110 protein-coding genes (1 of these 110 running past the window's edge) are annotated in these 115,343 nt (G+C 47.7%); 37 read left to right on the top strand and 73 right to left on the bottom strand.

Translation table 11 applies throughout. The features are described from left to right. From D9Y29_RS21545 to D9Y29_RS21490, 12 genes are all read right to left on the bottom strand, one after another. On the bottom strand, positions 1 to 985 hold the 5' portion of the coding sequence (locus tag D9Y29_RS21545; RefSeq protein ID WP_127132183.1) for a TlpA disulfide reductase family protein. It extends 104 nt beyond the left edge of the window; 985 of the gene's 1,089 nt are visible here — the first part of the coding sequence; its start codon is at positions 983 to 985; the stop codon falls past the left edge of the window. Between the two features lie 4 nt (positions 986 to 989). Further along, positions 990 to 1,586 carry a bifunctional phosphoribosyl-AMP cyclohydrolase/phosphoribosyl-ATP diphosphatase HisIE gene (gene hisIE, locus D9Y29_RS21540; RefSeq protein WP_127132181.1) on the bottom strand — a complete coding sequence of 199 codons (597 nt, stop codon included), beginning with the start codon at positions 1,584 to 1,586 and terminating at the stop codon, positions 990 to 992. Between the two features lie 10 nt (positions 1,587 to 1,596). Next, on the bottom strand, positions 1,597 to 2,361 hold the full coding sequence (hisF, locus tag D9Y29_RS21535; RefSeq protein ID WP_127132179.1) for an imidazole glycerol phosphate synthase subunit HisF: 765 nt from the start codon (positions 2,359 to 2,361) through the stop codon (positions 1,597 to 1,599). Positions 2,362 to 2,525: 164 nt separating this feature from the next. After that, a complete protein-coding gene (gene hisA / locus D9Y29_RS21530) occupies positions 2,526 to 3,257 on the bottom strand; it encodes a 1-(5-phosphoribosyl)-5-[(5-phosphoribosylamino)methylideneamino]imidazole-4-carboxamide isomerase (protein ID WP_127132177.1) in 732 nt (243 codons plus the stop codon). An 8-nt stretch (positions 3,258 to 3,265) separates the two neighbouring features. Then, the gene (gene hisH / locus D9Y29_RS21525; RefSeq protein WP_127132175.1) at positions 3,266 to 3,865 is read right to left on the bottom strand and encodes an imidazole glycerol phosphate synthase subunit HisH; all 600 of its coding nucleotides are present in this window, start codon (positions 3,863 to 3,865) and stop codon (positions 3,266 to 3,268) included. A gap of 34 nt (positions 3,866 to 3,899) precedes the next feature. Continuing rightward, positions 3,900 to 4,667 carry a tryptophan synthase subunit alpha gene (gene trpA / locus D9Y29_RS21520; RefSeq protein WP_127132173.1) on the bottom strand — a complete coding sequence of 256 codons (768 nt, stop codon included), beginning with the start codon at positions 4,665 to 4,667 and terminating at the stop codon, positions 3,900 to 3,902. A 149-nt stretch (positions 4,668 to 4,816) separates the two neighbouring features. Next, positions 4,817 to 6,010 (bottom strand): tryptophan synthase subunit beta, encoded by a 1,194-nt coding sequence (trpB, locus tag D9Y29_RS21515; RefSeq protein ID WP_127132171.1) that lies wholly within the window; start codon positions 6,008 to 6,010, stop codon positions 4,817 to 4,819. A gap of 28 nt (positions 6,011 to 6,038) precedes the next feature. After that, on the bottom strand, positions 6,039 to 6,668 hold the full coding sequence (locus D9Y29_RS21510) for a phosphoribosylanthranilate isomerase (protein WP_127132169.1): 630 nt from the start codon (positions 6,666 to 6,668) through the stop codon (positions 6,039 to 6,041). Positions 6,669 to 6,717: 49 nt separating this feature from the next. Further along, complete coding sequence (gene trpC, locus D9Y29_RS21505; protein WP_127132167.1) at positions 6,718 to 7,509, bottom strand: indole-3-glycerol phosphate synthase TrpC; 792 nt, start codon at positions 7,507 to 7,509, stop codon at positions 6,718 to 6,720. Positions 7,510 to 7,518: 9 nt separating this feature from the next. Continuing rightward, complete coding sequence (gene trpD / locus D9Y29_RS21500; RefSeq protein WP_127132165.1) at positions 7,519 to 8,511, bottom strand: anthranilate phosphoribosyltransferase; 993 nt, start codon at positions 8,509 to 8,511, stop codon at positions 7,519 to 7,521. 42 nt (positions 8,512 to 8,553) lie between these two features. Continuing rightward, on the bottom strand, positions 8,554 to 9,126 hold the full coding sequence (locus tag D9Y29_RS21495; protein ID WP_127132163.1) for an anthranilate synthase component II: 573 nt from the start codon (positions 9,124 to 9,126) through the stop codon (positions 8,554 to 8,556). A gap of 21 nt (positions 9,127 to 9,147) precedes the next feature. Further along, positions 9,148 to 10,566, bottom strand: a complete 1,419-nt coding sequence (locus tag D9Y29_RS21490; protein ID WP_127132161.1) for an anthranilate synthase component I family protein — start codon at positions 10,564 to 10,566, stop codon at positions 9,148 to 9,150. 149 nt (positions 10,567 to 10,715) lie between these two features. On the opposite strand from D9Y29_RS21490, the gene D9Y29_RS21485 reads away from it, so the two are divergent. Next, positions 10,716 to 10,907 (top strand): hypothetical protein, encoded by a 192-nt coding sequence (locus D9Y29_RS21485; protein WP_127132159.1) that lies wholly within the window; start codon positions 10,716 to 10,718, stop codon positions 10,905 to 10,907. Between the two features lie 41 nt (positions 10,908 to 10,948). Here D9Y29_RS21485 and hisB read toward each other — a convergent pair whose 3' ends face one another. From hisB to hisG, 6 genes are all read right to left on the bottom strand, one after another. Next, positions 10,949 to 12,088, bottom strand: a complete 1,140-nt coding sequence (gene hisB, locus D9Y29_RS21480; protein WP_127132157.1) for a bifunctional histidinol-phosphatase/imidazoleglycerol-phosphate dehydratase HisB — start codon at positions 12,086 to 12,088, stop codon at positions 10,949 to 10,951. A gap of 16 nt (positions 12,089 to 12,104) precedes the next feature. Next, entirely contained in the window at positions 12,105 to 12,569 is a 465-nt protein-coding gene (locus D9Y29_RS21475) for a c-type cytochrome (protein WP_127132155.1), read from the bottom strand. 10 nt (positions 12,570 to 12,579) lie between these two features. Then, complete coding sequence (locus tag D9Y29_RS21470) at positions 12,580 to 13,857, bottom strand: PQQ-dependent sugar dehydrogenase (RefSeq protein ID WP_127132153.1); 1,278 nt, start codon at positions 13,855 to 13,857, stop codon at positions 12,580 to 12,582. 61 nt (positions 13,858 to 13,918) lie between these two features. After that, entirely contained in the window at positions 13,919 to 14,971 is a 1,053-nt protein-coding gene (gene hisC, locus D9Y29_RS21465; RefSeq protein WP_127132151.1) for a histidinol-phosphate transaminase, read from the bottom strand. A gap of 24 nt (positions 14,972 to 14,995) precedes the next feature. Next, positions 14,996 to 16,270 carry a histidinol dehydrogenase gene (hisD, locus tag D9Y29_RS21460; RefSeq protein WP_127132149.1) on the bottom strand — a complete coding sequence of 425 codons (1,275 nt, stop codon included), beginning with the start codon at positions 16,268 to 16,270 and terminating at the stop codon, positions 14,996 to 14,998. Between the two features lie 12 nt (positions 16,271 to 16,282). After that, the gene (hisG, locus tag D9Y29_RS21455; protein WP_127132147.1) at positions 16,283 to 17,146 is read right to left on the bottom strand and encodes an ATP phosphoribosyltransferase; all 864 of its coding nucleotides are present in this window, start codon (positions 17,144 to 17,146) and stop codon (positions 16,283 to 16,285) included. Between the two features lie 274 nt (positions 17,147 to 17,420). On the opposite strand from hisG, the gene D9Y29_RS21450 reads away from it, so the two are divergent. Further along, positions 17,421 to 18,224, top strand: coding sequence for a glycoside hydrolase family 16 protein (locus tag D9Y29_RS21450; protein WP_127132145.1), 804 nt, complete (start codon positions 17,421 to 17,423; stop codon positions 18,222 to 18,224). A 317-nt stretch (positions 18,225 to 18,541) separates the two neighbouring features. Here the strand turns inward: D9Y29_RS21450 and D9Y29_RS21445 are convergent, their stop codons facing one another. Further along, positions 18,542 to 20,452 (bottom strand): beta-N-acetylhexosaminidase, encoded by a 1,911-nt coding sequence (locus D9Y29_RS21445; protein WP_127132143.1) that lies wholly within the window; start codon positions 20,450 to 20,452, stop codon positions 18,542 to 18,544. A gap of 150 nt (positions 20,453 to 20,602) precedes the next feature. Here D9Y29_RS21445 and D9Y29_RS21440 point away from each other — a divergent pair, with 150 nt between their 5' ends. The 7 genes from D9Y29_RS21440 to D9Y29_RS21410 all read left to right on the top strand — a co-directional run bounded on the left by D9Y29_RS21440 (position 20,603) and on the right by D9Y29_RS21410 (position 25,684). Then, on the top strand, positions 20,603 to 21,433 hold the full coding sequence (locus D9Y29_RS21440) for a universal stress protein (RefSeq protein ID WP_127132141.1): 831 nt from the start codon (positions 20,603 to 20,605) through the stop codon (positions 21,431 to 21,433). A gap of 67 nt (positions 21,434 to 21,500) precedes the next feature. Then, positions 21,501 to 21,896, top strand: coding sequence for a hypothetical protein (locus D9Y29_RS21435; RefSeq protein ID WP_127132139.1), 396 nt, complete (start codon positions 21,501 to 21,503; stop codon positions 21,894 to 21,896). A 225-nt stretch (positions 21,897 to 22,121) separates the two neighbouring features. Further along, entirely contained in the window at positions 22,122 to 23,042 is a 921-nt protein-coding gene (locus D9Y29_RS21430) for a LysR substrate-binding domain-containing protein (protein ID WP_241238010.1), read from the top strand. A gap of 77 nt (positions 23,043 to 23,119) precedes the next feature. Further along, entirely contained in the window at positions 23,120 to 24,289 is a 1,170-nt protein-coding gene (locus D9Y29_RS21425; protein ID WP_127132137.1) for a threonine synthase, read from the top strand. Between the two features lie 37 nt (positions 24,290 to 24,326). Next, on the top strand, positions 24,327 to 24,719 hold the full coding sequence (locus D9Y29_RS21420) for a hypothetical protein (RefSeq protein ID WP_127132135.1): 393 nt from the start codon (positions 24,327 to 24,329) through the stop codon (positions 24,717 to 24,719). 9 nt (positions 24,720 to 24,728) lie between these two features. Continuing rightward, positions 24,729 to 25,322 carry a methyltransferase domain-containing protein gene (locus D9Y29_RS21415; protein ID WP_206513839.1) on the top strand — a complete coding sequence of 198 codons (594 nt, stop codon included), beginning with the start codon at positions 24,729 to 24,731 and terminating at the stop codon, positions 25,320 to 25,322. Between the two features lie 59 nt (positions 25,323 to 25,381). Beyond that, positions 25,382 to 25,684 (top strand): nucleotidyltransferase family protein, encoded by a 303-nt coding sequence (locus D9Y29_RS21410; protein WP_127132133.1) that lies wholly within the window; start codon positions 25,382 to 25,384, stop codon positions 25,682 to 25,684. Between the two features lie 135 nt (positions 25,685 to 25,819). Here D9Y29_RS21410 and D9Y29_RS21405 read toward each other — a convergent pair whose 3' ends face one another. The 5 genes from D9Y29_RS21405 to D9Y29_RS21385 form a co-directional block, all read right to left on the bottom strand. Next, positions 25,820 to 26,866 (bottom strand): agmatine deiminase family protein, encoded by a 1,047-nt coding sequence (locus tag D9Y29_RS21405; protein ID WP_127132131.1) that lies wholly within the window; start codon positions 26,864 to 26,866, stop codon positions 25,820 to 25,822. Positions 26,867 to 26,896: 30 nt separating this feature from the next. Then, positions 26,897 to 27,772 carry a carbon-nitrogen hydrolase gene (locus D9Y29_RS21400; protein WP_127132129.1) on the bottom strand — a complete coding sequence of 292 codons (876 nt, stop codon included), beginning with the start codon at positions 27,770 to 27,772 and terminating at the stop codon, positions 26,897 to 26,899. Between the two features lie 19 nt (positions 27,773 to 27,791). Then, a complete protein-coding gene (locus D9Y29_RS21395) occupies positions 27,792 to 28,862 on the bottom strand; it encodes a fatty acid desaturase family protein (protein WP_127132127.1) in 1,071 nt (356 codons plus the stop codon). A 79-nt stretch (positions 28,863 to 28,941) separates the two neighbouring features. Further along, a complete protein-coding gene (bshB1, locus tag D9Y29_RS21390) occupies positions 28,942 to 29,679 on the bottom strand; it encodes a bacillithiol biosynthesis deacetylase BshB1 (protein WP_127132125.1) in 738 nt (245 codons plus the stop codon). 41 nt (positions 29,680 to 29,720) lie between these two features. Next, positions 29,721 to 30,860 (bottom strand): serine hydrolase domain-containing protein, encoded by a 1,140-nt coding sequence (locus D9Y29_RS21385; RefSeq protein WP_127132123.1) that lies wholly within the window; start codon positions 30,858 to 30,860, stop codon positions 29,721 to 29,723. A gap of 350 nt (positions 30,861 to 31,210) precedes the next feature. On the opposite strand from D9Y29_RS21385, the gene lpdA reads away from it, so the two are divergent. Together lpdA and D9Y29_RS21375 are read left to right on the top strand one after the other, a co-directional pair. Beyond that, positions 31,211 to 32,614, top strand: coding sequence for a dihydrolipoyl dehydrogenase (lpdA, locus tag D9Y29_RS21380; protein ID WP_127132120.1), 1,404 nt, complete (start codon positions 31,211 to 31,213; stop codon positions 32,612 to 32,614). A 415-nt stretch (positions 32,615 to 33,029) separates the two neighbouring features. Then, positions 33,030 to 34,460 (top strand): T9SS type A sorting domain-containing protein, encoded by a 1,431-nt coding sequence (locus D9Y29_RS21375; protein WP_164735509.1) that lies wholly within the window; start codon positions 33,030 to 33,032, stop codon positions 34,458 to 34,460. A gap of 80 nt (positions 34,461 to 34,540) precedes the next feature. On the opposite strand, the gene D9Y29_RS21370 is transcribed toward D9Y29_RS21375, so the two are convergent. Further along, complete coding sequence (locus D9Y29_RS21370; RefSeq protein ID WP_127132116.1) at positions 34,541 to 35,281, bottom strand: DUF4197 domain-containing protein; 741 nt, start codon at positions 35,279 to 35,281, stop codon at positions 34,541 to 34,543. Between the two features lie 77 nt (positions 35,282 to 35,358). On the opposite strand from D9Y29_RS21370, the gene D9Y29_RS21365 reads away from it, so the two are divergent. Continuing rightward, the gene (locus D9Y29_RS21365) at positions 35,359 to 36,513 is read left to right on the top strand and encodes an NAD(P)/FAD-dependent oxidoreductase (protein WP_127132114.1); all 1,155 of its coding nucleotides are present in this window, start codon (positions 35,359 to 35,361) and stop codon (positions 36,511 to 36,513) included. Between the two features lie 626 nt (positions 36,514 to 37,139). On the opposite strand, the gene D9Y29_RS21360 is transcribed toward D9Y29_RS21365, so the two are convergent. Then, positions 37,140 to 38,369, bottom strand: a complete 1,230-nt coding sequence (locus tag D9Y29_RS21360) for a M43 family zinc metalloprotease (RefSeq protein ID WP_127132112.1) — start codon at positions 38,367 to 38,369, stop codon at positions 37,140 to 37,142. 321 nt (positions 38,370 to 38,690) lie between these two features. On the opposite strand from D9Y29_RS21360, the gene D9Y29_RS21355 reads away from it, so the two are divergent. The 3 genes from D9Y29_RS21355 to D9Y29_RS26805 are packed head-to-tail and all read left to right on the top strand — an operon-like array spanning position 38,691 to position 40,155. After that, complete coding sequence (locus tag D9Y29_RS21355; RefSeq protein WP_127132110.1) at positions 38,691 to 39,509, top strand: glutaminyl-peptide cyclotransferase; 819 nt, start codon at positions 38,691 to 38,693, stop codon at positions 39,507 to 39,509. A 27-nt stretch (positions 39,510 to 39,536) separates the two neighbouring features. Beyond that, positions 39,537 to 40,022, top strand: a complete 486-nt coding sequence (locus D9Y29_RS21350; protein WP_164735508.1) for a glutaminyl-peptide cyclotransferase — start codon at positions 39,537 to 39,539, stop codon at positions 40,020 to 40,022. Beyond that, positions 40,006 to 40,155 (top strand): glutaminyl-peptide cyclotransferase, encoded by a 150-nt coding sequence (locus D9Y29_RS26805; RefSeq protein WP_241238009.1) that lies wholly within the window; start codon positions 40,006 to 40,008, stop codon positions 40,153 to 40,155. The genes D9Y29_RS21350 and D9Y29_RS26805 overlap by 17 nt, the downstream gene beginning before the upstream one ends. Positions 40,156 to 40,158: 3 nt before the next feature. Here the strand turns inward: D9Y29_RS26805 and D9Y29_RS21340 are convergent, their stop codons facing one another. From D9Y29_RS21340 to D9Y29_RS21325, 4 genes are all read right to left on the bottom strand, one after another. Further along, positions 40,159 to 41,079: a class I SAM-dependent methyltransferase gene (locus D9Y29_RS21340; RefSeq protein WP_241238008.1), complete on the bottom strand. Its 921-nt coding sequence runs from the start codon at positions 41,077 to 41,079 to the stop codon at positions 40,159 to 40,161. A gap of 170 nt (positions 41,080 to 41,249) precedes the next feature. Then, a complete protein-coding gene (locus tag D9Y29_RS21335; RefSeq protein WP_127132104.1) occupies positions 41,250 to 41,882 on the bottom strand; it encodes a hypothetical protein in 633 nt (210 codons plus the stop codon). A gap of 51 nt (positions 41,883 to 41,933) precedes the next feature. Then, positions 41,934 to 43,595, bottom strand: coding sequence for a TonB-dependent receptor (locus D9Y29_RS21330; RefSeq protein WP_127132102.1), 1,662 nt, complete (start codon positions 43,593 to 43,595; stop codon positions 41,934 to 41,936). 5 nt (positions 43,596 to 43,600) lie between these two features. Beyond that, positions 43,601 to 46,627, bottom strand: a complete 3,027-nt coding sequence (locus D9Y29_RS21325) for a tetratricopeptide repeat protein (protein WP_127132100.1) — start codon at positions 46,625 to 46,627, stop codon at positions 43,601 to 43,603. A 192-nt stretch (positions 46,628 to 46,819) separates the two neighbouring features. On the opposite strand from D9Y29_RS21325, the gene D9Y29_RS21320 reads away from it, so the two are divergent. Both D9Y29_RS21320 and D9Y29_RS21315 read left to right on the top strand, forming a co-directional pair. Continuing rightward, positions 46,820 to 47,227: a DoxX family protein gene (locus D9Y29_RS21320; RefSeq protein ID WP_127132098.1), complete on the top strand. Its 408-nt coding sequence runs from the start codon at positions 46,820 to 46,822 to the stop codon at positions 47,225 to 47,227. 9 nt (positions 47,228 to 47,236) lie between these two features. Further along, complete coding sequence (locus D9Y29_RS21315; RefSeq protein WP_127132096.1) at positions 47,237 to 47,656, top strand: acyl-CoA thioesterase; 420 nt, start codon at positions 47,237 to 47,239, stop codon at positions 47,654 to 47,656. A gap of 231 nt (positions 47,657 to 47,887) precedes the next feature. Here D9Y29_RS21315 and dacB read toward each other — a convergent pair whose 3' ends face one another. After that, a complete protein-coding gene (dacB, locus tag D9Y29_RS21310) occupies positions 47,888 to 49,300 on the bottom strand; it encodes a D-alanyl-D-alanine carboxypeptidase/D-alanyl-D-alanine endopeptidase (protein ID WP_127132094.1) in 1,413 nt (470 codons plus the stop codon). 66 nt (positions 49,301 to 49,366) lie between these two features. Between dacB and D9Y29_RS21305 the strand changes: the two genes are divergently transcribed. Next, positions 49,367 to 50,620, top strand: a complete 1,254-nt coding sequence (locus D9Y29_RS21305) for a CinA family nicotinamide mononucleotide deamidase-related protein (protein WP_127132092.1) — start codon at positions 49,367 to 49,369, stop codon at positions 50,618 to 50,620. Between the two features lie 90 nt (positions 50,621 to 50,710). Beyond that, on the top strand, positions 50,711 to 52,063 hold the full coding sequence (locus tag D9Y29_RS21300) for a dihydrolipoamide acetyltransferase family protein (protein WP_127132090.1): 1,353 nt from the start codon (positions 50,711 to 50,713) through the stop codon (positions 52,061 to 52,063). Between the two features lie 95 nt (positions 52,064 to 52,158). Here the strand turns inward: D9Y29_RS21300 and D9Y29_RS21295 are convergent, their stop codons facing one another. From D9Y29_RS21295 to D9Y29_RS21285, 3 genes are all read right to left on the bottom strand, one after another. Next, the gene (locus tag D9Y29_RS21295) at positions 52,159 to 52,338 is read right to left on the bottom strand and encodes a hypothetical protein (RefSeq protein ID WP_127132088.1); all 180 of its coding nucleotides are present in this window, start codon (positions 52,336 to 52,338) and stop codon (positions 52,159 to 52,161) included. Positions 52,339 to 52,368: 30 nt separating this feature from the next. Continuing rightward, positions 52,369 to 52,818: a DUF6934 family protein gene (locus tag D9Y29_RS21290; protein WP_127132086.1), complete on the bottom strand. Its 450-nt coding sequence runs from the start codon at positions 52,816 to 52,818 to the stop codon at positions 52,369 to 52,371. A gap of 286 nt (positions 52,819 to 53,104) precedes the next feature. After that, complete coding sequence (locus D9Y29_RS21285) at positions 53,105 to 53,605, bottom strand: SixA phosphatase family protein (RefSeq protein WP_127132084.1); 501 nt, start codon at positions 53,603 to 53,605, stop codon at positions 53,105 to 53,107. A 164-nt stretch (positions 53,606 to 53,769) separates the two neighbouring features. On the opposite strand from D9Y29_RS21285, the gene D9Y29_RS21280 reads away from it, so the two are divergent. Next, positions 53,770 to 54,486 carry a hypothetical protein gene (locus tag D9Y29_RS21280; protein ID WP_127132082.1) on the top strand — a complete coding sequence of 239 codons (717 nt, stop codon included), beginning with the start codon at positions 53,770 to 53,772 and terminating at the stop codon, positions 54,484 to 54,486. A gap of 117 nt (positions 54,487 to 54,603) precedes the next feature. Here the strand turns inward: D9Y29_RS21280 and D9Y29_RS21275 are convergent, their stop codons facing one another. After that, the gene (locus tag D9Y29_RS21275; RefSeq protein ID WP_127132080.1) at positions 54,604 to 55,893 is read right to left on the bottom strand and encodes a spondin domain-containing protein; all 1,290 of its coding nucleotides are present in this window, start codon (positions 55,891 to 55,893) and stop codon (positions 54,604 to 54,606) included. Between the two features lie 129 nt (positions 55,894 to 56,022). Between D9Y29_RS21275 and D9Y29_RS21270 the strand changes: the two genes are divergently transcribed. Continuing rightward, positions 56,023 to 56,727, top strand: a complete 705-nt coding sequence (locus tag D9Y29_RS21270; RefSeq protein ID WP_127132078.1) for a response regulator transcription factor — start codon at positions 56,023 to 56,025, stop codon at positions 56,725 to 56,727. Then, positions 56,724 to 58,217 (top strand): HAMP domain-containing sensor histidine kinase, encoded by a 1,494-nt coding sequence (locus D9Y29_RS21265; protein ID WP_241238007.1) that lies wholly within the window; start codon positions 56,724 to 56,726, stop codon positions 58,215 to 58,217. Before D9Y29_RS21270 ends, D9Y29_RS21265 begins: the two co-directional genes overlap by 4 nt. 43 nt (positions 58,218 to 58,260) lie before the next feature. Here the strand turns inward: D9Y29_RS21265 and D9Y29_RS21260 are convergent, their stop codons facing one another. From D9Y29_RS21260 to D9Y29_RS21235, 6 genes are all read right to left on the bottom strand, one after another. Next, on the bottom strand, positions 58,261 to 61,227 hold the full coding sequence (locus D9Y29_RS21260) for an alpha/beta hydrolase family protein (protein WP_127132076.1): 2,967 nt from the start codon (positions 61,225 to 61,227) through the stop codon (positions 58,261 to 58,263). Between the two features lie 143 nt (positions 61,228 to 61,370). After that, positions 61,371 to 62,057, bottom strand: a complete 687-nt coding sequence (locus D9Y29_RS21255) for a porin family protein (RefSeq protein ID WP_127132074.1) — start codon at positions 62,055 to 62,057, stop codon at positions 61,371 to 61,373. Positions 62,058 to 62,126: 69 nt separating this feature from the next. Continuing rightward, positions 62,127 to 63,026 (bottom strand): DMT family transporter, encoded by a 900-nt coding sequence (locus D9Y29_RS21250; protein WP_127132072.1) that lies wholly within the window; start codon positions 63,024 to 63,026, stop codon positions 62,127 to 62,129. A 66-nt stretch (positions 63,027 to 63,092) separates the two neighbouring features. After that, positions 63,093 to 63,890: a polyprenol monophosphomannose synthase gene (locus D9Y29_RS21245; RefSeq protein ID WP_127132070.1), complete on the bottom strand. Its 798-nt coding sequence runs from the start codon at positions 63,888 to 63,890 to the stop codon at positions 63,093 to 63,095. A gap of 75 nt (positions 63,891 to 63,965) precedes the next feature. After that, entirely contained in the window at positions 63,966 to 64,733 is a 768-nt protein-coding gene (locus D9Y29_RS21240; protein ID WP_127132068.1) for a 3'-5' exonuclease, read from the bottom strand. A gap of 15 nt (positions 64,734 to 64,748) precedes the next feature. Then, complete coding sequence (locus D9Y29_RS21235) at positions 64,749 to 66,113, bottom strand: UDP-N-acetylmuramate--L-alanine ligase (RefSeq protein ID WP_127132066.1); 1,365 nt, start codon at positions 66,111 to 66,113, stop codon at positions 64,749 to 64,751. A 251-nt stretch (positions 66,114 to 66,364) separates the two neighbouring features. On the opposite strand from D9Y29_RS21235, the gene D9Y29_RS26940 reads away from it, so the two are divergent. Beyond that, entirely contained in the window at positions 66,365 to 66,493 is a 129-nt protein-coding gene (locus tag D9Y29_RS26940) for a hypothetical protein (protein ID WP_262713775.1), read from the top strand. A 206-nt stretch (positions 66,494 to 66,699) separates the two neighbouring features. On the opposite strand, the gene D9Y29_RS21230 is transcribed toward D9Y29_RS26940, so the two are convergent. After that, positions 66,700 to 66,897 carry a hypothetical protein gene (locus D9Y29_RS21230; protein WP_127132064.1) on the bottom strand — a complete coding sequence of 66 codons (198 nt, stop codon included), beginning with the start codon at positions 66,895 to 66,897 and terminating at the stop codon, positions 66,700 to 66,702. A 197-nt stretch (positions 66,898 to 67,094) separates the two neighbouring features. Here D9Y29_RS21230 and D9Y29_RS21225 point away from each other — a divergent pair, with 197 nt between their 5' ends. Both D9Y29_RS21225 and D9Y29_RS21220 read left to right on the top strand, forming a co-directional pair. Further along, positions 67,095 to 67,667: an RNA polymerase sigma factor gene (locus tag D9Y29_RS21225; protein WP_127132062.1), complete on the top strand. Its 573-nt coding sequence runs from the start codon at positions 67,095 to 67,097 to the stop codon at positions 67,665 to 67,667. Beyond that, on the top strand, positions 67,667 to 68,764 hold the full coding sequence (locus tag D9Y29_RS21220) for a S1C family serine protease (RefSeq protein ID WP_127132060.1): 1,098 nt from the start codon (positions 67,667 to 67,669) through the stop codon (positions 68,762 to 68,764). Before D9Y29_RS21225 ends, D9Y29_RS21220 begins: the two co-directional genes overlap by 1 nt. 105 nt (positions 68,765 to 68,869) lie before the next feature. On the opposite strand, the gene D9Y29_RS21215 is transcribed toward D9Y29_RS21220, so the two are convergent. Beyond that, a complete protein-coding gene (locus D9Y29_RS21215) occupies positions 68,870 to 69,742 on the bottom strand; it encodes a nucleotidyltransferase family protein (RefSeq protein ID WP_127132058.1) in 873 nt (290 codons plus the stop codon). A 61-nt stretch (positions 69,743 to 69,803) separates the two neighbouring features. On the opposite strand from D9Y29_RS21215, the gene D9Y29_RS21210 reads away from it, so the two are divergent. Together D9Y29_RS21210 and D9Y29_RS21205 are read left to right on the top strand one after the other, a co-directional pair. Further along, complete coding sequence (locus tag D9Y29_RS21210; protein WP_164735506.1) at positions 69,804 to 70,721, top strand: 1-aminocyclopropane-1-carboxylate deaminase/D-cysteine desulfhydrase; 918 nt, start codon at positions 69,804 to 69,806, stop codon at positions 70,719 to 70,721. 81 nt (positions 70,722 to 70,802) lie between these two features. Continuing rightward, positions 70,803 to 71,747 (top strand): hypothetical protein, encoded by a 945-nt coding sequence (locus tag D9Y29_RS21205; RefSeq protein WP_127132054.1) that lies wholly within the window; start codon positions 70,803 to 70,805, stop codon positions 71,745 to 71,747. Between the two features lie 138 nt (positions 71,748 to 71,885). On the opposite strand, the gene lipB is transcribed toward D9Y29_RS21205, so the two are convergent. Beyond that, entirely contained in the window at positions 71,886 to 72,596 is a 711-nt protein-coding gene (gene lipB, locus D9Y29_RS21200) for a lipoyl(octanoyl) transferase LipB (RefSeq protein WP_127132052.1), read from the bottom strand. A 110-nt stretch (positions 72,597 to 72,706) separates the two neighbouring features. Continuing rightward, the gene (locus tag D9Y29_RS21195; protein WP_127132050.1) at positions 72,707 to 76,528 is read right to left on the bottom strand and encodes an MBG domain-containing protein; all 3,822 of its coding nucleotides are present in this window, start codon (positions 76,526 to 76,528) and stop codon (positions 72,707 to 72,709) included. A gap of 189 nt (positions 76,529 to 76,717) precedes the next feature. On the opposite strand from D9Y29_RS21195, the gene D9Y29_RS21190 reads away from it, so the two are divergent. Beyond that, positions 76,718 to 77,788 carry an RluA family pseudouridine synthase gene (locus tag D9Y29_RS21190; protein ID WP_127132048.1) on the top strand — a complete coding sequence of 357 codons (1,071 nt, stop codon included), beginning with the start codon at positions 76,718 to 76,720 and terminating at the stop codon, positions 77,786 to 77,788. A 15-nt stretch (positions 77,789 to 77,803) separates the two neighbouring features. Here the strand turns inward: D9Y29_RS21190 and D9Y29_RS21185 are convergent, their stop codons facing one another. From D9Y29_RS21185 to D9Y29_RS21165, 5 genes are all read right to left on the bottom strand, one after another. Further along, a complete protein-coding gene (locus D9Y29_RS21185; protein WP_127132046.1) occupies positions 77,804 to 78,763 on the bottom strand; it encodes a hypothetical protein in 960 nt (319 codons plus the stop codon). A gap of 14 nt (positions 78,764 to 78,777) precedes the next feature. After that, positions 78,778 to 79,359 carry a peptide deformylase gene (gene def / locus D9Y29_RS21180; RefSeq protein ID WP_127132044.1) on the bottom strand — a complete coding sequence of 194 codons (582 nt, stop codon included), beginning with the start codon at positions 79,357 to 79,359 and terminating at the stop codon, positions 78,778 to 78,780. A 275-nt stretch (positions 79,360 to 79,634) separates the two neighbouring features. Beyond that, positions 79,635 to 80,048 carry a Holliday junction resolvase RuvX gene (ruvX, locus tag D9Y29_RS21175; protein ID WP_127132042.1) on the bottom strand — a complete coding sequence of 138 codons (414 nt, stop codon included), beginning with the start codon at positions 80,046 to 80,048 and terminating at the stop codon, positions 79,635 to 79,637. Between the two features lies 1 nt (position 80,049). Then, the gene (locus D9Y29_RS21170) at positions 80,050 to 80,946 is read right to left on the bottom strand and encodes a 4-hydroxybenzoate octaprenyltransferase (protein ID WP_127132040.1); all 897 of its coding nucleotides are present in this window, start codon (positions 80,944 to 80,946) and stop codon (positions 80,050 to 80,052) included. A 4-nt stretch (positions 80,947 to 80,950) separates the two neighbouring features. Further along, positions 80,951 to 81,487, bottom strand: coding sequence for an RNA methyltransferase (locus tag D9Y29_RS21165; protein WP_127132038.1), 537 nt, complete (start codon positions 81,485 to 81,487; stop codon positions 80,951 to 80,953). 95 nt (positions 81,488 to 81,582) lie between these two features. On the opposite strand from D9Y29_RS21165, the gene mutS reads away from it, so the two are divergent. Further along, the gene (mutS, locus tag D9Y29_RS21160; RefSeq protein WP_127132036.1) at positions 81,583 to 84,195 is read left to right on the top strand and encodes a DNA mismatch repair protein MutS; all 2,613 of its coding nucleotides are present in this window, start codon (positions 81,583 to 81,585) and stop codon (positions 84,193 to 84,195) included. 420 nt (positions 84,196 to 84,615) lie between these two features. Beyond that, positions 84,616 to 86,166 (top strand): PA14 domain-containing protein, encoded by a 1,551-nt coding sequence (locus D9Y29_RS21155; RefSeq protein ID WP_127132034.1) that lies wholly within the window; start codon positions 84,616 to 84,618, stop codon positions 86,164 to 86,166. A gap of 71 nt (positions 86,167 to 86,237) precedes the next feature. Here D9Y29_RS21155 and D9Y29_RS21150 read toward each other — a convergent pair whose 3' ends face one another. From D9Y29_RS21150 to glmM, 4 genes are all read right to left on the bottom strand, one after another. Beyond that, positions 86,238 to 87,755 carry a gluconokinase gene (locus tag D9Y29_RS21150; RefSeq protein ID WP_127132032.1) on the bottom strand — a complete coding sequence of 506 codons (1,518 nt, stop codon included), beginning with the start codon at positions 87,753 to 87,755 and terminating at the stop codon, positions 86,238 to 86,240. Between the two features lie 19 nt (positions 87,756 to 87,774). Further along, positions 87,775 to 89,169, bottom strand: coding sequence for an alpha-amylase family glycosyl hydrolase (locus tag D9Y29_RS21145; protein ID WP_127132030.1), 1,395 nt, complete (start codon positions 89,167 to 89,169; stop codon positions 87,775 to 87,777). Positions 89,170 to 89,193: 24 nt separating this feature from the next. Continuing rightward, entirely contained in the window at positions 89,194 to 90,324 is a 1,131-nt protein-coding gene (locus D9Y29_RS21140) for a cysteine desulfurase family protein (protein WP_127132028.1), read from the bottom strand. A 156-nt stretch (positions 90,325 to 90,480) separates the two neighbouring features. Next, positions 90,481 to 91,863: a phosphoglucosamine mutase gene (glmM, locus tag D9Y29_RS21135; protein WP_127132026.1), complete on the bottom strand. Its 1,383-nt coding sequence runs from the start codon at positions 91,861 to 91,863 to the stop codon at positions 90,481 to 90,483. 124 nt (positions 91,864 to 91,987) lie between these two features. Between glmM and D9Y29_RS21130 the strand changes: the two genes are divergently transcribed. Next, on the top strand, positions 91,988 to 92,743 hold the full coding sequence (locus tag D9Y29_RS21130; RefSeq protein ID WP_127132024.1) for a class I SAM-dependent methyltransferase: 756 nt from the start codon (positions 91,988 to 91,990) through the stop codon (positions 92,741 to 92,743). Here the strand turns inward: D9Y29_RS21130 and D9Y29_RS21125 are convergent, their stop codons facing one another. Next, a complete protein-coding gene (locus D9Y29_RS21125; RefSeq protein WP_127132022.1) occupies positions 92,744 to 94,822 on the bottom strand; it encodes a hypothetical protein in 2,079 nt (692 codons plus the stop codon). Positions 94,823 to 94,932: 110 nt separating this feature from the next. Next, positions 94,933 to 96,939: an LTA synthase family protein gene (locus D9Y29_RS21120; RefSeq protein ID WP_127132020.1), complete on the bottom strand. Its 2,007-nt coding sequence runs from the start codon at positions 96,937 to 96,939 to the stop codon at positions 94,933 to 94,935. 45 nt (positions 96,940 to 96,984) lie between these two features. Here D9Y29_RS21120 and D9Y29_RS21115 point away from each other — a divergent pair, with 45 nt between their 5' ends. Both D9Y29_RS21115 and D9Y29_RS21110 read left to right on the top strand, forming a co-directional pair. After that, a complete protein-coding gene (locus tag D9Y29_RS21115) occupies positions 96,985 to 97,596 on the top strand; it encodes a phosphatase PAP2 family protein (RefSeq protein ID WP_127132018.1) in 612 nt (203 codons plus the stop codon). 8 nt (positions 97,597 to 97,604) lie between these two features. Further along, entirely contained in the window at positions 97,605 to 98,912 is a 1,308-nt protein-coding gene (locus D9Y29_RS21110; RefSeq protein WP_127132016.1) for a hemolysin family protein, read from the top strand. Between the two features lie 137 nt (positions 98,913 to 99,049). Here D9Y29_RS21110 and D9Y29_RS21105 read toward each other — a convergent pair whose 3' ends face one another. After that, the gene (locus D9Y29_RS21105) at positions 99,050 to 99,577 is read right to left on the bottom strand and encodes a DUF6702 family protein (RefSeq protein ID WP_127132014.1); all 528 of its coding nucleotides are present in this window, start codon (positions 99,575 to 99,577) and stop codon (positions 99,050 to 99,052) included. A 60-nt stretch (positions 99,578 to 99,637) separates the two neighbouring features. Between D9Y29_RS21105 and D9Y29_RS21100 the strand changes: the two genes are divergently transcribed. Together D9Y29_RS21100 and D9Y29_RS21095 are read left to right on the top strand one after the other, a co-directional pair. After that, on the top strand, positions 99,638 to 100,282 hold the full coding sequence (locus D9Y29_RS21100; RefSeq protein WP_127132012.1) for a HupE/UreJ family protein: 645 nt from the start codon (positions 99,638 to 99,640) through the stop codon (positions 100,280 to 100,282). Continuing rightward, positions 100,230 to 102,620 (top strand): M1 family metallopeptidase, encoded by a 2,391-nt coding sequence (locus tag D9Y29_RS21095; RefSeq protein ID WP_164735512.1) that lies wholly within the window; start codon positions 100,230 to 100,232, stop codon positions 102,618 to 102,620. The genes D9Y29_RS21100 and D9Y29_RS21095 overlap by 53 nt, the downstream gene beginning before the upstream one ends. Before the next feature lie 256 nt (positions 102,621 to 102,876). On the opposite strand, the gene D9Y29_RS21090 is transcribed toward D9Y29_RS21095, so the two are convergent. From D9Y29_RS21090 to D9Y29_RS21080, 3 genes are read right to left on the bottom strand one after another with little or no spacing between them, the layout of a single operon-like run. Next, a complete protein-coding gene (locus D9Y29_RS21090) occupies positions 102,877 to 103,062 on the bottom strand; it encodes a type II toxin-antitoxin system antitoxin (protein WP_127132010.1) in 186 nt (61 codons plus the stop codon). After that, positions 103,059 to 103,598, bottom strand: a complete 540-nt coding sequence (locus D9Y29_RS21085) for a hypothetical protein (protein ID WP_127132008.1) — start codon at positions 103,596 to 103,598, stop codon at positions 103,059 to 103,061. The genes D9Y29_RS21090 and D9Y29_RS21085 overlap by 4 nt, the downstream gene beginning before the upstream one ends. Positions 103,599 to 103,613: 15 nt before the next feature. Then, positions 103,614 to 104,477 (bottom strand): SPFH domain-containing protein, encoded by an 864-nt coding sequence (locus D9Y29_RS21080; protein WP_127132006.1) that lies wholly within the window; start codon positions 104,475 to 104,477, stop codon positions 103,614 to 103,616. Between the two features lie 98 nt (positions 104,478 to 104,575). Between D9Y29_RS21080 and D9Y29_RS21075 the strand changes: the two genes are divergently transcribed. Further along, positions 104,576 to 105,406: an alpha/beta hydrolase gene (locus tag D9Y29_RS21075; protein ID WP_127132004.1), complete on the top strand. Its 831-nt coding sequence runs from the start codon at positions 104,576 to 104,578 to the stop codon at positions 105,404 to 105,406. A gap of 187 nt (positions 105,407 to 105,593) precedes the next feature. Here D9Y29_RS21075 and D9Y29_RS21070 read toward each other — a convergent pair whose 3' ends face one another. Next, complete coding sequence (locus D9Y29_RS21070) at positions 105,594 to 106,250, bottom strand: toxin-antitoxin system YwqK family antitoxin (protein WP_127132002.1); 657 nt, start codon at positions 106,248 to 106,250, stop codon at positions 105,594 to 105,596. Between the two features lie 166 nt (positions 106,251 to 106,416). Between D9Y29_RS21070 and D9Y29_RS21065 the strand changes: the two genes are divergently transcribed. Continuing rightward, complete coding sequence (locus D9Y29_RS21065; protein WP_127132000.1) at positions 106,417 to 107,130, top strand: peptidylprolyl isomerase; 714 nt, start codon at positions 106,417 to 106,419, stop codon at positions 107,128 to 107,130. A 102-nt stretch (positions 107,131 to 107,232) separates the two neighbouring features. Here D9Y29_RS21065 and aroQ read toward each other — a convergent pair whose 3' ends face one another. The 12 genes from aroQ to D9Y29_RS21005 form a co-directional block, all read right to left on the bottom strand. Further along, complete coding sequence (gene aroQ / locus D9Y29_RS21060) at positions 107,233 to 107,655, bottom strand: type II 3-dehydroquinate dehydratase (protein ID WP_127131998.1); 423 nt, start codon at positions 107,653 to 107,655, stop codon at positions 107,233 to 107,235. Between the two features lie 109 nt (positions 107,656 to 107,764). Continuing rightward, positions 107,765 to 108,583 carry a hypothetical protein gene (locus tag D9Y29_RS21055; protein ID WP_127131996.1) on the bottom strand — a complete coding sequence of 273 codons (819 nt, stop codon included), beginning with the start codon at positions 108,581 to 108,583 and terminating at the stop codon, positions 107,765 to 107,767. 113 nt (positions 108,584 to 108,696) lie between these two features. Next, positions 108,697 to 109,803, bottom strand: a complete 1,107-nt coding sequence (gene carA / locus D9Y29_RS21050) for a glutamine-hydrolyzing carbamoyl-phosphate synthase small subunit (protein WP_127131994.1) — start codon at positions 109,801 to 109,803, stop codon at positions 108,697 to 108,699. 148 nt (positions 109,804 to 109,951) lie between these two features. Further along, complete coding sequence (gene rplQ, locus D9Y29_RS21045) at positions 109,952 to 110,434, bottom strand: 50S ribosomal protein L17 (RefSeq protein WP_127131992.1); 483 nt, start codon at positions 110,432 to 110,434, stop codon at positions 109,952 to 109,954. 64 nt (positions 110,435 to 110,498) lie between these two features. Continuing rightward, positions 110,499 to 111,500, bottom strand: a complete 1,002-nt coding sequence (locus tag D9Y29_RS21040) for a DNA-directed RNA polymerase subunit alpha (RefSeq protein ID WP_127131990.1) — start codon at positions 111,498 to 111,500, stop codon at positions 110,499 to 110,501. Between the two features lie 23 nt (positions 111,501 to 111,523). Beyond that, the gene (gene rpsD / locus D9Y29_RS21035; protein WP_127131988.1) at positions 111,524 to 112,129 is read right to left on the bottom strand and encodes a 30S ribosomal protein S4; all 606 of its coding nucleotides are present in this window, start codon (positions 112,127 to 112,129) and stop codon (positions 111,524 to 111,526) included. A 137-nt stretch (positions 112,130 to 112,266) separates the two neighbouring features. After that, positions 112,267 to 112,680, bottom strand: a complete 414-nt coding sequence (gene rpsK, locus D9Y29_RS21030) for a 30S ribosomal protein S11 (RefSeq protein WP_127131986.1) — start codon at positions 112,678 to 112,680, stop codon at positions 112,267 to 112,269. A 170-nt stretch (positions 112,681 to 112,850) separates the two neighbouring features. Then, complete coding sequence (gene rpsM, locus D9Y29_RS21025; RefSeq protein WP_127131984.1) at positions 112,851 to 113,231, bottom strand: 30S ribosomal protein S13; 381 nt, start codon at positions 113,229 to 113,231, stop codon at positions 112,851 to 112,853. A 42-nt stretch (positions 113,232 to 113,273) separates the two neighbouring features. Beyond that, a complete protein-coding gene (ykgO, locus tag D9Y29_RS21020; protein WP_010519235.1) occupies positions 113,274 to 113,390 on the bottom strand; it encodes a type B 50S ribosomal protein L36 in 117 nt (38 codons plus the stop codon). A 37-nt stretch (positions 113,391 to 113,427) separates the two neighbouring features. Then, positions 113,428 to 113,646, bottom strand: a complete 219-nt coding sequence (gene infA, locus D9Y29_RS21015; protein WP_127131982.1) for a translation initiation factor IF-1 — start codon at positions 113,644 to 113,646, stop codon at positions 113,428 to 113,430. A 129-nt stretch (positions 113,647 to 113,775) separates the two neighbouring features. Further along, on the bottom strand, positions 113,776 to 114,174 hold the full coding sequence (locus tag D9Y29_RS21010) for a hypothetical protein (protein WP_127131980.1): 399 nt from the start codon (positions 114,172 to 114,174) through the stop codon (positions 113,776 to 113,778). 89 nt (positions 114,175 to 114,263) lie between these two features. Further along, complete coding sequence (locus D9Y29_RS21005; protein WP_127131978.1) at positions 114,264 to 115,253, bottom strand: aldo/keto reductase; 990 nt, start codon at positions 115,251 to 115,253, stop codon at positions 114,264 to 114,266. Between the last annotated feature and the right edge of the window lie 90 nt (positions 115,254 to 115,343).

Here is a 115,343-nt window from a genome sequence, read left to right as displayed (position 1 = left end):
TCCCTTCGATGCCATACAAACGGGCTACGGCATTATTCCAGAACTGGAGATCGCTGACATGCGTCCAGTCGAGTTTGTCTTCTTTGATAGCAGCAAGCCAGGATTCTTTTTCACGATCGAGTGATACGCCAAGTACGGTGAAATTCTTTGCTTTGAATTCATTGTAGCTTTCCACTACATTGGGATTTTCCATACGGCAGGGCTTGCACCAGCTGGCCCAGAAATCAACCAGAACATATTTGCCTCGGAAAGAAGAAAGGGCCACATCTTTTCCATCAACATCTGCTTGTGTGAACCCGGGGGCCTGTGATCCAATCTGTCCGATCTTGCTCTTATCGATGCGCTCTTTGATGATCTTTCCATAAAAACCTTCCTGTGCAGCAGGTTTCAGCTTGGCAAACCTTCTTTCGGTGCTGGCCATATCCTGGTCCAGCTGCGCAGTCACCACCATCAGGAATGGCGCAACAGGGGAAGCATTATGGGCATCAACATAAGAATCGATCTTACCGATGATGAGATCGATCAATGCCTGGTGTTGCAGCAACAGGCTGTCGCCGGGCTGAATATTAGGTGTTCCGTTGATCTTTTGTGTGAGCGCTGTCAATTGCTCGAACAAAGGATTGAATTGTTTGGCGTAATTGCTGTAATCATCATGAATGGAAGAACCTTTTACCTGGAGATTGGACATCTCGGCAACATCACCGCTCAGGGTCACATTTTCATTGCCGATGAATACGAATGATTTCTTCTGCGGTCCATGTAGATTGAGGAAAAATACATTCGGTTCCTGCACGGTTCCTTTCAACACAAACTGGTTCTTAGTCACCACCGCTCTGGCAAGCGTATCTTCAACGTTATTGGCATCACTGAGCGTTACTTCAGATCCTTCCGGTAAACCTTTGAGTGAGCCAGTAACAACAAAACCTTTCTGCTGCGCAAAAAGGCCTGCCGGAATGATCAGCAACAGGGCGAAAAATCTTTTCATAATTCTATTTTGAATGCCGTGATTTTAAGATATCCACGACATCCTGCAATTTATGCCCTTTTGCGTTAAGTAAAATCAAATAATGGAATATGAGATCCGCGGCCTCATTGAGGAAAAGATCATCGTTATTGTCCTTTGCCTCGATCACCAGTTCCACGGCTTCCTCCCCTACTTTCTGGGCTATCTTGTTGATTCCCCGTCCGAAAAGGTCCCGTACATAGGATTTTGCATCGGTGCTCTGTTTGCGGAGATTGATGATATCTTCAAGATAATAAAGGAATTCATCGGAATGATTGCGTTCACTCCAGCAGGTGTCTGCACCGGTATGACAGGTAGGCCCGAGCGGATGCGCCTTGATGAGCAGGGTATCGTTATCACAATCCGACATCACTTCTTTTACTATCAGGTGGTTGCCACTCTCCTCACCTTTGGTCCAGAGACGCTGTTTGCTGCGGCTGTAAAAAGTGACTTTGCCTTCGGCCATTGTTTTCTTCACAGCTTCTTCATTCATGAAGCCGAGCATGAGCACTTTATGTGTGTTGAAATCCTGCACAATGGCGGGCACAAGACCATCTGCATATTTGGAGTAATCGATTTTCATGGTGCTTTATTTACGCTATAGGTCTGATATTTATTTTCTTCTCCTGCAAATATCCTTTTAATTCCGGGATACTGATCTCCTTGAAATGGAAAATGCTGGCAGCCAGTGCTGCATCGGCTTTTGCCTCATTGAACACGTCCACAAAATGCTCCATTGTGCCGCCGCCGCCACTCGCAATCACAGGTACAGGCAGTGTTGTAGCCAGTTCCTTCGTGATGTCCAGGGCAAACCCTGCTTTGGTGCCATCGTGGTTCATGGAGGTCAGCAAAATTTCTCCCGCGCCGAGATCAACCGCCTGCTTTGCCCAATCCTTACATTTCACATCAGTTTTCACACGGCCACCATTCAGGTACACATACCATTCGCCATCTTCTTCTTTTCTCGTATCGATGGCCAGCACCACACACTGACTACCGAATTCCTTCGCCAGCTCATTCACCAGTGCCGGATTCTTAAATGCAGCGGTATTCACAGAGATCTTATCGGCGCCATTCTGCAACAATGCGTACACGTCTTCCACACTGCTGATGCCGCCACCAACCGTGAAGGGTATGTTGATATGATGTGAGATCCGGTTCACCAGTTCGCGTAGGGTTTTCCTTTTTTCAACAGTAGCAGTGATATCGAGAAATACCAGTTCATCCGCACCTTCCCTGGCATAGAGAGCGCCCAGTTCAACAGGATCACCGGCATCGCGGAGGTCCACGAAATTAGTGCCCTTAACGGTGCGGCCATCTTTGATATCCAGGCATGGAACAATTCTTTTACAAAGCATCGCTTAGATTTTTGAAATTCGGAGAGCTGGCAGTCGCTCGCCTCTGGCGAGTGAGTTTTATTCTGTCGCCTCCGGCGACACGGTGTTCGCCGGAGGCGAACAAATACAAGTCACTCGCCGGGAGGCGAGCGACTGCCAGCTCTCCGGGTAAATACAACAAACTCTTAATTCATTTTTCCTTCGTTGAACCTTACCAGTTCATCCAAAGAGATCCTTCCTTCATAAAATGCTTTTCCTATAATCACACCACTGCATCCTATCTCGCGCAGCCCATCCAGATCAGCAACAGAGCTCACGCCGCCACTGGCAATAAAATGTAATGATGGAAATTTGGAAAGAATATTCTTATACAATTCCGTTGATGGGCCCTGCAACAAACCATCCTTGCTCACATCAGTGCAGAATATTTGCGTAACACCTTGTGCGATGTATTTTTCTATGAAATCATAGATCCAAATATCGGTAGTTTCCAGCCAGCCTGCCACTGCGATCTTCTCATCCTTCACATCGGCGCCCAACAGGAATTTATCAGCCCCATACTCTTTGAGCCATTGTACAAAGAGGTTTTCATCTTTTACCGCCAGGCTGCCGATGGTAGCCAGGGCTGCACCGGAATTGAAGACGATATCTACGTCTTCCCTCTTTTTGATCCCTCCTCCAAAATCCACTACCAGCCTGGTTTTGCCGGCAACGCTTTCCAGTACTTTCCAGTTCTTCACCGTACCTGCCTTCGCGCCGTCCAGGTCTACCAGGTGCAGTCGCTGCAAGCCTGCATCTTCAAACTGTTTCGCAACTTCGAGCGGGTTTTCGTTGTAGACCTTTTTTTGTTGGTAATCGCCCTGGGTAAGTCTGACGCATTTCCCATCGATAATATCTATTGCCGGAATGATCTGCATGTATCTGATTAAATGTTCAGGAAATTCTTGAGAATGGATTCACCGGTGGTAGCGCTCTTTTCAGGGTGGAACTGCACACCATAGAAATTGTTCTTGTGCAATGCGGAACTGTAAGGCAGTCCGTATTCCGTAGTGGCGATGGTATGTTCACCCAGCGCCGCATAGTAACCATGCACAAAATAACAGTAACTGTTCTCAGGCACGCCTTTGAACAGCTCCGATTTCAATGAGTAGATATTGTTCCAGCCGATCTGAGGGATTTTGATCGGACCATCAGCAGTGGAACCAGGAGAAAAGAGTTTTACGTTTTCTTCGAAGATACCAAGACAATCAGTATCGTTTTCTTCGCTGTAGGCACACATTAGTTGCATGCCCAGGCAGATGCCGAGAACGGGTTGTTGCAATTCGCGCAATACTTGGTCAAGCCCCCGTTCAGAAAGATAGCGCATGGCGCTGCTGGCTTCACCCACGCCGGGAAAGATCACTTTGTCTGCCTTACGCAATTGCTCGTGATCATCGGTGACGGTTGCTGTGGCCCCGATCCTTTCCAGCGCGTAGAGTACCGACTGGATATTTCCTGCATTGTATTTTACGATGGCTAATTCCACTTTTGTTCTTTTTGCTAAAAACGCGAAAGATAAATCATTTCACTGTTCTGATGAATTGTTCTGTTGCGGCAGCTACATCGGTAGCTCCTTCCAGCGCTTTGATGAAAGCAGTGCCGATAATAGCGCCATTGGCAAATTCAGATGCCGCTTCAAAGCTGGCCCTGTCCTTGATGCCAAAGCCTACCAGCACCGGATTTTTCAGTTTCATCTCCTGTAACCTTTGCAGGTAAGCGCTCACGCCACTCATGTTCTGATCTTTTCCCGTAGTGGAGCTGCTGCTCACGGCGTAAAGAAAACCGGTGCTCAGTGCGTCCAGTCTTTTAATGCGTTCCGTTGTTGTTTCCGGCGTCACCAGGAAAATAAAATCCAGTTTGTGTTTTTTGATGACGGGGCCGTATTCGTTCTCAAATTCGAACTCAGGAAGATCAGGCAGGATCAGTCCGTCCACACCTACTGCTGCTGCATCTGCACAGAACTTTTCGAAACCGTACTGAAGGATGGGATTCATGTAGCCCATGAGGATTACAGGCACCTGCACGGTAGCGCGCATGTCCTTCAATTGTTCAAAGAGTTTTTTGATGGTCATGCCATTTTGCAGCGCGATGGTGCTGCTGGCCTGGATCACGGGACCATCGGCCAGCGGATCGCTGTAAGGCATGCCCAGCTCGATGAGGTCCGCGCCGCTTTTCTGTAAAGCCTGCATCACAGGCAACGTACTATCCAGTTGCGGATAACCAGCCGTCACGTAAACGTTGAGGACCTGTTTATTTTTCTTGTTGAATAATTCCTGTATTCTGCTCATGATTGTTGTTGATATTTTGCTGAGTGTGGCCAGTCGCTCGCCTCCCGGCGAGTGACTTCTGTTCCGTCGCCTCCGGCGACACGGTGTTCGCCGGAGGCGAACAAATACAAGTCACTCGCCGGGAGGCGAGCGACTGGCCGCACCCTGATTTATACGCCCATTGCCTGCATGTAAGTAGCCATATCTTTATCTCCCCTTCCACTTAAACACAGCACCACCACATCATCTTTTTTAAATTCCACCTGGTGCAGTCCTGCCAGTGCATGTGAACTTTCCAGTGCAGGAATGATGCCTTCCTGCTGTGTAAGATTGAAGGCTGCACGAACAGCTTCTTCATCGGTTGCGCTGAGGAAAGTGCCACGGCCACTCGCGAACAAATTCGCATGCATGGGACCGATACCAGGATAATCCAGACCAGCTGAAATGCTGTGTGGCTCTACTACCTGGCCGTCTTCGGTTTGCATCACCAGGCTCTTGCTGCCATGAAGCACACCTGGTTTACCAAGACGTGTAGTGGCTGCGCTCAGTCCGCTTTCCACACCATGACCTGCCGCTTCCACTGCTACCAGTTTCACCGGTTGTTCTTCAGTGAAATGATAGAAAGCTCCTGCAGCGTTGCTTCCGCCGCCTACACAGGCAAATACATGCGTGGGCAATTCGCTGCCGGTCTTTTCTTTGAGTTGTTTGCGGATCTCTTCACTGATCACGCTCTGGAAACTGGCCACCATATCAGGGTATGGATGCGGGCCTACCACCGATCCGATGATATAATGCGTATCGTTGGGGTTATTGATCCAGTCCCTGATCGCTTCATTGGTAGCGTCTTTCAGGGTTTTGCTGCCGCTGGTGGCAGGGATCACGGTAGCGCCGAGCATTTTCATGCGGGCCACATTGGGCGCCTGGCGATGAATATCTTTTTCTCCCATATACACGATGCACTCGATGCCTTTGAGTGCACATACAGTAGCAGTGGCCACGCCATGCTGACCAGCGCCGGTTTCCGCGATGATGCGTTTCTTGCCCAGGCGTTGCGCCAGCAGGATTTGTCCGAGTGCATTATTGAGCTTATGGGAACCTGTATGACAAAGGTCTTCGCGCTTCAGGTAAATATTGGTATTGAACTGCGCGCTCAGCCTGGCGGCAGGATAGAGCGGCGTGGGCCTGCCTACATAATCGCGAAGCAGGCTCTGGTATTCATCACGGAAATCTCTACTGGTGATAATGCTCCTGTACTGGTTGCGCAGCTCTTCCACGTTGCGATGCAACATCTCGGGGATGTATGCGCCTCCGAACTGTCCGTAATATCCCTGTGCATCTGGCTGCTGGTAAATGGTTGTTGACATAAAACCAATAATTTATCCTTTAGTTATCTTATTTCATATTGTTCACAAATCCGCGAACCATTTCCATGTCCTTATAACCTGGACTGGTTTCGAATTTGCTGTTGATATCGATAGCAAAGAGTCCTTTAGCGGCGGGTTCATTTTCGAATTCCCGCAATTGTGCTTCATCGCCCGGCTCGATGCCGCCACTGAGAAAAAATGGTTTGCCCACGATGGTATCTTTCAGAACACTCCAGTCGAATTTCTTTCCTGTTCCTCCGTATCCGGCGCCCATGGTGTCGAACATGAACATGTCGCAGCAATCCATATAGGGCCTGATCATCCATTCCACACTATCGTTGTCGCTCAACCGAAAAGCTTTCACCACCGATACATAGTCTGCGATCTTCTCACAGTATTTCGGATTTTCATCGCCATGCAGTTGCACCAGGTGCAGCCTGCATTCGTCCACCATATGGAGTACTTCTTCAATGGGGGTATTTACAAACACGCCCACTTTGTTGATATTGTTCTCCTTCCTGATCTGAGTTGTGGTCATGTGTTTGAATACGTACCGGGGACTTTTGGGATAGAAAATGAATCCTGCAAAAGATACACCCATGTCTGCCAGTTGTGTCACCTGTTCTGGCTGGGTCATGCCGCATACTTTTACTCTCATATTGTTCAGATTTTAAGTGTTAAGGTTGTATCCGGCAAGCGATCTGTTTTCACGGGGCCTTTGCTGTTTTCAGTTCCTGCACAAAGTCCTCAAAGGCTTTGGCAGGGTCAGCAGCTTTCATGAAATTCTCACCGATGAGAAATCCCCTGAACCCATTGTTCCTGAACAGCAGGATATTTTCCACGGCGCTGATCCCACTCTCTGCAATTTTTATCCTGTTATCCGGGATGCGTTGGGCCATGGCCAGGCTCCTTTCGATATCCACTTTGAAAGTCTTCAGGTTGCGGTTATTGATCCCAACCAGGATGGTTTCATCGCAGATATGCTCCAGTTCTTCTTCGTCGTGCAGTTCCAGTAGCACTTCGAGTCCGAGCTGCGTTGCAAAGGTAGCCAACCGTTTCACTTCTTCAGGGGTTAAACAGGCAGCAATGAGTAAAATCACATCGGCGCCCATGGCGCGTGCTTCCAGGACCTGGTACTCATCCACGATGAAATCCTTGCGCAGTATGGGAACCTGGTTCACACGGGCCGCGACCAGGTCTGCGGTACTACCGCCAAAAAAATTTTCATCGGTGAGAACGCTGAGCCCGGAAGCATACTTCGCATAGGCTGATGTTACTTCCACCACATCCGCTGTTCCGTTGATCAGTCCTTTTGAAGGGGACTTCCTTTTGAATTCCGCGATGATGCCCGTACGTGCATCATTCAGCAAAAATTCTTTGAGACTCAAAACCTTCCTGTTGAATCCGTCCTGTTTTTCCAGCGCTGAAGCAGGCGTCCCTGCTTTTCGCGCCGCCACTTCCGTTCTTTTGTGTGCGATGATGGTATCGAGAATATTCATGACTATTGCTTATTGAAGGGCGATCAGTTTTTTGAATGTATTGTATGCTTTTCCACTTTCCAGGCTGTCTACCGCTGTCGCATAGGCCTGCTCGTAAGTGGCATGATTACCGGTGCAATGCAGCGCCATGGCGGCATTAGCCAGCACCACGGCATTCTGCGCCCAGCTACCTTCCCCTTTCAGGATCTTTGTAAAGAGTTTGGCTGCTTCTTCCACGCTGCTGCCGCCATAGATATCGGCAGGCGTTACAGCTCGCTTGCCGAGCTGTTCCGGGGTCATGATCTGTTCACCTTTGTTGGTGATCACTTTGGTATCGTTGGTGAGCGAGATCTCGTCATAACCATCCAGTCCATGAATAATGGTGAAAGCGCTGCTGCCCTGTTGCAAAAGATAATTGTACACACGCGCCATCTCCAGGCTGTAAACGCCTACCAGCTGGAATTTCGGAGAAGCGGGGTTCACCATCGGCCCCAGCATATTGAAGAAAGTGCGCATGCCAAGGTTCTTGCGGATAGGCCCTACGGTCTTCAAAGCAGGATGAAACATCGGCGCATGCAGGAAACAGATATTGGTTTCCTCCACTTCGCGTTTCAGGCTTCCTTTATCGTTCTTGAACCTGTATCCGAGTTGCTCCATCACATTGCTGGCGCCGCTGATACTGCTGGCTCCATAGTTGCCATGCTTGGCCACTTTCTGACCGGTGCCGGCAACAATGAAACAACTTAAGGTGGAAATATTGAAAGTGTTCTTCCCATCCCCGCCGGTACCAACGATATCGATGGTTTCATGGCCATTGAGATCAACCGGAACACAGAGTTCCAGCAGCGCATCACGGAAACCCTGTAATTCTTCTATAGTAATGCTTCGCATAAGGTAAACCGTCATGAATGCCGTAACCTCATGCTCATTGTACATTCCCTTGCCGATGCCTACCAGCGCTTCTTTGGCGGCAGTCCTGCTCAGGGATTTATGTGCGAATAATTGTTCTAAGATCTTTTTCATAATTGTCTTTTCACTGATTCAAAAAAATGGTTGATGACGCTGTTATTGCTTCAACCAGTTTCTCAGGATGGTTTCGCCCAGCGGCGTGAGCACACTTTCCGGATGGAACTGCACGCCCTGCACATCATACTTATTATGCTGCAATCCCATGATATAATTGTTCTCATCTCGCGCTGTGATAGTAATGTCTTTGGGAAATCCTTCCTCACTGATCACCCAGCTATGGTAACGGCCCACTTCAAAAGTATCGGGCAGACCTTCGTACAGATCTTTTTTGGTCCTCTTCAAAATATTCACCGGTGTAGCCACTCCGTGATACACGGTGCTCAGGTTCACCAACTTCCCACCGAAAGCCTCACCAATGGCCTGATGTCCCAAGCAAACGCCCAGTATGGATTTGCTGGAAGCGTACTCTTTGATCAGCGGAAGCAACATGCCTGCTTCTTCGGGAATACCAGGACCAGGACTGAGAATGATCTTATCATATTCTTTCACACCTTCCAGCGGCAGCTGATCGTTACGAACCACGTCCACGCGTTGATGCAGGATCTTCTCTACCAGGTGGACCAGGTTGTAAGTGAATGAATCGTAATTATCGAAAACTAATATTTTCACAAGGAATGTTTTACTGGTTAATTATTGAGCGATCTCTTCTGCAAACAGGATGGCTTTTTTCAGCGCTCCCAGTTTGTTGTTCACTTCCTGTAATTCGCTTTCTGGTTTGCTGGCGGCTACTACGCCCGCACCGGCCTGGTAATAAAGCGTATTGTTCCTGCTAAAAAAGGTTCGGATCATGATGGCGTGGATACAGGTGCCATCAAAGCCCATGAACCCGATGGCGCCGCCGTAATAGCTGCGGCTGGTGGGTTCCAGCCCATCGATCAGCTCGATGGCCTTAAACTTGGGTGCACCACTGAGCGTACCTGCGGGAAATGTTTTTGCCATCAGTTCGAATGGATTGGCATCAGTTCTTGTTTTGCCACTCACTTCACTCACAAGATGGATAACATGACTGTAATACTGCACCTGACGGTAATGTACCACCGAAACATCATCACATACCCTGCTGAGATCATTTCTTGCCAGGTCTACCAGCATTACATGCTCTGCATTTTCCTTGGCGTCTTTGAGGAGTTCCTGTGCAGCACGCTGATCGGTCTCATCGTCGCCTGTGCGTTTGAAAGTGCCGGCAATAGGATGAACGATGGCTTTGCCGTTTTGAATGAGGATCTGTGATTCGGGACTTGAACCGAGTAATTTGTAATCACCGTAATCGAAGAAGAAGAGATAGGGAGAAGGATTGATGGAGCGAAGGGCGCGGTATACATTGAACTCATCGCCGGTGAACTGTTGCTCGAAGCGGCGACTGAGCACTATCTGGAATACATCGCCGCGGTAGCAGTGCTGAATACCTTCCTTCACCATATTGCGGTAGGTTTCATCTTCCATATTGCTTGTTTCTTTTCCTACCGCCTTGAAAGGATACACCGGCACATCCTTGCTCCGGATCAACGATTCTACGGCATTGGTATCGCTTTCCAGTCCATCTATCAGGTTCTCGCAAAGGAAGAGCTCGTCTTTATAGTGATTGATCACGATCACGTACTGGTACAAACGATAACGCATGAAAGGGATGGCAGGCGTTTCCTTCGCTGATCTCAGCTGCAGGGTATCGAAGAACTGCACGGCATCGAAAGTGGTATAACCATACAAGCCCTGGGCATATTTTGCTTCCTTCAATTCTGATGGCGCCATCGTAAAGCGCTTCATGAAATCCCAGAGGATATTGGGCACATCCTGTACATTTTTGATACTATGCTTTTCAGGCGACTGCCCGGGCCATTTCAGTTCCAGTTGTTTGGTGGAACTGATCTCCATGCCCGCGATGGCATTGATACAGATGAAGGAATAGCTGTTCTCAGAACTGTGGTGATCAGTGCTTTCGAGCAGCACTGTATCCCGGAACCTGTCTCTCAGCCTGAGGTAGATCCCTACCGGCGTGAACACGTCCGCCAGCATCTTCTTGCATTTCGTTTGAACTGTGATTTGTTTCATATCGAGATTCAGGTATTGAAAAAAAGAAAAGGGCCCCGATTGTACATCGAGGCCCTTGAGTATTGTTATAAATATACAACAGTAGTGTTTACAAGCCCCGAATAGAGTTTGTATGCCACCACCACTGAATATTTTGAATTTGTTTGATCATGAGCTACAAAAGTACAGACAAAATTGAATTGACCAAATTTATTTCGCTGTGGCCGAAGAAGCGGCGGGTGGCCGGAAGGAGCGGCGGGTGGCCGAAGATGCAGCGGGTGGCCACTCGCTCGCCTCTGGCGAGTGAGTTTTATTCCGTCGCCTCCGGCGACACAGTGCTCGCCGGAGGCGAGCAAATATAAGTCACTCGCCAGAGGCGAGCGACTGGCCGCAGCGTGAGTATTTACAATACCCCCTTCGTGCTCGGCAAATGATTGCTCATCGGATCGCGCTTCACCGCCATCCGGATGGCTTTCGCAAATGCCTTGAAAATGGCTTCTATTTTGTGATGCTCATTATCACCATGACATTCGATCTGCAAATTACAACGCGCAGCATCGGAGAATGATTTGAAGAAATGGAAGAACATTTCAGTGGGCATTTCCCCTATACGTTCGCGTTTGAATTCAGCATTCCAGACCGTCCATGCCCTGCCTCCAAAATCGATCAGCACTTTAGCTTCAGCATCGTCCATCGGCAAAGCGAATCCATAGCGTTCCATGCCCCGCTTATCCGCCAGCGCCAACGCAAAAGCCTCGCCCAGCGCGATGCCCGTGTCCTCGATGGTATGATGCTCATCGATATGCAGATCGCCATTGGCGCGGATGGTCAAATCCATTTTTCCATGACGCGCGATCTGGTCCAGCATATGATCGAAGAAACCAAGACCTGTAAAGATCTGCGCCTTGCCTCTTCCATCCAGGTTCAGTTCTATCTTGATCTGCGTTTCATTGGTATTGCGTTCATGCACCACCTGGCGCAGTCCAAGTTTGAGGAAAGAATAGATCTCCGCCCAATCGATACTCTCCAGTGCTATCACGGGTTGCAGCGCAGCCACCTGGTCGCTGATCTCGGCAGCACCAAGACTGGCATCACCATTCAGCCAGATCGCTTTGCAGCCCAGGTTCTTGGCCAGTTGCACATCGGTGATGCGGTCCCCGATCACGAAAGAATTCTCGATATCGTAATTGGGATTGTTGAGGTACTGCGTGAGCATACCGGTACCGGGCTTGCGGGTTGGCAGGTTCTCTGCCGGAAAAGATTTGTCGATATGCACTGCACTGAAGTGGATCCCCTCTCCTTCCAGGCTTTTCATCACCAGGTTGTGCAGTGGCCAGAATGTGTCTTCAGGAAAACTGTCAGTGCCCAGTCCATCCTGGTTGGTCACCATTACCAGTTCGTAATCCAGTTCCCTGGCGATCTTCCCCATGTATTCGAACATTTTGGGATAGAAAGTCAGCTTGTCGAATGAGTCCAGTTGATAAGTGGGCGGCGCTTCATTGATCAGCGTGCCATCACGGTCTATAAATAAAATCCTTTTCATATCGAATCAAAAATACTTACTTCAGCTTACTCCGCACTGTTTTTACTTCTGCAGGAGTTACCGCGCTGGCTTTATTGGTAAAGCTGTTGCGGACATAGGTGAGCACATCGGCCACCTGCTGATCGGTAAGGAAATTGTGGGCCGACATATTATTGTCGTACACTTCCCCATCGATCTCGATCTCTTCATTCATTCCTTTCAGCACAATTTCGATCAGTCTTTTTTTATCGCCCAGTACAAAACTGGTGCGTTGCAATGGCGGGTTCAATCTCGGTACGCCACCGCCATCTGCCTGGTGACAGGCAAGGCAGTAAGTATCGTACACTTTTTTCCCATCTGTCATTGTCTTTTTTGCTATGGCGGCGGGCTTTGTCTGCCCGGGTTTTGTCTGTGTTGGTTTGGTTTGCGCGGGCTTTGTCTGTGCGGCCATCAGTATCACCAGTCCGATACCCGCTATCGCTGCGAAAAATACTTTCTTCATGGGAACGGTTTTAGTTGTTATTGTATGTTACTTTCCAGATCCTGCCTTTTTTGTCATCCGAAATAAATAGCGAGCCATCGGGGCCCTGCGCCAATCCACATGGACGGAAGCGTGCATTCCTCGGATCGATCTTTTCACCGGCAAATCCATCGGCAAAGATCTCGTAATCGCCGGCCGGCATTCCATTTTTCATTGGAAGAAATACTACAAAGTAACCTGTCTGCGGCCTCGGCGCCCTGTTCCATGATCCGTGAAAGGCAATGAAAGCTCCATTTTTATATTTTTCCGGAAACTGATTGCCGGTGTAAAACAGTAATGCATTAGGCGCCCAGTGACCAGGAAATGCGTAGATAGGCTTATTCATGCCGGCGCACCTGTCCTGTTTTTTCCCATCGCCTCCGTATTCCGGCGCCAGTATTTTTTTCTGCTGGAACTGGTCGTAATAACAATAAGGCCAGCCATAATTATCCCCTTTGCTGATGCGCAGCAATTCTTCTGCAGGCAGCTCGGCGCTTTGCTCTTCATTGTACATATCCGGGAAGAGCGTGTTCAGCATATCCCTGCCATGCTGCATGGCGTACAGTTGATTGGTGGTCTGGTTCCAATCCAGCCCCACCACATTGCGGATACCGGTAGCATACTTCACACCATTGTGATAGGACTGCCCCGTTTGATCGGCTTTGAACTGCCAGATGCCGCCGGTGGAATCCAGGAGCGGACAGGGGTCCATTGCAGGCGAACCAACAGTCCTGTCTGTGATCTGGCATGCATTGGAAGGAGAACCGATATTCACATAGATATTCCCATCATTATCCAGTACGATGGATTTTGTGTTATGCGTTCTTCGGTTAATCAATGCCGTTACGATATTCTCGGCTTTGCCGGTATCTATCACATCGCCTTTTTCATTGAGTTTGTAGCGGTACACATCAGTGTTTGAAGACGCATACAGGTAACCATTTTTGATGGTGATGCCGGTGCCACTGTAGTTGCCCCATCCTGTGATCTCATCGGCCACGCCATCCTTATTGGTGTCCCGGAGACGAAGTATCCCTTTTCCATTTTTTACCCTATCAAGCTTGGCATAGATATCGCCATTGGCTTGTGCAACGATATGTCTAACGGTACCGAGATTATCGGCCACCACTATGGCTTTGAAGCCTTTCGGCAGCTTGATGCCACCATTCTCTTCTTTTACTTTTCCTTTTTTCACACGGGTTGAATCACTGGCAAAAACCTGCGCGGAAAGCAGCATGGCAAGCGGCAGTATTTTTAAGATCGCATTCATTTTTTTACAGACTTTTTGATTGAATGTCTTAAAATTAAATGTTTTAGCCAGAATCAACTATTTATGCCAAGTAGCTTTGCAAGTATGCCAATAGAGCTTTATTTTCTGCCTCTGTTCCTACCGTGATGCGGAGGCAACCTTCGCAGAGAGTGACTGAACTTCTGTCGCGCACTACCACTCCTTTATCTGCCAGGTATTTGTAAATGCCTTTTGCATCCGTTACGCGCACCAGCAGGAAATTAGCATCGGAAGGATAGATCTTTTGTACCACAGGCAATTTGGCCAGTTCAGTTTCCAGGATACCGCGCTGCGTAACGATCTCGCGGATCATATCGTTCACCATTCCCACTTCTTCCAGCGCTTTGAGGGTCAGCTCCTGTGATGCCTGGTTGATATTGTAGGGAGGTTTCACTTTGTTCATCACATTGATGATGGGCTCGGAAGCAAATGCCAGCCCAACGCGCAGCGCCGCCAGTCCCCAGGCTTTGCTGAGGGTTTGCATCACCACCAGGTTGGGATAATCTTCCAGCTCCTGTGTGAAACTCCGGAAACGGGAGAAATTGATATAGGCTTCATCCAGCGCCACGATACCCCAGTAATTGTTAAGGATCACTTCCAGGTCTTCGCGGTTGAGCGAATTTCCGGTGGGGTTATTCGGAGAACAGAGAAAGATGATCTTGGTATTATCGTCCACCGCTTCTTCGATGGCAGGAAGGTCTAGTTGGAAATCAGCTGTGAGCGGCACTTTCTTGATGTAGACATCATTGATATTGGCGCTCACTTCATACATACCGTAAGTAGGTGGACAAATAATGATATTGTCTTTACCCGGTTCACAGAATGCACGGATGAGGATATCGATACATTCGTCGCTGCCATTGCCGATAAAAATATTGGAAGCAGGCACACCTTTTACTTCACTGAGTTTTTCTTTCACTTTCAGTTGCAGGGGATCGGGATATCGGTTATACCACTTCGTGAGTGGGCTACCGTATGCGTTTTCATTGGCATCGAGAAAGATGCTGGCTTCTCCTTTGAATTCATCGCGGGCGGAAGAATATGGAACGAGATTCTTGATATTCGGTCTTAAAAGATCATCGAGATTGAAGCTCATGATTTGGGAATTGTGGATCAAAAATTATTTTAATCGAACACGAACGGCATTGGCATGGGCCTGTAAACCCTCGGCTTCCGCCATTTCGATAACGGTCTGCCCGATGCGCTGCAGCCCCTCATTACTCAATTGCTGGAAAGTGATCTTGCGCACGAAGCTGTCTACACTCACACCACTGTACGCTCTTGCATACCCGTTAGTAGGAAGTGTATGGTTGGTGCCGCTGGCATAATCCCCCACACTTTCAGGTGAATAGTTACCGATGAATACAGAACCTGCGTTGATCACTTTTTCCGCCAGCGCTTCAGCATTGCTGCAACTCAGGATCAGGTGCTCGGCAGCATAGCTATTGAGTAGGTCCATTGCCTCTTCTTCAGTTTTTACAACAATCAGTTTACTGTTCTCCAAAGCTTTTGCAGCGATCTCTTTACGTGGTAAATTGTTCAGTTGTTCCTTCACTGCCTGTTCCACCTGCTGCAGCAGTTTTTCAGAACAGGTCACCAGCAATACCTGGCTATCGGCGCCATGTTCAGCCTGACTGAGCAGGTCTGCTGCGATAAAGGCAGGCGGCGCTGTTTCATCAGCATACACCGCCACTTCGCTGGGGCCGGCGGGCATATCGATGGCCAGTCCTTCCTGCTGAACCAGTTGCTTGGCGCAGGTCACGTACTGGTTGCCGGGACCAAATATCTTATACACCTGCGGAACAGATTCTGTACCATACGCCATTGCGCCGATAGCCTGTACGCCGCCGATGCGGAATACTTTCGTTACGCCAACGGTTTTCGCAGCAAACAAGATTGCCGGGTGCAGTTTTCCATTTTGATCGGGAGGAGAGCAAAGCACTATCTCACGGCAACCCGCAATCGAAGCTGGCACTCCCAGCATCAGGATGGTGGAAAACAGCGGAGCAGATCCGCCGGGAATATACAATCCCACGCGTTCTATGCCCACGCTTTTGCGCCAGCATTGAATGCCGGGCATGGTTTCGATGATCTCCGGAGTAGAAACCTGTTTGCTATGGAAAGTGAAAATATTTTCTTTCGCCGTGAGGATGGCCTGTTTCAGATCTGTCGACAATAATTGTTCAGCTTCATCGAAGTCAGCGGCAGGTACCTGCAATGAATCCAGTTGTGCTTTATCGAACTGGAGGGTGTAGTGTATCACGGCTGCATCGCCATTCTTTTTCACATCGTCCAGCACCCTGCGCACAGTAGCTTCCAATGACGCAGCATCGGCAACTGGTCTTTGCAGCAATGACGGGTATTTCGCCGGGTCCGGGTATTGATAGATTTTCATGATTACAGTTTTTTAATTCACCATTTTTTCGATGGGAACTACCAGGATGCCTTCGGCGCCCGCGGCTTTCAGTTCTTCGATGATATCCCAGAACCTGTCTTCACTCAGCACACTGTGCACACTGCTCCATCCTTCTTCCGCCAGTGGGAGCACTGTTGGGCTGCGCATACCCGGGAGAAGGCTGATGATGGCTTTCAGTTTATCATTGGGCGCATTCATCAATACATACTTGTTGCGTTTTGCTTTTTTCACTGCGCGGATACGGAAGAGTAAACGCTCCAGCAGTTGTTCCTGTTCTTTGCCCAGTCCATTGTTCCTGATCAGTACAGACTGCGATTGCAGGATGGATTCCACTTCTTTCAATCCGTTCATGAAGAGCGTTGATCCGCTGCTTACGAGATCGGCCACCACATCTGCCAGGCCGATGCCGGGAGCGATCTCCACCGAACCGCTGATCTCATGGATCTCAGCCTGCACCAGGTTTTCATTGAGCCATTTGTTCACCAGGAAGGGATAGCTGGTAGCGATGCGTTTCCCCTGGAGAGAGGCTACGCCTTCATATTCCATGGCACGGGGGATGGCTACAGAGAGCCGGCATTTTCCAAATCCCAGTTTTTCCACCACGGCTGCCTGTTTGTTCTTTTCAAGCAGTACATTCTCGCCCACGATCCCAATATCCGCCACACCATCTTCCACATATTGGGGAATATCATCATCACGGAGGAAGAACACTTCAAGCGGGAAATTGTCTGATTCCGTTTTCAGCCTGTCTTTTACATTGCGCAGGTCTATACCGCATTCCTTCAGCAGTTGCACTGAATCTTCGTACAGTCTGCCTGATTTCTGAATAGCGATGCGGAGTTTAGTCTGATCCATTTTGATTGGTTTGGATAATGAGCAAAAAAATAGGGCTTACCAGTGGTAAGCCCTTTGAATATTGTTTGGCATATGCACAACACCATCGGCCTACCTGCGCAGGTAAGTATGATGATGATGGATATGTGTAGTGCTGAATTTCATAATTGCGAGGCAAAAATACAGGAATCATGTTAACGGCAAAATATTTTTTTTGTTAGGATTTTAACAAGCGTTCATAAGCAGGCCCGATGGAATTCATTAATATTACTATAGTCAAGCGAAAAATATTATCATGAGCCCCAGGCAATTTTTCTTATCCCTGATGGCTGTAATAGCCATTTCCACTGTATCCAGTGCACAGACTGTTCCTGTTGTCCCCTCCGGTCCACAGCCGGTTTGGGCCGACGAATTCAATTATTCCGGGCTCCCGGACTCCAGCAAATGGAGCTACGATGTAGGCGGTGATGGCTGGGGTAATAACGAATGGCAATTCTATACAAATGGCAGGAAAGAGAATGTATGGGTGGAAAATGGAAAACTCGTCATCGAAGCACGCAAGGAAAATTTTGAAGGAAGGAATTTTACTTCAACACGGCTCATCTCGAAAGGTAAAGGCGACTGGCAATATGGAAGGATCGAAGTACGCGCCAAACTGCCCAAAGGAAGAGGCACCTGGCCTGCCATCTGGATGCTCGCCAGTTCGGATACACTCAGGTGGCCGGACGATGGAGAGATCGATATCATGGAACATGTTGGCTACAACCAGGGAATGATTCACGGCACCGTACATACGAAGAAATTCCACCACAGCATCGGAACGCAAAAAGGCGATTCTATTGCTGTTACTGATGCCTCTGAAAAATTCCATGTGTATGCAGTCGACTGGGATGCTGATTCCATCCGCATCAGTGTAGACAATAAAACCTATTTCACTTTCCATAATGAACATACCGGCAATGATGCCTGGCCCTTCGATAAAAAATTTCATTTGTTGCTCAATATCGCAGTGGGCGGCTCCTGGGGCGGACAGAAAGGAGTTGATGAAACTGTATTCCCTGCCAGGATGGAGATCGATTATGTAAGAGTGTATAAGTAGCGGGGTGATAAAAAGAGCGGCGTGCCGGCAATCGCTCGCCTCCCGGCGAGTGATTTATATTTAGTCGCCTCCGGCGACGGGGTGTTCGCCGGAGGCGAACAAATAAAAGTCACTCGCCAGAGGCGAGCGACTGGGCACAGCGAAATAAAAAAAGGGCCTTCCAAAAGACGGTTGGAAGACCCTGCGTAGACATAATTGGTAATAACCCCTAAGCAAAATACCAATGAACGCTCTCCTTGCATTCAGCAGTTTTGACACTGCATGAAAACACATCGTTGCATATCCGTTCAATATTTTCTTGCGAAAGGATCATCTTATTATTTTTTAGCGCCGCGTTTCTGCAGGTCAGCAACAGGAATCACCATCATGCGGCCAATTTCCTGATTTCCGCGATATGTGATCAATTTCAATGTTGATGCATCTTTCGGCGCCACCAGCGTTTGTGTATACCTGGGATAATAACGGTCAGGGAATGAATTGTCCCAGCTGTAATAAATATCCAGTCCTTCCACTTCAGTGCTTAGTTCCACTTTCAACACCCCGGAGGCAGCGTTGTATGCTGGTGCAACGATGGGATCATACATACTGGGCGCATATTTGATCTGCGCTTCATCCAGGCGGCCAAAATGCGATTCGGTCCGGGACACGAAATTGTTCCAGTTCCTCTTTTCTTTCGGGCTCCACAAACATTCAGCAATCGCAAAAGCACGGGGCCAAACCATATATTGCATGTGACGGGTATTGTACACCTGTTCTGTCCAGAGATTGGCTTGTCCGCCTTTCACCAGCTTTGGATCGGCGCCATCGGGAACCGGTTCCAGTTCATAGGCGGTCTTCAGTCTTAGTGTACTGTATACCGGTGGTTCGATGCTGGCATCGCCCTGCATAAAATCAATATACGCATTGGTATTTGGGCTCATCACCACTTCATGACCAAGCTTGATGGCTTCCAGACCGCCTTTCACACCTCGCCAGCTCATCACCGCTGCATTGGGCGCCAGGCCGCCTTCCAGGATCTCATCCCAGCCGATCATCTTCTTACCTTTTGCACTGATGATCTTCGACACACGCTTAACAAAATAACTTTGCACTTCATGCATGTCTTTCAGATCCTCTTTCTGCATGAGCTTCTTCACTGCGTCGCTCTTTTCCCAGAAATTTTTTGCACACTCATCTCCTCCCATATGGATGTATTCGAATGGAAAAAGGGCCGCCACTTCAGTGAACACTTTGTCCAGGAATTCATACGTGAATTCTCCTGCAGGATTCAGGCTGTTGTCATAGATAGCAGTGAACTTTCCGCCACCGAGCCAGTTCATCAGCTTCTCTCCGGAATTCACGCGCACGCCTTCGGGAAAATTAGCGAGCTCAGGATAGCTCTCGATGGCAGCGCTGCTATGACCAGGCACATCCACTTCAGGAAGGATATTCACAAAACGGTCGGCAGCGTATTGAATGATCTCTTTGATATCTTCCTGTGTATAGAAGCCGCCATAAGTTTTGGGCTCATCAGGTTCGGGCCTGGAGAAAGTACCCCAGGTACCGGTCTTGTCTACACGCCAAGCGCCTACAGAAGTTAGCTTAGGCAATGATTTTATTTCGATCCTCCAACCCTGGTCGTCTGTAAGATGCCAGTGCAGGAGATTGTATTTGTACTTTACCATATTATCAATGAACTCTTTCACTTCCGCCTTTGTGAAGAAGTGACGGCTTACATCCAGCATCAGTCCGCGCCATCCGAACCTTGGTTTGTCTGAAATGCTGAGAGCTGGCAGGTTCCAGCTTGCTTTTTTTACGAGGCTCTTTCCCGCGATCTCTTTAGGGAATAACTGCAGCAGCGTTTGCACGCCATAAAAAAGACCGGCAGGCTGATTGGCTTTGATGAACACGCCCTTGCTGTTCACCTGTAATGAATAACCTTCCTTACCCAATGCTGCATCTTCTTTTGAGTTCAGCTCTAGGGCAATGAGATTTGTCTTGATGGTCTTGGTAAGGCCATTGGCGAGCGGCAATCCATAACCCGTAACCGGACGCAGTTGGGCAGCCAGCATTTCGGCAACGCGAAAAGCTTCTTTGCCTGTAGCTTCGATGCGGCTCTGCGCATTCAGTTCATAAGACCCCGTTTGAAGGGAGTATGTTTCAGGCTGTGGAATGATCGAAGGCATCGTCTGGGCTGATGTTGCATATGAGCAGGCCAACAACGCAAACGCAATAGTGATTTTTTTCATATAATTTATTTGGACCGGAGTTTGGTGCGACTAAAATTAGGCATTTTATTTATTGGCATTCATTGAATACTGCAAATCATCGTATTCATTTAAAATCGGGCTGGTTTTTTATTCCTGTTTATGTATCTTTCAAAAAAAACCAACTGAACAATGAAAAAATTCCTCGTACCAACGGATTTTTCTGACACCTCTAAAAATGCTGCCAGGTTTGCCGTTCAGGCCGTAGCCAATGATCAGGACGCCACCATTATTCTGTACAATCTGCATGACCTGGTTGCTGCGGGCTCAGATGGTTCTTTGCTGACTGAAACTGAGAATGACCGGATGATTGTGCTGACTGAAGCACTCAACAACCTGAAAGCCGAACTGATTGCACTGGCTCCTCAGGCAAAAATCGAAATCGTTGCTGAAGCAGGTTCATCCCTCGTGGAAAACCTTGACCGATATGTGAGACATCATGGTATCCACCTGGTGGTGATGGGCATCACCGGCGCTACCCGTCTCGAACAGATCTTCATGGGAAGCAATACCCTCAACCTGGTTGATAAAGGTATCTGCCCGGTAATGATCATCCCTCCCGATGCCACTTACCATCCTATCAGGAACGTTGCACTGGCTTCCGACCTCAAAGACGTGGAAACCACTACCCCGGTTGCTCCCATCAAGGCCATACTGAAACTCTTCAATGCTTCCCTGCACGTGGTGAACGTAGACAGTGAGCACTATGTAGATATCACCGATGAATACAAGGCAGAAAGGGTAAAACTGGAAAAAATGTTTTCCGGATACAACCCTGAGTTCTATTTTATTCGTCAATATGATTTTCAGGAAGCGATCAGCCAGTTCTCTATCGACAGGGCTATCGATGCCATTGTGATCGTTCCCAAACGCAACAGCTTCCTCAGCGGGCTGTTCAAAACCAGCCATACGAAGAGACTGGCCTACCATAGCCATATTCCCATTGTGGCCATTCACGAATAATTCAGCGCTAATTGCTTATACGAGGTTGTACCTTTGCGGTGCAACCTTCTTTTTTATCTGAGAATTTATGATGATCCTGAAAAAAGTGGCCTACGCATTCGCACTCTGTGCCGGCCTCACCTATATCGGACTGAAGTTCACCTGGCCGGATACCGGTTGGTATACTATTTTTATGTCCCTTCAGTTTGCAGCTTTCATTGTTTTGCTTCTATTTCTTCTGTTGTTCGGCAAACTGATCAAAATGCAGCCATTAAAGGCTTACCTGCTGGCTACGGTTTGCGCTTATATCGGCTACCTGCTTGCGCTGAAGGCCATCAATAATCCGGGCGACAGTATTCGGGTTGCCCTTACGAAACTTCATAGCGGTAAGGATTTTGTGCCTACCCTGTTGAGTTTCCTGCTGGCAAATACGGCAATACTGATTTACACTTTTTTTGAAGAAAGGGCGAAGAAAGCGGCATAGTCTTGCTAAGAACCGGGCAGGCTCCACCCGCCTTATGACGCTCGTTTCAGGCTAAAGTAACGCCAAAGTTCAGTGGATATTACTTATATGACACTTAGATATTACATAGATATCCTTTAGATGATATTTCTTTATTAAGATAAGTGATATCCAGGCATCTGCTATTTCCCTGATATATAATAACAGGAAAAGAAGAATCCGGTCCGTTGAATATTCTCTAACTTCATGCAAACGCAGGCTATGATCAGTTTCAGTCATGAAGTGTTTTTTGAAGTGGCCTCACAACTCAGCTTTTCCCGCGCAGCGGAGGCATTGTTCATCTCCCAACCTGCTATCACCCGGCATATTCAAACCCTCGAAAAGAATTACGGCGCCAGTTTATTTGAAAGAAAAGGGAATGCCATCTCTCTGACCACAGAGGGCAAATTACTACTGGTCTATGTAACGAAAGCAAGAGAATTGCAGCGTCAATTGTCGTTTGACATGAGCCGTCAGGAAGATATCCATCAGGCCAAAGGATCTCTCACATTGGGCACCAGTACTACCATCACATTGTACGTGATCCCACCCGTGTTCTCTGCTTTCCATCAGCAATATCCGAATATCGATCTTACACTTGTTAACCGTAATTCGGAAAATATCCTTAAAGCACTGCTGGATCATGAGATCGATCTTGGTGTTACCGAAGGAAAGAAACAATTGACTTCCGTGAAATACCAGTTCTTCATCTCCGATGAAGTAGTGCCTATTTGCAGCGCAAGAAGTCCGCTTGCAAAAAAGAAAAGTATACAACCTGAAGAGCTCAAACAGATCCCGGTGGCGCTGCGCGAAAGAGGATCAGGCACTTTACAGGCCGTTACAGAAGCATTGCAGAAAAATAAAATGAGCATTGCAGACATCCGTCATAAAATAGTGTTGGGCGGTACGGAAGCCCTCAAAAATTTCCTGCTGGATGACACCTGTGTTGGTTTCCTTCCGCTCCGCTCTGTTGTAAAGCAATTGAAGAACGGGGAACTGGTGCGGCTCAATATCCCCGGAATGAGCATCCAGCGCGACTTCTACTTTGTTCAAAGACGCGACTCCGAAGCAGACCGGATCAACCAGTTATTCATAAAACTAGCCCTTCGTTATAACAAAAAGTTATAGCGTATAAGTAAACAGCATTAGAGGCAATGCAGCGTCTTCCTACTTTTACACGGTCATTAGCGAGTAATAGTGAGTTTATGAAAGTAGTACAACAACACAGCACATTAGCCCGGCTGGTATGCTCATCCTGCGGAAATGCGTTCTCCATCTTTGAACCACAAACATATTCCTCCTGCTGCCAGCAGCCATTGATTGCGGAATACGATCTTCCCCGGATTTCTCCTTCAATATTGCAACAACGTCCAACCACTATGTGGCGGTATGCAGAAATGCTGCCGGTACTGGACCCGGAAAATATCGTTAGCCTGGGTGAGGGCATGACGCCCATGATCTATCCCAAACGCCTAACCGAAAAATTTGATCTTCCTTTTTTTCACATCAAAGATGAATCCGGAAATCCTACAGGATCATTCAAGGCGCGTGGCATCAGTGCGGCCGTGAGCAAGGCAAAGGAGTTCGGTTTTGAAGGCTGCATAGTTCCCACCGCCGGCAATGCAGGTGGCGCTATGGCTGCGTATTGCGCTGCAGCAGGAATGAAAGCAATAGTAGTGATGCCATCTCATACACCTGATGTATTCAAGGAAGAATGCAGGCTGTTCGGTGCAAACCTGGTTCTGGTGGATGGATTGATCAGCGATTGCGCAAAACGCGTTGCAACACTTAAACAAAGCCTTCCATTTTTCGATATTTCCACTATGAAAGAGCCATACCGCCTGGAAGGAAAGAAAACGATGGGATATGAAATTGCAGAGCAATTCGATTTCGACCTTCCCGATGTTATCCTCTATCCTACCGGCGGGGGCACGGGATTGCTAGGCATGTGGAAAGCATTCAATGAAATGGAAACAATGGGCTGGATCGGTTCCAAACGCCCGCGCATGATCGCTGTACAGGCAGCCAATTGCCAGCCTATTGCTGAAAGATTTGCAGGTAATATCATTTCTGTGAAAGAGTATGTGGGACAAGCATCGCTCGCCAATGGGCTTGCAGTGCCGCACCCTTTTGCAGAGAACATGATCATGCGTGTGTTGAAAGAATCCGGAGGAATACCCGTTGCCATCAGTGATGAAGCCATGATCGATGCAGTGAAGCTGATTGCAAGGGAAGAAGGATTGCTGGTAGCCCCTGAAGGTGCATCGCTATGGGTGGCATTGCTGCAACTGATAAATGAGGGATTGATCCGTCGCGATGAAAATATTCTCATGCTGAATACCGGCAGTGGCTACAAGTATTTGCAAAACCTGTGAGCAAAGCTGTATCTTGTATTGAGAAATCATTTATTTCATGACAAGCAGCGCTAAAACTCAGGGCAGATCCAACAACTCTTCCAAAGAAAACAGACCCATCCGCGTGTATGCAGCTATCCTTATGCTGGTGATACTGATCGCCGGTATTCTTTACTTCACCCGCGATCAACCTGTCCCCAAAGAGATCAGGGACGCTGTTTCCTCAGGCGAAAAGCGAGACTCCTTATGGACATACAATCCTTCATCACCCGATAACATAGCCTTGAAAGTGCCCAATGGCAATAAGTTCGAGTTGGAAAGAAATGGCAATGCCATTGGTATGTTCAAAGTGAATGGCAGAGCCCTTACCAATCCTGAAGAAATGGAACAATACCAACGGGAACTGGCCGCCATGCTGAACGAATTGAACAAAAGGAAAAAGGCGCAATAATTTTTAATTATGCAGGAAAACATGTTCGATGCCGCTTACTGGGACGATCAATATCTCCATTACAAACCGGGCTGGGATATCGGTTATCCATCAACGCCGCTGAAAGAATATATTGATCAGCTAACTGACAAGAATATCCGCATCCTCATTCCCGGATGCGGGAATGGCTATGAAGCCGAATACCTGTTACAGCAAGGATTTCAGCAGGTTACTGTAATAGATATTTCACCAGTACTTACCAAAATCTTTTCCGAAAAATTCCAATCCTATATTAGCAAACAACTAACCGTGGTCACAGGAGATTTCTTTGATCATCACGGTCAATACGATCTCATTCTGGAGCAAACATTCTTTTGTGTTTTTCCACCTCAATACAGGGAGAAATATGTACAGCATGTGAAGGAGTTGCTGGCTCCGGGCGGAACTATTGCAGGAGTATTATTCAACAGGGAGTTCGATAGCGCACCTCCTTTCGGTGGAAAAATGGAAGACTACATTCCTGTTTTCCAGAAATACCTTGACCTGATAAAGATGGAGCCCTGCTACAACTCTATCAAACCAAGGGAAGGAGCAGAAGTATTTTTTATTGCGGGGAAAAGCTAAGCGACTCTGGAAGATTGCCTTCAATTTGTTATTAGAAGCGAATTGCTTAAATTTACAATATGCAGCTTTCGATAAAAGATCAACTATTACTTCAACAATTCTTTGCAGGTATTCCTGTAAAAAGGGCCTATTTGTTTGGATCGATGGCCCGCGGCGAAGCTGACGCTAAAAGTGATATCGATATTCTGGTTGAGCTTGATCATTCTCAACCAATTGGAATGAAGTTTTTCATTTACCAATCAGATCTTGAAGAGTTGTTACATAAAAAGGTGGACCTGGTTACAACCGAAGGACTTTCTCACCTGGTAAAACCTTATATCGACAAGGATAAGATACTTATCTATGAAAGGACTGCTCACTAATAAAATTAGGATCTTACATATACTGGAAGCAATCAACGAAATCGAGAAATATCTTGAAGATGTTAGCTATGATGAATTCCTTTCAAATTCTGAGAAAAGGTTCGCTACAAACATTATTAAGTCTTCCAGACTGATCTACACCGCAGGCTCCTGCTGGCTCAAACAGTGAAAACTTCCCAGCCCCCAGATGATCTCTGTACTATCGATCCCCACCACTTTCCTGTCCGGGAAACTTTGCTGGATGATCTGCAGCGCCATATCATCGGCTGCACAGCGATAAGTAGGAACGATCACTGATTTATTGGCGATGTAAAAATTCGCGTATGAAGCGGGCAGGCGCTGATCGTCAAATTCCACTGCCTCAGGCATGGGCAGCTCGATGATGTTGAGTTGTTTGCCATTGAGCAATCTCATCTGCTTCAACTGACGCAGGTTGTGCTGGAGCAACTCATAGTTCTCATCCTGCTTGTTGGTCTCAACAACAGTAAGCACAGTATCTTCATTTACGAAACGGATGGTGTCATCGATATGGCCATCGGTATCATCTCCCACAATGCCTTCATCCACCCAAAGCACTTGTTCAATACCGTAATAGTTACGGAGATAATTTTCGATCTGATCCTGGTTCAGGTGAGGGTTACGGTTAGGATTGAGCAGACAGGCTGTTGATGTGAGCAAAGTACCCTTTCCGTTGAACTCCACAGAGCCGCCTTCCATTACGATACCGGGATTGTAAACAGGAAGATTGAAATGTTTAGCAATCAAAGTTGGGATCACATCATCCAGGTCATAGGGAGGATATTTTCCGCCCCAGGCATTGTATCCCCAGTCCACCACCACTTTCTTTTGTTCAGCAGCAGGATTGATGAGAAAAGCAGGACCGTGATCGCGGCACCAGGCATCATTGGTGGGATGCAGGAAGAATTCCACCTGGCTCATATCAACCTGCGCATCCTGCAGATGCTTTGTGGCAAAGGCTTTCATGGCTTCGTCCACTATATTGATCCGGACTTTTTCGCTGAGCGCGAGCTCTTTTACAAACTGGCTGTAGAAAGGATAAATGGTGTGGATCTTTCCGGGCCAGCTTGCTTCTTTATGAGGCCAGCTGAGCCAGGTTGCGGTATGGGGCGCAAATTCAGCCGGGAACACATAGCCCAGCTGTCCGGGAGTGGTTGATTCCATGAAGGTTGATTTTATACTGCGATGAACAGGTTAATCTTCGTCTATAAATCTTTTGGTGATCGGTTGGTAAGAGTCGATCCTCCTGTCGCGCAGGAACGGCCAGTGTGTACGGTAGCGATCGCTCAGCGCGAGGTCCAGCTCCTGTACATGGATCTCTTCCTTATCGTGGGAAGCCAGGTACAGCAGGTTACCGAATGGATTGGCAACAAAGGAGCCGCCCCAGAACTGCATAGCGCCGTTCTGTTCCAGTCCTACCCTGTTCACGCTCACCACGTGCACGCCGTTGGCAACAGCATGACTTCGCTGAATGGTCTGCCAGGCATTGTACTGCTCATTGTTGGTGGCTTCGTCCTGTGAAGTAGCCCAGCCGATGGCGGTGGGATAGAACAGGATCTCTGCGCCCATGAGTGCAGTAATGCGGGATGCTTCAGGATACCATTGGTCCCAGCAGATCAGCACACCGATGGTGGCGAATTTTGTCTTGAACACTTTATACCCGAGGTCGCCGGGGGTGAAGTAGAATTTTTCGTAATAAGCCGGATCATCCGGGATATGCATTTTGCGGTACTTACCGAGGTAAGCGCCATCTGCATCGATCACGGCAGTGGTATTGTGATAGATACCCTGCGTTCTCTTTTCAAACAGGGAAGCGATGATCACCACACCTTTTTCCTTCGCTACAGTTTGCAGCGTTTCGGTGGAAGGTCCGGGGATTGGCTCTGCCAGTTTGAAGTTTTCATAATCCTCCACATCGCAGAAGTACAGTGAAGTGAAAAGCTCCTGAAGGCATACGATCTGTGCGCCCTTATCAGCAGCCTCTTTTACTTTGGCCACCGCTTTCTGAAGATTCTCTTCTTTACTGGCCGTGCAGGTCATTTGCACCAGCCCAACTTTTACTTTAGACATAGACGATTTTATCTTTGAACTAGGCAGCAGATCCCATCTGCTTCAGGAAGGCTACGTGAGAAGCCACTGCATAACGCACGCGGGGATACTCGATGTAGTTGATGCCATACTCCTGGCAGGTCTTCCGGATGATCTTGCTGATAGCCGGATAGTGCACGTGAGATATCTTGGGGAAAAGATGGTGTTCGATCTGGAAATTCAGTCCACCTACCAACCAGCTCACCAATTTGTTGTTGGTAGCGAAATTGGCAGTGGTCTTGATCTGGTGAACTGCCCATTCATCTTCCAGCTTACCGGTGTTCTCATCAGGCACAGGGAAAGCAGTGTGCTCCACAGTGTGCGCCAGTTGGAACACGAGGCTCAGCACCAAGCCGGCCACCAGGGTGAAGATGAGAAAGCTGATTGCCCAGCTGGAAAATCCAACCATCATGATAGGCAATACCACGAACATGAAAAGGTGCAGCGCTTTGAAACCCCAGAACACGAGGTGATCGGAGAGTTTCATTCTCTTCAACGGCATATTTCCGATCTTGCTCTTGAAGTATTTCTGATAATCCAGCACGAAGATCCAGAAGATGTACAGCAAAGAGTACAGGAACCAGAAATAGATATGCTGGTATTTGTGGAGTTTGTATTTTTTCTGGGTGGTGCTCATGCGCATCCAGGGTTGGATATCGATATCATCATCCACGCCGTCCACATTGGTATACGCATGATGGATAACGTTATGCTTCACATTCCACATGAAGCTGTTGCCACCGAGAATATTGAGGGAGAAAGAGGCGAAGGTATTCAGCCATTTGTACTTGCTGAAGCTGCCGTGCGCACCGTCGTGCATCACGTTGAAGCCAATAGCGGCCACCAGTCCACCCAGGATAATGCTTTCAAGGATCTGAAAGAAAAGATTGGGGGTGAAGAAAACGAGGTGAATGTACACGGCCAGGAAGCTAACGCCAAGGATCACTGCTTTAGTGAACAGGCTGGAGTTCCCGGTCTGAGATTTACCCACTTCGAGGAAGTACTCACTGATCCTGCGCTTCAATTCAGAATGAAAAGAGTGAGGAACATTCGCAAATTTAGGTGTCGCCATTTTTAAATTATACAGGGACTAAGAACATTAATTAAAGGCGCAAAGTTACGGTTCAAAACCCATAAAACCTTGCTAATTATCAGGTTTCTACTGTCACCAGCGCGTCAAGATTACGGATACCGATCTTTTTCTCGCTGGTAAACCCTTCTGCATATTTCACGCCAATTCTTTTACCCAGCATCCGGGCCCTGGCGATCACACTGTCCAGGAAATCGGGGGTGGAAATATAGGTCTGGGGGCCTTCCTCTCCGCTGGCATTGGTATGGAACTGAGTGGAATACGCTGCTATCGCATTCATTCTCTGCTCAAATACATCGCTTATATCGATCAGGAGCATCGGCTCGTGGTACCAGTCCTGCATATAGTGCAGCACATATTTGGGGCGCCATTTGGGCTGAATATTACCTTTTTCGTCCCTGGTCTCGATCTTCACCAGTCCGCTCAGAAAACAGGCATCTGATATGAGGTGACCTGCCCTTCCGTGGTCCGGATGGCGGTCGTCCAGTGCATTGGCCAGTATGATATCGGGTTGGTATTTGCGAATGGCGGAGATGAGCCGGAGTTTGTGCTCTTCATCGTTCCGGAAGAAGCCATCGCGCATTTTGAGGTTTTCCCTCACATGAACGCCCATGATGGCAGCGGCTTTTGCAGCTTCTGCATATCGCGTTTCAACGCTTCCTCTCGTTCCCAGTTCCCCTTGTGTGAGGTCCAGGATCCCTGCTTTTTTACCAAGTTTGATTTCGTTGATGAGTGTACCGGAGCATCCGAGTTCCACATCATCGGGGTGAACGCCGATGGCGAGTATATCTAATTTCATAATCGTTGATGATCCAACAACAAAGGTAATCAGGGATTTGTTCACAATTTCATGCCCCAGCGGACCAGTCCGGTCACTTCTTCCAGGCTGTGCGTGGCAGGTTCCCGTTCTCCCCTTTTCTTGCCCAGCCGCACCAGCACAAGGTCTTTGGAAGGAATAACGATAATGTACTGCCCCAGGATACCCCGGGCATAAAATATTTTTTCAGGACCGGGATAGATCCACCATTGATAGCCGTAATAGTTGCAGGGTTTACCCGAATCATCCGGAATCATACAAGGCTCGATTGATTTTGAATAATAATCAGTGCTGATGATCTCCTGCCCTTTCCAGCGACCACTGTCCAGCATCAATTGTCCGATCCTGGCAAAATCGCGGGCGTTGGAATTGAAGCAGCAATAAGCTTTGATATGTCCTCCTGTATGATCGGTACTCCAGAGGGCAGGATGTTCTGCTCCGGTTGGATGCCAGAGTTTTTCAGCGGCGTAGGCGCTGAGTGATTTTTTGGTGGCTTTCTCGATCAACATTCCAAGCAGTTGGGTATCGCCGGATTTGTAACGATGAAGTGTTCCCGGCTGATTGGCCATATTCACGCCCGTGGCAGTTTTGTACGCATCGGAACCGTAATACAATTCTGTAGTGATGGACAAAGGATCTGCATATGCTTCGTTGAAATCCGTTCCGCTGCTCATGGTGAGCAGATCGATGATCCTGACTTTTGCTTTTTCTCCCTGGCTGAATTCAGGAATGTATTTTCCAACCGGTTCCTGCAAAGAAGTAATGGAACTGTCTTTCAACGCAGCGCCCAACAGCAGGCTGGTGATACTTTTGGCAACAGAGAAAGAACCTGACCAGGAAGAGTCGGAATAATCATCCCAGTATTCTTCATACAACAATGAATCATTTTTGATGACCACCACTGCAACAGACTGGATCTTTTCCAGTAACTGATGCAGATCTGCCGGCATCAAAACTTTATTGTACGATGCAGATAATGGCCAGGGCTGATGTTCGCCGGTAGTGATGGTATTATTGGCAAAAACTTCATAATCGTCTATGTCCGCAAAATTGTGGTAGACTGCTTTGAACAGGTAAGTCTTACCGCTCACCAGCGCATAGCCTGAAAAAACAATCAGTACCAACAGGATGAGATAGAGGAAATAACGAAGGATTCTTTTCATATTGCCAGAACTTGATTGAACAAGTTAACAAATAACGGTGAAATGTTTAGGCGTAACCAACTGACCGGTGACGTGGTGTTCGCCGGGGGCGAGTGAGTGGTGCCGGAAATTCCCTGCATTCTCAAACCCCGCATACAACTCCAGGGACTTCTTTCGATACCCATTCTGTGGATCGTGATAAAGTTGATTTTTTTTTACCAATCGAAACAAAACGTGCCCATCCTTCGTTTTTTGGGTTTTTTGGCTTTTTGGACTAGCTTCGCAGGTCGTAAGAAAAGCCGGCTGGACCATGAGGAACAGGTGCTTATCGAACGGAACTGAAATCATCATTATAAAATCTCGAACCGAATATGGCATACGACGTAATAGTTATCGGTAGCGGCCCTGGTGGATATGTGGCGGCTATCCGTGCATCTCAGCTTGGATTAAAGACCGCTATCATTGAAAGGGAAAGCCTGGGTGGTATCTGCCTCAACTGGGGTTGTATCCCAACCAAGGCCCTCCTGAAGAGCGCATCGGTAATGGAATATATCAATCATGCAAAGGATTTTGGTATTGAAGCTTCCGGTAAGCACGATTTCGCTGCTGTTATCAAGCGTAGCCGCGGTGTAGCAGAAAAGATGAGCAAAGGCGTTCAGTTCCTCATGAAAAAGAACAAGATCGATGTGATCATGGGCAATGGCGTACTGAAAGCCAAAGGCCAGGTGGAAGTAACTGCCGCCGATGGTAAGAAACAGATCGTTGAAGGAAAACATGTGATCATAGCAACCGGCGGCCGTAGCCGCGAACTTCCCGCCCTGAAACAGGATGGCAAAAAGATCATCGGCTACCGTGAAGCCATGTCCCTCCCCACACAACCCAAAAGCATCATCGTGGTAGGGTCAGGCGCCATCGGTGTTGAGTTCGGTTATTTCTACAATGCGCTCGGAACAAAAGTTACCATCGTGGAATTCCTCCCACGCATCGTTCCCGTAGAAGACGAAGACGTATCGAAAGAACTGGAAAAGAATTTCAAGAAACAAGGCATCGAAGTGATGACCAATGCAGAAGTGACTTCAGTAGATACTTCCGGCAATGGCGTGAAAGCGAAAGTGAAAACAGCCAATGGCGAAGTAGTACTCGAAGCTGACGTTCTGCTCAGCGCAGTAGGTGTTGCCGCCAATATCGAAGGTATTGGCCTGGAAACACTCGGTATCAAAACCGATAAAGGCCGTGTAGCTGTTGACAAATATTATCAAACCAATGTTCCCGGCGTTTATGCGATCGGCGATTGCGCCCCCGGCCAGGCCCTCGCACACGTTGCCAGCAAAGAAGGCATCATCTGCGTGGAGAACATTGCCTACAATGAGAAAAAATACAATCACCAGCCTGAAGCGCTCGACTACGGCAATGTACCAGGATGTACTTATTGCACACCTGAGATCGCTTCAGTTGGATTTACTGAGAAACAGGCGAAGGAAGCCGGTTACGAGATCAAAGTGGGCAAATTCCCGCTCAGCGCATCCGGTAAAGCATCTGCTGCCGGCCATACCGAAGGCTTCGTAAAAGTGATCTTCGACGCCAAATACGGCGAGTGGCTTGGTACTCATATGATCGGTTACAACGTAACAGAAATGATCATCGAAACAGTAGTAGGCCGCAAACTGGAAACCACTTACCATGAAGTGTTGAACAGCATCCACCCACACCCCACTATCAGCGAAAGCGTGAAAGACGCAATCGAAGTGGCTTATGGCGAAGCTATCCATCTCTAATCGCTTCATGCAGCATATTGAAGCCGTTCCCGATGGGAGCGGCTTTTTTTTACATGCAGTGGAAGGCCCATTTTTATTGATATAAATCACCCTCTTTTGTAGACTAATTTCAAACTATTTATAATTCCATTTCGTACATTTGAATTGGATACCGAACCATCTACCTCCTCTATTTACACATAACGCCGACTCAAGGCGAATCATACCAGATCACACCTATCCGCTCCAAATCATCCTTTGTAAAGCTTCTCAGGCAATTCACAAATATCCTTACTGTCAAACTTGTATTCCGGATGCTGTAAATACCGGAACAGGCAAGCTTTTGAATTAACGGGAATTTCCCTACGCATATACATTGGTGTTATAACCGATGCGGGAATGTTTTTCTCCATTCTGTCACCACAAAGCAACAATTATGAAAGCAACTCTACCCCTGTATTTTGCTGTATGCAGCATTATACTCTTCACCAGTCAGAAAGCGATAGCACAAGCCTGTGATGTATCCAATCTCACCATCAAACTCAACAGTTTCAGCAGTAGCGGCGGCAATTGCCAGGTAAACATAGACGTTAGCTGGGACCAGGTAAATAATAACGGAAACAAATACACGAATGTTCACGTGTGGGCTTCTTCCAACTATCCCGCGCCTGCACTCACCTATGGTTCACCTCCAACACTGGCGCAATTGTCCGGCGCACTGGGAACCATTGTTGTAACCAATCCAACACTGGCTTCCCCCACACTTGGCACTAACTATCCATCAGCGCCATCTGCAACCATGCTGCCAGCCACAACTGTAGTAAAAACATATGTCAGCGGTACGGGCATCAATACAATCAACAGGTTCACCATTAAAGGGATCATGGTTACCATCCCCGGAGCCTGTACCAATGCCACCCAGCTCATTGCTGATATATGGAGCAGTAATTCCAACAGCGACAATGCTGTCCAATGCTCCAAACCCACCAATTCATTTTACGTGAATGACCCGCTGGTAAGCGGAAATATAATATGCAACCCGCGAACATATACTGTTACCATCACATCGCAGTCCGCAGCAAAAACGGCCACATATGAAGTATTTGCAGATGAACCTGCCGGCGGTGTACTGGAAGCCAGCGATCCGTTGATCTTCACGTCAGGCACCATTAATATTCCAGCAGCAGGCAATGGTTCTTTCGTTTCAACACCCATGAATTTTCCACCTTACCAAAACAAGAACCTATGGGTAAAAGTGCAGGTGACAGGTGAAACATTTTCCACATCCGCGCTGATCGTGAATACCTGTCCGGTCCTCCCGGTAACCCTGGCTGCATTTGACGGAGAAAGAGTTTCCGGTAACAAAGTGATGCTAAAATGGAAGACTGCTACTGAACTTAATAATAAAGGCTTCCATATTCAGCGGAAAACAGGTAACAGTAATTTCGAGACCATTGGATTTGTTGCTTCATCCGCCAAAGACGGCAACAGCAATAATTTATTACAATACCAGTTTGCAGACAACAATGCTTCTTCTGCCTCCGTACAGTACAGGTTGATGCAGGAAGATATCGATGGCAGACAAAACTTCAGCAAGCTGATCATCATCAAAGGAAGTAATAACGATGGGCTGTCTGTGGTGATCTATCCCAATCCTTCAACCGATGGCAATCTCCGCATCACATTCAGTGATGCAAGTCCCAAAGACCTGCTATTGACAGACAATAGCGGCAAAGCAATCAGGTCGGTGAGAAGTTTGACCGGCAGCCAGTACAGTCTGCAAAATCTTAGAACAGGTCTTTATTTCCTCACCATCAAACACCCATCGTCAGGTGAAACCATCACCCGGAAAATTGTAGTGAAATAGTGGTATATCATGAAAGGTGATGGTCAAAAAAAAATGCCGCTTCTGAAGTGAAGCGGCATTTCTACATGAATGATATCAGATCAACTGTTCTTGCTAAACACTTTTTTAAGAATATCAGTAGTGCGTGCAACAGGGTCTTTACGAATTGCTTTTTCTTCCTGGCCAACCTGGTAGAAGATGCCGCTCAGCGCTCTTTCTGTTACAAACGCAGAAAGATCGGTATTCACTTTGTTTGTAGCGAATCTATTGTACGCGGTGAACAGGTCGCCCCAATATTTGGTGGCATTTACTTTTGCCAGTGATTTTTCGATCACAGGTTTGAAAGCGTTGGTAAGCGCAACGGTTGTTTTGCTTTTGAGATAAGAAGTGGCTGCAGTATCGTTGCCTTTCAGGATACCGAGCGCATCGTTGATGGTCATACTTTTTACTGCATTCACAAAAATGGGGGCTGCGGATTTGGCTGCATCTTCCGCTGCGCGGTTCACGCTGAGGATTGCCTTATCAACCAGGCTGCCCATGCCGAGATCGCGAAGGGTTTTTTCCACTTTTTGCGCTTCCTGCGGAAGCAGGATCTTAACAGCTGCATCTTTGAAGAACCCGTCCATTGCGGAAAGCTTACTGGAAGAACGTTCAGCACCTACGGCCAGCGCTTCCTTCAATCCTGCAATGATGTCGTTGGTAGAGAGCCCACCGGTGGTACTGCCCGTACTGGTGCCGGTTCCTGTACCGGTCTGGCCCAGGTCTTTCAGGATCTGCTGGGTTGACTCACATCCTGAAAACAACAGCAAACAGAGAGGTAACACGTAAACATACTTTTTCATCTGGTAGTGATTTGAGTTATCGATTGGACGCCAAAGTTCTACTTTTCCGGCTGCATAATATCAAATAACTTTATTTCATGCAAATATCCGTTTGGGAAAAGGAAAGCTTTTTTGCCCGTACCGATGTCACCATCATCGGAAGCGGCCTCGTGGGCCTTTGGTGTGCATGGCATCTCAAGAAACAAAGACCTGAAAGCCGGATCACCGTGCTGGACCGGGGCATCATCCCAACGGGAGCCAGTACCCGCAATGCCGGCTTCGCCTGCTTCGGAAGCGTAACAGAACTGATGGCCGATAAAGAGAAAGCCGGTGAAGACGCCATGCTTCAACTGGTGGATATGCGTTTTCGCGGTCTGCAACGGACCAGGAAAATACTCGGTGAAAAAGCCATCGGCTTCCAGTGGAGTAAAGGATATGAACTGATCTCCACTAATAAAGACCCGGGCAAAGCCCTGCTGCAGGACCAGATCGATTGGCTCAATGAAAAGATCTCACCGATCGTCCGCTCCTCTCCCACTTACAAATTCGCCAACCGTAAGATCAAACAATTCGGATTCGGCGCCACCGCCCACCTCATCGAAAATAAATTCGAAGGCACACTCCATACCGGAAAACTTTGTCAGCAACTGCTGCAGCGCGTTCAGGCCCTGGGCGTGACTGTAATTAATTCCATCTCTGCAGACCATTTTGAAAAAGGTCCTGAAGGCATCAGGATCCATGCATCCTGGCCCACCGGCAATACGAAACAAGTCTATACCTTTCATTCCAAACAGCTCCTCATCTGTACCAATGCCTTCGCCAGGCAATTACTACCACAGCTGGATGTACAGCCCGCACGCGGGCAGATCCTCGTTACCGCCCCCCTCGAAAATCTCCGCTTCAAAGGCAGCTTCCATTACGATGAAGGCTTCTATTATTTCCGCGATCTCGGCGATCGTATCCTCCTCGGAGGCGCACGCAACAAAGCGTTCGAAGAAGAAACCACCAGTGAAATGCAGATCACAGACACCATCCAGAAAGAACTCGAACATTTCCTCACCAATTACCTGCTGCCGGGACAACCTGTTACCATCGAAGATCGCTGGAGCGGTATCATGGGAATGGGAAGCGAGAAAATGCCAATCATCAGAGAAGTAGAGCCGGGGGTGTGGTGCGCAGTGCGCATGAGCGGCATGGGTGTTGCACTCTCGGCTTTGGTGGGAGAAGAGATTGCTGTTAAATTATTGGGTTGATTTTCTTGGGGCAAAAGTTGGGGTAGGTGAACCGGGCTGTAAAACAAACCAGCGCGGGAGGATATTTTGTGGGCTATAGGTTATAGGGAGTGGGCTGTGGTAAGGCTATGGAGCTTTATCACTTTTGTTTTGAAGGCCCCGTTCACCTACCCCAACTTTTGCTCAGCCCTATGAATGTGCAACAATATTTTGAAATTGATAATAGAGTTCTTCTCCCTGAAGGCAAGATCAGTACAGCTTACTGAATGCCTTCATGCGAGCTGCGCACTGTGTGAAAAAGAAAGGGGGAAAGAGAACAATGATAATTCTGAAAATGGAAAAGGATAAAACGTGAAAAAAAGAAAAGTGGAAAAGGTAATCTGAAGAATAGAGTGAAAAGAAAGATGCCAGCAATTAAGCATGATGAAACCAGGTCTGCTGCACCTCCAGGGCCATAGCCGTGAAAGTGATATGAAAACCGGGCCTTGCAAACAAAAGCGTTAAAGCCCCATAGCCTTACCACAGCCCAATCCCTCCAATTCACTGTTCATAAGATTTTCTCCCGCGGCGGTTTGTTTCACAGCCCGGTTTCATATCCTTTCACGGCGGGAATATCCTTTCACGACAAGAACATTCTTTCACGGCGGTCACAGAACACCGGCAGATACAAACAGTTTCATCACTTTCGATTTTCCAACCGAAAGGAAATACATTCCGTTTTTCAGCCCGTTCAGCATGATCCTTCCTCCCCTGTTCACTGATGTTTGCATCACCAGCTGACCGGCATAATTGCGGATCACAACAGGTTGCCCGTCCAGTTGCTGTTCGGTGTCGAGTTGAACAGATCCGGAGGCAGGGTTCGGGAACAACCGCAAACTAACAGGAACGGGGAGTTGTTCTTCAGGTAAAGCAGGATACATGGGTGCAGATAACCCTATTGATTGTAAAAGGGAATGCCTGTTGCCGCCTTCATCAAACAAGCTGCGCATCACCGCTGATTGACCTGCAGTGAACATACTGATGCAGGCATCATCGGTGAAATCCATGAAGTTCATATACATATTGCCGTTAGGTCCATTGTTACAGGTGGATACAATCCCTGATGGACATCCATTGGTACTGCCGCTTTGCGGAGGAGTGTCTTCAATATAGTCGTCACCACAATCTGTATCACCCCAGATATGACGGAGGCCCAGCCAGTGGCCGATCTCATGAGTGGCTGTTCGTCCTTTGTTATAGGGCGCTTGTGCAGTGCCGGTAGTACCGAATGCATTGAAGGCGATTACCACGCCATCCAGGTCCTTGCGGATGCCGGGTGGACTGCTATATCCAACCAGGCCGCGGGTTAAGGGCGCCACCCAGATATTCAAATAACTGGCGGCATCCCAGGGATCACTGCCGCCGCTGGCAGTGGACATGATCCCAGGATCGATACTGAAGGCTCGAACACTTGTTGCACGACGTACAATACCCTTTGTAGCCCGTCCCGCAGGATCGGAACTGGCAAGCCGGAATTCGATCCGGCAATCGGCCGACAGGGAGCGGAAAGCTAAAGGAATAAATGAAGTGTCGGCATTGAGCCTGCGGAAGTCTTTATTAAGCACTTCGATCTGTGAACGGATCTGCGCTTCGGAAATATTCTGCTGATCATTATTGAAAAGCACATGCACCACTACAGGAATTTTGATCACAGGAACTTCGCCGGGTGTATCGGAATCGGCCTTCATTACAGACTGGTGTGGAACGATGGGATTGGAAAGTGAAGGATTGACACGGCTTGCTTCAAGCAACAGGTCATGAGCGCCACAGGCGCGTTGAGCGCGGACTTGAGGCAACAACAATAGCAAGCAACAGGAAGCAAATAAAAAATGTTTCATTGCATCAGCTTTCTTGTGAGGCGGCTGATCCTGGCAACAGGCAGGAGATAAACAAATATGAACTTTGGTACGAACCTGCCGGCAGGACAAACTACCAGGTAAGGATTACAGATGCTGCTCAGCAAATTACCGGCCCGCATCTGCCCGGCTCATACACAGGAGTGAATTTTAGGGGAGATATGCTGATGTAAAACAAATAAAAGTTTCCGGATTATGCAAGTACCACAATGTGGGTACGGCTTCCCGCTCTGCTACAGGTCCGATTTTTCACTTTTTACTTGATACCAAAACACTATTTTTGACAATACAGATCTGAATCATATGATGAAAAAACTTGTTTATAGCTCATTGTTGATCATCGCTATTGTCAGTGGATGCAATAATAACGATACCCAGTCAGGAACAGAAGTCATCAACGTGGAGGCTGGAACACCCCGTTTACAGTACACAGTTGTGAACGCTTACCCGCATGATACCAATAGCTTCACACAGGGACTGACCATTTACAATGGACAACTGTATGAATCCACCGGAAGCCCGGATCCCGCTATTCCCAATAATGGTTCCTGGATCGGCACGGTTGATATCGCTACCGGCAAAGCCGATCACAAAGCAACGCTGGCCAAAGAACATTTCGGCGAAGGCATGACCATCCTGAACGATAAAGCTTATTATATCACCTGGCAATCCAAAACAGGATTCGTTTACCAGTTGCCCGATTTCAAGAAGATCAGGGAGTTCAGCTATAACAGTGATGGATGGGGTCTTACAAACAACGGCACCAGCCTGATCATGAGCGATGGCACCAACAGGATCTATTTTTATAGTCCTGATTCCATGAAGCTGCAGAACATTGTCAGCGTGAACGATCACAACGGACCAGTGCCCAATATCAATGAGCTCGAATTCATCAACGGCTTCATATATGCGAACCAGTGGGAAACACCGTATATACTCAAGATCGATCCGGCAAGCGGTAAAGTGGTAGGGCAGCTGGATTTCACCAACCTCGTGAACGAAGCACGCGCAGCTTATCCAAATGCAGATGTATTGAATGGTATCGCTTTCGACAGTACCAATGGAAAGATCTTCATCACCGGCAAAAAATGGCCAAAGCTGTACGAGATCAGACTTCAATAACTGTCAATGAAAAACCTTATTCCTCTTATGATTCCGGTACTGTATATCATTGCGGGTTGTTTCAATCCGGAATCTGCCGGTCATCCGGGCAATAGGGACAGCATCCATCCTGCAGAACCTGTAAAGATCACTTACACCATAACAGCCACTCTTCCGCACGATACCAGTTACTTCACGGAAGGATTGGAATACTATAACGGCAAACTGTGGGAATCCTCGGGCGGTAATATGCTGGAAAGTCCCTACCCGTCTGTGACAGGTGTAGTGAATACGAAAACAGGGAAAAACGATCCCCATGCAGTGCTGGACCGTAGAAAGTATTTCGCAGAAGGCATTACCTTCTTCAATGATAAGATGTACTGGCTTACGCTTGACAATGGCATCGGCTTCGTGTACGATGCCACCACTTTCAAACAGCTCAAAAGTTTCAAACTTCCATCTCTGGAAAGAAAAGGCTGCTACCGGCATCGTAAAAGCGAAGATCGACCTGGAAGCCTTGCAAAAGGAAGCTGATCAAAAAACGACGGAGAGACGCGAACTTAATGGCATAGCCTACAACCCGGCTACTGATCGTTTGATGATCACCGGTAAGAAATGGCCCATGATGTATGAGATCACATTGAACAGCTGGTTCAAAGAACCATGATCATCAGGGCCTGATCACATAGATCAGGGAACTGCAACGGGAATGATTGCCTTTTCCGGCTTTGAGGTTGGAGCGAAGCCCATTGATGAATCCTTTCACCAGGCTGGCTTTTCCATTTTTATTTTTTTCGCTGAGCATGCTTACATAAAAGCTGTCGAACCACATTGGCTGCAGACTGTCCAGTCGCAGATCATGGCTCTTCAGAAGTGTTCGCATGGAAGCGGGAGAGAAATGATAAAGATGCCTCGGCACATCGTAAGCGGCCCAGAAACGGCCATAGAGTTGCGCATCAAAGCTGGTATAGTTCGGAACTGCCACCAGCAGCACGCCGCCGGGTTTGAGTAATTTTTTCAGTTGTTCCATGTAATCATGCAGGCGATGTACATGTTCCAGTACATGCCACATGGTTATCACATCAAAATGTTCCCGGGGGAGATCGAAGAGTTCGCTGGTATCCAGGAGAGCGATACCATTTTGTTCCTTAGCCACCTGCCTTGCCTCCGGATCGGGTTCCAGCCCCATCACCTGCCAGCCGCTTTTTTTCATGAAAGCCGCGAAAGTTCCGATACCTGCGCCAATCTCCAGCAATTGTCCGGTAGTTCTGTTGGTAGTGGTCTGCAGCAATTTTCGTTTACTGCGCAGCGTGATATGCCTGACCATCTTATACAACCTGTTTACCAGGCCCTTACTGGTATTGGTATGTGATATATAGCTGTCAGCCTTGTAGTAAGGCCCGATATGGGCTTCGTCAGGCACCTGCTGTGTAAAGCGCAACGTACAGGAAGCACATTCCCAGATACTGAAACTGTTTCCTGAAACAGTGTAATCTTTTGCGGTCAGGGCTTCGCGGATGGCGGTTGCACCGCAAACCGGGCAGTTGGTATAATTGATAACGAAATCCATTATTCTAAAAACAGGGTGCAAAGAAAGGGATTTTCTTTCAAAACTTAGCGTGGCATTGGCTACTCAGCGGGTGGCAGTCGCTCGCGTCCCCGCGAGTGACTTTTATTTAGTCGCCTCCGGCGACGCGGTGTTCGCCGGAGGCGAACAAATATTCCTCACTCGCCGGAGGCGAGCGAGTGGCGGCACGCTGCTTATTTTTTGATTTCTATTTTTTGCTGATTTCCCAGTGAGGAGAAGTTGAATCCTTTCTTGTAAAAATGGAAAAAAGCTGCGCTCAATGCAATGGCGCCAATGATGAGGGCGTAGATCCACCAGCTATCCTTTTCACGGTGGACAGTTTCTTCAGCATAATTCTCTCCTTCCTGGTGAATGATCTCTTTCGTCACTTCACGGTCCCCCACCAGCATGGTTGCATGCGTATGCGTACGCACGATCCTCGCAGCAGGTGCAGGTTCTTCGAAAGTAGGAATGGCGCCGGCAGACTGGAATGAGATCTCTCCGGAATTGTCTTTCCTGAAAGAACCAACGCCAGGCCACAGTTCCTCATTGTCGTTGCGAAGTCGGCTGCGAAGATCATAAGCCCATTCGTTATACCATTTAATGGCCTCATAATCGGCGATGTCTTTCTGTTGCGCCAGGTAGGTAAAGAAATCCTTATCGGGCGCATCGAAATATTTGTCGAAACGGAAATGATAACCTGGAGGGAGGATCCTTTTGTTCACAAAATCGGTCTGTGCCGGGATACGTTCAATGTAAATCGTTCCCAGACCAGGGATGGACAGGCTTTTGTTCTGCAATAAATAACTGGTCAGCACTTCCGTCATGTGACGTTGTTTAATGTTGCGAAACAACAGTATTTTGTTGTGAAATCAAAATCATTTCTGGTTGAAAGAGTAAGTAATCCCTCCCAACAGGTTAAACCCAAAGGCCTCGTACTGACTCCAGCGCTGGTACTTATTGTTGAGGATATTGTTGAACTGTACCCAGAGATTAAGATTCCTGGTAATTCGAAACTCGGCTCCTGCATTGAGATCGAACCCTGCCTTGTTCTTATAGTCATCCCCTCCCTTGAGGTACCTGGCGCCATCCCAGAGCCAGAACTCGGTACGGAGTATAAGGTCTTTCATCGCCTGCCAGTGCAGACCGGCATTGAGCTCAACAGGGATCATGCCCCAGGCTTTCTTTTCCACTTTCATATTATAGTAATTGGAAAAAGTGAAACCGGCCTTCGCACCAAACTGCTCGCCTACATTATAAGCTGCCTCTGTATGCAAACGGATGGCATTGAACTTGGGCTCATAGCGAACGAGAAATGTTTTACCATCGACATCATCATTCACAAACAGGGGCTGATTGCGCAGCGTCAGCAAACTGAATTTCGCCGAATAGCTGAAATGGTTGCCCACAGAGCCTTTCAGACCAGCAAACCTTTCCTCTATACGGGTATTGTACATGCTGTCTGGTTGCGCCAGCCAGGGATTGATACTGGCAAAACGCTGGTAGCTTCCCTTCTCATAATATCCAAGCCATCCCAGTTGCAGGGTGAACTGCTTGTCGTTGGTAGTGATATCGGCCATGATATTGGGCAGCATATGGAAATTCTTCTGGTCCCAGCTTGGAATGATACCGCCCTGGATGAAGAGATTATCAGATTTATACTGCAGCGCGGCATTCACCATATAAAGGTTATTGCTTTGCTTGAGTGCTGGCATGGAAAGCGCTGTATTCTCTTCCCTTTCATAACGGGTAAGGTCAGCAGTGGCGCCAAGCTGGAAAGCGAAATCTTCCCCGAAAGTTTTTTCCAGCGGCAGGTTCAATACAGTATTGGTCTCCTTTCCTTTTACGGAATGATTATCTCCGAAGGAACTGATCTTTAGATTGGGATGATAGTTCAGTCCAAATTCAGTGGGCTCGATATTGCGGAGATCAACTCTTCCTTCGATGGTCTGGAAACGCTGACGAAGATCTTTCTTATCGAACACCAGCGTTTTGGGCTCATAGCCGTAGAGATAATAATCATCGCTCTTGAAACCCAGTCGGGCATTGATTTCCAGGTTACTGTTGGTTTTGTAGGTCATTGCTGCGCCAACGCTGGTCATGCTGTTCTTCTGAAAATCCAGGCTGCCCTTGCTGGTATAGTGATCTGCAAAAACATTGAAGAATGTGTTCTTGAAATCACCAAAGCTGAAACCAGCTTTCACATATGGCTGGTGCACGTTGCCGATCCCAACCTTGATGAAATTGCTGTACTGCCAGGCGGTGATGGAATCCATCTCCAGCGCCATGGGCTTCAATTCAGCCGGCTGGTAAGTGAAGAAAAGATTTTGCACCGGGATGGAATAATTCATCCTGGGTTTGGTAGTGTCCACGGCCGGAGGCGCTGCATTGAAATTGATCTTGGCAGCCTCGCGCAGTACTGGTTTGAAAGTACTGGTGATATCGATGGACTTGCGTTTGGTAGTGTCCTGCGCCTTTGAAAGTCCCGGAACTACTAAACATACCACGAATGATAAGAGGGCTATATTGGTTCTTTTCATTGTAATCAGTTGTTGATCTTACTGTTTTTCTTCTCCTCGATGATGGTTTCATCCAGTTTGCGTTGTGCTTCCTTGCGCAGTTCCTCGATGCGTGCATTCTCTACTACACTCTGGAAAGTGGCTTTGGCATTGAAGTAATCCTGTTGTTTGAAATAGATATCCCCTAACAGGATATACGCCTTGGTAACCCAGGTCTCATAAGAACCGGATTTGTTGATCACTTCAAATGCTGCTTTCTCAGCATCTTTCATCCTGCCTTCACTGAACATACAACTGGCGATCTCATAACGGGCTTCTGCACCATAAGCGGATTTGCTGAGCGATACCACCGTGCGGAACTGTGTAATGGCCTGATCACACTGGTTATTGTTCTGGTAAGATTTTGCAATGGCCATATTCGCCATCGTTTTATCATCTGTACCGATACCTTTCTGACTGAGAAGTTCACGTGCATTCTCCACGGCATCGCTCCATTTTTTCAACTGGTACTGGCTGCGAAGCAGGCCACGCATAGCTTCCAGTTTGTTCTCCTGTGAAGTGGCGAAATCCTTGAGACGGATGAAATACTTCTCGGCCTTTTCGTAATTCTTGAGATCGAAGAAATTCAGACGGGCTGCATTCAAAAGGGATTTTTCACCGTATTTGTGCGGAACACGGTCTGCCAGTTCTTCGTAACCGGCAACCGCCTTTACCCAGTCTTTCTGGTTGAAATAGATCTCACTCTTATAATACAATGCTTCCAGGGAATGTTTCCCTTCCGGGAACCTGGTTACATATTCTTCGAATGCTTTGGCGGCGGCAGAGAAATTACCATTATTGAACTGCACTTCTGCGGCCTGGTAAGCCAGTTCTTCTTCCTGGCTGCTGCTTACTTCCTTGCCCATGCTGCGGGCGAAGTTCACGTACTCGCTGGTCTTGCCCTGTTCCATATAGACAGTGCGTGCATTTTCAAGGGCCGCATCTGCTTCCACGGAGTTGGGGAATTGTTTGATCACAGCCGTATACTGGTTGAGCGCTTCAGTGTTATTGTCGAGATTGTACCAGGCGATACCCAGCTTCAGGTAAGCTTTGGGTTTGAGGGAGGAATTGGGATCGGATACTACATTCTTCAGGTAAGGGATGGCTTCGCGGAACTGTTGGCCGGCCAGGTAAGTAGTGGCTATCTCCATATTTGCATCACTTACCAGTGACGATGTTGGATATTTCCTGCTGATCCCACTGAGCAGGTTGATCTTCTCTTTACCACTGTTCACACCGGCGATCATGGCTTTCTGGAATGTGGCATAATCACTCTGGGGCCAGGAATAGTCGAGTACTTTGTTGTACATGTCCAGCGCTTTTTTGTAATCGCGGCTCATGTAGTAGCAATCGGCAGTACGCACATAGGCATCCTGCTGCAGCGGAGAAGAATTGATCCTGGGCGTTGATACCACCTGCTCAAAGAATCCCTGCGCCTGTTTATAATTCTCTTTTCTCAGGTAGGCATAACCGAGATTGTATTTTGCATTCAGTGGATTGGCTTCGCCTTCCACTGCACCAGACTTGAGATAATTGAAATAGTATTGGATAGCATCATCTGTTTTATTGAGACGGTAAGCGATCTCTCCTCTCCAGAACTGCACATAAGGCAGCACACTGCTGTTCTCCGGCAGGGCTTCTGCGCGGGTGAGCAGTTCACTGGCAGTTACCAGCATGCCATCGTTGATAAGCTCGGTAGCGCGGCCATACAATATTTTCGGATAGAGCCTCCTGGCATTGGGCGAAGGGGTTTTCAGTCCTTCCAGCAGCGACAGTGCATCTTTGTAATTATTGGTATTGGCCAGCACATTGATCAGCAGTTCACGGGCTTCTGGATTGTATTCAGATTGCGGATACGCTGCCAGGAATTTCTGCAGTTCTGTAAGGGCCACATCCTGATAGCCCAGCTCGTAGGAAAGCTTGGCGTAATTGAATACGGAGATCTCTTTCTGTTTTGCATTGCTGCTGTTGGTGGCGCAGATAAAGAAGGCATTGCGCGCATTGGCTTTCTGACCGGTTTTCAGGTAGGCATCACCGAGAAGGTACATGGCGTTTTGCGCCAGTGAGTCCTGGTTACCGCTGATCTGCTTGAAACCATCGATAGCTTTATTCAGGTTATTGGCCTGGTAGTAGCAGTAGCTGAGCTCATACAGGTCCTCTCTCCTCACCTTATCGGATTTGGTAACATATGTTTCCAGATATGGAAGGGCTTTCGCATATTCCTTCTTCTCGAAATAAGCATGCCCTACGATCTGGCGCATCTCCAGATCATAATAGAGATTACCTCTTTTGAGTTTGTTCTCTGCATATTCCAGGGCTTTGTCTTTTTGCCCGAGTGCATAATAAATATTGGCGATATAGTAAGGCACTACCTGTCCGTATTGCGGATGGTCTTCCACAATTGCGAAGGCGTCCAGCGCTTTGCGATATTCCTTATCGTTGAAAGCGAGGAAGCCGTAGTAATAGTTTGCATCGATGTAATTGGGATCATCCTTCATTTGCCGGATGGCATCGAATAAGGGTTTTGCCTTATCGAATTGTTTGGCATTGAAGTAGGCATAGCCCTGGTGGAATTTGAGATCGGCAATTTCACGGTTGCTGAGGTTCTCAATATTGGTGGCTTCGTACTGTTCCAGCGCTTTTGCATAATCTCCCTGGCGAAAATAATATTCTGCCAGGTGAAAGCTCATCATTTGAACACGGGAATTATTGTCTTCCAGATCAATGAAGTCCCGGGCTTTTTCCACCGCGCCGCGCTCATTCTGTTTGAGGGCGCAAACGGTAGTATAGTATTTTATTTCCTGGGCAGTGATAGCCTGATCGGTGCGGTCGTGTTCCCGCAATTGCAACTGAAGATCTTTCAGTATGGGATAGGCAAGACTGTATTGTTCGCGCTGGAAATATTCTTTTGCCTGCTTGAATGTACCCTGAGGGTCACTGATAAATCTCGTTTGCTGGGCAATAGAACCTTGAATGGAAAGAGCCAGGACGCAAAAGGCTGTGATTTTTTTCATTCCAATATCCGTTTGAAATAGAGGACAACAGTGTAAATACTATTGTAACGTGGTAAAGATTCTAAATATTTTACCTTCAACCAAACATCGTTCCAAACACCTGTGGATAAGTGGCAGGATTAACATTTCTTTTTCATTATGTATTACAAAAACAAAACCACTACTTTTGGAAACTGAAAAATTTTCAATCTTATGAGCAAACTGATGTCAACCAGTTATACTACTGGTTCTTTTAACCTCGCCACCTTATTGATGCGCCTCAGCTTCGGCGCATTGATGATCAACCACGGTCTTCAAAAATTCAAGGCTTTCGATGCCATCAAGCCAAAATTCATGAGCCTTTTCGGATTGGGTCAGGGCTTCACACTGGGCCTGGTGATCTTTGCCGAAGTGATCTGCGCCGGCCTGGTATTGATCGGATTGTTCACCCGTTTTGCTACTATCCCCGTGATCATCGTGATGAGCGTTGCCCTCTTCATGGCGCATAAAGGATTGATCTTCGGAGAAGGAGAAATGGCTGCTCTCTTCCTCACCGGCTACCTGGCCCTTTTGATTGTTGGCCCCGGTAAGATCAGTGTTGATGGCATGGCCGGCAAATAAGATATTTCTATGTACATCACCACCACTCCCATCCGTGTACGGTATGCTGAAACTGATCAGATGGACGTAGTCTATCACGGCAACTATGCCCAGTACTTTGAAGTTGCCAGGGCTGAATCCATCCGTTCATTGGGTTTTACTTATAAGGACATGGAAGCAATGGGTGTGATCATGCCCATCGTGGAAATCAAATTCAATTTCCTGCGGCCTGCTCATTACGACGATCTGCTGAGCGTAAAAACAACCCTGAAAGAATTGCCGGTGAACCATCGCATAGAATTTCACCAGGAAGTTTTCAATGAGGCAGGCAAACTACTCACCGTTGGTCATGTAGTATTGTATTTCCTGGATGCCACCACCCGTGAGAAAACGGTGATGCCGGAACAGCTTCGCCAAAAGCTTGAGCCTTTTTTCAACGGCAATGCCTGATCGAAGGTGGTACGATGGGAGAATTGAATTAATATTTACTTAATCGATGCAGGCTTGCATCAATACCGGAAATCTTTTTTCTTTGCACCATCCAATACGTGAAAGACCTGTCCAAATCCAGAAAAACCGATCCAGATCCTGAAAAACCAACAGAGAAAACCGGACCTCGGAAAACCCATTTCCAAAACGTCCTTTGAAAAACATCCCATGGATGTTTTTCTTTTTTTATCCCTACTTCAATACATCAAGCACTTTATAGATCTTCTTCACGGTTTCTCCCGATCCTCCGTTGTAATTGTTGATGATGATAGCGAAAGTATATTTCGTTCCATCCTTTGCCGTATGATAACCTGCAAAGGCGCGGCTGCCCCCAATGGACCCGCTCTTCATCTTCATGCCGTTGTATAACGGTAATGAATAGTAGAAGCTGTTGTACCAGGGGCGGCTTTTCGCAAATTGCAGAACACGCACCAGCGCATCGGTAGTAACCCGGTTCTGTGGTGAAAGACCACTGCCATCCATGATATTGATGGCGCCTTTCCCAATGCCTTTCTCCTGCCAGAATGAACGAAGGAGACTGGCGCCCTCACCGGTATTACCATTTCCATTTTTTTCGAAAGCGATCCTTTTCAGCAATGCTTCGCCGAACAGGTTCACACTTTTCTGCAGGAACCAGTAATTGATGCTGTCTAATGAAGGCGAAGCGATGGAATCCAGTACTGTTATGGGTTTCCGGAGAGGTTGACCAGAGAGGTAAGCCCCCGACGCAGTTTGTACTTTGCCGCTGAACCTGATGCCAGCCTGTACTATTTTTGATTTGAGAGCTTCTCCGAAAACGAGCCCGGGTTGCGGCATGGAACCGGAAATGGTGAAACTTTTTTCATTGGCAGGAATAGTGCCTGAAGTGAATGCCTTGTTGCTGTAAGGCGCTGCGAAAATATAACCATTATCGCCACTACCCCGCTTGCCTACACGAATATCGTTGATGAGCTGAAGGTTTGGAATAGAAGGTGAGATACTTTTTACTGTGGTGAGGCCGCCGCAGCAATCACCGGCTGCGAGCGTGAGATCGTATTGGTTCTCGTGCCAGTTGATGCCCCAGCATCCCGCGCCGTAGTAATTCCCCATATCTGTCCAGATCCAGCCGCCAGGCAGCGGGTCCTGCGTATACGAATGATCATCGATCCAGATATTTCCTTTGATGGTATGGACCTTATGCCTGCGAAGAATGGCAATGATCTCGTCCATTACTGCTTTTTCTTTGGTAGCAGCCCATCGCCAGCTGCCTGCTGTGGGATCACCACCGCCCACAACAAACAGATCGCCATTGAGTACGCCATTTTGAACTGGTTGATCCCGTGCAATCCGGGTATGGAACCGGAATTGTTGTCCTAATAATTCATAAGCAGCGGCACTGGTGAAAAGTTTTTGTGTACTGGCAGGCGCAAGACCAGTTTGTTCCTGCCTGCCGAAAACCTGTTCACCTGTTGTGGTGTTCAATACACAAAGACTTATAATGGCATGTTTGAATGCAGGATCTGCTTCCAGCTGAACAATGGCTTCTTCCAGTTTCTGTGATACGGACTGAGCATTCATCTGCATAAACGAATTCAACAGGAATGCTACATAGAGGATCTTCTTCATGCGATGTTCGATTACACCATGAAAATACAGATTTGTGACTACCTTTGAACCCAATTATTCAAATCTATGCAGCAGGTATTTGCCTCTATCATCACCATCGGAGATGAACTACTGATCGGACAGGTAACGGATACGAATAGTCCATGGATGGCGCAGGAACTCAACAAGACCGGCGTATGGCTCAAAAGAAGAGTGGCGGTGGGGGACCTGAAAGAAGAGATCGTGCATGCGCTGGATGAGCAGAGCAAGGATTGCCAGATCATTATCATGACCGGCGGCCTCGGCCCTACAGCAGACGATATCACCAAGCAGGTGCTGAATGATTATTTCGGAGGTAAGATGGTTACAGACCATCGGACCCTGGAGCATATCAGGTATCTTTTTGAAAAAGTGTACAGGAGGCCCATCATCCGGCGCAACCTGGAACAGGCTGATGTGCCCGATGTTTGCACCGTACTCTTCAATGAACGCGGCTCTGCGCCCGGCATGTGGTTTGAGCGGGATGGAAGGGTGTTTGTTTCACTGCCCGGTGTGCCGCATGAAATGAAAGGATTGATGCTCAAAGAGGTGCTGCCCCGCCTGCAACAGCATTTCACCATGCCCTTTATCAGTCATCGTACCCTGCTCACCGCCGGCGTGGGTGAATCTTTCCTGGCAGAGATGATCAAAGATTGGGAAGCGCAACTACCTCCGCATATAAAACTGGCGTATCTTCCACATTATAGTATGGTGCGGCTGCGCATCACCGGCTCCGGAACGTCGAAAGAAAAACTGGAAAATGATCTGGACCAGCAGTTCAGTCAACTGAAACAACTGGTAGCAGAACATATGGTGGTGGATGAAGATAAACCGCTGCAACAAGTGGTAGGCGATCTGCTGAAACAAAGCCATAAAACGATGGCAACCGCTGAAAGCTGTACCGGTGGCTATATTGCGCACCTGATCACCAGCATCGCGGGGAGCAGTGATTATTTCAAAGGCACCGTAGTTAGTTATGCAAATGAAGTGAAAGAAAATGTATTGAAAGTATCGCACGATACCCTGGTGCAGGATGGCGCCGTGAGTGAATCCACAGTCCGGCAGATGGTGCAGGGAGCATTGCTCAGCCTCAACACGGATTATGCAGTGGCCACCAGCGGTATTATGGGGCCCGGAGGCGGCTCAGAGACCAAGCCCGTGGGGACAGTATGGATCGCGGCGGGAAATAAGGATGAGATCGTTACACAATTGTTTCATTTCCGGTTCGACAGGGCCCGGAACATAGAAATGGCGGCTATCAATGCCCTCAACCTGTTGAGAAAGTTCATTGCAAGCCATTAGAGTGCGAACAGTTGTTAGCAAAATCATTACCTTTGGCCCGACAATTGATCAAACCAAGAATCATCAAAACAATAAAACCTCCGATCAACTATGGCAGTTGTTGACTTAATAATGCCTAAACTGGGTGAAAGTATCATGGAAGCCACTATTCTGAAGTGGCATAAACAACCCGGTGACCCGGTGAAAATGGATGAAACCGTATTGGAGATCGCCACTGACAAGGTAGACAGTGAAGTGCCATCCACTGCTGAAGGTGTGATTGAAGAGATCCTTTTCAATGTGAATGATGTTGTTCCCATCGGTACTGCCATTGCGCGTATCCGCGTTGGCGCTGCCGAATCTGCCCAGGCTCCTGCTGCTCCTTCAGCGCCTGCTGCCAGCGCTGCTCCCGCAGCTGCTGCCGTAGAAACTGCTCCCGCCGTAGCTGTGCAAACAGCCACTGCTGCAAGACCTGCCGCCAACGGAACTGCCAACAGATTCTACTCTCCGCTCGTGCTCAATATCGCAGCCAGCGAAGGGGTGAGTATGGTTGATCTTGAAAATATTCCAGGCACCGGCAATGAAGGCCGCGTGACCAAGAAAGATATCCTGGCATTTGTGGAAGCCAGAAAATCCGGCAAAACCATCGCACCTTCCGTAACTGTTACGGACAACCGGAATGCAGTGGCGCAACCTGCCAGCAAAGCAGATGTGATTGCTACTACCACAGACAACCACGTTGTTTCTTATTCCGGCAATGCCGAGATCATCGAGATGGACCGTATGCGTAAGCTCATTGCAGAGCATATGGTGCGCAGCAAGCATACCAGCCCGCATGTAACCAGCTTCACCGAAGCAGATGTTACCAATATGGTGCTCTGGAGAGATCGCGTCAAGAAAGAATTTGAAAAGAGAGAAGGAGAAAAACTCACTTTCACTCCACTTTTCATCGAAGCGATCGTACGTTGCCTGAAAAAATACCCCTGGCTCAATAGCAGCCTCGATGGCAACAAGATCATTGTTAAGAAAGATATCAATATCGGAATGGCCGCTGCCCTTCCTTCCGGAAACCTGATCGTTCCTGTGATCAAAAATGCTGATCAGTTGAACCTGGTTGGCCTGAGCAAACAGGTGAATGGACTGGCCAATGCCGCACGAAACAATAAACTGAAACCAGACGATACACAGGGAGGAACTTTCACCCTCACCAATGTGGGCACATTCGGCAGCCTGATGGGGACCCCCATCATCAACCAGCCGCAGGTGGCTATCCTGGCTGTAGGAGCTATCAAGAAACGTCCAATGGTGATCGAGACTGCGCAGGGCGACAGCATTGCCATCAGGCATATGATGTACCTGAGCATGAGCTATGACCACCGCATCATCGACGGGGCCCTCGGCGCCACTTTCCTCAATGCCGTTGCCAAAGAACTGGAACAGTTCGATCCGGCGAGAACAGTATAGATTTGTTTGTGTTACTTGCTATACAAGCTGCCTCCGCACAGGGGCAGCTTTTTTTTGACGCTCGCTATTTGCCTAAACTGCATGCACAGAAAAGATCAATCACAAAGCGTGCCTCCCATTTGAACAATGATCTTCTTCGCCTCTTCCAGGTTTTGAATGTACCAGGAGTACTTACTGATATCAGGAATTGAATTATCACGCTCTACATGCTTTTGATATAAAGGATATTTTTTGTAATCCTCATTGGTAGATTCTTTTGCTTCCGGGAAGTTCATAAGCTATTTATTTTTTGATATTATACAGATCTATTTTTTTACTGCAATGAATGCCTGATAGTTGATGCCAGGTTCTACAGGACCGGATACGCCATCATTGATCCCGTATACATGAAAATGCTCTTCAATCTCAGCCCGATTAGCATTAATACCCATCTGGTACAAGCGGGTCCGAACCGGCGTAGCGCCTTTGGCAAAAACAACGAACTTCTTGTGATCCTCGTTGAACGCAAGCACTGTTGCAGCAACAGTTGCCAACACCTTATCGCGGTCCCCATTATTGGAAACAGATAAATGATCAGGGTTACCGGCCCCATCATTACTATCTCCAAAATCAAGGTTATAAATATCGAAGCCATTGAAAAAGCCCACTTTTATATACCTGACTACTTTTCTGATGATCCCGTTGGGGCCATTACTTTCAAATGCGAAAACCTCATTGTTCCCGTCAGCCCGGAAGGCATATCTTTCCAGATGCATTCAATCAAGTTTTGGGTAAGGCAAATCATTAGCATAATGCTTATTGTATGCATACATGAATAAGATTAGACTTACACATGAGCGCATGCATATGCATTGCTGAATAAGTTTTGAACGTCTGGTTTTTGTGTGATGTATGAATCCTGAAGTGGTAATTGGCGTGGCGTTTCAGAAAATGAACAATCAAATTTACACCAATTTTCAAAAAATAATACATCGCCAAAAAAATATTTTCAAGGCGATGCATCAAAATCGGTTGTCCATTAATGTTAGCTATCGATGTCCATCAATAAATCACTCTCTCAAACACGATCTTTCTTCCTCCCTTCCTGTAATGAATAATGAAGATCTGATCATACACAGTTTCAGGCAGATCGCTTCCTACTTTTGTTTCTCCGGCCAGGCCATTGGCAATATCATCGATGGTGTTGCTATGACCAACAATCAGCGTGTTCTTCTTTAGCAGTTTCAGTTGCTGTATGAAAGCAGAATCAGGCCTGGGTCCATAAATTTGTACCGGAACATTCATGAGCTTGCTGAGCGGCTCTGCGGTAGACCTAGTACGGATAGTATTGGTAGAATAGATATAGCGGATATTCTTGTCGTGCAATACCTTTTTCAATGCTTCGGCCCGCTGCAAACCCATTGTACTGAGCGATGGATCATTCTGAGTATTCATTACAGGGCCATCACCGGGAACAGCTTTCTCGGCATGCCTGACCACATAATAGGTATGGGAGCAGCCTGCCAGCATGATGAGCAGGAACATAGTCAGCAAGCATTTCATGGAGCTTGTTTCATTTAGTACTTCCTGAAATTAATAATCTCCGGAACATTCCCGTATTAATTTTTTTTTGTCGCCGGCATGAAACTATCCTGCTTTTTCCAACTGCTTGACAATCCCGTACTTTTTCCGTAAATTCAGGTTAGTACTCTCTAAATGGCTCGATTATGAAAACACTCTCCGAAACCTGGTTTGCCGAAGGATACGTGGATTTTGAGCTGAAGAAATACACACTGCTCGCCTATCTTCAGGAAGTGAACAAGTATTTCAATGAAAACAAGCTCTATCCGCAACTTTCAGATGTGATCTTCCATTATGAAAATCTGGTAGCCCTCCGCAACAACAAGAAATACCTTCAGGAACAATTTCCCAAACGCCTGACAGGTGTACAACTCCAGCAACTGCAACTGCTCTACGAACAGATCATCGATGATGATGAACTGATGCAGGAACTGGAAGAGATCATCAGTTATTCCGCAACAGAGATCCAGACAACTATCAACAGCGGCACTGCCATCTATGAGTTCGTGGAGGAAAAACTCACCATCTTCCCCGTAGGATTGGTGCCACTGGACAGCAATGAAGGCTACTTCTTCCTCAGCCAGGGAAGCAGCCGCAATACCCGCGTATACCAGTACAAGCTCAGCATCTTCGAGAAGCACGATGAAAAGTTCAGGTCCATCAAAACTGAATACCTCGATGAATGGAACCGCAGCATCGCCAACTCTTATGAGAACATCAAGTCTGAATTACTTCGGCTGCGCAAGTGGCTTCCTAACCCTGCCGTATATTCGATTGAAACGGACCTTAACTTCCCGGTGGATGAAACCCTGCTGCCCGTAGCCAAAAGAAGCCTGGTAAGATACCTGTCTACCGCAGCATAAAATTTTCGGCTGATGGTGACAGCTATATATAATAACGCTCACCATCAGCCGAAAATCGAACACAACCCGTTTATATTCGGATTGGACCCTTTGCCAGGTCAGTTACCCTGATTTGAATTATTGGACACTTACTTTAATGATGGATGGCAAAGTAGTGAAGGCATTGGGGTTAGGAACAGCCTGAACAGGCTTGCTTTCCAATAGCGGTGTGCCGCTCAGGTTGAATTGCGTAATGCCCGCGCCGGGATACTGATCGATGGCAGTGCCATTGTCGAACAGTTCAACCGAAGAAGAAACATCTCCTTTGACTAAAGCATCCAGGTCATTGCCCGAAGTTGCAAAGAACCAATCGTTGGAAAAACCATACATGGTAGCAATGGCGATCCTGTCGCCCTTCACTACAGACAACAACTGCGATACTTTGCCGCCGGCTGTACCACCGATCATTGGCAGCAATACGGTAGACGCCGGTTCTTTCAAAACGTATACATCCTTTACACCCGGTTTCTTCTTCAATACTGCTGCCAGAATATCCGCATTTCCTTTTTGCGCAAGGTCCTTCAGCCCCTCTCCCCTGTCTTTTTCACCTGCTTTGAAAAAAGGATTCTCTGTTCCCCTGTAAACCACTACCAGCACGGGCGACAAAGGAGTGAATACTCCGGTATTGGCTTCGAGATAATTACTCATCATCGAAATATCACCAGATTCTGCAATGTTGGTAAGTCCATTTGCAGTCGGTTTATTGGCAGCGTAAATGGGTTCAGGCAGGAGAAGGTCGTTGCCTGCAACATATGAGATGGCCCAAACACCCGGGCTGAAAGGAGTTTCATTGGCAGTACCACCGGAATTGTTCATAATGGTGACAGTGAATTTTGAATTGCCCTCATAAGCCAGCGACACCTTCATCAGTTGCGAAGCAGGCAGGTAGGTATTGCTGTAATCATCTGTTCCATTCACTTCTTTCACATTACGGCCCGGAGTTTCAGCTACGCCGGGATGTGAAATGGCAGCGCCGGGCACCTGGTTCACCCTTGTGCCATTGTCCCAGAGCTTAATTTGGGAAGAAACATCTCCTGTTACCGGCATCCCGTCTTCACTATACAAAACAATTCCGGGATTGGCCGGTGCAAAAAAGAGATCGTTGCTCCAGCCATACATGGTGGCAAATGTCAGTCGTTGCTTTCTGGAAGCATAAAATGAAAAAGAAACAGATTGGCCCGGAAAGATCACCGGGGGCGTTCCTGCACCCATGAAAGTACCGGATTCCACCAGCAAGCGGCTGTCGAGTATATTTTCAATGGTGATAGTGCTTTGTTGGGGCATCATATTATCATCATCCTTATCGCAGGACGCAAAAGCCAGGAAGGCCGGGATCATTGCGAATGTCTTAATGAGGTTCATTTTCATGTTACTGAGTTTTATACAGCAAAGGAAAGATGACTGTATCCCAAAGACATTGCAGAATTATAACAAAAGTATCACGGTCACTGCCCGCACTGTTTTTTTACCCATTTTTGTATCAACAATCCATTTTACATGCACAAAGTACTGATCATCGAAGATGATCCTGATATCGTTGAACTGCTCAATATCCATTTGCTGGACCTGGGCTGCGCTGTGATGACGGCCGGAAGCGGGCAGGAAGGATTGTCTGCATTTTCCGGTTCCCAATTCGATCTGATCATTCTGGATATCATGTTACCCGGCATCAGCGGTTTGGAAGTATGCAGGAAGATCAGGCAATCAGACAGACAAACTCCCGTCCTTATGCTCACAGCGCGGTCTGAGGAGATCGATAAAGTGATGGGACTGGAGATCGGCGCAGACGATTATCTTACCAAGCCATTCAGTATCCGCGAATTCATTGCGCGTGTAAAAGTGATATTCCGTAGAAATGAGGAACGAAGCATCAGTCCGCAGGAAGAAAAATCGGATAGCCGGATCAGTTATGGCAACCTGGAAATAGATATCGAAAAGAGAAAAGTAACACTTGCCAATACACGGGTAGACCTCTCTCCCCGCGAGTTTGAACTATTGGCGCTGCTGGCTTCCAATCCCGGGACCAGCTATAGCAGGAAACGGTTATTGAACCTTGTTTGGGGATATGATTTTGAAGGATATGAACATACCGTCAACAGCCATATCAACCGGCTTCGCGGTAAGATCGAAACAGATGTTGCCAACCCGAAATTCATCTTAACCACCTGGGGCGTCGGCTACAGGTTCAATGAAGAATTATGATCATGAAGCGAAACAAGATCCAGGGTAACCTGTTGTTCTGGAAAATAGCCGCAGTATTCACCCTTGTTCTGATTGTTCTGGGTATCGGCTTTGCCCTGATCGTTCCCAGGGTTTCCAGGTCGTATTACATGGCTGCCCACCAGGAATTGTATGGCGATATTGCACAACATCTTGCCTCCTTCACACAACCATTGAAGAATGGCAAACCCGATACCAGCGTTACCCACGATATTATTCATTCTACCATGGTTGCCAATCCCAGTGTGGAAGTATACCTGCTAGATACCGCAGGAAATATAACAGACTATGTTGTGCCCGATACTACAGTACAACTGCACCGGGTTGATATTGCAAAGGTCAGGCAATGGCTGGCCATCAGCCAGGGCGAAAGGCCGTTGGGCGATAACCCCAAACAACCGGGAGAGCCCAGCATCTTTTCGGCAGCGCCACTCTATGAGAACGGCAAGGTGGCCGGTTATGTGTATACCGTGTTGGCCAGCGAAAAACAAAAGGAAATTTTGAATGCGCTCAGCTCGCATTTGAATACACGCCTGTTCACCTATATACTGATTGCAGCCCTCTCCTTTGCTTTCATTACAGGGCTTGTTACATTCTTTCTCATCACCAATAGTATAAGGAAAGTGGCCGCTGTTGTAAAACGTTTCAAAGAAGGAGATTACTCCGCCAGGATCGAAGGACATGGCAGGGGTAACCTTGGTATACTCACTTCCACTTTCAACGAAATGGCAGATGTAATAGTAGACAACTTCGATAAGATCACGGCCACCGACAAATTCAGGCAGGAACTGATTGCCAATGTTTCTCATGATCTGCGCACACCACTCTCCATCATGCAGGGCTATGTGGAAACCATGATGATGAAAAAAGATGAGCTACCGGAGCAAGACAGGAACAAATACCTGCAAGTGGTTCACGACAGCAGTAGAAAACTATCTATACTCGTAGACCAGTTATTCCAATATGCAAAACTGGAAGCCAACCTCGTTGTTCCTGAGAAAGAGCCTTTCCTGCTAAATGAACTGGTGTCTGATATTCTCATGGCCTACCAGCTCACGGCAAAAGAAAGAAATATACGGTTGCACCTGGATTCTCCGGGCAATCTGCCAACGGTGTTCGCAGACCTCGGACTAACGGAAAGAGTTTTCCAGAACCTGCTTGATAATGCTTTCAAATTTACTCCCGATGGCGGCGCCATCAGCATCTCATTGCGCAATTCAGGCAATGGGATCAGGGTTCAGGTAATGGATACCGGCCCAGGGATCGCTCCTGAAGACCAGGCCTTTGTTTTTGAGAGATACAAGCAGATCGGAAATGTGCAGGGTACTAAAAAAGGAATGGGTATCGGTCTGTCGATCGTCAAGAAGATCCTGGAACTACATCATACAAATATCGATGTAGACAGTAAACCAGGGGAAGGCGCCATGTTCTGGTTCATACTACCTTCCCCGGCGAAGCCGGCAATTTCCTGATACTACACCTGCAACATAGAAGTCACGCCGCACTAAACCATTATCAGAATCCAGCTTTCGCGCCAGTTTTTTGTTCGATCTCCGTTCCCCAGTCGATTCCTTTCTCGGTGGCCGGAACACCTTCCGTCATCCACCTGGGTGCAGGGGCCCCTTTGAGGTAATGATCGAAGAATTGCCCCAGTCGAATGCTCAGGTCCTTACGGTTCCTTCTTTCCACCAGGTTATGGTCTTCGCCATTGTATTGCAGCATCCAAACTTTCTTACCTAACCTGCGCAGCGCAGTAAAATATTCGATGCCCTGGTACCAGGGAACTGCGCCATCGTTATCGTTGTGCATGATCAGCAGTGGTGTGTTCACTTTATTGGCTGAAAAGAGAGGAGAGTTCTTGATATAAAGATCCTGTCTCTGCCACAGCGTAGCCCCGATGCGGCTTTGAGAACGTTCATACTGGAATTGCCTGTTCAGCCCACTGCCCCAGCGGATGCCACCATAAGCGCTGGTCATGTTGGCAACAGGTGCGCCGGCGCCTGCAGCTGCAAACATATTGGTGCGTGTTACGAGATATGACACCTGGTAACCGCCCCAGCTTTGACCCTGGATCGCCATTTTGGTAGAATCCACAAACGGTAACTTAGCTATCATCTTCGCGGCAGACACAACAGAATTGTAAGCGCTTTCACCTGGCTGTCCGTTCTTGTACCAGATATTCGGATCGAAAACCAGGTAACCATTACTCACGAAATAAGGGATATTCACCACGGAAGCGCTTGGCGCCGGTGCACGATAATTGTACAGGTTATCTGCATTGCGCTCATAGAAATAGAAGATCACAGGGTATTTCTTTTTGGGGTCGAAATTCTCGGGCTTGAAGAGCAGTCCTTCAGACTCTTTCCCATCGAACATTTTCCATTTCATCAATTCAACAGTGAGCCAGTTGTATTCTTTCTGTTGCGGATTGATATCGCTGAGTTTGTTGAAGTGTTGCAGATCGGATGATACATTCAGGTTCATCGGCTCTTTGATATTCATCATGCCGAGCATATACATTTCTGCCTCCTTTGCCTTTGCGCCGAATACCATACCGTATGGCCCCATATAGAGTTTTACGGGGTCTCCGTGTACATCCAGCTTTTTGGTGAAATAACCACCGTACTTACTGTTACGGTTAAAAGCTTCAAAGATCAATTGCTCATTAGGTTTCAGGAATCTTGCTTCCCTGTCGGTAGTGAGTATGCGCAATTCGATCTTATTCTTTTTTCCATAACCGTTGGTGATATTGATGGGGGCCGCTTTACCTGTGGGATCGATCTGCCAGATATCATAGCGGTCGTTGATCAGAACAGCCGCGTCGTTCTCCAGCCATTTGGCAATGCCGAAACTACCGGGATCATCGGGATGATCATCTTCATCGTCCCAGAAGCGAGTAGTGGTTATTTTGGATGTGAGGTCGCGGGTTTGGCCGGTAGCTACTTCGTACGCATAATAATTCTTTTTTTCGGGATCGTACCAGGCCACAAATTTTGCAGCAGGCGATGCGAAGAAACTGCCGCGTTTTTTCTCTTTCACCAGTTTGCGGGAAGCATCTTTAGTAGAGATGATGTAAGCATTGTTGTAAGAAAAGCCCTGCCATTGCGAAGCCACGCGGTTCCCTTTGGAAGTAAAGGCCAGCACATAATCGGCATTGCCTTCATTTACCATGATTACATTCTCTGCATCATCGGCGCCCAGTTGCACCACATTTTTTGCATCGGCGCCATTGAACACTGCCAGGTAACTCCTGCGCAGATCCGCTTGCAGATTACGCAGTTGCTGCGGCTGCAGGTAATCGTCCTTATAATTCCAGATATCAAGACGTGCAGTTTCAAAATCTACCAATGATGTGTCTTTGGGCTTGCGGATGGGCAGTAATCCGAAGAACAGTTTTTGTCCATCTTTACTGAACTGCGGCGTGTAGGAATCACTTACAGTCAGGCCTTTGGCGATGCCTGGCGTGTTCCTGTCTGCGCGGACACGGGCGCTGTCGTCCCCCGCTTTGTAATACCAGAGCTTATGGAATTTCACCAGGGCTTTGGCAACACTGTCGCGCTCCGCAGTGAATGCCAGTTGTGTTCCTTCCTCATCGAAAGAAAAATTACGGGCATCATTGAATTTACGCATGACCGTATCCGTTATACCTGAAGGCAGCGAGGTCCAGAGCACCATTGCCTGCGTAAGCGTATCATTGTTCTTGCGGGTGGTTTCCACCAGCAATACATTTCCTTTTTCGCTGAATTGATAACCGGATACAAGTGAATATTTTTTCTCTTCGCCGGTATAGAGATTCTTCAGCACCAACTCTGTTCCTTCTTCCACCGGATCATTATGCCTGGGTCCGGGCTTTCCTTCTTTTTTGGCAGGCTGGAGAATAGACAATCCTTTGGTACGTGCCTCAATGGCCTTTTTACGAAGACTGTCCGAAACCCGGATAAGGCTGTCGGCCATTTTCTCCAGGTTGGAGAGCTGCGTAAGCGAGTCGGGTTTCGCGGGCATCTTCGGAGGAACGGGCAATGCTTTCTCCATGAGATAAGCAACCCATTGGCCGGTCCCTTTTTCCGGTGTTTTGAAGCCTTTTACGCGGGGTACGCGGATAAGACTGTCTTTTCCGAATTCAAAGATCACGAGTGTGTCTTTGGGCATATCGTCCGGTTTTTTCTTTTTGATCCGCGCTTCGCGCAGGTCTTTGAAGAAAGGCTTTTGACGGAAGATAACAAACCGGTTATCCGGCGTGATCACCGGATTGGCGCCGCGGGCGAATTCTTTTTTAAAGCTGTTGTCGGTAGCCTGGATCACCAGGGTGCCGTCGCCTTCCTGCGGACTGATGGTATAGGCCACATATTTACCATTGTTGCTGATGGATCTTTCTCCAATGGCTTGCCAGCCATCATAAACCGAATGGTCCAGTGGTTTTTTCTGAGCCTGCGCCATCGAAGCCAGCAGCAGGGCCGATAATAACAGGGGTGTTGTCTTCATACCGGAAAATGTTTACTAATAGACGTTAAATTAACAGAAATTACTGCAATGCTGCAGAAAAAAGGAAGGGCGGAAAAATTCCGCCCTCCGGTTGTTGAATATTTTGGGTAAAGTCTATATGGGAGTTAAAGATTTACAGCTTTTCAGCTTCGCTTATTGACCATCAGATAACCTATTGACAAACCATAATTAAAATTGTACAACTTGGTATGGTTGTTCACCACGTGTGAGTCATTGACGTCATTGAAAGCGCGATGTACACTGAATTCAAAAACCAATCCGAAAGGAAGATCTATTCCGGCCGATAATACTGCGCCCCAGCTAAATTTTTTATACCAGTCTTCTTCCTGGTTGTACAATACATAAGACGGGTCCCACCCGCCGCCTATTTTCCACTCCCGGCTATTTGATTTTCCCGACAATGTATGTCCGAAATAAGGGCCACCGCCCATATAATAGTTAAGATGCCTGGTTTTATGATAATACACAAAATTGACTGGAAGTTCCACATAATTCGCTTCCAGCCGTTCGCTGTAATTGGCGCCAGATGCAGGGTAAGTTCCCTCATACTTCGCTACCCTGCGGGAATAGAGAAGATCCGGTCTTATATGGAATTTCTTTGAAACAGGAATATCTGCGGAAAGCCCGGCATGAAAATTCGGATGAAGATCATACCGATCGATCTGAAATCTTGAATCAGGCTGTCCTTTCACTCTTCCAATCGGTTGATTGAGACTCAGGCCTCCTTTCGCTCCAAGCCGGAACTGGGCATTTAACAAACCGGACACAAAAAGACAAAAGCAGGTGGCAAGACAATATTTGGTGTGCATAAGAAAAGGTTGATAAACCCAGATAAAATACTCAGGGTTTATCAACCTTCCAAACAAATATCTCAGCTTTTACTCAGCTTTAACCTTTGTGGCTGACAGTTTCCTTCCCGATCTGTACACAAGGAAAGTTTGTAACAGCACCGAACATACGATCAGTCCCAGGCCAGCATAGAATGCATCTGTCAGCATCTTATCCTCCCTGAAGATCAGGAATGCCAGTGTAATGCCGTAAAGCGGCTCCAGGTTATACGTCAGGTTCACGGTAAATGCAGATATCTTTTTCAGTGCGTGCATGGATAACTGGAATGCCCACACCGTGCAGACCCATGCCAGAATCAGCAGCCAGATAATATCTGACCAGCCAGGTACCAGGTTCTCTGTTGGAAAGAGATGCAGGTAAAGCGGCAGCACCAGCGTGAGGAAAAAGAATCCTCCCGTGAGCTCATACAATGTAACGGTTTCAGCAGAATGGTTTCGCAGTAATCCCCTGTTCATGATCGGGAAAACGCTTCCGAGCAAAGCGGAAACGATACCGATGATGATGCCCACTTTGTAAGTGGGATCAAAATGGAAGATCAGGGAAATACCGAGCACCGCAATGAGTCCCAGCAACAGTTCAATATAATTGAACCTGCTCCTGGTAATGAGCGGTTCCATGATGGCGGTAAAGAACCCGATGGATGAGAAACAAACCAGTGCAACCGATACATTTGAATATTTGATACTGGCGTAAAACGTGATCCAGTGCAGGGTGGCAACAATACCAACTCCTGTGATCTTCATCATTTCCCCTGGAGAAATGCGCTGCAGTCTTTTCTGGAACGCGAACAAGGCCCACATGGTGATGATGGTAAAGAGCAGGCGGTACCAAACCAGTAATGCTTCGTTAAGTGTGATCAGTTTACCCAATATAGCTGTGAAGCCGGCTATGAACACGGCTGTGTGTAGTTGAATGAATGCTTTTCGCATGGAATAATTATTCAAAGATGATATGCCATGTTGGATGGCAATTAAATGATTACCACGTTGTGGTAATTACAGATTTACAACCTCGTCTTTTTTGAATGATGAGCGAAAAGCAGGCGGTGGAAGATTGTTCTTCACTTTATTGCGGTAATCTTTGAATAAGCTGTACCAACGAAGTTTCAGCACACCCAGGATACCTTCTTTTACGATGCCTTTATGCATTTTCGAAGCGCCGTACTTCCGGTCTTTGAAAATGATAGGCACTTCGCGGATATTGAATCCGAGTTTCCAGGTGGCGAATTTCATTTCTATCTGGAATGCATACCCGAGAAAATGGATCTGATCGAGATTGATGGTTTCGAGTACTTCTGCCCGGTAGCAAACAAAACCGGCAGTAGTATCCTTCACGGGCATCCAGGTGATGAGGCGGGTATAGAGCGAACCGCCTTTTGACAGGAAGATACGGTCCCAGGGCCAGTTGACGGTGCCTCCGCCCTTGACGTACCGGCTGCCGATAGCCATATCGGCACCACCATGTTTACAGGCATCGTAGAGGCGCTCAAGGTCCTGCGGATTATGGGAGAAATCAGCATCCATTTCAAAGATGAAACGATATCCTCTCTGAAGGGCCCATTTGAAACCGTGGATATAGGCAGTGCCCAATCCGAGTTTGCCGGTCCTTTGTTCGAGGAAAAGTTGTGATGGAAATTTTTGCTGATGATCTTTGACGATCTTCGCGGTCCCGTCGGGAGAACCATCGTCAATGACAAGAACATGATAGCCCTGATGCAGAGAAAAAATTGCTTCGATTATGTTGGCAATATTCTCGCGCTCGTTATAAGTAGGTATGATAACTATCTTTTCCAATCAGGGCTTCCTTGAATAAGCGAATTTACGTTTTTTCAGGCTGTTATATTCCCACAATTTCTGCACACATTACATTTATCCCTTCTTTAACAGGGTCCTGTTGAATATCTCAGTGAGTTTCTGCTTGGTATGAAGCGGAAAATCCCCTTTCATCATCCAATCATAATATTGAGGTTCAGACTTCAGTACCTGCGCCACTGATCTTCCCTTGTGTTTGCCGAAATTGAATATTTCCACTCCGTTCTCGAATATCATGCGGCGTGCGAAATCCACTACAGGTTCTTCGCCAATTACTTTGAGAACGCTGTCTACCGTAGTTCCCAGTTGAGGGTATTTTTCAATTTGCGCCTGCAACACTTCCCAGGTTGCGCTGGCATCGGCTTCTGCACTGTGAGCATCTTCAAGGCTCTTGTTACAGTAGAATTTATAGGCAGCGCTCAGGGTGCGTTGCTCCATCAAATGGAACACTTTCTGCACATCCACCAGTTTCCTTCCCTTGAAATCGAAATCCAGTCCTACGCGCAGGAACTCTTCCGCAAGCATCGGGATATCGAAACGGTTGGAATTATAACCAGCCAGGTCGCAATGCTCCAGGAATTGTTTGATCTCATTGGCAGCCTGTTTGAAAGTAGGCGCATCTTTCACCATTTCATTGGTGATGCCGTGCACATCCACCGATACGGCCGAGATGGGCATTTCCGGGTTCAGCAATTTGCGTTTCACCTGTCTTGTTCCATCGGGAGAGATCCTTACTATGGCGATTTCTACAATGCGGTCAACTCCGAGGTTCACACCGGTAGTTTCCAGGTCAAGGATTGCTAGTGGCTTAGATAACTGTAACATCAATGTTGATATTGATTATATTTTTTCAACTACGTTCTTTGCAAATGTAAGCATATCTACCCCATCATAATTGCCGGAGCTCATCAAAAGCAGATTGCTGTGCCGGTACTGTTGTTCCTCCATCCATTTCATCAGATCATTCCTGTTGTTCATCACAACCAGTCCTTCTTTTCCAAATCCTTCGCGGATCCTTGCAGGGTCCAGCGGCGGCAGGCGTTTCAGTTCCAGTGCGTGATTGGAATAATACACAACGGCTTTGTCGGCGCTGTCCATGGCGCCATGGTACTGGTCCATGAATTTTTCATTAAGGCTGCTGAAGGTATGCAGTTCCAGTATAGCTATCAATGTTCTGTCCGGATACTGCTGCTTAACGGCATCGATGGTGGCCTTTACCTTCGAAGGAGCATGTGCGAAATCCCTGTAAACTGCAGTCTGCGCATTCTTTGCCATCAGTTCCAGCCTTTTTGATGCCCCGGTGAAACTGGCAATTGCGTTGGTGAAAGCGTTGGCATCCACACCCAGTTCTTCGCAGGCGTACCATGCTGCATGCATATTCAGGAGATTATGATCTCCGAATACCTGCAGGTTGGTAGAAACGCCATCGATGGTAACAGTGGTGGCGCCATCTTGGATGGTGTGAGGAGGAATACCATAGGGCTGATAACGGATATCCTTACGCGCATGTTTCTCTACCAGCTCTTTCAGCACGGGATCAGATTCATTGTAAATAAGTACACCTCCTTTCTCTATCTTATCGATATAAATAGTGAATTGTTCCAGGTATATTTCGAAAGTGGGGAACACATTGATATGGTCCCAGGCAATACCGGTAATGATAGCGATCTGGGGAAAGAGAAAATGGAATTTGGGACGCTTCTCAATCACACTGGCGGGGTATTCATCGCCTTCGGCTACCAGGATCGGCGCATCGGTGATACGAACAGATTGTTCAAATCCTTCAAGCCTGGCACCCACGAGATAATCGAAATCCTTACCGGTTTTATTCAGCACATGCATGATCATAGCTGTAGTAGTTGTTTTACCATGACTACCGCCCACCACTACACGCGTTTTATCAATACTTTCCTGGTAAATATATTCGGGGAATGAATAGATGGTTAGGTTCAGCTCTTTTGCACGGAGCAGTTCCGGATTGTCTGGTTTGGCATGCATGCCGAGTATCACAGCGTCCAGGCCTGGCTGGACCTTTTCGGGGAACCATCCCATGGCATCGGGCAAAATGCCTGCCTGGCGCAGGTTGCCGAGGGCGGGCTCAAAAATCTCATCATCACTACCGGTTATACGGTATCCTTTCTTGTGCAATGCCAGTGCAAGCTGGTGCATTACGCTGCCGCCGATGGCTATAAAATGTACGTTCATACTCGAAATAAGTCCCGAAAATAGTCATTTTCAATTGTAAAACGTTGCAGTTTTACCCGGATCAGTTTTTTTGCAGGAGGGGTATTGCATATGCCGGAAATTAGTTGTTAATTTGATGCATCGAACCGTCCAATCCTCTAAAAATCTCCCTTTTACCTTTTACCGCAATCCGTTACCTCTGAATTACCTGCAGATCGAAAAACCATACTCGTATCTCAGGCAATTTTGTAATCATCTAAATACCACAAAAAATGAAAAGGACACTGGTAATCCTGGCCGTTGTATTATTGGCCGGAGTAATGATCACCTCTTGTACAGCTTCCAAAGGCGGATGTGCATCCTCCAGGAATCTTGTTGGTTACGGTAACGGCATGCGCTAATCGAAACATCTGTCCACAGATAAAAGTATTGAGTCTTCCCCCGGGAAGACTTTTTTGCTTTCAGCCAGTTTCTCCAATAAAAAAGAGGTCGTTTCAGCTATTGAAACAACCTCTTCACTCAAAAATGGCGAGTCAAGGGAAAAAGCCCTCCTGTGAACAGGACGGCCTCTAACGATTGCTTGCCATATGAATAAAAAACATAATTCTTAGTGAGCGGGAGCAGCAGCTGGCTGGGTAGAGTCAGCAACAACTGTAGAATCTACTTTCTGAGCTGCGGAGTCAACCGGTGCAGCTTCAGGAGCAGCCTGGATTGCACTAGAGTCAGCTTTAGGAGCTTCAGAAGTTGCAGAGTCATTACAAGCAGCGAAAGCGGCTACAGCGAATACAAACAGGAGCTTTTTCATTGTTTCTTTTTGTTTTGTTATCGAATGATTTAAGGATTAATACCCGGATCAGGAAAAGGTAACCTCGACTTTTAAAAAAATTCGTAATTTTTTTTCCTGGCCCGGAATTCGCGATCTTGCGAAGCTGGATTCTCCTGTTAAAATCGGGAGACCATGGGTTACTTCTCTTTAATTCGGGTATTAATAAAAGGTTACGCGTGAAAACAGATCCCAGGGAAATAGCATTATTGGAAGGACTGGCAAAGAACGACAGGCAAGCCATTGAAACCATTTATAAACAGCATTATAATATGGTTCAATCGCTGATAATCAATAACAACGGCTCAGTAGACGATGCAAGGGATATTTTCCAGGAAGCAATGATCGTACTCTACGAAAAGGCGAAATCAGGCACATTCGAGCTTAACTGCCTTTTGAAAACCTACCTGTACTCCGTGTGCAGGCGACTCTGGCTCAAAAGACTGCAGCAACAGCAAAAAATGGTGCCCGATATCAACGGTCTGGAAGAAATGATCCCGGTGGAAGAAGAAATAGACCAGCATGGACAGCGAACTGCAGCATACCAGATGATGGAAAAAGCCATGATGAACCTCGGTGAGCCCTGTCGCAGCCTGATCGACGCTTTCTACCTTCAGAAGAAAAGCATGACCGATATTGCCAGCTTTTTCGGTTATACAAATGCCGATAATGCCAAGAACCAGAAATACAAATGTTTGATGCGACTGAAGAAACTTTTTTTCAGCGCCTACAAAAACAATAATAACCTGTGATGGAAGATATACAATTGATGGATGCCATTGAACGCTACCTCCGCAATGAAATGCCCCAGGAGGAAAGAGCGCACTTTGAGCAGCTGCGTAAATCAAATCCTGACATTGACCAGCTGGTGGTGGAGCATACTATGTTCCTCCAGCAAATGGACCAGTTCAGCGAGTGGAAAGATTTCAAAGCCACTCTCCAGGATGTTCATCATCAACTGGCGGATGCCGGTGCAATCAGGGAAGGCCAGCCCAAAGCAACCGTAGTTTCCCTTCTTCGCAAATACAAAAAAGTGATGGCTGTGGCTGCGTCCATTGCCGGTATCACCACTGTGCTCATAGCAGGTGGCGTAAGCTGGTACACGCGTCAGGCCAGCAATGCGGAATTGCAACAGCTACGTCGCGAATTCAAAATAGAAGTAGCCAATAAAAAGAACGAGGTATTGGACGAAGTGAACGCTAAAATGTCCAAAGCCCCCCAGAATGCAGAACTCATCTCTGGCGGTACCGGCTTCCTCATCGATGGGAAAGGTTACCTGGTCACCAACGCACACGTGATCAAAGGCGGCAGCACCTTTGTAGTGCAATCGAACAAAGGCCAGGAATTCCGTGCACAAACGGTTTATGTGAACTATGCTTCCGATATTGCCATCCTCAAGATCAGCGATGAAGACTGGAAAGCGCATAATATCCTCCCCTACTCCTTCCGCAAAGGAAGTTCAGATCTCGGCGAGCCGCTGTTCACACTGGGTTTCCCACGGGAAGAGATAGTGTACAATGAAGGTTATATGAGCGCCAAAACAGGATATAACGGCGATACACTCACCTGCCAGATTGGAGTACCTGCAAATCCCGGTAACTCAGGCGGCCCTGTATTCAACAAGAACGGAGAAGTGATCGGCATCATCAATACAAGACTCAGACAGGCTGAAGGCGTGGTATTCGCCCTCACCGCTAAAAATATTATCCGTACGCTGGAGACAATTAAAAAGGAAGACAGCACGTTTAAGAACCTGAAGCTTCCTCAGAATACGCAGATCAAGGGAATGGACCGTGTACAACAGATCAAGAAGATCGAAGACTGCGTATTCATGGTTAAAAGCTACTGATCAAACTTCTTGTTTGCATTTTGTAAAGTTTCCAATTTAGCTCTGATAGTAAAAAGCCCCGTAGCATTACTGCACGGGGCTTATTTCATTTATGATCATTACTGATTATTTCCACAATGCGGGAGGATACTCACCTGCAGCCACCAGCGCTTCCAGCGCGGCTTTCACTTCAGGAGCATCTTCCTTGTAGGTTACACCGAACCATTTGGAAGAAGTGGGGATCACCTGGATCACACCAGCTTTGTCTTTGATGAACTGATCAGCCACCAGTGGAATGAAGAATTCTGCCTTCGGATTGGTTTTATTGGCTGCTTCGAATTCCTTGAACATATTTTCAGTATATGTAAACACAGCAGGATCGAAGCACCAGAAGTTCATGCTTACTTTGGAATCCAGCGCCAGTTCTTTAGGCTCCAGGTTATCGTCTGTGAGGATCTTACCATCTTTCTGCTGGATATTCAATCTTTCAGCGATAGTGCTCAGGTTACCCTGTGCGTCCACCTGGCAAACGCCACGGTTTACTGTACCGTTGTCCGACAAAGTTTTCAGCAGTTCATATCCTATGATGGAGTAAACATCGGGCTTCACGGCAGTTGTCAGGAATTTGTATGATTTCTCGAAAGCATCGCGGCCATAGAAATCATCCGCATTGATCACAGCAAAGGGTTCTTTGATGGTGTCTTTTGCACAGAGGATGGCTTGTGCGGTTCCCCATGGCTTGGTTCTTCCTTCTGCCACTTCCTGGTATACATAATCGATCTCCACTTTTCCTGCAAGTCTCGGCTCGAATATAGCGGCAAAATCCTGCTTGAATTCCTTCCTGATAATGAAGACCACCTTCTTGTAACCCGCGCGGATAGCATCATAGATCGAATAATCCATAATGGTTTCGCCTCCGGGTCCAAATGATTGTATCTGTTTCATACTGCCATAACGCGAAGCCATTCCGGCCGCCAGTATTAAAAGAGTTGGTTGCATGTTTGTCTGTTTGTTTAATAAATTCACGCACGAAAATATAAAAATATGCGATATTAGAAATTTGTTCTGCCCATCAACATATCATCAATCGATTGATCTGCATAAAGCCATCATTCAACCACTGCCATTGGCAGGAGGCATAAGTGCAAACATACTCCGCCTCGATCTCATACATCCCGTGATCTCCGGCAACAAATGGTTCAAACTGAAGTACCACCTGCAAGCCGCCCTGGAAGCGGGTTCCAAAGGCTTACTAACATTCGGTGGCGCCTGGAGCAATCACCTTGTTGCCACTGCTGCAGCTGCTGCCCGGGGTGGAATTCCATCAGCAGGCATCGTACGCGGAGAGCGTCCGGCACAACTCAGCGCAGCACTGCAGGATGCAATGAATGCAGGAATGTTATTACATTTCGTCAGCAGAACAGATTATGCCGATGAGATTACTCTGCATAGTACCATGCAGGAACAGTTCCCTGGGTATTACCTGGTGCCGCAGGGAGGCCAGGGTAAAGCCGGAGTGCGGGGCGCAGCAGAAATAATGCAGCTTGTGCCTGATGCCACACAATACACGCATATCGCCTGTGCCGCAGGTACTGGCACCATGATGGCGGGACTGGTTGAGGCGAGTACTCCACAACAACAAGTGTTGGGATTCAGCAGTATCAAACTCGTCAATACGAGTGAAAACAGCCTTACCAGTTTCCTGGAAAATCAAACCATCAAACGCAATTACCAGTTCATCTGGCAATACCATTTCGGGGGTTATGCGCGGAAGACCGCATTACTCACGGATTTCATGAGAGTGCTGTTTCAGCAAACCGCCATTCCCACAGATATTGTATATACCGGAAAACTCTTATATGGATTGAATGATCTGGCTGAGAAAAATTTTTTTCCGGCCGATAGCAGGCTGCTGGTGGTACATAGTGGTGGGTTACAGGGGAATCGGTCGCTCCCTCAGGATTTGCTGGGTTATTAATGGCAGGGATTTTGACAATGAATGGATCGTTATATTTGCACCTCCAATAATACAGTACTAAAATCACACGTTATAGTAATCATGAGCAAGCTGTGGGTCGCGTTTTTGATGTTGCTTTCTTACTCATCCTTTGCCCAGGATACCTTACCCCGGTTCACCGTTACCACCAGGGGGTATAATAAAGCTATCATCAGCTGGACGAACAATTACACCAGCGTTACACAGATCAACGTACAACGGTCGTTCGACAGCAGCAAAGGCTTCCGCACCATCCTCAATGTTCCCGATCCCTCCGTTCCGCAAAACGGTTTTGTAGATACCAAGGCGCCCGCGCAAAATATGTTCTACCGGCTTTTCATTGTGCTGGAAGACGGCAATTATATTTTCAGCCGGGCACAGCGACCTTACTGGGATACACTTGGCGCCATCCGCCCCGATTCAAAAGAATTCTCGCTCACCGGAGAGAACAATAACAGGCGCATTGTTGCAGCAGACAATATGAGCCAGCGTGAAGTGGAACAACTCAAGGCAGAGCTTCGCGAAGCAACAAAGAAAGGAACAACTAATCCTGCTCCCACTACCAGCACTCCTGCTCCCAAAGCGCCCGAACGCTATTTCATCGTAAAGAAAAAAGATTCCATCCTTTTCAATATTCCTGAAAAAGGATTCAAGAAATTCAGGGATTCCATCGTGTACCGCACAAATGATACGATGGCCTTCAAGAACCTGGACACCATCGTTCTGCGTCCCTTCATTCCCCGCGAGATCTATAAACCTTCACGCTTTGTATACACGGACAAAGATGGTAACGTGGTGATCGATCTTTATGATGCAATGAAGAAAAATTACGAAGTGAAATTCTTCGATGAGAAACAAACGCCCATCTTCGATATCCATAAAGTAAAGGACCCACACCTTATCATAGACAAGGTTACCTTCCTCCGCTCAGGCTGGTACAGATTTGAATTGTATGAAGAAGGGAAGCTGAAGGAAACACACAAGTTGTTTATTCCGAAAGATTTTTAAGATCACTCAGCGTGCGGCCAGTCGCTCGCCTCCCGGCGAGTGACCTGTATTTGTTCGCCTCCGGCGAACACCGCGTCGCCGGTGGCGACGAAACAAAAGTCACTCGCCGGGAGGCGAGCGACTGCCGGCAGCGTAAGTTTATTGTAACACCACGCCGAATACTTTCTCAAAATTCCTTTTCACTTTTTCTTTTACCTCTTCCATCGGCAAGGCATAACCGAGTTCTTTTTCCAGTGAAGTCACGGCTTTGTTCTCTATGCCACAGGGAACGATATAGTTGAAATAATCGAGGTCAGTATTAACGTTAAAAGCAAATCCATGCATCGTAACCCAGCGGCTGCAGCGGATGCCCATGGCGCAGATCTTTCTTGCGCGCGTGATATCATCCGGGTCAAGCCATACGCCTGTTTCTCCGGGAGAGCGGTCGCCTTTCAGTCCGTATTCCGCCATGGTAAGAATGATCACTTCTTCCAGGTTACGCAGGTATTTGCCGATATCCGTATAGAATTGTTCCAGGTCTATAACAGGATAGCCAACGATCTGTTGTGGTCCGTGGAAAGTGATATCACCGCCGCGGTTGATCTTGAAGAACTCGATCCCCTTTGCATTGCGGTCCTCCTCACTGATCAGTACGTGTTCCATCTTTCCACTTTTTCCAAGCGTGTACACAGGAGGATGCTCCACCATCAAAAAATGATGCGTAATTGGCCCCTCATCGGGCTCCACCTCACCTGAAACAACGAAAGCCTTTGATTTCTTTTCTACTTTTTGTTTCAACAGTTGCTCCTGGTAATCCCAGGCAGACTGGTAACACATATTGCCGAGGTCTTCAAAAATGACGGGAATCATCCTGCAAAGATACTGCTTTGCAGGATTTGGGAAACAGGCAGGAACTCCCTTGCATATTTATGAAGATCAATTGATTAACGCTGCATTATATTTTTTCACCATAGCCAATTTTATCTAAACAGGAACAGGCTGCCTTTTCTTTCGATCAGTCCACAGGGCGCCATGCCTTTGATGTAATACACAAAGCTGCCGGTAGCCTGTGGCACACCGTTGATGTTGCCATCCCAGCATTTGCTCAGATCGGTGGTGTGGAAGATCCTTGCGCCATAACGGTTAAAAATACTGAGACTGAAATCCGTTACTTTCTGCCAGTGACGTACACCAAAGCAATCATTCTTTCCATCATTGTTCGGGGTGAAGGCATTGGGCACATTGTATTCGGATGGAGTATAAGTTACAAGAATTCTATCGCTGCCACTGCATCCGTTCCCATCAGTGCCGGTCACCAGGTAAGTAGTGGTCTTATCAGGCGTTGCGATGGGATTGGGACTATTGGCATTATCAAGGCTGCCGGCAGGTGACCACTGGTAGCTCACTCCACCACTTGCTGCTAACTTTGCGCTGGTGAATGCACAATCTATATCATTCGACTTTGCTGCCCTGATCCTGGGCAACGGGTACATCGTCAGTTCCGCAGGCTGTGAATAGAAATCGGTACCCGGTACGGTTATCCTGCAACGATAGAAACCCGAAGGCGAACCAGCCCTTGTTTGATAACTATCAGTACTGCCCTGTGAAAGGTCCGACCAACCGGAAATTCCATCTGCACTGTACTGCCATTGATAAGATACAGGAGCAATGGAGGGAGTTGCAGTAACTGCAGTATTGAATGTGGCCCTTGCATCGGCACAGATCATGCTGTTGATTGGTTGCTGTTCGATATTCAATAGTATCGCTTCAACCGTGAGTTTTCCCGGCACAAATGTAAAAGTGTAATTAGACGAAGCGCCTCCTGCAATGGTGATCGGGTAATCCCCGGGCCAACTGGCAGGCACCGCAGAAGTGCCGGCCAGGGGCGCCGTGGTAAGCACAGATGCATCATCAGCGAAGGCAAATCCGGAATAGGTCAATGTAAGCGGAGGATTGGCCACTCCGTATTGCCGGGTCTTATCGTCGGCTGTTACGGTAAGCTCTTTCGGCGTGATAGTGAGGATATTGCTGTTGAATATGATATTGTAATTCGGTCCGGCAGTAAGTGTGTTCTGCAGGATCTGGTACATGCCGGTATTTTCGCCGGGGTCACGGTCAAGCGCACCTGTAAATACATCACCACCAAGCAGGGGCGTATTCACTGTATAAGTGAATGAAGGATCACTGTCGCCATAGATCCTGGTCAATGAACGGGCATTCACAATGATCTCTTTCGGCTGCACCGTAACGGTGAAACTGATATTGGTGGCGGGAAGGTACACGGCATCTCCTGCCTGTGAAACCGTGATGGTGGTGGTACCTGCTCCGATGATGGTGACCTGCCCGGAAACATTCACATCCGCTACGGCAGTATTGCCGGAGGTATATGTCACAGCTAAGCCAGATGTAGCGCTGGCTGCCCCATTAATTGCCGGGTCGCCATAAGTAACAGTGACCGTTCCTCCATTGGTCTGCGTGGCAAAATCCAAGGTTTGTGCAAGCTGGTTTACGGTAAGCGTAGCGGCATTGCTGGTGGCCGAGCCGCAAGCGCTTACGGCGCACCGGTACTGGTAGCCATTCATGGAAACAGTTGCGCCGGTGATAGTGAGTGCAGCAGTATTTACCGTGCTGTATACACCAGTATTGGTGAGATCAGTAAAGCCGCCGCCATCATCCACCTGCCATTGATAGGTGAAAGGCCCGGTACCTGTATTGGCAACAGTGAAACTTGTATTATCCAAATGAGAAATAGTCATATTTCCGGGATCAGCACTGATGGCCACCGGTGTACCAACTGTAAGAAGCGCCGGACTGGAATTCACCGGGTTACAACCTGTCCCTGCCGTAACAATACATCGATAAATAAAACCATCGTTTCCTGCCGGCACATTGGTAAGTGTCAATGAATTGGTGGTTGCTCCGGCATACAAAACGGAATTGGCGATATCAGCAAATCCACTGCCTTCATCTACCTGCCATTGATAAGTTAGTGCATTGGTTGCCGATATACTGAAACTTGCATTGGCGGTGGCACAAATATTAACAGGTTGCGGTTGTGCATCAACGGTGATTACAGGGCAAGGAATGAATTCATCAGCGCCGGGATCAGGTGTGGCGGCATTCCTGGCTTCTCCATCGATATCTGTATTGATACCACCAATGGGTGTACCTTTGGCATCGATCGCTGCATTCTGTTCCCTGTTCAGATGCAGATCATTCGCCCCAACAAATTCAGGTTGAATGTTCAATGAATTCGTATTGCCTCCCAATGAAGTTTGCAGTTGCGCCAGAGTATTGGTGATACTTGCATTGGTGCCGGTACTGCTCAGGTTGGTGCTGGTACTGAAGTATACGTTATGATCGATAGCACTGAAAACGCCTGAACCGTCGGTTGACAAATTGGAGATCGCCAGCCGGCTGCTGGCATTGCCCACTGTTTGCAGGTTGGCGAAAATGTTATTGCGCAGGCCCACTGCTCCTGCTGTTATTACATTTTGTGTGACCAGCAGGCAGGATGCCCGGTGACCGCCGGTGAGCGTTTGGTTCGTATTCAATACAACTGTATTGAAATTGATATCATAACCACCGCCACCATCGATCACAATGCCATTTCCATTATCATTTGCCTCATAGCCGTTATACCCATAACCGGCAATATCCCAAACGAAATTATTCTGCACTTGTACATTAGCAGCAGTAATAGTTGCCTGCAGTGCAATGCCCGCTGCACCATAACCAGAAGTGTTCCTGTTCTTCAAATTGCTGACTTTGTTATTGCTGATAGTGGCTCCGGACATGGCGCTGTACAGGAAAATGCCAATTGGCATATATGTGCCGTTGCTGCTTAGATTACTGATCGTATTGCCGGTTACATCAATATTGCTATTCGCAACTCCTGGAGAGATATTGATACCGATTGGAGCATAAGAACTGGTTCCGCTATAGCTCAATCCCGTTATCGTATTGTTGGAGATCTCGGCATTGGTGGTAGCAGTGGCCAGCCAGATGGCCCTGTCGAATTCCACATTGCCGGATTCGAAGTTCCCGATATTATTATTCCTGATCACAAGCCCGTTAGCACCCTGCCCGTAAACCCCTACCATGCGGATCGCATCCGTTCCCGTGGAATTGAGATCGTTCCGGTCTACCAGCACATTACCGTTCCCCGCAGCCACCACTGCATATATGTAAATCCCGATAAACGCTTTGCGGATATTGTTATTCTGAAGCGTGATATTATTGAAATATCCCGGATTACCCATCACTCCGGCATCTCCCACCATTACGGCTGAGGATGTATTGGCGCCGTTGATCAGAATAGAATTCTTTACAGTAACATTACTAACAGGCGTTGTGCCTGCTGAACCAATTTGCAGCACATAGGGAGCAGAAACGCCAGTATTGGTGATGGTCAGGTTCCGCGAGTCAGTGAAATTGTTGGAGCCATCGATGGTTACATTGTTCGATCCATTCAACCTTACCACCGGGCCGCTGCTGACCGTTCCGGAGATCACCGGATCAACACCGGGACCCGGGCTGATGAACACATTAGAATAACTGGCGGCGCCGGCCCCGCTCGCATTCAAAGTAGCTGTGCCAGGTTCAGTGGTATTGCCCCTGATCGCTATCGTGATGACTCCCTGATGGGTGCCCGCATTCACGGCATCGAATGCCGTTTTCAGGTTGGCATAGGAAGCAAAGGTGGTCCCGGTTGTGGACGAAACATCCACCTGGGCTTTCAGGGCCGGAATAAAAAATAAAAGAGCAATACATAGAAGTACAGGGCGTAGAGTTCGGAGCATTCAGAATGGGTTTATCAGGTATTGTGATACGTGTGCCGTAAAAATAATCCTGATAACCAATAATCCATCAATTTATTGCTTTGATGCACCGGACAAAAATGCGGACAATCGCATATTGTATGTCATTAACCAGATTTTGTATATGAGCAGCATGGGCGTACCTTTGCGGAAATTTGCCTATTTCACGTTATGACTACACATCTCAATGAAGACGCACTGAACGAAATGGAAGAAAGCCAGGACGGCCCGGAAGAACTATACGAGCGCATGAGCCTGGTGGTTGACCGCGGGCAGGAGCCCATGCGCCTCGACAAATTCCTGGTGGCCCGCATCGAGAATGCCTCCCGCAACAAAGTGCAGCAGGCCATCGAAAGCGGTCGTGTACTCATCAACGGTAAACAGGTGCAAAGCAACCACAAGATCAAACCGGGCGAAGAAATTGTAGTGTATTCCGATAAGGAAGTTCAGGGTGAAGACATCGTGCCGGAAGAGATGCCCCTCAGGATCGAGTATGAAGACGATGATATCCTTATCATCAACAAACCTGTCGGACTGGTGGTACACCCCGCCAGCGGCAATCCCAGTGGCACCCTCATCAATGGCGTAGCCTACCATCTGCTGCAACAAAACAAGGACCTCAATACCGATGAGCTCCCCCGCTTCGGACTGGTTCACCGGATCGATAAAAACACTTCAGGTCTCATGGTGCTGGCCAAAACAGGCAAAGCCGCCAGCAGCCTCGCCAAACAATTCTTCGACCATAGCATCCACCGTCAATACGTGGCGCTGGTCTGGGGAGATGTGGCGGAAGACTGTGGCACTGTAGTGGCGCATATCGGGCGTCACCAGCGCTTCCGTAAGATCTTCGATGCGTATCCCGACGGCGAATATGGCAAGGAAGCCATCACCCATTACAAAGTGCTCGAGCGCATGGGCTACGTTACTATGGTGCAATGCGAACTGGAAACAGGCCGCACCCACCAGATCCGCGTACACATGAAACATATCGGCCATCCCCTCTTCAGCGATGAATTATATGGAGGCGACCGCATCGTGAAAGGCACTGTGTTCAGCAAATACAAACAGTTTGTAGATAACTGCTTTGCTCTCTGCCCGCGTCACGCCCTGCATGCGCGAACTATCGGCTTCACACACCCGCGCACGCGCCAGCATATCCAGTTCGAAAGTGAGATTCCCTCCGATATGCAACAGCTTATCGACAAATGGAGGAATTATGTAAAAGTGAAAAATATTATCTAGGCTGGTTACGCTCTGCTATTTTCTGGTGAAGTCAAATAAGGTGGCTGTAAATACGCCCTGCTCACGCTTTTTGAAGATCACATTCCAGGAGCCGTTGTAACGAAGTACTTTGGGAACTATGAGGTCTTCGAATTTCGTCATCTCCACTTCCATATGCACATCAAAGGAGTATACGCCTGCACCATAACTGAGATCATAATTGCGGGCCACTATATCCCAGGTTTCGATATTGAACCAGGTGGTCATTTCATTGATCACGATATTGTCTTTCTCTGATCCTGTCAGATTCTCGCGGGGCGTTACTTTGAAGATATAGCACATCTCTCCCTTGAACTGGTCCATATCGATGGAGAAATCATACCGCTCTGCAGCACCTTCCTCAAAGATGGCGATCTTGTTCCCGATGAAGGGAATGCCAGGGATCTTCTTGCCGGGATTGAAGAAGAGCATCTTCAACTGCTCCTTGTGCTTCTCGATGCCGGACTTGCCTTCCATGGTAAAGCTGGTGCCTTTCACGATATTGCTTTCACCACAGATGGTGTCCTTCGCAAAGAAAAGCCCCGCATACATTTCAGCCGTGTAATAATTGAAGTTGTGTTTTTTATCGAACATATCGCCGGTGGATTGCTCACTCTCTGTGATCATCCACCGGCAGCCATTGCGGGTTTCCTGTTTGGTTTTGCTGTTCAGGGTGGCTTTTACATTACCAGACCTGTCCTGCATACGGATATCATTAAGCGCAGTATAGCCCAACACTTTCAGGTTACGGAAAGCCTTGTAGAAACTTGTATCTTCTTTTATACGATCGATGAAGGCAGGTACATTGAGATTGCTGCGCACCACCACTTCCTTGAGCGTGACGGCATTTTTGCCGATCACCGCGGGCAGGGAATCACTTTTTCCAACGGCGGAATCCTTCTGTGCAAAAGCCACAGAACTGATACAGAGTAAGGATATTACCGGGAGTAACTTCATGCGGGGAACGCCGGTTACTTTTGGAATGTCATTTTATAATCCACTCTTACCTTTCCTTTGGAAATATCGTCGAGCTTGCCTTTGAGCATGCGCTTCTTGAGCGGCTTCAGGTAATCGATGAAGAGCTTTCCTTCGATATGATCATATTCGTGCAGGATCACGCGGGCGGTGATTCCATTGAAGGTCTTAGTTTGGGGAACGAAATTTTCGTCTACATATTCCAGTGTTACTTCAGCTGCGCGGTACACATCTTCACGGATCTTGGGGATACTCAGACAGCCTTCGTTATAAGCCCATTCTTCTCCGTCGAGGGATTTGATATGTGCGTTGATGAACACCTGCTTAACGCCTGGTGCGTCGGAATGTTTCCTGTCGTCATCATCAGCATCCATATTCTCGAAGATCTGTGCACTGTCAACTACGAACAAACGGATATCGCGGTTGATCTGGGGAGCGGCCAGCCCTACTCCATTGGATGCATACATCGTTTCCCACATATCCTCTATCAGCTTCGCCAGGCCCGGATAATCAGGGGTAATGTCTTTTGCAACAGTCCTGAGAATGGGCGCGCCATAAGCAACAATTGGAAGAATCATTTTATTACTTGCTTGATTACTTGATTATTAGTGAATTCTGCAAATTTACTCCAAAAAACAGTAATGGCAAGGGGCGGAGTAATGGCAAAAAGAGCGTGGGGCCGGCAACAAAAGCGTGGGGCAGGGAAAAAGAGCGTGGTGCTGGCAGTCGCTCGCCTCCCGGCGAGTGACTTATTTTTGTTCGCCTCCGGCGAACACTGCGTCGCCGGAGGCGACTAATTAAAAGTCACTCGCCAGAGGCGAGCGACTGGGCACACTCTGTAAGAATTTGAAAATCAGCCATTCTGTTGCATATACTCCTGCAGCATAATGGTAGCGGCAATCTCATCTACCAGGGCTTTGTTCTGCCTTTCCTTCTTTTTCATGCCCATCTGCAACATCGCCTGTTTGGCCATTTTACTGGTATAGCGTTCATCAACGGTCTTTACAGGGATCTGCGGGAACTCCTTATGCAAGCGCTCAATGGCTTTCCGCACCAGTGGCGTGGCATGTGTATCGGAGTCATCCCAGTTGGTAGGCATGCCGATAAGGATCAGCTCCACTGCTTCTTTGCTGAAATAATCCTTGAGGTATTTGAATAACTGAGGGGTATCGATAGTGGTGAGACCCGTTGCCACGATCTGCAGGGGATCAGTAACGGCAAGGCCTGTACGCTTTCCACCATAATCAATTGCGATGATCCTTGCCATATTAAAAATTGTGTACAGGTGGCTGAACAAAAAGGTCTGCGATCACGAAAACAGCAAATACCACGCTGGCAATACCATTGGCCGTCATGAAAGCCAGGTTCACCCTACGGAGGTCATTGGGTTTTACAATGGAATGCTGGTATAGCAACATACCTGCAAATACAGCCACACCGATCCAATAGAGCCAGTGGAAATGTCCATACACACCAGCAGCCACCACACAAGCGGTGCTCACGAGGTGAAGCAGCTCAGATACACGGAGCGCTTTGGCTGCACCGAGCGCAGCAGGAATGGAATACAATTTATTGGCCTTGTCGAATGCTTCATCCTGCAATGCATAGATGATATCGAAACCACTCACCCAGCAGATCACGGCCACGGAGAAGAAGATGGGCAGCAGTGCGAACTCACCTGTTACTGCCAGGTAAGCACCGATTGGCGCCAGGCTGAGACCGAGGCCGAGGATCAAATGGCAGAGCGGCGTGAAGCGCTTGGTATAACTATATCCCAGCACTACCAAAAGCGCAATGGGAGAAAGATAGAAACAGATTGGATTGATCAAACTGGTACACACAATGAAGAGGATGCTACATATGATGGTGAACCAAAGCACACTGTCTGCTTTCAGTATACCGGCCGGTATTTCCCGGATGGCTGTTCTTGGATTGAGTTTGTCGAATTTCGCATCCAGCCAGCGGTTGAAAGCCATGGCCGCACTTCGTGCAAACACCATGCAGAGCACTACCAGGATGAACAGTTTCCACATGGGAGCAGGTTCGGTCATGAGGAAATATTTACGGGAGGCAAATCCAAGCACCAGTCCAATCATGGCAAAGGGCATCGCAAAAATCGTATGCGAGAATTTTACGAGCGAGAGATACTTATTTACGGTTGTCATCTTTCTACAATAGTTTTTCGCGGTCACGCACCAGTTCCCAAAGCACAATTCCCGCGGCCACTGAGATATTGAGCGAATGTTTCATGCCCAGCTGCGGGATCTCGATACTGCCATCACAGGCCTTCACCACATTAACATCCACGCCTGTTACCTCATTCCCGAATACAACTGCGAGCGGCGACTGCTCCTTGTATTTGAACCGGTGCAGCGGCACACTGTTCTCCACCTGTTCGATGGCCCAGATGCCATATCCTTCCTGCTTCAGTTGCTCAACTGCTTCCATAGTTGTTGGAAAATATTTCCAGACAACGGTTTCAGTAGCGCCCAGCGCCGTTTTATGAATATCGCGGTGCGGGGGCTGAGGTGTGTAGCCACAAAGATACACAGCCTGCAACAGAAATGCATCGCATGTACGGAACACACTGCCCACATTGTGCATGCTGCGGATATTATCGAGCACCACCACCACGGGTATTTTCTCACTCTGTTTGAATTCATCCACAGAGAGGCGGTTAAGCTCGTCCATTTCCAGTTTACGCATATGCAAAGATATTGGTTACCAGAAACAATCCACGTTTTCTCCACACCCCTGCCACGGATTTTTTGGAGGCCGCCAAAGCCCTTATTTTTGCCGCTATGGCTAAAGCAGGTACCGTTTCCCCGATGATGCAACAGCATAAGGCTATCAAACAAAAATATCCTGATGCTGTGTTGCTGTTCCGTGTAGGTGATTTCTACGAAACATTTGGCGGCGATGCCATTGTGGCCGCACAAGTGCTGGGCATCACCCTCACCAAAAGGAATAATGGCGATGCCGGTTCTTCGGAACTGGCGGGTTTCCCGCATCATTCCCTGGATACCTACCTGCATAAACTGGTGAAGGCCGGGCATCGCGTGGCCATCTGCGATCAGCTCGAAGATCCCAAACTGGCCAAAGGCATCGTGAAACGCGGCGTAACGGAACTGGTTACCCCTGGTATCGCCACCAACGACAAAATGCTGGAACATAACAGCAACAATTTCCTGGCAGGCATTCACTATTCAGAAGATCAGAGCGGCATCGCCTTCCTCGATATCTCCACCGGAGAATTCTTTGTGGCCGAAGGCAACCAGGAATACATCGATAAACTGCTGCAAACCCTCAAGCCCGCGGAAGTGATCTTCCAGCGCAGCTACCAGAAAATGTTCAAAGAGCAGTTCGGTAACCGCTTCTATACTTATACTATGGAGAGCTGGATCTTTGATGAAGCCTATGCCACCGAAAGCCTGCTCAAACATTTCCAGACACATTCACTGAAAGGATTCGGTGTGGAGGGTATGCGCGAAGGTCTGATTGCAGCCGGAGCAGTACTGCATTATCTCAAAGACACGGAACATCCGAACCTTCAGCATATCACAGGCGTGCAGCGAATAGACAGGGAGGATTATCTCTGGATGGACCGCTTCACCATCCGCAACCTGGAACTCACCGGCGGTCCCGAGCTGGGCAACAGCCTGCACAAAGTGCTCGATAATACCGTCAGCCCCATGGGCGCGCGATTACTGAAAAGATGGATCCTCCTGCCACTGAAAGATCTCAACCGTATCAATGAACGCCTCAACCTGGTAGAATACTTTATCCGCGAAGTGGAGCTGCGCAATAAGATCACGCACCATATCAAACAGACAGGAGATGTAGAAAGACTGGTAAGCAAGATCCCTACTAAAAAGATCGGTCCCCGCGAAGTATTGCAACTGGCCAGGGGCCTGCAGCATATCGAAGAGTTGAAAGCGCTTACTGCCAACAGTGAGAACGCCTACCTAGTGAAACTGAGCAATACCCTCGATGCCTGCGCGGAAATTCGTGAACGGATCAACCGCACCATCTGCGATAACCCTCCGGCTGTGGCCGCCAAAGGCGGTGTGATCAGTGAAGGCATTCATGCAGAACTGGACCAGCTTCGTCAGATCGCCAATGGCGGAAAAGATTACCTGAATGCGCTGCAACAGAAAGAGGCAGATAAAACCGGCATCAGCTCACTCAAGATCGGTTTCAATAATGTATTCGGGTATTTCCTGGAAGTAACGCATACGCATAAAGACAAAGTGCCTGCCGACTGGATCCGCAAACAAACGCTGACCAGTGCGGAAAGATATATCACTCCCGAACTGAAAGAGTATGAAGAAAAGATAGTAGGCGCTGAAGAAAAGATACTAGGTATCGAAGCTGCTTTGTACGATGAACTGCTCACGGCCCTGCAGCCCTTCCTTGCAGCGATGCAATTAAACGGCAGTGTGCTGGCTGTTATGGATTGTCTTATCTGCTTTGCCGGCAATGCCCTGCAGTATAATTATAAGAAGCCGCAGATGCATGAGGGCTATTCACTCAGCATGAAGGAAAGCCGTCACCCTGTTATCGAAAGGAACCTGCCGGTTGGCGAATCTTATATCGCCAATGATATCGATCTTGATCCTGAAAGCAAACAGATCATTATCCTTACCGGCCCCAACATGAGCGGTAAGAGTGCGATCCTTCGTCAGACCGCCCTCATTACCCTGATGGCGCATATGGGAAGTTTTGTTCCGGCAGACAGTGCGCAGATTCCGCTTACCGATAAGATCTTCACACGGGTAGGCGCATCCGATAATCTCAGCGGCGGTGAATCAACATTCATGGTGGAAATGAATGAAACGGCCAGCATCATCAATAATATCACACCCAGGAGTTTGATATTGCTGGATGAGATCGGAAGAGGCACTTCCACTTACGATGGTATCTCCATCGCGTGGAGCATTGCCGAGTATCTGCATCAATCCGATTTCAGACCCCGCACTTTATTTGCCACACACTATCATGAACTGAATGAGCTGGAAAATAAAATGCCCCGTATAAAGAATTATCATATCACCAATAAAGAAGTTGGCAATAAAGTGATCTTCCTGCGCAAACTGGCGCCGGGTGGCACTACGCACAGCTTTGGTATCCATGTTGCGAAAATGGCGGGCATGCCCCCTTCCCTCATCAATCGCGCCAATGAAATATTGCAGCAGCTGGAAGAAAAACATGTTGACGGAAATGGTCCCACTGTAACGGCAACGAATGACCGTGTAAAAAATATCGCCACGGAAAAATTCCAGCTTTCCATTTTTGATGCGCACAGCGAAACGTTTGATGATATACGTCAAATACTGAATGGTATCGACATCAACAGACTAACACCGGTTGAAGCATTACTTAAATTGCAGGAGATCAAATCAAAAGTGAATTGATTATAATATTCTTGCGATTTCTCAAGAAATGAAAATGTTGGTTACGCTGTAATACTAAAAATAAAATTTCCTGCGTTACATTCGTGTTTCCAACCGTACACAAATATCCAGGGCTTGGATAACTGCCATTATCTGCAAAAAAGCTCCCCTGTAAAAACATTTGCCACTTACCCGGCAACTATGTAACCACGATAACCTTAGCGTTCCCAGGAAATACAGTTCCACCATGGGTTGTAACTGTACAGGCACTGCTATGCCGTCTCCCGTAAACGCTCACCTGATCAAAAAAACCATGTAAACAAATCATTAAAAATACGCTGGCGCGTAACCGTTAGTTCCTGCCCTGAACTGACCAAATGAGCCAGACAGGATTGTTATGCCCTTTTGTTAAACCCTTGTGCCCTTAAACGCTAAACCGTTATGAAAAGTAAACTACTGCTGGTTTTTATCAGCGGAATGATGTTGTATGCAGTAATGCCGGCATCCGCTCAAAGTTGCACCAGTCCCGGTGAAAGTCAAACTGCCTATCATACCACGCAGAATTATTGGTATGCCTATTTTTATCGAAATACAGATTTCACCAATTATCATGGAAGGGTCACTTATGCAAATTCAGGAAATCCCGATTTCGATGTAACATTCGATACCTGGGGGAATTATGATCCATGGTTCAATACCACTTTCAACTGCGCACTCAATACAGGCGACTTCAGCGTTCGCGCCCTGATGCGCAGAAACCAGGGAGCCACAGCGGCTACTTATACATTCACCGTAGGAGCAGAAGGTGGTGTTCGGTTATACATAGACGGTAACCTTGTAATAGATGAATGGTATGAACAGGGATACAATGAATATGATATCACTTACAGGCTTTCCGCGGGTTGGCATGATTTTGTACTTGAATATTACCAGGCCCAGAACGGCAGCAGTCTAAGCTTCGACATTGCCAATGCTTCCTGCCCCAATACCACCGTTAGCCAGGTCTATGGCACAGGCAACTGGTGGAATGCCTATTTCTACGATGGAAAGAATTTTGAAACTTATAGAAGAACAGTTACCACATATGGCAATCCCGCTTCGCCAACTTTCGATACTAACTTTGGTGGCGACGATGTAACCCTCAACGGTGGTGGCTGTTCTGTAAGGACAGAAACATTCAGTGTACGGTTCCTGCTGACGCATTATTTCGCAGCAGGCTGGTACCTCTTCACTGCGGGAGGGGATGACGGTTTTCGGTTAAGCCTCGACGGTGGCGCCACATGGGCAATAGACCGATGGACAGACCAGGCTTATACAGTTGCCACGCAGGTGGTACACATACCAGCAGCCGGTAACAGGAATATGGTGCTTGAGTTCTATGAGAACCATGGCGCCAACCGGATCTCTTTCGCTTATGGCGTGACGCTTCCTGTATCAATCATAAAGTTTGATGGCACACAAAACAACGGGGAATCCAGGCTGAGTTGGCAGACGACGCCTGAAAGTACGGAAGATCGTTTTGTTGTTGAGAGAAGCGCCAATGGAAGGAATTTCGATCCTGTGGGTGAGGTGAAAGCCAGTGCGGCAGTGGCAGCTCCCAATGGTAACCGCCAATATCAGTTCACAGATCGGAATACCCCCGTTGGTCCATCATGGTATCGTTTGAAGATCATCGATAGAGACGGACCTGAAAAATACTCAGGCATTGTAAGCATCAATACGAAAGCACAGGCTATTGCAAAAATATACCCCACAATCATAGACCAAACCAAACAACTGTTTATTCAAACAGACAGAAGTGCCGCTGACCTGGAAGTTGTTATCAGGAATATTTCCGGTCAGCAGGTGCTTGTAAAAAAGCTGGGTCAGATGGCCCGTGGACAGACAGCAACCCTGCCGCTACAAGACGCTCCTTTGTCTAAGGGAACGTATGTGGTTCAAGTGCTCGCTGACGGTGCATTCCTGCACAAACAGATGATCATTGTTCCATAAAAAAAGACGCAGGAAAAGGTACAGCAGCAGGAGGGCCCGGTCCCTTCTGCTGTTTTTATGAAAGGAATTTACTAAGAAGGATCGCGCAAACGGCCCAGTTTTTCAAAGCTATGTTGCAACTGATTATACAATCCTGTATAGATCTTGTAATATGCCTGCAGTTTTTCATGATGCGCGGGATCAGGCTCATAGGTTTGCAGCGGCTGAAAAAATTGCCGCGCTGCTGACAGATCAGAAAACAGTCCTGCCGCTTTCCAACCCATAATGGCAGCTCCCATTGCGCTGGCATCTGCCGCAGCGGCCACCTGCAAGCGGTGTCCCAGCAGATCGGCCAGCCATTGCACCCATTGGGACGATTTTAGAAAGCCACCACTCACAAAAATATTTTTCGGTTCTCCTACAGTTTCTTTCACAGCCATTGCAATATCCTGCACTGCATAATTGATGCCTTCGATCACTGCCCTGATAGCATGCGACTGCGTATGCCGGTGGTCAAGTCCCACCAATGCGCCTCTTGCTCCTGCATCCCAGACAGGCGCTCTTTCTCCCCGCACATAAGGCAGGAACAACAAACCCTCCGCTCCTGCCGGCACAGTTGCTGCCTGCTTTATCAGCGCTTCCATCGCACCTTTTTCACGGAAATCCCTTTGCAGGAAATGACCGGCATACCACTCCACCAATGCACCGCCATTGTTGAGTGGCCCTCCACATACATAATGCGTTTCATCCAGGATATAATTGAATATACGCGAGCGTTCATCGGTGGCAGGCTGATCGGTCAACATGCGAACAGCGCCGGACGTTCCGATGGTAATACTGCAATCGCCCGGCTCCAGCGCATTGCTGCCGATATTGGCAAGGCATCCGTCACTGGCCCCCATCACCAACAATACGTTTGCATCTGTTCCGGTATAAGCAGCTATATCTTTACCGATGCCTTCATGAGTATAACCGGTACTAACGATTCCGGATAACCGATTTTCATCTACCCCGGCCAGCTTCAATGCCGGAGCATACCAATCCCTTGTCCGGATATCCAGCAAACCTGTTGCAGAAGCGATGCTCTGATCAACCAGGTACTGGCCTGTCAACTGGTAAAAAACATATTCCTTGATCCCGATGAACTTTGCGGCCTGTTTGAATATTTGGGGACTTTCTTCGCGCAGCCAGATCAGTTTGCAGAGCGGCGACATAGGATGAACAGGCGTTCCGGTATGACGATAGCTATCATTGGCCAGTCCCGCTGCTATTATATTCTCCGCCTGCGGCTGGCTGCGCAGATCGGCCCAGGTGATGCAATTGGTGAGGGGATAACCCCTGTCGTCCATCGCTATCAGGCTGTGCATGGCGCTGGAAAATGCGATGCCTTCGGGCTGCCCCAGTCCTTTACTTTTGATCACTTGCATCAGTTCTCTCCACACAGTTTTCACCGCTTCAAACACTTCATCAGGCTTCAGTTCATGTTTGCCCGGTGCATCGGTGATCGGTTCATAACCTGCAACAGCCGTTCCTGCAACAAAGCCATCGCTTTGCAGTGCGATGGCTTTGGTATGTGTTGTTCCGATATCTATTCCTATAAAAAATCGCATGTATGATAACGTTAGCTGATCAATATTCACAAACGATATAACCCCAGGGCTCGATCTCGAAACTATGTCCCAGCCTGAAAGGTTCTTTCGCGCCGAGAAAAAGGTTCACCGGTTCGCCCACCAATACTTCATCTTTGATAGAGATGGTTTGTTCTTTGGCGGAGAGGTTCAGTATCACCAGTACTTTCTTTCCTTCCTTCTCACGCAGAAAAGCATAGAGTGCTTTCTCATCGCCCACAGATACTTTTCGGAAGCTGGCATCTGTTGCCAGTGCAACATTGCGTTTGCGAAGTTCCAGCAATGTTTTATAAAATGCAGCCCGTTTGAACTGCTTCATATTCATATTGTCTTTCTCAAAGAAAGGCAGGGCACGAAGCACAGGTTCTTCCTGGCCGCCATAGATCAGCGGGAGACTGCCGCGCATGGTTTGTGTAAGCACTGCAAAAGCCCCATGTTTCAGGCCGGGGAATGTGCCGAAATCACTTTTGTTATGACTATTCTCATCATGGTTGCTGGTGAAATAAAGACGGGCATCATCTGGAGAGAACACACTGTCTTCCCTTGCGAGTACGGAATCCAGCGATAATGCATTTGTTTGTCCTGCTGCCACTTTCTTCATATGCTGGAAAAGGTCCCATCCGTAGGTAGCGGCAAAACCTGCTTTGTGCAGGTCTGCTTTTTCGCCTTCTGCGAGCATGAAGAGATTTTTATCTTTCTGTAAGCTGGAGATGCATTGTTTCCAGAAATCAGTGGGCACTTCTGAAGCTACATCACAGCGGAAGCCATCGATAGCGGTTTCACGCACCCAGTAGCGCATGTTTTCGATCATGCTGTCGCGCAGCTCCCTGTTATCGTAATTGAGATCGCGGGTATCTGTCCAGTCAAAAGCAGAAAGAGCTTTGCCGGTGCTGTCGCGATTATAGAAATCAGGATGTGATTTGAGCCAGGGATGGTCAGCACTGGTATGATTGGCCACCCAATCGATGATCACTTTGAAACCCTGTGCATGCGCATCGTTCACCAGTTTCTTGAAATCCGCCATGGTGCCGAATTCCGGGTTCACTGCCTTGTAATCGGCCACTGCATAATAACTACCAAGCGTGCCTTTACGATCAGTAACGCCGATGGGTGTAACAGGCATGAACCAAAGGATTTCCACGCCCATCGCTTTCAGTCTTGGCAGCGATTGCGCAAAGGCCGCGAAAGTTCCCTCTTTGGTATATTGACGCAGATTTACTTCGTATACATTGGACTGTTTGATCCAGGAGGGAGGCGGAGGAATGGAGAGTGAATCAACTGGTGCAACAGTTGCCTCTTCAGTCTTTTTTTCTTTCTCAGGTCCTGAAACGCAAGCTGGCAGAAGGCTACTGATAACAGCAGCTCCTGCCAGCAATTTGTAAATAGTAGATGTCATAGGTTGCTCTGTTTGAGCAACAAGTTAGATCATCTCCTTCAATTTCGCTACAACCGTATCAACCTCTTCCTTCGTGTTTTGTTTGCTGAAAGAGAAGCGAACGGTCACCTGGTTGGGAATGTTGTTGATAGCGCGGATAACATGTGAACCGGCATCGGCCCCGCTGGTGCAGGCGCTGCCGCCACTGGCGCAAATATTGTTGATATCGAGATTGAAGAGGATCATCTCGGACTTCTCTGTTTTGGGGAAGGAAGCGCTCACCACTGTGTAGAGGCTTCTGCCGAGCGGATCACCATTGAAGGTAACACCCTGGATATGTTTCTTCAACTCTTCCATCATGTATAATTTCAGTCCCCCGATATGTGCACTGTCTTTCTCATAATTTTCCGTAGCCATTTCCAGCGCTTTGGCAAAACCAACCACACCGTAAAGATTCTCGGTACCGGCGCGCATATTTCGTTCCTGGCCACCGCCCTGGATAAAGGGTTTGATCTTCACGTTCTCATTGATGTAGAGGATACCTACACCTTTGGGGCCGTGGAACTTATGACCTGCTCCTGTAATGAAATGCACAGGCGTATTGCGCAGATCGAATGGGAAATGCCCAACGGTCTGAACAGTATCGGAATGGAAGATGGCATTGTATTTTTTGCAGAGTTCGCCAACAGCATGAATATCCATCATATTGCCGATCTCGTTATTGGCATGCATGAGGGTAACAACAGATTTTTCTTCACAGGAAGCGAGCAATTGCTCCAGGTCTTCCATATCGATATGTCCGTCCGGCAGCATCTTCACATAGCTGAGGGCAGCTTCACCGCGATGGTAAAGGTTTTCAACTGTATGCAAAGTAGCGTGGTGTTCAACAGGTGATGTGATGATATGCTTGCATCCTAGATCGCGCACAGCCGCGCAGATAGCGGTATTGGAGCTTTCTGTTCCACCTGAAGTGAAGAAGATCTCTGCAGGATGCGCATTGAGGATCTTCGCTACGGATTTACGGGCATTCTCGATGGCGAGCCTGCTCTCCCTTCCGTAAGAATAGATAGAAGACGGATTACCGAATTTATCGGTCAGATAAGGCATCATTGCTTCCAGCACAGTGGCATCCAGGGGTGTGGTTGCCGCATTATCGAAGTAAATACGTTGATTCATGACAAGAGATTTATTGAAAATGCCCCTGCAAACTGCATTTGGACATTTCCGGCGCAAATTTCCGGAAAAAAATCATATCAACGCTTATTCGGGGCAAGGACATGACGAACAGGAAAAACCCCGGTATAAAACAGTGTAACAGCTACATTAAAATGCTTAAATCGACTCCCTTATGTCCTGCATCAGGCGCAAAGCGATATTATTCGCCGTGGTTTCGAAGTTGCTTTCGGCATAGATGCGGATGATGGGTTCCGTATTGGAGGAACGAAGATGCACCCAATCGGAATCGAATTCGATCTTCAGTCCGTCTTCCGTATTGATCGGCTGGTTCTTGTATTTCTTTTTGATATGTTCGAAGATGGCTTTGAGGTCAATGCCATTAGTGAGCTCGATCTTATTCTTGGAGATGAAATAATCGGGATATTTGGCCCGGAAAGATTTGATGCCATTCTTATGGGCAGCCAGCGCACTCAGGAAGAGCCCGATACCGATGAGGGCATCCCTTCCATAATGCAGATCAGGCACAATGATGCCGCCATTGCCTTCGCCACCGATCACTGCATTCTTCTCTTTCATTTTCTTCACCACATTCACTTCGCCTACTGCCGAAGGGAAATATTCTCCTCCCCTGCTGATGGTGATCTCTTTCAGCGCCTTGGTGCTGCTCATATTGCTCACGGTGTTGCCTGGTCTCTTGCTCAGCACATAATCAGCCACAGCCACCAGCGTATATTCTTCACCGAACATGCTTCCATCTTCACAAACGAAACAGAGCCTGTCAACATCCGGATCAACCGCAATACCCATGTCTGCACGATGATGCCTTACAGCATTCGCCAGCTCAGTGAGGTTTTCAGGAAGTGGTTCAGGATTGTGTGCGAACTTGCCGGTTACCTCTCCATTCAGCAGGATCACTTCAGCTACGCCCAGCGCTTTAAGCAGTCCGGGCAGCACGAGTGCGCCTGTTGAATTGACCACATCCACTACTACCTTGTAACCTTTCTCTTTAATGGCCTTTACATCCACCAGCGGGTAATCAACGATAGTATCGATATGTCTCTGCAGCGTGGTATCGTTAACGGTATATTCACCGAGCTTATCAACGTTCGCAAACTTGAAATCCTCTTTGGCGGCAGTCTCCAGTATGATGGCTCCATCTTCACCACTGATGAACTCCCCGATATTGTTGAGGAGTTTCAGTGCATTCCATTCTTTGGGATTATGACTGGCAGTGATGATGATACCACCTCCTGCATTTTCCCAAACAACAGCCATCTCAACGGTGGGTGTGGTAGACAGTCCGGTATCCACCACATCGATTCCCATGCCGATCAGTGTATTCACAATGAGTTGCTGCACCATAGAGCCGCTGATCCGGCCATCACGACCGATCACGATCTTCCTGGGCAATTCCTCTTTACTGAGGATCCAACTGCCATAGGCTGCAGTGAATTTTACAATGTCGAGGGGAGTAAGATTATCGCCGGGGGTTCCTCCAATGGTTCCGCGGATTCCTGATATACTTTTTATCAATGCCACCGTTTCAAAGTTTAACGGCTACAAAAGTAAGTGTTTAGACGGATGGAAGAATAACCAGTTTCGGGTATTTTACCCACAAACGGCCACCGGAAATTGGACCTGCTTCCCTATTTTTGCGGCCATTATGCTGAGCTTCACCCCTGTAAAACCAAACTGGTTCAAGGATTGGTTCAATTCGCCCTATTATCATCAATTGTATTTTCAGCGCGATCACACGGAAGCCGCGCAGTTTATCAATCGTTTGCTCGATTTTTTACAACCTGCTGCCCATGCCCGGATGCTGGATGCAGCCTGCGGCCGTGGGAGACATTCCCTTCAACTCGCCGGCAAAGGCTATGATGTAACCGGTACAGACCTCGCAGCAGAAAGCATCGAAGCAGCAAGCCGGCATGAGCTGAAGAACCTCCATTTTTTCCGTCATGATATGCGCGATCCTTTCCGCCTGAATTATTTCGATTACGTTTTCAACTTCTTCACCAGCTTCGGTTATTTCAATACTGACATTGAACACAACAATTCCATCTGCAGTTTTGCGCAGAGCCTCCGCCCCGGTGGCGCCCTGGTGATGGATTATCTGAATGTGCAGTATGCTGAATCGCAACTGGTGCATCAGCAGGAGATCGAACTTGGCAATGTGAACTATTTCATTACCCGCTGGTTTGATGAATCACATTTTTACAAGAAGATAGAAGTGCATGATCCCGCACAACAGGAACCACTCATCTTTGGTGAGAAAGTAGCCAGGTTCACACTGGAGCATTTCAGGGGAATGTTCGCCTCCCATCAATTGGAGATCGTGCAGGTGTTTGGCGACTATCATTTGAACCAGTATGATCAGCAAAATTCTCCCCGACTGATCATGGTGGCGAAAAAGCAGTAACTATTTTTCTTTTACGAACACCAGTTTCGGCGCTTCGCCTACATCCAGGCGCACTGTTCCGTTTTGAACGGGCAAAGGCTCCATTATACCTTCAGCGAGCTGGTCTTTGAAGGAAAGCACAGAAGCTCCCACCCCACCGGTGTGCAATGTATAGTTGTTCACTTTTTTCCCGCTGCGTGTTGGGCAATAAATGAAATAAGCAGCCGAATCGGGAGCGATCTTATTACGGTATTTGTAGATCCACACATCGCCTTTTTCCTGCACGATCTTCTCAGGAACATAATTGCCGAGATGGTGCACCAGGCTGTTGATATAATACCAGGCAGGATATGGGAAGAAAATGAAATCACCTTTTTGACGCAGCAGTCCGCTGGTGATGAAGAGCCCGGGATCGTTCTCATCTGTATCATCTTTGATCCAGTAAATGATGTAACGGTCGAAACCGGAGAAGGCAATGAGATTGATGGCGCGGAGCAGCATGAGGCCCTGGCTTTCAGACTGGCTGTAACCGGGAACGAGTGGTGCAGATACTTTGCTGGCGCGGCTCTTATCATAACCGTATTCCCCGAGAATGCATTCTACATTGGGTTGCAGGCGATAGGTCTCGTTGCGGGCCTTCACCATTTTCTGACGGAGGGAATCTTCTTCCGGTGTGATGCCTGCAGTGGCGCTGGTGAAAATATCCGTGGGGTGATCGCCTTTGCCGTTGCTGGAATAGTAATGATATTGAATGCCGCCATTCCAGAGGAACTGTTTGTCGTCCCGCATGGTCTTACAGAGGAATTGCAGCACGCGTAGCCTGTCTACATCAAACGAGGTGAATCCTGCAAGCATGAGGTTGCTGTTAGGATCGGCGTTCTTGATGCCGAATGTTTTTCCCATCTTTCCTTCATTGCCATCGTAATCGGCTGTACTTTGCGCGAAGTAGGCAACGGGATTGCAATATTTATTGCCGCCCCAGGCTGCGTCGGTTTCATTGCCGTTCTCGTAGATAGTCATGAGATTGCGGCCTGAGAAACGATGCGGTTCTACCGATTGAATGAGGTTGGTATCCACTTTGGTGGTGCCGTAACAGGCGGCCATCGTCCACATCATATTGGCGTGACGTTCGTAGCTCATGGGATCTTCAGGGTCCATGCCTATTTTGGTAACAGGCCTGTCTTCGTTCCACATTCCTTTCAACTCCATCCATTTCGGAACGCCGAGATACGCGTACCAGATCTTGTTGCCAACATCGCGGGTGATACTATCTGCATACATCACGTAATCGCCGGAGCCGTTGTTCCACCAGCCGTTTGGCGTGATATAATATTTTATGTTGGGCCAGTTGTCTACTGTATCTACATCGATCCTGCTGATACTGGTGTACATGCGCGAATAGTAAAATGGTTTCATCCAGCGTATGTCTGTGCCCTGGTAGCAATTGACGCCGAGGAACTCCTTCATCATTTTAGGTTCCAGACGGGGGCCGGTGTATTCCGCAGGCGGCAAAGGTTCCAGGGCAGCTAACGGGCATCCATATACGGCCGCTTCGGTGATAACGGCATCAGGACTACTGAAGCGAAACATCAGGTACTGTGTACTGTCGCTGATATTGAAACTGCGCCAGCCCCAGAAACCGGAATTGCCCCTGGTAGTGAAGGCAGCTTTGAGTTTCCAGTTGCGCATGGTGCCCGTGTAGATCCAAACGCTGTCTGATAAATGGGAGCGATCATAGAGACAGATCTCCGATACCTTGTGCGGTGCGCGAAGGTCAACTACTATTCTACTGCCGCCATCTTTGAAATATAAATTCACACCTTTAGTGGGATGGGGAGATGTTTTCGGAAATTCTGTCCCGAATTTTTCTTTTGGATCGGAGACGCTTGCTTCATCAAAAAGATTGAAAGGGCTTACACGTGCAATATGCGCATAACCGGAAAGGTCATACACATCTTCTTTGGTGATGGTGGTGATCCTGCGCGGTGAATTGCAGGGTGCAGGCTTATTATCGGCAAGCAAGGTCCCGGCAGGTTTGTCCGGGCCATTACAGGCTGCAAACAAGATCAGTAAAAACAATCTGGAAATTCCTGTTCTCATACAAGGTTTGTTTAGGGCGGTACACAGGATTGGATCAGGATGTGCCAGTCGCTCGCCTCCGGCGACGCAGTGTTCGCCGGAGGCGAGCGCTTGGGAACCCTGCGGTGGTATCATTGTTGCGGTTGTTGCGGCAACTTCTTCTTATTGTTCAGCAACAAATATTTTGCAGACTCATAGATCGCCTGGGTCAGCAATCGCATCTGTTCCTTTGCAGCAATTGCGGATGAATCGTTACCAGGCTTATCGTTGTTCACCACAGACACGAATTCTTCTTTTTTCGTTTTTAATTGTGTTCGGTAAAAATAATCTCCTTTCACCACACCTGCCATACTATTGTCCGGGTCAAAGATAAACGCGAAATGTTTTGATGTGGTATCCAGCAAATCTTTTCCCAGTGAACTGTTGATATAAGTGGTATTGGTAAGTCCCGCGATGGTGGGCAGCACATCCATTTGAGAACAGACATTATTGAGCCGGCGCGGCTGGATCAGCCTGGGCGCATAGAACAACAAGGGCACATGCTCCGCGGTCAAGCGCTGCTCTGTCCAGGCATCGGGGAACATTGCTCCTGCATTGCCGGGAATGCCGTGATCGCCGATGAAAACGAAAATGGTATTGTCGAAATATTTTTCTTTCGATGCCGCTTCCATGAATTTCTGGAAACAGTAATCCGTATAGCGGAATGCATTCACTTCAGGTAATGTTTCGAATCCATATTTGCGGAGCGAATCCTGCGGCACATCGATCTTTTTGAATTCTTGCTGGTCTTCTTCAGGGATCGTGTAAGGACGATGGTTATCTGCCGTCTGGATCACAGCAAAGAAAGGTTTGGTTTGTTGCGCCATCAGCTTGTTGGATTCCAGGAAGAGGTTCTTATCGCTGATGCCCCATACGTCTATCTTGGGTGCATCCCAATCATCCTGTTCATAGAGATGCAGATTATTGATATTATTGGTGAGCAGGCCACGCATATTGGCCCAGCTGGTACTGCCGCCGATAAAATAGAATTTTTCGTAATTGGTGAAATCGTTGATGATGATATGCTGGTCTACCGCTGCCGGGTTGCGGCTGGCGGTCTTCGGCATTTCCACATCGGGCATTCCCGTCAGCGTGGCCCAGATACCGCGTGCTGTACCATAAGTAGGCGTGAAACAATTGTCGAAGAAGATACCGTTCCTGCTGATGCTGTCGAAGAACGGCGTGGTGTTGAGCGGGTTGCCCCACATGGAGCTCTTGTATCCGCTGAAGGACTCACAGATCACCAGCACGATATTCGGTTGGGTATTGATGGCGCCTGCGCGTGGAGCCACTACCCTTTCAAAGTTCAGGGAAGCAGTATTGGGATCGAGATTGTAATACTCTTTGATCACCGGGAAGAACTCTTCCACTTTTTTCTTATCGAACTTATTTCCCCGGAACTTGAGCGTATTGAAAAATGACTCGAAGGGATTGAGCGAAACATTGGCTTTGTAATCGCTGCCCAGTGCAAATGCATCGCTCCAGCGAAGCGGGTACTGGCTGAACTTACCAAACATGAAAAAGCCGAAAATCAGAAAGCAAACCACAAAGCTGGTAATGCGAATACGCTTGCTTACTTGTTTTGGACTTGCCTGGATCCTGCGCCAGGAACGGCGGATCAGCCAGACGATGAACCAGGTGCAGATGGCCAGGCCAAGTACCAGCCTGATCACCGGATAACTTTGCCAGACCATACTGGTGCTGATGCCGGCATCTTCCAGGTAATTGAGCACACTGGCATTGAGGCGCTGCACCAGGTAAGCATAATGAGCAAAGTCCACTACAAAAAAGAATAATATGATAAACGTTAGGATACTCAGGACCAGGTTCCACCATTTCTTCCCGAAACTGCTTTTGAAAGGATGTAACCAGGGCGTACTGCCAAGTACCAGCAGTATCAGCAGCACCAGGGAAATGATCCGGAGATCGTAGCGGGCGCCGAGGAAGAAAGCATCCGTAAGCTGGCCAGGACCATAACCCTGCTTATTGAAGAACAGGTACAGTCCCAGACGCATTACCGTGAACAGTACAAAATAGATGAGCCCGATACTCAAAATCCAACGGATCAGGGCCGGCAACCGGCTGATTAATTGTTTCATAGAAAGAAAATAGGCGCTAAAATTATAGTTTTTATTTTTGTAGCTATGATTTTCGATCCCGGCAAGCTAACGTTAACATTCTGGCAACTCATTCAACCCGTAGATACCTGGCTGATCACCCATATCAACCAGACCTGGGGGAATGAGTTTTTGGATACGGTTCTCCCCTATATGCGCGAGACATTTTTCTGGATCCCGCTCTATCTTTTCCTCCTGCTGTTTGTAACCATGAACTTCAAAGTGAAAGGCTGGTGGTGGTTTGCAGGGGTCATCATTACAGCTGCCCTGGCGGACCTGTTAAGCAGCCAGGTGATCAAACAGACCATAATGCGTACCCGCCCCTGCCAGGATATGGAAGTAGCGCCACTTTTAAGATTCTTTATCAGCTATTGCCCCCGGAGCTCCAGTTTCACCTCCTCCCATGCTACCAGCCATTTTGCCCAGGCCATGTTCTTTTTCTTAACATTGCGGCCAGTGATTGGAAAAATCGCCTGGATTTTCTTCTTTTGGGCATTTATCATCGGGTATACCCAAATATATGTGGGCGTACATTATCCTTTTGATGTATTTTGTGGGGCATTAATAGGATGCGGAATCGGATATATGACAGGCAAAATGTACAACAAACAGGTAGGTCCGCTTAGTTTAGACAAATAAAGCCAGCAATGGGAGAAATATTTATAATACTGGGATTGATTTTATTGAACGGTTTATTTTCAATGGCAGAAATCGCCCTGGTATCGGCCCGGAAGGCAAGACTGGAAGCACAGGCTAACAAGGGCGACAGCAGGGCAAAAGAAGCGCTGAAGCTGGCTAATCATCCCGACACTTTTCTGAGCACCGTACAGATCGGTATAACGCTTATCGGTATCCTAACCGGTATTTTCTCCGGCGAAAAACTGAAATCCGGATTGGTTGAATTCCTCCAGCAATACGAACTCACCAAAGCATATTCAAGCGGCCTTGCCACTGCCATCATCGTTGTGGCCGTAACCTATTTTTCACTGGTACTGGGCGAACTGCTGCCCAAACGCATCGGCCTCTCAAGACCCGAGACCATTGCCAAAACTGTGGCCGGCCCCATGCGCATCATCAGCATCGCCACCTATCCCTTTATCTGGTTACTCACTAAAAGCACCTACGTGCTGGTGAAACTCTTCGGCATCAAAGCAAAAGATAACCAGGTTACGGAAGAAGAGATCAAGGCTATCATTAGTGAAGGCACCGAGCAGGGCACCATCGAGGAGGCCGAACAGGAGATCATCGAACGCGTGTTCCACCTGGGGGACCGCAATATCACCAGCATCATGACCCACCGCAGCGATATCCTCTGGTTCGATGAAACAGACAACGAACAGAAAATCCGGGAGAAGATCCTGCGTGAACCACATTCTATATACCCTATCTGCCAGGGCAGCCTGGATAATCTCAAAGGCGTTGTATCTCTCAAAGACATGTACGTCACCAACGATATGACCGTTTTCGCCGCCATCATGAAACCGGCACTCTTCGTTCCCGAAAATATCACAGCCTATACCGTGCTGGAGAAATTCAAGAAACAGAAGATCCATGCCTGCTTCATCGTGGACGAATACGGCACATTACAGGGAATGATCACACTGAACGATATCCTGGAAGCCATCGTGGGCGACCTCCCGCAAATGGATATCGAAGATTATGAGATCCGCGAACGTGAAGACGGGTCCTACCTTGTAGACGGACAGATCCCATTCTACGATTTCCTCACGCATTTCGAGAAAACAGAATGGATGAACGAAGGTGAACAGGAATTCGATACACTCGCCGGCTTCATCCTGCACAAACTCGAACGCATCCCGCATACCGGAGATACTCTCGACTGGCAGGGCTTCCGCTTTGAAGTGGTGGACATGGACGCACAGCGCATCGACAAATTACTGGTGTACATCTCAGATGAGATCAAAGACAATATGGATGATGAGGATGATGACTAATACGATTACTCTCGCTGTGCCCTGTCGCTCGCGTCCCCGCGAGTGACTTCTATTCCGTCGCCTCCGGCGACACGGCGTTCGCCGGAGGCGAACAAATATGAATCACTCGCCAGAGGCGAGCGATTGGCGGCACCTTGTTAAAATTCAAACACCATATCAGCCTCAGGATTGCTGACCTTGTAACTTTTTCGCTTACCTCCCACCGTTACATGCATCATATTGATCTGCGATTCGTAAGTTTCGTAGAGGATATTGTTCTTCACAGAGATCCTTTTGGGAGGATTGGGCAGGTTGCTCACCTGGAAATAGCTCCAGACAACATCACGCTCATGCTCGAAGCCCACAAATTCCAGGTTCAACAGCTTACCGTCTGCAGTTATATTCAAATGCTTTACAATATATTCCTTCACCAACCTGTTTGCTTCCTCCTGGTTGGCAGGCTTGATGAGGTCCACACGCTTTTTCAGCGTTTCAGCAATGCCTTTCTCGAAATCATCCGTAAAAATTTTACAGCTGATCTCGATGGTTTTATCCGTAACATTGTGGTTGACATCTGTAACGCTCACATAAACAGGATGCAATGTAGAAGCGGTTTCCGCAGATGAATTGGGAGCGATGAGTACCGAAGCAACGGTCCAGAGCCATTTATACAGTAAGATTGCCATTAAACCTTCCGATTTTTTCATTACAAATCTCTTGATTATTTTGTACCCTTTACCGCTTATATGCAGGATTTTACATTATATTTTCAATTAGGCATAGGGCATATCCTCTCCCTGGACGCAATGGACCATATCCTTTTCGTTACAGCCCTCTGTTTACGGTATCTGTGGGCCGACTGGAAGAAAGTGGTGATCCTGGTCACGGCTTTTACCATCGGACATTCCATCACGCTGGGCATGAGCGCACTAGGTTATGTGGACTTCGACCGCAGCTGGATCGAATTCCTGATACCACTCACCATTGCCGCCACCTGCGTGAACAATATCTTTCAGAGACCCAAAAAAGAAAACAGCAAACTGCCGCTGATCTATTTCTTCGCGCTCTTCTTCGGTCTGATACATGGGCTGGCATTCGCCGGCGAATTCATGGCACTGGAAGGGAAAGAAGGACTGGCAGGGCATCTGCTCGCTTTCAATATCGGCATCGAAGTGGCGCAACTTGTAGTAGTGGTAGCCGTATTACTGCTCTCCTACCTGGTAGTACAGCTGGTGAAACTGCCGCGTCAATGGTGGCTCCGCAGCGCTTCGTTCATAATCTTAGTCTTTTCACTGGTCTGGGCATTCCAGCGCATTCCAAATAAACAAACATCGCATGATGAAAAAGTTGTCATTTCCGGCAGCTCTGATGCTATTGTTATGCTACGGTAGTATCAAAGCGCAGAACATCCAAAACAATCCTGGCTCCAACCACGGCAACCGGTTCGAGCAACTGGGAACTATCCTGCCAACCCCCAATGAATACCGTACCGCCAGCGGCGCTCCCGGTCCAAAGTACTGGCAGCAGCGTTGCGATTATGATATCAAATGTGAGCTGGACGAAGAAAAACAAACACTCACAGGCAGCGAAACAGTCACTTACTTCAACAATTCGCCCAACACACTAACGTACCTCTGGCTGCAGCTCGATGAGAACCAGCACAGTTCCGTGAACAATGCCGACTACCAGAACAACAGTACCGTTCCGTCCCAGCTCGACGTAAAGGCGCTCGACAGAATGGAAGAACAGAAAAAAGATAATGGCTACGGCTTCCAGATCCGTCTCCTGACTGATGCTACGGGTAAGCCACTCCGTTATACCATCAATAAGACCATGATGCGCGTTGAACTGCCTGCGCCACTGAAGGCCGGACAGCAATTCGTGTTCAAACTCAAATGGGATTACAAGATCGCGGACCGCATGACCTATGGCGGCAGAGGCGGTTATGAATATTTCCCTGAAGAAGGCAATTATCTCTTCACCATGGCCCAGTGGTATCCCCGTCTCTGCGTGTACAGCGATTTCCAGGGATGGCAGAACCACCAGTTCACCGGCCGCGGAGAGTTTGCCCTCACTTTCGGCAACTTCAAAGTACAAATGACCGTTCCCGCTGACCACGTGGTGGGTTCCACCGGCGAATGTCTCAATTATACCTCCAACCTCAGCGCTACACAGAAAGCACGCTGGGCAAAGGCTCAGACTTCCAAAGAACCAGTGGAGATCATTACCCTCGCTGAAGCAAAGGCTGCAGAAGGCAAAAAAACGAAAACGAAAAAAACCTGGATCTATAAGGCAGACAATGTGCGCGACTTCGCCTGGACCTCCAGCCGCAAATATGTTTGGGACGCCATGCCAGCTTATGTTGAAGGCAGAAAGGTAATGTGCATGAGCTTCTACCCCAAGGAATCCTATAACCTCTACAGCAGGTATTCCACCAAAGCAGTAGCCCATACCATCAAAACCTATTCTCATTTCTCCATTCCATATCCCTACCCTGTTGCACAGAGTGTGGAAGCCTCTAACGGAATGGAATACCCGATGATCTGCTTCAACTACGGACGTACAGAAAAAGATGGCTCCTATTCTGAAGCCACCAAATACGGTATGCTCGGCGTGATCATTCATGAAGTAGGTCATAACTTCTTCCCCATGATCATCAACAGTGATGAAAGACAATGGAGTTGGATGGATGAAGGCCTCAACTCATTTGTTGAATACCTCACCGAAGAACTCTGGGATAATAAATTCCCTGTTCGCGGCAAAGGACCAGCCTGGGCCATCGTGGATTACATGAAACTTCCCAAGGACCAGCTGGAGCCGATCATGAGCAATTCTGAGAACATTGTTCGTTTCGGTCCGAATGCTTATACCAAACCCGCTACAGGCCTGAATATCCTGCGCGAGACCATCATGGGCCGCGAGCTGTTTGATTATGCTTTCAAGGAATATGCACGCCGCTGGGCTTTCAAACATCCCGAACCGGCTGACCTCTTCCGCACCATGGAAGACGCTTCCGGTGAGGACCTCGACTGGTTCTGGAGGGGCTGGTTCTACACCACCGAGCCCTGCGATCAGAGCCTGGACAGTGTGAAATATTATAAAACAGATGCCGGTGCGCCACTCCAGGGCGATAAGGATTACACAGAGAACAGGAAACTGCAACCTCCGATGGGCTCCAACAATCCCGATGTAAGTAAGGAACGCAACAGGAACGATAAGACCATCAGTTTCCCAGTTGAAAAAGATACTGCACTGCAGGACTTCTATTATCGCTATGCACGTGGCAAAGAACCTTACGACACTGCTACTTACAAAGTGGAACTGCCTGCACGGATCGTTGTGGCCGATGAGGCTGCACAGGCGCGTGCTGCCGGAAAACATTTCTATGAAGTGTATGTGAGCAATAAAGGTGGATTGGTGATGCCCATCATTATCGAATGGACTTTCAAAGATGGCACCAAAGAAGTGGACCGCATTCCCGCACAGGTTTGGCGACTTGATGAGGAACGCGTAGTGAAGGCATTCATGAAAGACAAGGAAGTGGCTTCCGTGAAGCTGGACCCATACAAGGAAACAGCTGATATAGACGAAAGCAATAACGGCTGGAATACGATGCCCACGCCTTCAAGGTTTGCATTGTACAAGATGAAGAACCAGGCCGCTCCAAGAAGCGCTGCGCCCGGTATCAACCCAATGCAGAAAGCAGAAGAAAAGAAGAAGGGATTCTAAGAGTATCCACTCAATAAAAAAACCTGTCAGTTTTCAAGCCTTATGGCTTATACTGACAGGTTTTTATTTTACGGAAATCTTTGGCAGGAAGGACGGGCCTACGCGCAGGCGCGTAAAAAGAGGCCGGCCAAAGCAACAATAAATGGGATCCAAAAGAAGATGAATGAATTTCTCATATAGACTCGTTTTAACGGTTAACAGGGCGTAAAGTTACTTACGCATTATTGGAACATCGGTACTACTAAGCGGTATTTAATTATTTTTTATCATTTGGGCCGGAAGGCTTTTCGGTCTTTTTCCTGCGGCCACTATCTTTCAATGCCTTATCGATCAACCATTCGATCTGGCCGTTTACACTACGAAATTCATCCGCAGCCCATTTCTCGAGGGCCTTGTATACCTCTTCATCTATTCGTAATACAAAACTTTTCTTGCTGCTCACAGGTTTGTTTTTTGTTTCTTTTGTACGATCTGTACTTTTCCGTGCCCGGCTTCTTCCAGTGCGCGAAGGAATGCCTGCAGCCGCTGTGTGCCCAGCCATAGGCGGGTTCCGTCAGCTTCGATCTCCACTCCTTTCCTGCCACCCACCTGGTGCGCCCACCCATATCCCAAGCGGTACTTAGCGCCCAGCCCCTTCATGAACCTGTCTTTTACAGTGATCTTATGCAGGCGGTCCCAGGTGATGGCTTTATATTTTTTCCTGAACGGATACCAGCGGAAATAGATGCCTTCATCCGTGATCACCGTCTGCAAACTGTAAATATAGAAAAACAGCAGGTTGAGCAATGGTACGATCATCGCAACAATCGCAACAGTCCGTTCATACTTCGGGAAGTTCCGGTCCTTCGAAACGAGCAATGAATAATTACCGACCAGCACCAGTACAAAAACACTGATAATGATCAACCAGATCCACCACTGCCTGAACTGTTGATTTTCCGTAAATAATTTTTTACCTGTGGGCTTTTCTACACGCATTTCAAAGTGCTTGACTTATTGATAAAGGGTACCGGTATTCAGGATGGGCTGCGCGCCTTTCTCGCCGCATAATACCACCATCAGGTTGCTCACCATGGCGGCTTTCTTCTCTTCATCCAGTTGCACGATCTCTTTTTTAGACAATTGTTCCAGCGCCAGTTCCACCATGCCAACAGCGCCTTCCACGATCTTATAACGGGCAGCTACAATTGCAGTTGCCTGTTGCCTTTGCAACATCGCACCGGCGATCTCTGCAGCATAAGCCAGGTGGCTGATGCGCGCCTCCCGGATGAGAATGCCCGCCGCAGCCAGCCTGTTGCTCAGCTCTTTCTCCAGCATTTCATTCACTTTGTCGCCGCCATCGCGGAGCGTGATAGTGGCATGCTCATCTTCGAACTGGTCGTAAGGATAAGTAGTGGCCAGGTGCCTGATGGCTGCTTCACTCTGCACTTTCACATAGTGATCATAATCCTCCACTTCAAAAGCCGCTTTATAAGTATCCTGTACCTGCCAGACGATCACTGCTGCGATCTCAATGGGATTTCCAAGCTTATCATTCACTTTCAGTTTGGAACTTTCCAGGTTCTCTGCACGCAGCGAGATCTTTTCCGTGCTGTACAAAGGATTCACCCATAAAAGACCGTTCTCTTTTACAGTGCCGATATACTTTCCGAAGAACACGCAAACGCGGCTGTGATTGGGGTTCACCACCATAATTCCCTTGAACACAAAAATGCTGGCAATTACCAGGATAATGCCAGGAAGTACAAATCCGGTTTGTTCCGCTGAATTGATCAACATCACAACACCACCAACAAGTCCAAGCGTGGCAATGATCAGGGCGAGATAACCGGAAACAGGTTTGAAGATCTTTTCCATATTGGGGGAAATTTAGTTTAATATCATTTTGATATCAAATATACATCATGTTCCGCTAAATTCAAAGCCCTATCTTTACCGCCGGAAAACTTACATATATGAAAGGCTCACTAACCCTCATTCTTGGCGTATTGATCGCCCTCTGTACCCATGCAGGCACTGTAGATACCATCTCCGTTTACAGTAATGCGATGAAAAAAGACATCAGGACAGTTATCATTCTTCCATCCAAATACAAGAAGCTCAGGGATCTTCCGGTGGTATATCTTCTCCACGGCTGGAGCGGCAAGTATTCAGGTTGGATAAAAGAATCCCCGCAACTGAAGAAGACGGTGGACGACATGCAGATCATGATCGTTTGCCCGGATGCCGGCTTCAACAGCTGGTACTTCGATAGTCCGGTGGATTCAACAGTTCGTTACGAAACCTTTATCACCGGCGAGCTGGTGCCTTATATCGACCAGCATTACAAAACCAGTAGGGACAGGGCATTCCGCGCCATTGCCGGATTGAGCATGGGGGGGCATGGCGCCATGTACCTCTCCATCCGCCACAAAGATCTTTTTGGCAATGCGGGCAGCATGGCCGGTGGCGTTGATATCCGCCCCTTTCCAAAGAAATGGGACCTCTCCCAAAAGCTGGGCGACTCTGCCACACATCCGCAGAACTGGGAAAAATATACTGTGATCAATGTAGTGGACCAGTTGAAACCCGGCGAGCTCAACCTGATCATCGATTGCGGCATCGGCGATTTCTTCCTGCCCGTGAACCGCGCGTTTCACAAGAAATTACTGGAGATGAAGATCGAACATGATTATACGGAAAGGCCCGGCGCGCACAACAGCAAGTACTGGGGCAGTGCGGTGGATTACCAGTTGTTGTTTTTCAAAAAAGCATTTGATAAAGCGAGATCAGCACCGCTTCAATAAGTTCAGGGTGTGGCAGTCGCTCGCCTCCCGGCGAGTGACTTCTATTCCGTCGCCTCCGGCGCCACGGTGTTCGCCAGAGGCGAACCAATACCGGTCACTCGCCGGGAGGCGAGCGACTGGGCACTCCCTAATAAAACCGGGCTGTCCATTAAGGCCAGCCCGGTTTCGTTTATATATTCAGGTTAGTTTACTGTCTTGTACTTCCGTCCCTCACCTTGATCTTCTTTTTACCTGCGTTCTTCTTTTCGAAATCCATCACCTCCTGTGGTTTAGCCCCTGTTGGTTTCTTTTCTTTCGACACGGCATTATTGGAGGGCTCTCCTTCCAGTTTGCCAAGTACATAATTCTCCGTTCTCATGATGGTGCCGGATTCTGTATTGTAATATTTCCATACACCATGACGGATGGCTGCGCCTTCATTCTTAACGATCACCGTACGGTAGGAATCCAGCTTATCCAGGTCTTCGATCTCTAGTGTATCATATTCCTTATCCGGGTTCATGGCTTTCCAGCTCTGCTCCAGTTTTAATTGACCGAATTTGGTATAGTACTGGCAGATGCCATCTTTCATGCCCCATTTGTAATGCTCAACGCCCACGAGATCGCCTTCCAGACTGAAGAGGCGCCACTCGCCTTCTTTGCGATTGTGCTTGTACCAGCCTTCTTCCTCATAGCCGGGCTCACCGCGAACGCTCTCGTATCGATGGACCCAGGGTCCCTGTTTGCGATCCTTCTGGTCAATGCGATTGAGAGTGTCATTGTTCGCATTGAGCTTGTAATCTTTCCACAACTGTGCCTGTGTATCGAACGCGATTAACAGGCAGAGAATAGCTATCCAACGCATGGTATCAGGTTTTTATCAGTAGCAATGTACAATAATAACGCCAGACCGGCCGTCTTCATTGCCCTGTGGCGTATTCAGGGCAAATCACGCATTTCAGAATATTTGCAATTGTTATATTGATATTAGCGTGGAGCTTATTACCTTGAGGGCCTTAAAATTCCCAGGCTTGAAAGCAGGCATTCCATTTTTTCTGTTTTTGTTCATCGGATCAGTTGTGATGGGGCAACAGAAACCACCGGCGTCCAAAACGGGCCAGCCAAAAGCGGCGGGCAAAGTTGACCCGGTGATGGGCATCCCTCCTTCCAAAATGACGATAGCGCAGATGAAAAAGGCCATCGAGCTATCCGGCAATGGTCCGCTCTATGTAAAGGATGTGCTGAAGAAAAAGTTCAAACTGGATACCATCATCGTACGCAGGACCTGGGGATTCCTGGGACTGGCGGACAGCCTGGCATTTCATGGAAAGGTCAATAAAGTTTACGGGCCCTACGATAAAGGGAAGTTCCTCGTTCAGATACTGGCCAAAAACCCAAATATGTTCAACCATATCGGTCAGATCTTTATAGACACCAGCGTGATTGCGCCGAAGGTTGCCGATTCGCTGGGGAATGTGATCATGGATAAGATCAGGAATGGCAGCACCAGTTTTGAAGAGATGGCTGTTGTCTGGAGCATGGGCGGGGAAGCCGCCACCCGCGGAGATATTGGCTGGGTAGCCGTAGGCGCCATGATCCCCGAGATAGAAAAGGAATTGAGGAAAAAGAAAAAAGGAGACATCTTCAGTGTGTGGACGAAAGCCGGATTGCATATTATTCGCAAAACAGATGAACCTGAAGAGAAAGACGGATATGCTTTGATGATGCGCATATTTCTCAATTAAACAAGGAACTGGAAAAAGCAGGTGAATAGTCAACTGCTTTTCTACGATAAAAGCCGGATAGTGATGCTATCCGGCTTTGTAATATTGTGCTTTTCGTATTGATCAACCCTTATCAGTAAGATACAACAGCGCCAGTTCATATCCTTTCAAACCCAGGCCGATGATACTGCCCGCTGCCTTAGCACTCACATGCGAGATCTTCCTGAACTCCTCACGGGCATGCACATTCGAAATATGTACTTCCACTACCGGAGTGGTGATAGCCGCAATGGCATCGCCGATGGCCACTGAAGTATGTGTGTATGCAGCAGGATTCATGATGATGCCATCGTACTCATACCCTACACGTTGTAGTTCATTCACCAGTTCGCCTTCAATATTGCTCTGGAAATAGTGGAAATGGATATGCGGGTATTTCTCTTGCAGGAAAGCGAAATAATCCTCAAATGACATATTCCCGTAAATGCCTTTTTCACGTTTGCCAAGCAGGTTGAGATTGGGACCATTGATGATGGCGATCTTCATTGAAGTGGTTTTATGAGGCACTAAAATACGCAGATTGTTTGGAAATGCGACTGGATTGAATTCAGCCGTCATCAGGACCTGACGCCGGCAATCAATGACTTTTTAGTTGTTATTTACACTCGTATTCAAACTTCCAGGTATTTATCTCACCTGTCAATGAGCCCCAGTTATCTAGCCTCAGCACTGCTTTGGTAATATTGCCCGAAGCATCTCTTTCGTATGTATGACTTATAGAAGCGATGGCATCGCCATTTGCGTTCCTGCCAGTCAGAGACCTTGCCAAATGCTTTGAGGGAACAGGATAGATATGGCTTCCGGGGAAAAGGTGGATAGTCCCGATGTTCTCGCTTATATTTAAAGCGCTCAATAACCCAAGAGTATTTTCAATATCGGAATATTCAACAGTAAAACCATCCAGGAAACTGTTATCAGCAATTTTTCTCCTGTAACATTTAGTAAGGTTCCCGTTTTTATCAAACCCAGTTTCAAAGTAATAATCTTTCGGATATCCGCCGTCAGCAGCATCAACCCTGCTAAGTTGCCCCTCATTGTCGTATTGATATGTGAACTCTTGTCCAAGGAAATATTTGGATTTGATCAGTTTGTTCTGGGCATTGTATTCGTATTGGATTAGAAAAGGATCCTGCGGGTCTCCACCCCAGATCTTATCCAATAGGGATGTCCCTGGCTTGTAAACGAAATCCATCCAGTCGAAGAAAATGGTAGTTGCAAATTCCATAGTCATTGCGGAGGGAAGACCATTGGAATTGTATCTGAACTGATATACAGAATCCGTATCCGGGTCAAGCCCCTGAGTTACTTTAACGAGTTTACATTTAGGTTTTTCTTCTTGTGTATTACCTTCCTTTTGGCAGGAAGAGAACATCATAAGGACTGTTATCGCGGCGCTCAGGAATTCAAGTTTCATAGCTTATTATTAGGAGGTTTAGAAGATCAATCAATAAAAACAGCCACCCCAACACAAGTTCATTGTGCTATGAAGTGGCTGGTTCAATAAAATACCCGAAAGCTTTCTCCGGCTTAATTGTGCTTTTTGATCAGCTCAATGAAGTCGTCGAACAGGTAGCGGCTATCGTGCGGCCCTGGTGTGCTTTCCGGGTGATATTGTACAGAAAAGGCGGGTCTGTCTTTCAGACGGATGCCTTCGATTGATTCGTCGTTCAGGTTAACGTGTGTGATCTCCACGTTAGTGGCTTTGGACACTTCTTTGGGATCTACGCCAAAACCGTGGTTCTGGGTAGTTACCTCACATTTACCTGTGATCAGGTTTTTCACCGGGTGGTTGAGGCCGCGGTGGCCGTGGTGCATTTTGAAAGTATTGATACCGCTTGCGAGGGCCAGTAACTGGTGGCCGAGACAGATTCCGAATGTAGGTTTGCTTTCATTCAGTACATCCTTCACGGTATCGATGGCATAATCCATGGCGGCGGGGTCTCCGGGGCCATTGGAGATGAAATAACCGTTAGGGCTAAACGCTTTCAGGTCTGCCAGTTTGGATTTTGCAGGGAACACTTTCAGGTGTGCGCCCCTGTCTACCATGCACTGGAGGATATGTTGCTTGGTGCCGTAGTCCAGTACTGCAATGCGTACATCGGAGTTGGGATCGCCCATGGTGTAAGCTTCATTGGTGCTCACTTTGCTGGCGAGCTCCAGGCCGTCCATGCTGGGCACTTTAGCGAGTTCTTTTTTCAGTTCTTCCACATCCAGTATCTCGGAAGAGATGATGCAGTTCATGGCGCCTTTCTGACGTACATGCGTAACCAGGTCGCGGGTATCCACGCCTTCGATGCACACGATATTGTTCATCTGCATGTAGGTATCCAGGGAGGCATTGGCCAGTTTGCGGGAGTATTGCTCCTCGAGGTTACGTCCGATAAGCCCACGGATCTTAACGCTGTCAGACTCCACTTCATCATCCTTTATACCGTAGTTACCTACGTGTACATTGTTCATGATGATGATCTGTCCATAATAACTGGGATCGGTAAAAACTTCCTGGTACCCGGTCATACCTGTATTGAAACAGATCTCGCCGGTGGTTGTACCGATCTTACCAAATGCTTTACCATAATGAACCGTACCATCTTCCAGAAGGAGTATGGCCTGTTTTTGAAGAGGTGTTGACATGTTTTTCAAAAAAAGTTTTGCAAAGAAACACAATAATTGAATGCGATGGCCTGCTAAATTTTACACAGTTTATTCTCACTGGCAGGCCGTAAAAAAGCCCTGCTCTTTTGCAAGCAGGGCTTTGATATGTAATGCGCTAATCATCTGATTATTCGGCTGCGGGAGCTTCAGGTGCTGCAGCTTCAGTGCTGTCTGCTTTTTTAGCGGTAGAGCGGCTACGACGTGTTTTCTTAGCAGCTTCTTTAACCTCACCTTTACCCTTACCGTAGATCTCGTTGAAGTCAACCAGTTCGATCATTGCCCTTTCAGCGTTGTCACCCTGACGGATGCCCAACTTGATGATGCGGGTATAACCACCGGGACGGCCACCGATCTTTTCAGCGATAGGTCCGAACAGTTCAGTTACAGCCTCTTTGTCCTGCAGGTAGCTGAACACTACACGACGTTGGTGAGTGGTGTTCTCTTTTCCTTTAGTGATCAGGGGCTCAGCATATTTACGCAGTGCCTTGGCTTTGGCCAGGGTGGTAACGATACGCTTGTGCATGATCAGCTGGCTGGTCATATTGCTGAGCATTGCTGCCCTGTGGCTGGCTGTTCTGCCGAGATTGTTGATCTTGTCTCCGTGACGCATGACGATTTGTTTTTAGATTCAGTTGCACCGTGTCAGGAATTGCAACCTACAAGTGAATATTTAACTAGAGTTCTTCTTTGTCCAGTCCCAGCTTGCTGAGGTCCATACCGAAGTGGAGGCCTCTTTCTGCCAGTACCTGCTCGATCTCAGCCAGAGATTTCTGACCGAAGTTACGGAACTTCATCAGGTCTTCCTGCTCGTACTGAACCAGCTCAGAGAGTGAGTTGATCTTGGCGGCTTTCAGACAGTTGAAGGCGCGAACAGAAAGATCCAGGTCTTCCAGCGGAGTTTTCAGGATCTTGCGGAGCTGCAGCATTTGCTCATCCACCACATCTTCTTTCTTGTCTTCCTTATTGTCGAAAGTGATGTTCTCATCAGTGATGATCATCAGGTGCTGGATCAGGATGCGGCTTGCTTGTTTCACCGCTTCTTCCGGGTGGATAGTACCGTCTGTAGCAACATCCATGATGAGTTTCTCATAGTCGGTACGTTGTTCCACACGCGTATTCTCGATAGCGTATTTTACATTCTTGATCGGAGTGTAAATGGCGTCAGTTGGGATATAACCGAACGGAGCGTCTTTTACTTTGTTATCCTCAGCAGGAACATAACCACGGCCTTTGGATACAGACAGCTCGATGTCCAGCTTGGCTGAGCTATCGAGTGTGCAGATCAGCAGCTCGGGGTTCATGATCTCGAAGCTTTGAGTAGCTTCACCGATCATACCGGCAGTGAATTCTGTTTTATTTTTGATGCTCAGGGTGATCTTTTCCTGGGCCACTTCATGCTCCACTTTCTTCTTGAAGCGAACCTGTTTCAGGTTCAGAATGATCTCCAGAACGTCTTCAGTGATGCCCTTGATGGTAGCGAACTCATGATCTACACCTTCGATGCGGATACCAGTGATCGCAAAACCTTCCAGAGAGCTCAGCAATACCCTGCGAAGGGCGTTACCGATGGTTACACCGAAGCCGGGTTCCAGCGGACGGAACTCGAATTGTGCTTCGAATTCTGTTGCTTTCTGCAGAACGATTTTGTCTGGTTTTTGGAAATTTAAAATGGCCATATTTTAAAATTTCAGTTTAATGATTACTTAGAATACAATTCAACAATCAACTGCTCCTTAATGTTCTCAGGAATGCTTTCACGCTCTGGATAAGCTACGAAAGTACCCTGCATTTCGGACTCACTCCAATCCATCCAGGTGAATTTTGCATTCTTTCCGCGGAAAGTTCCGGTAATGGAAGCATTGGCTTTGTCTTTCTCACGAACACTGATCACATCGCCTGGCTTCAGTTGGAAAGAAGGGATGTTCACCACCTCGCCATTCACTGTTACGTGTTTGTGGCTAACGAGCTGACGGGCGCCGGGACGGCTGGCAGCCATACCGAGACGGTAAACAGCGTTATCGAGACGTGCTTCGAGGAGCTTCATCAGGTTCTCACCTGTTGCACCTTTACGGCGTGCAGCCTCATCGAATGTTCTGCGGAATTGTTTTTCCAGTACACCGTAAGTGTATTTGGCTTTTTGCTTTTCTTTCAACTGCAGCGCATACTCACCGGGTGCTTTACGCTTCTTGGTAGGACCATGTTGTCCGGGAGGATTGCTGTTCTTGCTGAGATATTTGCCGTTGCCTAAGATAGGCTCGCCGAAAATGCGGCAGATTCTTGTTTTTGGACCAGTATAACGTGCCATAATTGTTAAATTGATTTTTTGATGACGGTCTCGCGATCAGTAAAAATCAATAAAAATGAATCGCAGACCCGGTTATAAAATAAGCTTTCAGCAATGGCAGAAAGATCCTGTCCGATTGCTGAAAGCCGGTATAAATACTAAACTCTTCTTTTCTTGGGAGGACGGCAACCGTTGTGTGGTAACGGCGTAACGTCTTTGATCATCACCACTTCGATGCCGCTTTGAGCGAGAGAGCGGATAGCTCCTTCACGACCAGCGCCGGGGCCCTGAACGTAAACATCAACTTTCTTCACGCCTGCATCGATGGCAGTTTTAGATGCATCAGCAGAAGCCATCTGAGCTGCATACGGAGTGTTCTTTTTGGAACCTCTGAAGCCCATTTTACCGGCGCTGCTCCAGGAGATAACCTGGCCTTGCTTGTTAGTGATGCTGATGATGAGGTTGTTGAACGTGGCGGAGATATGTGCATCGCCATAAGAGTCAACTTTAACCACTCTCTTCTTGGCAGCAGCTTTTGCGCCGCCCTTCTGATTTCCTTGTGCTTTAGCCATAAACTTAAAAAGGTAGTCTGTAAATTATTTAAAATGAACTCACCGAAATGAGCGGGACCAATCCTCCTGCCGACCCTTGCGATCCGGTACCGGTCCTCGTTTACGCTGCTCGTAAGAACAACAGGTCTGAATATGATGAAAGACGCAACTGGTAGCTGCGTCTCGTCAATCTATTTCTTAGCGGCCTTTTTCTTACCGGCAACTGTTTTACGTTTACCTTTTCTCGTACGGCTGTTTGTGCGTGTGCGTTGACCACGAACAGGCAGACCTTTACGATGGCGCAGTCCACGGTAGCAGGCAATATCAAGCAGACGCTTGATGCTCATCTGTACTTCAGAACGCAGTTGTCCTTCTACTTTGAACTCATTCGTAATGATGTTACGAATAGCATTCAGCTCATCATCATTCCACTGATTCACTTTCTTGCTTAAGTCGATCCCTGCTTTCTCAAGGATGTACTGGGAAGTAGAACGACCGATACCATAGATATAGGTAAGACCGATTTCTCCACGCTTATTTTTAGGTAAGTCTACACCGGCAATACGAGCCATATTAACTGTTTATTGTTTGTTGATAGTTTGATTCAATGCTGATTATCCCTGACGTTGCTTGAATCGGGGATTCTTTTTGTTGATCACGTACAGGCGACCTTTCCTTCTCACGATCTTGCAATCAGCGCTGCGTTTTTTAATTGATGCTCTAACTTTCATAACGTTTGTTTTTGATGCAACGGCTTTACAGCGTTACTTATTTATACCTGAAAATTATCCTTCCTCTTGACAGATCATACGGGCTCATTTCCACCCCTACTTTGTCGCCCGGAAGAATACGGATATAATTCATGCGCATCTTGCCGGAGATGGTGGCCAGGATCTCGTGGCCGTTTTCCAGTTTCACTTTGAACATTGCGTTCGACAGTGCTTCTGTAATTTGTCCATCTTGTTTGATTAAAGGTTGTTTGCCCATACACTTTTAAGGAGGCGCAAAGATAGGAATTTCAGCCAGAAATATGAAAAAAATAACAGAGCATTTTTTTCAGGCATTCTGTAACACCGGCTGAACAAGCCTTTGGGCCCCATTTTTATTGGAAAAAACCTAGGCAGGGTTGAGGTCTACCTTGGTCATTTGGTGATAATGGTTCTGTAATTCATGCACATTGATCGGCTCTCTCAGGCTCCGCCTGTCTTCCCTCCACCAGATCTCCATCGTGTTGAAATCACCCTCTTTAGGGATCATCACCCGGAAACTGTTCTTCATGTACTTGATGGCCCCATCGTCCAGGTTATGCCGGGTAAATCCCAGCTTAAACAGTTGATTTTCATCCAATGGCACCGGAAACAAATGGTCTGGCGTAAACCAGAATTCCTGAACATCGGTCTCCACCCCTACTTCCTTGTCTTCCCTGTTCAGTTCTGTAACAGTTCCGTCAATCATCTGGCCTTCATATTCGACCCTAACGATGTCTCCTGGTCTGAGCTCTGAAAGTTTGATCATAATGGCAGCAGTTTAAAGTGAAACCTAATTTACAAAACGCTGGTAATATAAAAAATTATCTTTCTGCGTTTTATAATCAGGGTTTCCACTTAAAAACCGGAATCTGCCAGTTTTTTATTAATGAAAAGGACCTCTTCATGGCTCAGCTTTACAGCCGCCGCTCTCGCATTCTGCACTGCCTGCTCCTCATTCCTTGCCCCTGCCAGCGCAATGGTGATTCCCGGCTGCCTGATGGTCCAGGCCAGCACCAGTTGTCCCAGGGTGGCGCTTTTCGCCTCAGCCAGCGGCCTGATCTCGTCCAGGAACTTATTTGTTTTGATGATATTCGCTTCGGTATAGAAACGGTTTCCCTCGCGGGTATCGCCTTCGCCGAACTGGTGGCCGGGTTTGATCTTGCCGGTCAGCAAGCCCCTTTGCAGCGGGCTGTAGGCGATGATCGATTTCTTATTGTCGATGCAGTAAGGCACCAGTTCTTTTTCAATGTCACGGTAGATCATGCTGTAGCTCACCTGATCGGAAGCGAGTTTAATGGTCTGCCCAGCTTCCTTCATCTGGCTGGTGTTATAATTACAAACACCGGCAGCCCTGATCTTTCCCTGCTTCACCAGGGTTTCCAACGCTTCCATTGTTTCGGAAATCGGCGTGGTCACGTCGGGCCAGTGCAACTGGTACAGATCGATATAATCTGTTTTCAGTCTGCGCAGGCATTGTTCTACTTCATAGATCACACTTTCTTTCGATGCCAGTTTATAGATATCGATCTCCTTTCCGTAATTGTCTTTGGAGTGCATCACAAAATCTCCCTTCTTCACATCCCAGCGCATGCCGAACTTTGTAAGGATCTGCACTTTATTACGGGGAATACCTTCGATGGCTTCAGCCACGATCTCTTCACTCACCCCCATTCCGTAAATGGGTGCTGTATCGATACTGGTAACGCCTTCATGGTAGGCGGCGCGAATGGCCTTCACGGCGTCCTGCCTGTCTGATCCGCCCCACATCCATCCGCCGATGGCCCATGCTCCAAAAGTGATTACCGATGCTTCAACCTCTGTTTCGCCTAATTTTCTATATTCCATTTGCTTCCGGATTTAAAAACGCAAAGGTAGGCAATACATAAAATATAGCAAGTTGTGGCAGTCGCTCGCCTCTGGCCTACGGTGTACCCA

Source organism: Pseudoflavitalea rhizosphaerae (assembly GCF_003991355.1).
Lineage (GTDB): Bacteria > Bacteroidota > Bacteroidia > Chitinophagales > Chitinophagaceae > Pseudobacter > Pseudobacter rhizosphaerae.
This window is presented reverse-complemented; position numbering and strand designations above follow the sequence as displayed.

Bases quoted from the DNA above. Each gene is read 5' to 3' on its own strand.
- D9Y29_RS21275 (WP_127132080.1), bottom strand. From the start codon at position 55,893: ATGAAAATGAACCTCATTAAGACATTCGCAATGATCCCGGCCTTCCTG.
- D9Y29_RS21195 (WP_127132050.1), bottom strand. From the start codon at position 76,528: ATGCTCCGAACTCTACGCCCTGTACTTCTATGTATTGCTCTTTTATTT.
- lpdA (WP_127132120.1), top strand. From the start codon at position 31,211: ATGGCATACGACGTAATAGTTATCGGTAGCGGCCCTGGTGGATATGTG.
- D9Y29_RS21115 (WP_127132018.1), top strand. From the start codon at position 96,985: ATGATTTTCGATCCCGGCAAGCTAACGTTAACATTCTGGCAACTCATT.
- trpB (WP_127132171.1), bottom strand. From the start codon at position 6,010: ATGTCAACAACCATTTACCAGCAGCCAGATGCACAGGGATATTACGGA.
- mutS (WP_127132036.1), top strand. From the start codon at position 81,583: ATGGCTAAAGCAGGTACCGTTTCCCCGATGATGCAACAGCATAAGGCT.
- D9Y29_RS21170 (WP_127132040.1), bottom strand. From the start codon at position 80,946: ATGACAACCGTAAATAAGTATCTCTCGCTCGTAAAATTCTCGCATACG.
- ykgO (WP_010519235.1), bottom strand. From the start codon at position 113,390: ATGAAAGTTAGAGCATCAATTAAAAAACGCAGCGCTGATTGCAAGATC.
- D9Y29_RS21265 (WP_241238007.1), top strand. From the start codon at position 56,724: ATGATCATGAAGCGAAACAAGATCCAGGGTAACCTGTTGTTCTGGAAA.
- D9Y29_RS21430 (WP_241238010.1), top strand. From the start codon at position 22,122: ATGCAAACGCAGGCTATGATCAGTTTCAGTCATGAAGTGTTTTTTGAA.
- aroQ (WP_127131998.1), bottom strand. From the start codon at position 107,655: ATGAAGATCGCCATCATCAATGGTCCCAATCTCAACCTGCTTGGCAAA.
- D9Y29_RS21370 (WP_127132116.1), bottom strand. From the start codon at position 35,281: ATGAAAAAGTATGTTTACGTGTTACCTCTCTGTTTGCTGTTGTTTTCA.
- D9Y29_RS21360 (WP_127132112.1), bottom strand. From the start codon at position 38,369: ATGAAACATTTTTTATTTGCTTCCTGTTGCTTGCTATTGTTGTTGCCT.
- D9Y29_RS21085 (WP_127132008.1), bottom strand. From the start codon at position 103,598: ATGCGTGTAGAAAAGCCCACAGGTAAAAAATTATTTACGGAAAATCAA.
- rpsM (WP_127131984.1), bottom strand. From the start codon at position 113,231: ATGGCTCGTATTGCCGGTGTAGACTTACCTAAAAATAAGCGTGGAGAA.
- D9Y29_RS21280 (WP_127132082.1), top strand. From the start codon at position 53,770: ATGAAAACACTCTCCGAAACCTGGTTTGCCGAAGGATACGTGGATTTT.
- D9Y29_RS26940 (WP_262713775.1), top strand. From the start codon at position 66,365: ATGAAAAGGACACTGGTAATCCTGGCCGTTGTATTATTGGCCGGAGTA.
- D9Y29_RS21325 (WP_127132100.1), bottom strand. From the start codon at position 46,627: ATGAAAAAAATCACAGCCTTTTGCGTCCTGGCTCTTTCCATTCAAGGT.
- D9Y29_RS21290 (WP_127132086.1), bottom strand. From the start codon at position 52,818: ATGCATCTGGAAAGATATGCCTTCCGGGCTGACGGGAACAATGAGGTT.
- D9Y29_RS21100 (WP_127132012.1), top strand. From the start codon at position 99,638: ATGCAGGATTTTACATTATATTTTCAATTAGGCATAGGGCATATCCTC.
- D9Y29_RS21305 (WP_127132092.1), top strand. From the start codon at position 49,367: ATGCAGCAGGTATTTGCCTCTATCATCACCATCGGAGATGAACTACTG.
- D9Y29_RS21230 (WP_127132064.1), bottom strand. From the start codon at position 66,897: ATGAAAAAGCTCCTGTTTGTATTCGCTGTAGCCGCTTTCGCTGCTTGT.
- ruvX (WP_127132042.1), bottom strand. From the start codon at position 80,048: ATGGCAAGGATCATCGCAATTGATTATGGTGGAAAGCGTACAGGCCTT.
- D9Y29_RS21220 (WP_127132060.1), top strand. From the start codon at position 67,667: ATGGAAGATATACAATTGATGGATGCCATTGAACGCTACCTCCGCAAT.
- D9Y29_RS21070 (WP_127132002.1), bottom strand. From the start codon at position 106,250: ATGCGTTGGATAGCTATTCTCTGCCTGTTAATCGCGTTCGATACACAG.
- D9Y29_RS21365 (WP_127132114.1), top strand. From the start codon at position 35,359: ATGCAAATATCCGTTTGGGAAAAGGAAAGCTTTTTTGCCCGTACCGAT.
- D9Y29_RS21165 (WP_127132038.1), bottom strand. From the start codon at position 81,487: ATGCGTAAACTGGAAATGGACGAGCTTAACCGCCTCTCTGTGGATGAA.
- D9Y29_RS21420 (WP_127132135.1), top strand. From the start codon at position 24,327: ATGACAAGCAGCGCTAAAACTCAGGGCAGATCCAACAACTCTTCCAAA.
- D9Y29_RS21270 (WP_127132078.1), top strand. From the start codon at position 56,023: ATGCACAAAGTACTGATCATCGAAGATGATCCTGATATCGTTGAACTG.
- hisD (WP_127132149.1), bottom strand. From the start codon at position 16,270: ATGAAAATCTATCAATACCCGGACCCGGCGAAATACCCGTCATTGCTG.
- D9Y29_RS21055 (WP_127131996.1), bottom strand. From the start codon at position 108,583: ATGAAACTTGAATTCCTGAGCGCCGCGATAACAGTCCTTATGATGTTC.
- D9Y29_RS21470 (WP_127132153.1), bottom strand. From the start codon at position 13,857: ATGAATGCGATCTTAAAAATACTGCCGCTTGCCATGCTGCTTTCCGCG.
- D9Y29_RS21405 (WP_127132131.1), bottom strand. From the start codon at position 26,866: ATGGAATCAACCACTCCCGGACAGCTGGGCTATGTGTTCCCGGCTGAA.
- D9Y29_RS21395 (WP_127132127.1), bottom strand. From the start codon at position 28,862: ATGGCGACACCTAAATTTGCGAATGTTCCTCACTCTTTTCATTCTGAA.
- D9Y29_RS21185 (WP_127132046.1), bottom strand. From the start codon at position 78,763: ATGAAGTTACTCCCGGTAATATCCTTACTCTGTATCAGTTCTGTGGCT.
- trpC (WP_127132167.1), bottom strand. From the start codon at position 7,509: ATGAATATTCTCGATACCATCATCGCACACAAAAGAACGGAAGTGGCG.
- D9Y29_RS21375 (WP_164735509.1), top strand. From the start codon at position 33,030: ATGAAAGCAACTCTACCCCTGTATTTTGCTGTATGCAGCATTATACTC.
- D9Y29_RS21450 (WP_127132145.1), top strand. From the start codon at position 17,421: ATGAGCCCCAGGCAATTTTTCTTATCCCTGATGGCTGTAATAGCCATT.
- D9Y29_RS21355 (WP_127132110.1), top strand. From the start codon at position 38,691: ATGATGAAAAAACTTGTTTATAGCTCATTGTTGATCATCGCTATTGTC.
- D9Y29_RS21400 (WP_127132129.1), bottom strand. From the start codon at position 27,772: ATGTCTAAAGTAAAAGTTGGGCTGGTGCAAATGACCTGCACGGCCAGT.
- D9Y29_RS21240 (WP_127132068.1), bottom strand. From the start codon at position 64,733: ATGTTACAGTTATCTAAGCCACTAGCAATCCTTGACCTGGAAACTACC.
- rpsK (WP_127131986.1), bottom strand. From the start codon at position 112,680: ATGGCTAAAGCACAAGGAAATCAGAAGGGCGGCGCAAAAGCTGCTGCC.
- D9Y29_RS21255 (WP_127132074.1), bottom strand. From the start codon at position 62,057: ATGCACACCAAATATTGTCTTGCCACCTGCTTTTGTCTTTTTGTGTCC.
- D9Y29_RS21335 (WP_127132104.1), bottom strand. From the start codon at position 41,882: ATGACGGAAGTGCTGACCAGTTATTTATTGCAGAACAAAAGCCTGTCC.
- D9Y29_RS21435 (WP_127132139.1), top strand. From the start codon at position 21,501: ATGATGATCCTGAAAAAAGTGGCCTACGCATTCGCACTCTGTGCCGGC.
- D9Y29_RS21510 (WP_127132169.1), bottom strand. From the start codon at position 6,668: ATGAGAGTAAAAGTATGCGGCATGACCCAGCCAGAACAGGTGACACAA.
- D9Y29_RS21080 (WP_127132006.1), bottom strand. From the start codon at position 104,477: ATGGAAAAGATCTTCAAACCTGTTTCCGGTTATCTCGCCCTGATCATT.
- D9Y29_RS21125 (WP_127132022.1), bottom strand. From the start codon at position 94,822: ATGAGAACAGGAATTTCCAGATTGTTTTTACTGATCTTGTTTGCAGCC.
- rpsD (WP_127131988.1), bottom strand. From the start codon at position 112,129: ATGGCACGTTATACTGGTCCAAAAACAAGAATCTGCCGCATTTTCGGC.
- D9Y29_RS21425 (WP_127132137.1), top strand. From the start codon at position 23,120: ATGAAAGTAGTACAACAACACAGCACATTAGCCCGGCTGGTATGCTCA.
- D9Y29_RS21190 (WP_127132048.1), top strand. From the start codon at position 76,718: ATGACTACACATCTCAATGAAGACGCACTGAACGAAATGGAAGAAAGC.
- D9Y29_RS21205 (WP_127132054.1), top strand. From the start codon at position 70,803: ATGAGCAAGCTGTGGGTCGCGTTTTTGATGTTGCTTTCTTACTCATCC.
- D9Y29_RS21285 (WP_127132084.1), bottom strand. From the start codon at position 53,605: ATGAAATGCTTGCTGACTATGTTCCTGCTCATCATGCTGGCAGGCTGC.
- trpA (WP_127132173.1), bottom strand. From the start codon at position 4,667: ATGAGCAGAATACAGGAATTATTCAACAAGAAAAATAAACAGGTCCTC.
- def (WP_127132044.1), bottom strand. From the start codon at position 79,359: ATGATTCTTCCAATTGTTGCTTATGGCGCGCCCATTCTCAGGACTGTT.
- hisA (WP_127132177.1), bottom strand. From the start codon at position 3,257: ATGCAGATCATTCCGGCAATAGATATTATCGATGGGAAATGCGTCAGA.
- trpD (WP_127132165.1), bottom strand. From the start codon at position 8,511: ATGAAAAAGATCTTAGAACAATTATTCGCACATAAATCCCTGAGCAGG.
- dacB (WP_127132094.1), bottom strand. From the start codon at position 49,300: ATGAAGAAGATCCTCTATGTAGCATTCCTGTTGAATTCGTTTATGCAG.
- D9Y29_RS21215 (WP_127132058.1), bottom strand. From the start codon at position 69,742: ATGCAACCAACTCTTTTAATACTGGCGGCCGGAATGGCTTCGCGTTAT.
- D9Y29_RS21140 (WP_127132028.1), bottom strand. From the start codon at position 90,324: ATGAATCAACGTATTTACTTCGATAATGCGGCAACCACACCCCTGGAT.
- D9Y29_RS21130 (WP_127132024.1), top strand. From the start codon at position 91,988: ATGCTGAGCTTCACCCCTGTAAAACCAAACTGGTTCAAGGATTGGTTC.
- D9Y29_RS21415 (WP_206513839.1), top strand. From the start codon at position 24,729: ATGCAGGAAAACATGTTCGATGCCGCTTACTGGGACGATCAATATCTC.
- D9Y29_RS21040 (WP_127131990.1), bottom strand. From the start codon at position 111,500: ATGGCCATTTTAAATTTCCAAAAACCAGACAAAATCGTTCTGCAGAAA.
- D9Y29_RS21110 (WP_127132016.1), top strand. From the start codon at position 97,605: ATGGGAGAAATATTTATAATACTGGGATTGATTTTATTGAACGGTTTA.
- hisB (WP_127132157.1), bottom strand. From the start codon at position 12,088: ATGAAAAGGATTTTATTTATAGACCGTGATGGCACGCTGATCAATGAA.
- D9Y29_RS21320 (WP_127132098.1), top strand. From the start codon at position 46,820: ATGAGCAAACTGATGTCAACCAGTTATACTACTGGTTCTTTTAACCTC.
- D9Y29_RS21350 (WP_164735508.1), top strand. From the start codon at position 39,537: ATGATTCCGGTACTGTATATCATTGCGGGTTGTTTCAATCCGGAATCT.
- D9Y29_RS21005 (WP_127131978.1), bottom strand. From the start codon at position 115,253: ATGGAATATAGAAAATTAGGCGAAACAGAGGTTGAAGCATCGGTAATC.
- D9Y29_RS21235 (WP_127132066.1), bottom strand. From the start codon at position 66,113: ATGAACGTACATTTTATAGCCATCGGCGGCAGCGTAATGCACCAGCTT.
- D9Y29_RS21410 (WP_127132133.1), top strand. From the start codon at position 25,382: ATGCAGCTTTCGATAAAAGATCAACTATTACTTCAACAATTCTTTGCA.
- hisG (WP_127132147.1), bottom strand. From the start codon at position 17,146: ATGGATCAGACTAAACTCCGCATCGCTATTCAGAAATCAGGCAGACTG.
- D9Y29_RS21105 (WP_127132014.1), bottom strand. From the start codon at position 99,577: ATGGCAATCTTACTGTATAAATGGCTCTGGACCGTTGCTTCGGTACTC.
- D9Y29_RS21385 (WP_127132123.1), bottom strand. From the start codon at position 30,860: ATGAAAAGAATCCTTCGTTATTTCCTCTATCTCATCCTGTTGGTACTG.
- infA (WP_127131982.1), bottom strand. From the start codon at position 113,646: ATGGGCAAACAACCTTTAATCAAACAAGATGGACAAATTACAGAAGCA.
- D9Y29_RS21145 (WP_127132030.1), bottom strand. From the start codon at position 89,169: ATGACATCTACTATTTACAAATTGCTGGCAGGAGCTGCTGTTATCAGT.
- D9Y29_RS21330 (WP_127132102.1), bottom strand. From the start codon at position 43,595: ATGAAAAGAACCAATATAGCCCTCTTATCATTCGTGGTATGTTTAGTA.
- hisIE (WP_127132181.1), bottom strand. From the start codon at position 1,586: ATGAAAATCGATTACTCCAAATATGCAGATGGTCTTGTGCCCGCCATT.
- D9Y29_RS21155 (WP_127132034.1), top strand. From the start codon at position 84,616: ATGAAAAGTAAACTACTGCTGGTTTTTATCAGCGGAATGATGTTGTAT.
- D9Y29_RS21010 (WP_127131980.1), bottom strand. From the start codon at position 114,174: ATGATCAAACTTTCAGAGCTCAGACCAGGAGACATCGTTAGGGTCGAA.
- D9Y29_RS21445 (WP_127132143.1), bottom strand. From the start codon at position 20,452: ATGAAAAAAATCACTATTGCGTTTGCGTTGTTGGCCTGCTCATATGCA.
- hisF (WP_127132179.1), bottom strand. From the start codon at position 2,361: ATGCTTTGTAAAAGAATTGTTCCATGCCTGGATATCAAAGATGGCCGC.
- D9Y29_RS21485 (WP_127132159.1), top strand. From the start codon at position 10,716: ATGAGCTACAAAAGTACAGACAAAATTGAATTGACCAAATTTATTTCG.
- hisC (WP_127132151.1), bottom strand. From the start codon at position 14,971: ATGAGCTTCAATCTCGATGATCTTTTAAGACCGAATATCAAGAATCTC.
- D9Y29_RS21490 (WP_127132161.1), bottom strand. From the start codon at position 10,566: ATGAAACAAATCACAGTTCAAACGAAATGCAAGAAGATGCTGGCGGAC.
- D9Y29_RS21440 (WP_127132141.1), top strand. From the start codon at position 20,603: ATGAAAAAATTCCTCGTACCAACGGATTTTTCTGACACCTCTAAAAAT.
- D9Y29_RS21260 (WP_127132076.1), bottom strand. From the start codon at position 61,227: ATGAAGACAACACCCCTGTTATTATCGGCCCTGCTGCTGGCTTCGATG.
- D9Y29_RS21315 (WP_127132096.1), top strand. From the start codon at position 47,237: ATGTACATCACCACCACTCCCATCCGTGTACGGTATGCTGAAACTGAT.
- D9Y29_RS21075 (WP_127132004.1), top strand. From the start codon at position 104,576: ATGAAAGGCTCACTAACCCTCATTCTTGGCGTATTGATCGCCCTCTGT.
- D9Y29_RS21150 (WP_127132032.1), bottom strand. From the start codon at position 87,755: ATGCGATTTTTTATAGGAATAGATATCGGAACAACACATACCAAAGCC.
- D9Y29_RS21095 (WP_164735512.1), top strand. From the start codon at position 100,230: ATGAAAAAGTTGTCATTTCCGGCAGCTCTGATGCTATTGTTATGCTAC.
- lipB (WP_127132052.1), bottom strand. From the start codon at position 72,596: ATGATTCCCGTCATTTTTGAAGACCTCGGCAATATGTGTTACCAGTCT.
- carA (WP_127131994.1), bottom strand. From the start codon at position 109,803: ATGTCAACACCTCTTCAAAAACAGGCCATACTCCTTCTGGAAGATGGT.
- D9Y29_RS21475 (WP_127132155.1), bottom strand. From the start codon at position 12,569: ATGAAGAAAGTATTTTTCGCAGCGATAGCGGGTATCGGACTGGTGATA.
- rplQ (WP_127131992.1), bottom strand. From the start codon at position 110,434: ATGCGTCACGGAGACAAGATCAACAATCTCGGCAGAACAGCCAGCCAC.
- D9Y29_RS21250 (WP_127132072.1), bottom strand. From the start codon at position 63,026: ATGCGAAAAGCATTCATTCAACTACACACAGCCGTGTTCATAGCCGGC.
- D9Y29_RS21295 (WP_127132088.1), bottom strand. From the start codon at position 52,338: ATGAACTTCCCGGAAGCAAAAGAATCTACCAATGAGGATTACAAAAAA.
- D9Y29_RS21120 (WP_127132020.1), bottom strand. From the start codon at position 96,939: ATGAAACAATTAATCAGCCGGTTGCCGGCCCTGATCCGTTGGATTTTG.
- bshB1 (WP_127132125.1), bottom strand. From the start codon at position 29,679: ATGAAATTAGATATACTCGCCATCGGCGTTCACCCCGATGATGTGGAA.
- D9Y29_RS21300 (WP_127132090.1), top strand. From the start codon at position 50,711: ATGGCAGTTGTTGACTTAATAATGCCTAAACTGGGTGAAAGTATCATG.